The sequence below is a fragment of the Dactylosporangium thailandense genome (assembly GCF_059739745.1).
In genome coordinates this window covers 9891000-10005540 of record NZ_AP029195.1, presented here as the reverse complement: position 1 = coordinate 10005540, position 114541 = coordinate 9891000, and the positions used below count along the sequence as shown (strand labels likewise).

At 71.7% G+C, this 114541-nt stretch carries 102 protein-coding genes and 1 pseudogene (2 of these 103 only partly in view); 45 read left to right on the top strand and 58 right to left on the bottom strand.

Annotated elements, in window-relative coordinates:
* The 5 genes from AC6JBM_RS44495 to AC6JBM_RS44475 all read right to left on the bottom strand — a co-directional run.
* On the bottom strand, positions 1 to 109 hold the 5' portion of the coding sequence (locus tag AC6JBM_RS44495; RefSeq protein WP_497986683.1) for a LytR/AlgR family response regulator transcription factor. 653 nt of this gene lie to the left of the window's left edge; 109 of the gene's 762 nt are visible here — the first part of the coding sequence; the start codon lies at positions 107 to 109; its stop codon lies beyond the left edge, outside the window.
* 47 nt (positions 110 to 156) lie between these two features.
* Positions 157 to 1341: a sensor histidine kinase gene (locus AC6JBM_RS44490; RefSeq protein WP_497979724.1), complete on the bottom strand. Its 1185-nt coding sequence runs from the start codon at positions 1339 to 1341 to the stop codon at positions 157 to 159.
* A gap of 153 nt (positions 1342 to 1494) precedes the next feature.
* The gene (locus tag AC6JBM_RS44485) at positions 1495 to 3003 is read right to left on the bottom strand and encodes a sugar transferase (RefSeq protein ID WP_497979723.1); all 1509 of its coding nucleotides are present in this window, start codon (positions 3001 to 3003) and stop codon (positions 1495 to 1497) included.
* A 208-nt stretch (positions 3004 to 3211) separates the two neighbouring features.
* On the bottom strand, positions 3212 to 4651 hold the full coding sequence (locus AC6JBM_RS44480; RefSeq protein WP_497979722.1) for a DUF2142 domain-containing protein: 1440 nt from the start codon (positions 4649 to 4651) through the stop codon (positions 3212 to 3214).
* A gap of 5 nt (positions 4652 to 4656) precedes the next feature.
* Entirely contained in the window at positions 4657 to 5517 is an 861-nt protein-coding gene (locus tag AC6JBM_RS44475) for an Fpg/Nei family DNA glycosylase (protein WP_497979721.1), read from the bottom strand.
* A 44-nt stretch (positions 5518 to 5561) separates the two neighbouring features.
* Here AC6JBM_RS44475 and AC6JBM_RS44470 point away from each other — a divergent pair, with 44 nt between their 5' ends.
* Positions 5562 to 6713 carry a glycosyltransferase family 4 protein gene (locus AC6JBM_RS44470; RefSeq protein WP_497979720.1) on the top strand — a complete coding sequence of 384 codons (1152 nt, stop codon included), beginning with the start codon at positions 5562 to 5564 and terminating at the stop codon, positions 6711 to 6713.
* 8 nt (positions 6714 to 6721) lie between these two features.
* On the opposite strand, the gene AC6JBM_RS44465 is transcribed toward AC6JBM_RS44470, so the two are convergent.
* Together AC6JBM_RS44465 and AC6JBM_RS44460 are read right to left on the bottom strand one after the other, a co-directional pair.
* Positions 6722 to 8038 carry an MATE family efflux transporter gene (locus AC6JBM_RS44465; protein WP_497979719.1) on the bottom strand — a complete coding sequence of 439 codons (1317 nt, stop codon included), beginning with the start codon at positions 8036 to 8038 and terminating at the stop codon, positions 6722 to 6724.
* A gap of 120 nt (positions 8039 to 8158) precedes the next feature.
* On the bottom strand, positions 8159 to 9595 hold the full coding sequence (locus tag AC6JBM_RS44460; RefSeq protein ID WP_497979718.1) for a GuaB1 family IMP dehydrogenase-related protein: 1437 nt from the start codon (positions 9593 to 9595) through the stop codon (positions 8159 to 8161).
* Positions 9596 to 9701: 106 nt separating this feature from the next.
* On the opposite strand from AC6JBM_RS44460, the gene AC6JBM_RS44455 reads away from it, so the two are divergent.
* From AC6JBM_RS44455 to AC6JBM_RS44445, 3 genes are all read left to right on the top strand, one after another.
* On the top strand, positions 9702 to 10088 hold the full coding sequence (locus tag AC6JBM_RS44455; RefSeq protein ID WP_350613912.1) for a CBS domain-containing protein: 387 nt from the start codon (positions 9702 to 9704) through the stop codon (positions 10086 to 10088).
* A gap of 118 nt (positions 10089 to 10206) precedes the next feature.
* Positions 10207 to 11301 carry an aminotransferase-like domain-containing protein gene (locus AC6JBM_RS44450; protein WP_497979717.1) on the top strand — a complete coding sequence of 365 codons (1095 nt, stop codon included), beginning with the start codon at positions 10207 to 10209 and terminating at the stop codon, positions 11299 to 11301.
* 257 nt (positions 11302 to 11558) lie between these two features.
* Entirely contained in the window at positions 11559 to 12698 is a 1140-nt protein-coding gene (locus AC6JBM_RS44445) for a magnesium and cobalt transport protein CorA (RefSeq protein WP_497979716.1), read from the top strand.
* 65 nt (positions 12699 to 12763) lie between these two features.
* On the opposite strand, the gene AC6JBM_RS44440 is transcribed toward AC6JBM_RS44445, so the two are convergent.
* Positions 12764 to 13378 carry a hypothetical protein gene (locus tag AC6JBM_RS44440; RefSeq protein WP_497979715.1) on the bottom strand — a complete coding sequence of 205 codons (615 nt, stop codon included), beginning with the start codon at positions 13376 to 13378 and terminating at the stop codon, positions 12764 to 12766.
* A 186-nt stretch (positions 13379 to 13564) separates the two neighbouring features.
* Here AC6JBM_RS44440 and AC6JBM_RS44435 point away from each other — a divergent pair, with 186 nt between their 5' ends.
* Both AC6JBM_RS44435 and AC6JBM_RS44430 read left to right on the top strand, forming a co-directional pair.
* Entirely contained in the window at positions 13565 to 14104 is a 540-nt protein-coding gene (locus AC6JBM_RS44435; protein ID WP_497979714.1) for a peptidylprolyl isomerase, read from the top strand.
* A 67-nt stretch (positions 14105 to 14171) separates the two neighbouring features.
* Positions 14172 to 15116: a rhomboid family intramembrane serine protease gene (locus AC6JBM_RS44430; RefSeq protein ID WP_497979713.1), complete on the top strand. Its 945-nt coding sequence runs from the start codon at positions 14172 to 14174 to the stop codon at positions 15114 to 15116.
* Here the strand turns inward: AC6JBM_RS44430 and AC6JBM_RS44425 are convergent.
* Positions 15113 to 15733: a TetR/AcrR family transcriptional regulator gene (locus AC6JBM_RS44425; RefSeq protein ID WP_497979712.1), complete on the bottom strand. Its 621-nt coding sequence runs from the start codon at positions 15731 to 15733 to the stop codon at positions 15113 to 15115. The genes AC6JBM_RS44430 and AC6JBM_RS44425 overlap by 4 nt on opposite strands.
* A gap of 67 nt (positions 15734 to 15800) precedes the next feature.
* On the opposite strand from AC6JBM_RS44425, the gene AC6JBM_RS44420 reads away from it, so the two are divergent.
* From AC6JBM_RS44420 to AC6JBM_RS44405, 4 genes are all read left to right on the top strand, one after another.
* Complete coding sequence (locus AC6JBM_RS44420; protein WP_350613921.1) at positions 15801 to 16256, top strand: SCP2 sterol-binding domain-containing protein; 456 nt, start codon at positions 15801 to 15803, stop codon at positions 16254 to 16256.
* Positions 16257 to 16260: 4 nt separating this feature from the next.
* Entirely contained in the window at positions 16261 to 17475 is a 1215-nt protein-coding gene (locus AC6JBM_RS44415; protein ID WP_497979711.1) for an acyl-CoA dehydrogenase family protein, read from the top strand.
* An 82-nt stretch (positions 17476 to 17557) separates the two neighbouring features.
* Positions 17558 to 19108 carry an AMP-binding protein gene (locus AC6JBM_RS44410; protein ID WP_497979710.1) on the top strand — a complete coding sequence of 517 codons (1551 nt, stop codon included), beginning with the start codon at positions 17558 to 17560 and terminating at the stop codon, positions 19106 to 19108.
* A gap of 22 nt (positions 19109 to 19130) precedes the next feature.
* Complete coding sequence (locus tag AC6JBM_RS44405) at positions 19131 to 20411, top strand: hemolysin family protein (RefSeq protein ID WP_497979709.1); 1281 nt, start codon at positions 19131 to 19133, stop codon at positions 20409 to 20411.
* Here AC6JBM_RS44405 and AC6JBM_RS44400 read toward each other — a convergent pair.
* The 4 genes from AC6JBM_RS44400 to AC6JBM_RS44385 are packed head-to-tail and all read right to left on the bottom strand — an operon-like array spanning position 20393 to position 24225.
* Positions 20393 to 21142: a hypothetical protein gene (locus AC6JBM_RS44400; RefSeq protein ID WP_497979708.1), complete on the bottom strand. Its 750-nt coding sequence runs from the start codon at positions 21140 to 21142 to the stop codon at positions 20393 to 20395. The two genes, AC6JBM_RS44405 and AC6JBM_RS44400, sit on opposite strands and share 19 nt — an antisense overlap.
* Positions 21133 to 21624 (bottom strand): SigE family RNA polymerase sigma factor, encoded by a 492-nt coding sequence (locus tag AC6JBM_RS44395; protein ID WP_497979707.1) that lies wholly within the window; start codon positions 21622 to 21624, stop codon positions 21133 to 21135. Before AC6JBM_RS44395 ends, AC6JBM_RS44400 begins: the two co-directional genes overlap by 10 nt.
* A gap of 57 nt (positions 21625 to 21681) precedes the next feature.
* Positions 21682 to 22929, bottom strand: coding sequence for a phosphoribosylamine--glycine ligase (gene purD / locus AC6JBM_RS44390; RefSeq protein ID WP_497979706.1), 1248 nt, complete (start codon positions 22927 to 22929; stop codon positions 21682 to 21684).
* 9 nt (positions 22930 to 22938) lie between these two features.
* Complete coding sequence (locus AC6JBM_RS44385) at positions 22939 to 24225, bottom strand: adenylosuccinate synthase (protein WP_350613933.1); 1287 nt, start codon at positions 24223 to 24225, stop codon at positions 22939 to 22941.
* 83 nt (positions 24226 to 24308) lie between these two features.
* Between AC6JBM_RS44385 and AC6JBM_RS44380 the strand changes: the two genes are divergently transcribed.
* Entirely contained in the window at positions 24309 to 25184 is an 876-nt protein-coding gene (locus tag AC6JBM_RS44380; RefSeq protein WP_497979705.1) for a diacylglycerol kinase family protein, read from the top strand.
* Between the two features lie 302 nt (positions 25185 to 25486).
* Positions 25487 to 27109, top strand: a complete 1623-nt coding sequence (locus AC6JBM_RS44375) for a MinD/ParA family ATP-binding protein (protein ID WP_497986682.1) — start codon at positions 25487 to 25489, stop codon at positions 27107 to 27109.
* 215 nt (positions 27110 to 27324) lie between these two features.
* On the opposite strand, the gene AC6JBM_RS44370 is transcribed toward AC6JBM_RS44375, so the two are convergent.
* Positions 27325 to 27738: a DUF3151 domain-containing protein gene (locus AC6JBM_RS44370; protein WP_497979704.1), complete on the bottom strand. Its 414-nt coding sequence runs from the start codon at positions 27736 to 27738 to the stop codon at positions 27325 to 27327.
* 181 nt (positions 27739 to 27919) lie between these two features.
* On the opposite strand from AC6JBM_RS44370, the gene AC6JBM_RS44365 reads away from it, so the two are divergent.
* Together AC6JBM_RS44365 and AC6JBM_RS44360 are read left to right on the top strand one after the other, a co-directional pair.
* Positions 27920 to 29146, top strand: a complete 1227-nt coding sequence (locus tag AC6JBM_RS44365) for an LOG family protein (protein WP_497979703.1) — start codon at positions 27920 to 27922, stop codon at positions 29144 to 29146.
* 81 nt (positions 29147 to 29227) lie between these two features.
* Positions 29228 to 30379, top strand: coding sequence for a hypothetical protein (locus AC6JBM_RS44360; protein ID WP_497979702.1), 1152 nt, complete (start codon positions 29228 to 29230; stop codon positions 30377 to 30379).
* A 73-nt stretch (positions 30380 to 30452) separates the two neighbouring features.
* Here the strand turns inward: AC6JBM_RS44360 and fbaA are convergent, their stop codons facing one another.
* Positions 30453 to 31478: a class II fructose-bisphosphate aldolase gene (gene fbaA / locus AC6JBM_RS44355; protein ID WP_433081740.1), complete on the bottom strand. Its 1026-nt coding sequence runs from the start codon at positions 31476 to 31478 to the stop codon at positions 30453 to 30455.
* A gap of 233 nt (positions 31479 to 31711) precedes the next feature.
* Between fbaA and AC6JBM_RS44350 the strand changes: the two genes are divergently transcribed.
* Positions 31712 to 31924, top strand: coding sequence for a hypothetical protein (locus AC6JBM_RS44350; RefSeq protein WP_350613941.1), 213 nt, complete (start codon positions 31712 to 31714; stop codon positions 31922 to 31924).
* Positions 31925 to 31933: 9 nt separating this feature from the next.
* Here AC6JBM_RS44350 and AC6JBM_RS44345 read toward each other — a convergent pair whose 3' ends face one another.
* The 5 genes from AC6JBM_RS44345 to amrS all read right to left on the bottom strand — a co-directional run bounded on the left by AC6JBM_RS44345 (position 31934) and on the right by amrS (position 36293).
* Positions 31934 to 32848 carry an LCP family protein gene (locus tag AC6JBM_RS44345; protein WP_497986681.1) on the bottom strand — a complete coding sequence of 305 codons (915 nt, stop codon included), beginning with the start codon at positions 32846 to 32848 and terminating at the stop codon, positions 31934 to 31936.
* Positions 32848 to 33354, bottom strand: coding sequence for a SigE family RNA polymerase sigma factor (locus AC6JBM_RS44340; RefSeq protein WP_497979701.1), 507 nt, complete (start codon positions 33352 to 33354; stop codon positions 32848 to 32850). Before AC6JBM_RS44340 ends, AC6JBM_RS44345 begins: the two co-directional genes overlap by 1 nt.
* A gap of 58 nt (positions 33355 to 33412) precedes the next feature.
* Positions 33413 to 34300 (bottom strand): phytanoyl-CoA dioxygenase family protein, encoded by an 888-nt coding sequence (locus AC6JBM_RS44335; RefSeq protein WP_497979700.1) that lies wholly within the window; start codon positions 34298 to 34300, stop codon positions 33413 to 33415.
* A 167-nt stretch (positions 34301 to 34467) separates the two neighbouring features.
* Positions 34468 to 35232: an AmmeMemoRadiSam system protein B gene (gene amrB, locus AC6JBM_RS44330; RefSeq protein WP_497979699.1), complete on the bottom strand. Its 765-nt coding sequence runs from the start codon at positions 35230 to 35232 to the stop codon at positions 34468 to 34470.
* A complete protein-coding gene (gene amrS, locus AC6JBM_RS44325; RefSeq protein WP_497979698.1) occupies positions 35229 to 36293 on the bottom strand; it encodes an AmmeMemoRadiSam system radical SAM enzyme in 1065 nt (354 codons plus the stop codon). The genes amrB and amrS overlap by 4 nt, the downstream gene beginning before the upstream one ends.
* A gap of 46 nt (positions 36294 to 36339) precedes the next feature.
* Between amrS and AC6JBM_RS44320 the strand changes: the two genes are divergently transcribed.
* Positions 36340 to 37134, top strand: a complete 795-nt coding sequence (locus AC6JBM_RS44320) for a DedA family protein (protein ID WP_497979697.1) — start codon at positions 36340 to 36342, stop codon at positions 37132 to 37134.
* Between the two features lie 1159 nt (positions 37135 to 38293).
* On the opposite strand, the gene AC6JBM_RS44315 is transcribed toward AC6JBM_RS44320, so the two are convergent.
* The 3 genes from AC6JBM_RS44315 to pyrE are packed head-to-tail and all read right to left on the bottom strand — an operon-like array spanning position 38294 to position 39936.
* Positions 38294 to 38953, bottom strand: coding sequence for a class II aldolase/adducin family protein (locus tag AC6JBM_RS44315; protein WP_497979696.1), 660 nt, complete (start codon positions 38951 to 38953; stop codon positions 38294 to 38296).
* A gap of 2 nt (positions 38954 to 38955) precedes the next feature.
* Entirely contained in the window at positions 38956 to 39336 is a 381-nt protein-coding gene (locus AC6JBM_RS44310) for an ArsR/SmtB family transcription factor (RefSeq protein WP_033359976.1), read from the bottom strand.
* Between the two features lie 57 nt (positions 39337 to 39393).
* On the bottom strand, positions 39394 to 39936 hold the full coding sequence (pyrE, locus tag AC6JBM_RS44305; protein ID WP_497979695.1) for an orotate phosphoribosyltransferase: 543 nt from the start codon (positions 39934 to 39936) through the stop codon (positions 39394 to 39396).
* Here pyrE and AC6JBM_RS44300 point away from each other — a divergent pair.
* Positions 39935 to 40057: a hypothetical protein gene (locus tag AC6JBM_RS44300; RefSeq protein WP_350613954.1), complete on the top strand. Its 123-nt coding sequence runs from the start codon at positions 39935 to 39937 to the stop codon at positions 40055 to 40057. The two genes, pyrE and AC6JBM_RS44300, sit on opposite strands and share 2 nt — an antisense overlap.
* 273 nt (positions 40058 to 40330) lie before the next feature.
* Here the strand turns inward: AC6JBM_RS44300 and AC6JBM_RS44295 are convergent, their stop codons facing one another.
* The 11 genes from AC6JBM_RS44295 to dnaK form a co-directional block, all read right to left on the bottom strand.
* Entirely contained in the window at positions 40331 to 41107 is a 777-nt protein-coding gene (locus AC6JBM_RS44295) for an SDR family NAD(P)-dependent oxidoreductase (RefSeq protein ID WP_497979694.1), read from the bottom strand.
* Positions 41108 to 41162: 55 nt separating this feature from the next.
* On the bottom strand, positions 41163 to 41852 hold the full coding sequence (locus tag AC6JBM_RS44290; protein ID WP_497979693.1) for a hypothetical protein: 690 nt from the start codon (positions 41850 to 41852) through the stop codon (positions 41163 to 41165).
* Positions 41853 to 41906: 54 nt separating this feature from the next.
* The gene (locus AC6JBM_RS44285) at positions 41907 to 42272 is read right to left on the bottom strand and encodes a hypothetical protein (RefSeq protein WP_497979692.1); all 366 of its coding nucleotides are present in this window, start codon (positions 42270 to 42272) and stop codon (positions 41907 to 41909) included.
* Between the two features lie 28 nt (positions 42273 to 42300).
* A complete protein-coding gene (gene clpB, locus AC6JBM_RS44280) occupies positions 42301 to 44895 on the bottom strand; it encodes an ATP-dependent chaperone ClpB (protein WP_497979691.1) in 2595 nt (864 codons plus the stop codon).
* 103 nt (positions 44896 to 44998) lie between these two features.
* On the bottom strand, positions 44999 to 46171 hold the full coding sequence (locus AC6JBM_RS44275) for a beta propeller repeat protein (RefSeq protein ID WP_497979690.1): 1173 nt from the start codon (positions 46169 to 46171) through the stop codon (positions 44999 to 45001).
* Positions 46168 to 46737, bottom strand: coding sequence for a DUF1707 SHOCT-like domain-containing protein (locus AC6JBM_RS44270; protein WP_350613962.1), 570 nt, complete (start codon positions 46735 to 46737; stop codon positions 46168 to 46170). Before AC6JBM_RS44270 ends, AC6JBM_RS44275 begins: the two co-directional genes overlap by 4 nt.
* Before the next feature lie 48 nt (positions 46738 to 46785).
* On the bottom strand, positions 46786 to 47217 hold the full coding sequence (locus tag AC6JBM_RS44265; protein ID WP_350613963.1) for a hypothetical protein: 432 nt from the start codon (positions 47215 to 47217) through the stop codon (positions 46786 to 46788).
* Between the two features lie 298 nt (positions 47218 to 47515).
* Complete coding sequence (locus AC6JBM_RS44260) at positions 47516 to 47965, bottom strand: heat shock protein transcriptional repressor HspR (RefSeq protein WP_497979689.1); 450 nt, start codon at positions 47963 to 47965, stop codon at positions 47516 to 47518.
* Positions 47955 to 49184: a molecular chaperone DnaJ gene (gene dnaJ, locus AC6JBM_RS44255; protein ID WP_497979688.1), complete on the bottom strand. Its 1230-nt coding sequence runs from the start codon at positions 49182 to 49184 to the stop codon at positions 47955 to 47957. The genes AC6JBM_RS44260 and dnaJ overlap by 11 nt, the downstream gene beginning before the upstream one ends.
* A 25-nt stretch (positions 49185 to 49209) precedes the next feature.
* Positions 49210 to 49863: a nucleotide exchange factor GrpE gene (grpE, locus tag AC6JBM_RS44250; RefSeq protein ID WP_497979687.1), complete on the bottom strand. Its 654-nt coding sequence runs from the start codon at positions 49861 to 49863 to the stop codon at positions 49210 to 49212.
* Entirely contained in the window at positions 49860 to 51731 is a 1872-nt protein-coding gene (dnaK, locus tag AC6JBM_RS44245) for a molecular chaperone DnaK (RefSeq protein WP_497979686.1), read from the bottom strand. Before dnaK ends, grpE begins: the two co-directional genes overlap by 4 nt.
* A 227-nt stretch (positions 51732 to 51958) precedes the next feature.
* Between dnaK and AC6JBM_RS44240 the strand changes: the two genes are divergently transcribed.
* The 10 genes from AC6JBM_RS44240 (at position 51959) to AC6JBM_RS44195 (ending at position 65006) form a co-directional block, all read left to right on the top strand.
* Positions 51959 to 53773 (top strand): ABC transporter, encoded by a 1815-nt coding sequence (locus AC6JBM_RS44240; RefSeq protein ID WP_497979685.1) that lies wholly within the window; start codon positions 51959 to 51961, stop codon positions 53771 to 53773.
* Positions 53770 to 55428 (top strand): GTPase, encoded by a 1659-nt coding sequence (locus AC6JBM_RS44235; protein WP_497979684.1) that lies wholly within the window; start codon positions 53770 to 53772, stop codon positions 55426 to 55428. Before AC6JBM_RS44240 ends, AC6JBM_RS44235 begins: the two co-directional genes overlap by 4 nt.
* Positions 55400 to 55861: a hypothetical protein gene (locus tag AC6JBM_RS44230; protein ID WP_497979683.1), complete on the top strand. Its 462-nt coding sequence runs from the start codon at positions 55400 to 55402 to the stop codon at positions 55859 to 55861. The genes AC6JBM_RS44235 and AC6JBM_RS44230 overlap by 29 nt, the downstream gene beginning before the upstream one ends.
* Positions 55861 to 56721 (top strand): fructosamine kinase family protein, encoded by an 861-nt coding sequence (locus AC6JBM_RS44225; RefSeq protein WP_497979682.1) that lies wholly within the window; start codon positions 55861 to 55863, stop codon positions 56719 to 56721. The genes AC6JBM_RS44230 and AC6JBM_RS44225 overlap by 1 nt, the downstream gene beginning before the upstream one ends.
* Before the next feature lie 18 nt (positions 56722 to 56739).
* A complete protein-coding gene (gene moaA / locus AC6JBM_RS44220; RefSeq protein ID WP_497979681.1) occupies positions 56740 to 57777 on the top strand; it encodes a GTP 3',8-cyclase MoaA in 1038 nt (345 codons plus the stop codon).
* Positions 57774 to 58019, top strand: coding sequence for a MoaD/ThiS family protein (locus tag AC6JBM_RS44215; RefSeq protein ID WP_497979680.1), 246 nt, complete (start codon positions 57774 to 57776; stop codon positions 58017 to 58019). Before moaA ends, AC6JBM_RS44215 begins: the two co-directional genes overlap by 4 nt.
* 4 nt (positions 58020 to 58023) lie before the next feature.
* Positions 58024 to 59271, top strand: a complete 1248-nt coding sequence (locus AC6JBM_RS44210) for a metallophosphoesterase (RefSeq protein ID WP_497979679.1) — start codon at positions 58024 to 58026, stop codon at positions 59269 to 59271.
* Between the two features lie 36 nt (positions 59272 to 59307).
* Positions 59308 to 62517 carry a UvrD-helicase domain-containing protein gene (locus AC6JBM_RS44205; protein WP_497979678.1) on the top strand — a complete coding sequence of 1070 codons (3210 nt, stop codon included), beginning with the start codon at positions 59308 to 59310 and terminating at the stop codon, positions 62515 to 62517.
* Positions 62518 to 62636: 119 nt separating this feature from the next.
* A complete protein-coding gene (locus tag AC6JBM_RS44200; protein WP_497979677.1) occupies positions 62637 to 63539 on the top strand; it encodes an LppU/SCO3897 family protein in 903 nt (300 codons plus the stop codon).
* 258 nt (positions 63540 to 63797) lie between these two features.
* Positions 63798 to 65006, top strand: a complete 1209-nt coding sequence (locus AC6JBM_RS44195) for an ATP-binding protein (protein ID WP_497979676.1) — start codon at positions 63798 to 63800, stop codon at positions 65004 to 65006.
* Here AC6JBM_RS44195 and AC6JBM_RS44190 read toward each other — a convergent pair.
* Genes AC6JBM_RS44190 through AC6JBM_RS44170 form a run of 5 tightly spaced genes read right to left on the bottom strand, consistent with a single transcriptional unit; the run spans position 64991 to position 72439 of the window.
* On the bottom strand, positions 64991 to 66169 hold the full coding sequence (locus AC6JBM_RS44190; RefSeq protein ID WP_497979675.1) for a VWA domain-containing protein: 1179 nt from the start codon (positions 66167 to 66169) through the stop codon (positions 64991 to 64993). The two genes, AC6JBM_RS44195 and AC6JBM_RS44190, sit on opposite strands and share 16 nt — an antisense overlap.
* Positions 66162 to 68384, bottom strand: a complete 2223-nt coding sequence (locus AC6JBM_RS44185; RefSeq protein WP_497979674.1) for a DUF5682 family protein — start codon at positions 68382 to 68384, stop codon at positions 66162 to 66164. The genes AC6JBM_RS44190 and AC6JBM_RS44185 overlap by 8 nt, the downstream gene beginning before the upstream one ends.
* The gene (locus tag AC6JBM_RS44180) at positions 68374 to 69504 is read right to left on the bottom strand and encodes an ATP-binding protein (RefSeq protein WP_497979673.1); all 1131 of its coding nucleotides are present in this window, start codon (positions 69502 to 69504) and stop codon (positions 68374 to 68376) included. The genes AC6JBM_RS44185 and AC6JBM_RS44180 overlap by 11 nt, the downstream gene beginning before the upstream one ends.
* 35 nt (positions 69505 to 69539) lie before the next feature.
* Positions 69540 to 71096, bottom strand: coding sequence for a DUF5691 domain-containing protein (locus AC6JBM_RS44175; RefSeq protein WP_497979672.1), 1557 nt, complete (start codon positions 71094 to 71096; stop codon positions 69540 to 69542).
* On the bottom strand, positions 71093 to 72439 hold the full coding sequence (locus AC6JBM_RS44170; RefSeq protein WP_350613991.1) for an SWIM zinc finger family protein: 1347 nt from the start codon (positions 72437 to 72439) through the stop codon (positions 71093 to 71095). Before AC6JBM_RS44170 ends, AC6JBM_RS44175 begins: the two co-directional genes overlap by 4 nt.
* An 84-nt stretch (positions 72440 to 72523) precedes the next feature.
* Here AC6JBM_RS44170 and AC6JBM_RS44165 point away from each other — a divergent pair, with 84 nt between their 5' ends.
* Positions 72524 to 73003: a DoxX family protein gene (locus AC6JBM_RS44165; RefSeq protein ID WP_497986680.1), complete on the top strand. Its 480-nt coding sequence runs from the start codon at positions 72524 to 72526 to the stop codon at positions 73001 to 73003.
* Here the strand turns inward: AC6JBM_RS44165 and AC6JBM_RS44160 are convergent.
* The 4 genes from AC6JBM_RS44160 to moaC all read right to left on the bottom strand — a co-directional run bounded on the left by AC6JBM_RS44160 (position 72966) and on the right by moaC (position 75612).
* Positions 72966 to 73379: a molybdenum cofactor biosynthesis protein MoaE gene (locus AC6JBM_RS44160; protein WP_497979671.1), complete on the bottom strand. Its 414-nt coding sequence runs from the start codon at positions 73377 to 73379 to the stop codon at positions 72966 to 72968. The genes AC6JBM_RS44165 and AC6JBM_RS44160 overlap by 38 nt on opposite strands.
* The gene (locus tag AC6JBM_RS44155) at positions 73376 to 74563 is read right to left on the bottom strand and encodes a molybdopterin molybdotransferase MoeA (protein ID WP_497979670.1); all 1188 of its coding nucleotides are present in this window, start codon (positions 74561 to 74563) and stop codon (positions 73376 to 73378) included. Before AC6JBM_RS44155 ends, AC6JBM_RS44160 begins: the two co-directional genes overlap by 4 nt.
* 117 nt (positions 74564 to 74680) lie before the next feature.
* Complete coding sequence (locus AC6JBM_RS44150; RefSeq protein ID WP_497979669.1) at positions 74681 to 75145, bottom strand: MogA/MoaB family molybdenum cofactor biosynthesis protein; 465 nt, start codon at positions 75143 to 75145, stop codon at positions 74681 to 74683.
* Positions 75142 to 75612, bottom strand: coding sequence for a cyclic pyranopterin monophosphate synthase MoaC (gene moaC / locus AC6JBM_RS44145; RefSeq protein WP_350613997.1), 471 nt, complete (start codon positions 75610 to 75612; stop codon positions 75142 to 75144). The genes AC6JBM_RS44150 and moaC overlap by 4 nt, the downstream gene beginning before the upstream one ends.
* A gap of 355 nt (positions 75613 to 75967) precedes the next feature.
* On the opposite strand from moaC, the gene AC6JBM_RS44140 reads away from it, so the two are divergent.
* The 4 genes from AC6JBM_RS44140 (at position 75968) to AC6JBM_RS44125 (ending at position 81148) form a co-directional block, all read left to right on the top strand.
* The gene (locus tag AC6JBM_RS44140) at positions 75968 to 78499 is read left to right on the top strand and encodes a putative bifunctional diguanylate cyclase/phosphodiesterase (RefSeq protein WP_497979668.1); all 2532 of its coding nucleotides are present in this window, start codon (positions 75968 to 75970) and stop codon (positions 78497 to 78499) included.
* 19 nt (positions 78500 to 78518) lie between these two features.
* Positions 78519 to 79688, top strand: coding sequence for a glycosyltransferase 87 family protein (locus AC6JBM_RS44135; protein ID WP_497986679.1), 1170 nt, complete (start codon positions 78519 to 78521; stop codon positions 79686 to 79688).
* Positions 79689 to 79778: 90 nt separating this feature from the next.
* Positions 79779 to 80399, top strand: coding sequence for a phosphoribosyltransferase (locus tag AC6JBM_RS44130; protein WP_497979667.1), 621 nt, complete (start codon positions 79779 to 79781; stop codon positions 80397 to 80399).
* A 212-nt stretch (positions 80400 to 80611) separates the two neighbouring features.
* Complete coding sequence (locus tag AC6JBM_RS44125) at positions 80612 to 81148, top strand: SMI1/KNR4 family protein (RefSeq protein ID WP_497979666.1); 537 nt, start codon at positions 80612 to 80614, stop codon at positions 81146 to 81148.
* A 33-nt stretch (positions 81149 to 81181) separates the two neighbouring features.
* Here AC6JBM_RS44125 and dnaB read toward each other — a convergent pair.
* Positions 81182 to 82543, bottom strand: a pseudogene (dnaB, locus tag AC6JBM_RS44120) (replicative DNA helicase); the annotation flags it as partial.
* A gap of 446 nt (positions 82544 to 82989) precedes the next feature.
* On the opposite strand from dnaB, the gene AC6JBM_RS44115 reads away from it, so the two are divergent.
* Positions 82990 to 83643 (top strand): hypothetical protein, encoded by a 654-nt coding sequence (locus tag AC6JBM_RS44115; protein ID WP_497979665.1) that lies wholly within the window; start codon positions 82990 to 82992, stop codon positions 83641 to 83643.
* Positions 83644 to 83742: 99 nt separating this feature from the next.
* Complete coding sequence (locus tag AC6JBM_RS44110) at positions 83743 to 85275, top strand: vWA domain-containing protein (protein ID WP_497979664.1); 1533 nt, start codon at positions 83743 to 83745, stop codon at positions 85273 to 85275.
* A gap of 621 nt (positions 85276 to 85896) precedes the next feature.
* Here the strand turns inward: AC6JBM_RS44110 and rplI are convergent.
* The 5 genes from rplI to AC6JBM_RS44085 form a co-directional block, all read right to left on the bottom strand.
* Entirely contained in the window at positions 85897 to 86346 is a 450-nt protein-coding gene (gene rplI / locus AC6JBM_RS44105) for a 50S ribosomal protein L9 (protein WP_497979663.1), read from the bottom strand.
* A 13-nt stretch (positions 86347 to 86359) separates the two neighbouring features.
* The gene (gene rpsR / locus AC6JBM_RS44100) at positions 86360 to 86599 is read right to left on the bottom strand and encodes a 30S ribosomal protein S18 (protein WP_223100246.1); all 240 of its coding nucleotides are present in this window, start codon (positions 86597 to 86599) and stop codon (positions 86360 to 86362) included.
* Positions 86600 to 86619: 20 nt separating this feature from the next.
* Positions 86620 to 87156 (bottom strand): single-stranded DNA-binding protein, encoded by a 537-nt coding sequence (locus AC6JBM_RS44095; RefSeq protein ID WP_497979662.1) that lies wholly within the window; start codon positions 87154 to 87156, stop codon positions 86620 to 86622.
* 117 nt (positions 87157 to 87273) lie between these two features.
* Positions 87274 to 87564 (bottom strand): 30S ribosomal protein S6, encoded by a 291-nt coding sequence (gene rpsF / locus AC6JBM_RS44090; RefSeq protein ID WP_033359943.1) that lies wholly within the window; start codon positions 87562 to 87564, stop codon positions 87274 to 87276.
* Between the two features lie 230 nt (positions 87565 to 87794).
* Positions 87795 to 88730 (bottom strand): hypothetical protein, encoded by a 936-nt coding sequence (locus AC6JBM_RS44085; RefSeq protein ID WP_497979661.1) that lies wholly within the window; start codon positions 88728 to 88730, stop codon positions 87795 to 87797.
* Positions 88731 to 88857: 127 nt separating this feature from the next.
* Here AC6JBM_RS44085 and AC6JBM_RS44080 point away from each other — a divergent pair, with 127 nt between their 5' ends.
* Positions 88858 to 89631, top strand: a complete 774-nt coding sequence (locus AC6JBM_RS44080) for a deoxyribonuclease IV (RefSeq protein ID WP_497986678.1) — start codon at positions 88858 to 88860, stop codon at positions 89629 to 89631.
* On the opposite strand, the gene AC6JBM_RS44075 is transcribed toward AC6JBM_RS44080, so the two are convergent.
* On the bottom strand, positions 89603 to 90034 hold the full coding sequence (locus AC6JBM_RS44075; RefSeq protein WP_497979660.1) for a hypothetical protein: 432 nt from the start codon (positions 90032 to 90034) through the stop codon (positions 89603 to 89605). The two genes, AC6JBM_RS44080 and AC6JBM_RS44075, sit on opposite strands and share 29 nt — an antisense overlap.
* Between AC6JBM_RS44075 and AC6JBM_RS44070 the strand changes: the two genes are divergently transcribed.
* On the top strand, positions 90021 to 92243 hold the full coding sequence (locus tag AC6JBM_RS44070) for a hypothetical protein (RefSeq protein WP_497979659.1): 2223 nt from the start codon (positions 90021 to 90023) through the stop codon (positions 92241 to 92243). The two genes, AC6JBM_RS44075 and AC6JBM_RS44070, sit on opposite strands and share 14 nt — an antisense overlap.
* Positions 92244 to 92354: 111 nt before the next feature.
* Here the strand turns inward: AC6JBM_RS44070 and AC6JBM_RS44065 are convergent, their stop codons facing one another.
* The gene (locus AC6JBM_RS44065) at positions 92355 to 93020 is read right to left on the bottom strand and encodes a TetR family transcriptional regulator (protein WP_497979658.1); all 666 of its coding nucleotides are present in this window, start codon (positions 93018 to 93020) and stop codon (positions 92355 to 92357) included.
* A gap of 62 nt (positions 93021 to 93082) precedes the next feature.
* Between AC6JBM_RS44065 and AC6JBM_RS44060 the strand changes: the two genes are divergently transcribed.
* A complete protein-coding gene (locus AC6JBM_RS44060) occupies positions 93083 to 94552 on the top strand; it encodes an MFS transporter (protein ID WP_497979657.1) in 1470 nt (489 codons plus the stop codon).
* A gap of 148 nt (positions 94553 to 94700) precedes the next feature.
* On the opposite strand, the gene AC6JBM_RS44055 is transcribed toward AC6JBM_RS44060, so the two are convergent.
* From AC6JBM_RS44055 to AC6JBM_RS44040, 4 genes are all read right to left on the bottom strand, one after another.
* The gene (locus AC6JBM_RS44055) at positions 94701 to 96191 is read right to left on the bottom strand and encodes a glycosyltransferase family 87 protein (protein ID WP_497979656.1); all 1491 of its coding nucleotides are present in this window, start codon (positions 96189 to 96191) and stop codon (positions 94701 to 94703) included.
* Positions 96192 to 96196: 5 nt separating this feature from the next.
* Positions 96197 to 97381: a glycosyltransferase 87 family protein gene (locus tag AC6JBM_RS44050; protein WP_497979655.1), complete on the bottom strand. Its 1185-nt coding sequence runs from the start codon at positions 97379 to 97381 to the stop codon at positions 96197 to 96199.
* A gap of 107 nt (positions 97382 to 97488) precedes the next feature.
* Positions 97489 to 100122, bottom strand: a complete 2634-nt coding sequence (locus tag AC6JBM_RS44045) for a transglycosylase domain-containing protein (protein WP_497979654.1) — start codon at positions 100120 to 100122, stop codon at positions 97489 to 97491.
* A gap of 424 nt (positions 100123 to 100546) precedes the next feature.
* Positions 100547 to 100966, bottom strand: a complete 420-nt coding sequence (locus tag AC6JBM_RS44040; RefSeq protein ID WP_433081842.1) for a DUF5318 domain-containing protein — start codon at positions 100964 to 100966, stop codon at positions 100547 to 100549.
* Between the two features lie 184 nt (positions 100967 to 101150).
* Here AC6JBM_RS44040 and AC6JBM_RS44035 point away from each other — a divergent pair, with 184 nt between their 5' ends.
* Together AC6JBM_RS44035 and AC6JBM_RS44030 are read left to right on the top strand one after the other, a co-directional pair.
* Positions 101151 to 101753 (top strand): PadR family transcriptional regulator, encoded by a 603-nt coding sequence (locus AC6JBM_RS44035; RefSeq protein WP_497979653.1) that lies wholly within the window; start codon positions 101151 to 101153, stop codon positions 101751 to 101753.
* Positions 101754 to 101776: 23 nt separating this feature from the next.
* Positions 101777 to 102856 carry an inositol-3-phosphate synthase gene (locus AC6JBM_RS44030; protein ID WP_497979652.1) on the top strand — a complete coding sequence of 360 codons (1080 nt, stop codon included), beginning with the start codon at positions 101777 to 101779 and terminating at the stop codon, positions 102854 to 102856.
* A 56-nt stretch (positions 102857 to 102912) separates the two neighbouring features.
* On the opposite strand, the gene AC6JBM_RS44025 is transcribed toward AC6JBM_RS44030, so the two are convergent.
* Positions 102913 to 103401 (bottom strand): methylated-DNA--[protein]-cysteine S-methyltransferase, encoded by a 489-nt coding sequence (locus AC6JBM_RS44025; RefSeq protein WP_350614023.1) that lies wholly within the window; start codon positions 103399 to 103401, stop codon positions 102913 to 102915.
* Between the two features lie 84 nt (positions 103402 to 103485).
* Here AC6JBM_RS44025 and AC6JBM_RS44020 point away from each other — a divergent pair, with 84 nt between their 5' ends.
* The 3 genes from AC6JBM_RS44020 to AC6JBM_RS44010 all read left to right on the top strand — a co-directional run bounded on the left by AC6JBM_RS44020 (position 103486) and on the right by AC6JBM_RS44010 (position 107001).
* Entirely contained in the window at positions 103486 to 103986 is a 501-nt protein-coding gene (locus tag AC6JBM_RS44020) for an NfeD C-terminal domain-containing protein (protein WP_497979651.1), read from the top strand.
* Between the two features lie 23 nt (positions 103987 to 104009).
* Positions 104010 to 105536: a flotillin family protein gene (locus AC6JBM_RS44015; protein WP_497979650.1), complete on the top strand. Its 1527-nt coding sequence runs from the start codon at positions 104010 to 104012 to the stop codon at positions 105534 to 105536.
* Between the two features lie 97 nt (positions 105537 to 105633).
* Positions 105634 to 107001, top strand: coding sequence for an MFS transporter (locus tag AC6JBM_RS44010; RefSeq protein WP_497979649.1), 1368 nt, complete (start codon positions 105634 to 105636; stop codon positions 106999 to 107001).
* A gap of 2 nt (positions 107002 to 107003) precedes the next feature.
* On the opposite strand, the gene AC6JBM_RS44005 is transcribed toward AC6JBM_RS44010, so the two are convergent.
* Positions 107004 to 107873, bottom strand: a complete 870-nt coding sequence (locus tag AC6JBM_RS44005) for a hypothetical protein (protein ID WP_497979648.1) — start codon at positions 107871 to 107873, stop codon at positions 107004 to 107006.
* 203 nt (positions 107874 to 108076) lie between these two features.
* Here AC6JBM_RS44005 and AC6JBM_RS44000 point away from each other — a divergent pair, with 203 nt between their 5' ends.
* Positions 108077 to 109126 (top strand): peptidylprolyl isomerase, encoded by a 1050-nt coding sequence (locus tag AC6JBM_RS44000; RefSeq protein ID WP_497979647.1) that lies wholly within the window; start codon positions 108077 to 108079, stop codon positions 109124 to 109126.
* Here the strand turns inward: AC6JBM_RS44000 and AC6JBM_RS43995 are convergent.
* Positions 109104 to 110555 carry a CCA tRNA nucleotidyltransferase gene (locus tag AC6JBM_RS43995; protein WP_497979646.1) on the bottom strand — a complete coding sequence of 484 codons (1452 nt, stop codon included), beginning with the start codon at positions 110553 to 110555 and terminating at the stop codon, positions 109104 to 109106. The two genes, AC6JBM_RS44000 and AC6JBM_RS43995, sit on opposite strands and share 23 nt — an antisense overlap.
* A gap of 160 nt (positions 110556 to 110715) precedes the next feature.
* On the opposite strand from AC6JBM_RS43995, the gene murJ reads away from it, so the two are divergent.
* Together murJ and AC6JBM_RS43985 are read left to right on the top strand one after the other, a co-directional pair.
* The gene (gene murJ / locus AC6JBM_RS43990; protein WP_497979645.1) at positions 110716 to 113421 is read left to right on the top strand and encodes a murein biosynthesis integral membrane protein MurJ; all 2706 of its coding nucleotides are present in this window, start codon (positions 110716 to 110718) and stop codon (positions 113419 to 113421) included.
* Positions 113422 to 113892: 471 nt separating this feature from the next.
* Positions 113893 to 114541, top strand: the 5' portion of a protein-coding gene (locus AC6JBM_RS43985; RefSeq protein WP_497979644.1) for a protein kinase family protein. 869 nt of this gene lie beyond the right edge of the window; 649 of the gene's 1518 nt are visible here — the first part of the coding sequence; its start codon is at positions 113893 to 113895; its stop codon lies off the right edge, out of view.

The window sequence follows — 114541 nt, the reverse complement described above, 5'->3', positions numbered from 1 at the left end:
AGTGCAGGCGCCCGACGCGGGGGTCGGCGCGCAGCAGGTAGGCGAGCTCGTCGAGGGCGGGCACCTCGTCGTCGACGGCCAGTACGCGCAGAAAGCCGTGCTCAGTCATAGTGCTCAATGACGGAGGCTTTGCCTCCGGTCCGAATTCGTTCAACCTCAATGCGATGTCACCCCAGGGTGGAATTTGGGCACGCGCATGCTGACCTTGGTACCGGCGTCGGGCGCGGTCTCGACCACGACGCCGAAGCCGTCACCGAAGACCGAACGTAGCCGATCGTCGACGTTGCGCAACCCCACGTGCTGCCCGGCGTCGGTGGCATCGTCGGCGTTGAGCAGCGCGGCCGGGTCCATGCCGACGCCGTCGTCCTCGACGGTGATGTGGCACTCGGCCCCGGCGTCGCGGGCGACGATGCTGACGGTGCCCATGCCGGGCTTGCGCGAGAGCCCGTGCCGCACGGCGTTCTCGACCAGCGGCTGCAGGCAGAGAAAGGGCAGGGTCACCGGCAGCACCTCGGGCGCGATCTGCAGCCGCACCTGGAGCCGCTCGCCGAAGCGGGCGCGTTCGATGGTGAGGTAACGATCGATCGAACGAAGCTCCTCGGCCAGCGTCGTGAACTCCCCGTGGGCGCGGAAGCTGTACCGCGTGAACTCCGCGAACTCCAGAATGAGCTCCCGGGCCAGCTCGGGGTTGGTGCGCACGAAGCTCGCGATGGCGGTCAGCGCGTTGTAGATGAAGTGCGGGCTGATCTGCGCCCGCAGCGCCCGCACCTCGGCCCGGGCCAGCCGCGCCCGCGAGGTGTCGAGCTCGGCCAGGGCGAGCTGGGTGCCGACCCACCGGGCGGTCTCGGCGGTCGCCTGCACCAGCCCCGGCGCCGGCGGCCCGTCCGAGAGCGCGACGAGCGCGCCCGCGCGCTGGGCCAGGGGCACCACCACGGCGCCCCGGATCGGGCAGTCGACCAGGTCGCAGGGCAGCTCCCGGGCGCCGAGCACGGTCGGGCGGCCGGCCGCGACGGCCTTGACCGCCGCGGCGGCGGCGTGGTCGCGGTGGTGCTCGCCGACGCCGTCGAACGCGAGGACGCTCCGGGAGTCGGTGAGCGCGATGCCCGCGGCTCCCGTGAGCGTGCGCAGGTGCCGGATGGCCTTGCCGGCCGCGGCCTCGGTGAGCCCGTTGCGCAGCGGCTCGGCGGCGAGCTCGGCGATGTGCAGCACGTCGTACGTCGCGCGCTGGGCCGCGGTCGCGATGGCCCGTCGGCCCCGGTGCCGGATCACCGCGTAGACGGCCCCGCCGAGCGCGCACACGAGCACGACGACGATGAGTCCGGCGGCGAGGTTGGCACCCACGCGGACATCGTGGTCCACCGGGCCGCTCGAGCGGAAGAGCGCCCAAGAACCGGGCGAATACCCGAACGGGGTATGAGTCTAAAAAGTCCGATCACGCAGTATCGGACTTTTCGATCACCGCCCCCGAGAAAGCGCAACGGGAGAGGCGGTCGCTCAGTAGGCGCCCTTGCGGAAGACCACGACCCAGATGGTCCGCCACATCGTGTGGACGTCCATCATCAGCGACCAGTTGTCGACGTAGTACAGGTCCAGCCGCACGGCGTCGTCCCAGCTCAGGTCGCTGCGCCCGGAGACCTGCCACAGGCCCGTGATGCCCGGGCGCACCAGCAGCCGCCGGCGCACGTCGCCGAGGAAGTCGCCGTCCTCGGCGGGCAGCGGCCGCGGCCCGACCAGCGACATCTCGCCCATCAGCACGTTGATCAGCTGCGGCAGCTCGTCGACCGAGGACGCGCGCAGCCAGCGGCCGACCCGGAACACGCGCGGGTCGTTCTTCATCTTGAAGAGCAGCCCGTCGCTCTCGTTCTCGTCCTTGAGCGTCGCGAGGCGGTCCTCGGCGTCGACGTACATCGTGCGCAGCTTCCAGACCCGGAACGTCTTGCCCTCGCGGCCGATGCGCGGCTGGCGGAAGAAGATCGGCCCGGGGTCCGACAGCTTGATGGCCAGCGCGATGAACGGGAAGAACGGCAGGACGAGCAGCAGGCCGAGCAGCGCGAGGATGCGGTCGATGATGTTCTTGAACAGCCAGCCGACGCCGGAGAGCTTGGGCTCCTCGACGTAGAGCAGCGGGATGCCCTCGATCGGGCGGATGTGCACGCGCGGGCCGGCGATGTCGGTCAGCTGGGGCGCGACGGCGAGGTCGATGCCGGTGCCCTCGAGCTGCCAGGCGAGCCGGCGCAGCTCCACGGGCTCGGAGCTGGCCGAGCCGCAGACCGCGATCGTGTCGGCGTTGAGCTCGCGGACGAGGGAGAGGATGTCGCGGCCGGCGTGCACGGGCACCGGAGTGACGGTGCTCGGGCGCGGCGCGTAGCCCTCGGTGAGGTGGATACCGACCGGCACCAGCCCGGAGGCGGGGTCTCGCGCGATCGCCGCGTGCACCTCCAGCGCCTCCTGTAGCGTGCCGATGAGCAGCATGCGATGGGTCGCGAGGTGGAACTTCGTGCGAGCGAAAGCCAGGCCACGGCGTGCTATGTAGCGGAACACGAGCACGAAGATCAGGCCGAGGACCAGTGCGGCGCCGACCGAGAACCGGGACAGCTGGATCTTGAAGGCGAACGCGGCGAAGGCGACGATCGCCACGACGGTCCAGGACGCGCGCACGACCCGCTTGAACTCGTCCGTGCCGGTGCCGAGGTAGCGGCGGTCATACGCGCCGTGGCCCCACAGGACGCCCAGCCACACGGCGGGCAGCAGCACGTAGACGATGAGGCCGAACAGGCCCGGATCGTCCTCGAAGCCGACGTTGGCGTTGGCGAGGGTCGCCTGGGCGATCAGGGAGGACAGCGCCACCGCGCCGACGTCGAGCAGAACCAGGATGGCCGCGTAGGGCCGGTGCCACCGCGCCGCCCGTTTGGTCCGCTGCCAGCCCGATCGCGGCACACCGTTCGGACCTACAGGAACCGCCGCATGGTCGGGAAGAATCTCGAAGCTGTCGAGTTCACCCAAGGTCGATCTCCGGCTCGGCGGGGTGGCCGGACGTTGGAGACTAGCGGTCACCTCAGTGCGTCCTCTCGCGCCGCGACCCAGGGGGCGCGGCACAGCTCTGCTCGGCCGGTTTCGACAAAGTCCGTGGTCGCTGCTGGTTCACGGACACCGGAAAGCACGTCCAAAGTGTCCCACGGCAGCCGGAGCAACCGATGACGACCGGCCGACACTAGTTGCTGAACGTATTCGCTGTCGAGAGCACTGGCGTAGGCCGGACAGAACTCCGCGTGACAATCACCCCGAGTAGCGCAGCACCCACCAAAGCACACAGAAGCGGCACGAGACTGCCGAGCGGAGGGGTCCAGACGCCCCCGAACGGGTTGAGGCCCGCGGAGATCCCGCGCTCGAAGCGGGTCATCACGCGAGCCAGGGCATAGAGCTGCATCGGTACCGTGAGCGCGGCGGCGACGAGCACCACGCGTTCCCGCCAGGGCGAGGCCGACAACCACGCTGAGTAACCAATCGCCGCCGGAGCGAGGAGGACCGCGCCGACGCCGAGGGGCATCACGTAGCGGCCGTGGGCGAAGTGGCCGACCTTCGGCGCGAAGTACAGCTCCAGCGCCACCAGCAGCGCCGCGCTGCCGAGGAAGGCGGTCCCGATGCCGAGCCGCAGCCGCCGGTCGCCCAGCACGAGGGCGGGCAGGACCACGGCGGCGCACAGGAGGTACCACAGCCCGATGACGGCGATCGAGATCGTCGTCTCGCCGTAGTTGAACTGGCCCACGATCTGGCGGGCCCAGAACTCGGCGCGGTCGTGCGCGATGTCGGACAGGATCGCGCCCGTGCTCGTCGGCGGCACCGGCCGGCCCGGCACGAGGTCGCTGCCGCGGGACGCCACGGCCGCCCAGAACACGGCGAACGCGGCGCCGAGCGCGGCCGGGACGGCGAAGGCCCGCCGCAGCAGCACCCGCGGATGCTGCCGGGACACGAGCAGCGCCAGGGCGATGGCGGCCAGCGCGAAGAACGGCCCCAGGTCCCGGACGGTGAACAGCAGTACGGCCCCGGCCCCGGCGAGCGCGAACCGGCGGTGCAGCAGCGCCACGAAGAGCAGCACGGCCGCGGCGATCTCCAGCCCGTTGGGGTTGATGGAGCCGGCCAGGTTCGCGAGCATCGGGGTCGTCACGAGCACGACGGCGAGCCGCTCCAGCCGGCCCGGCGCGATCGCCAGCGCCGCGGCGAGCAGGGCGGCCGCGAGCGCGGCGGACAGCAGCCGGGCCCAGATCAGGCCGGTGCCGTCGGGGCTGATCCGCAGCGGGAGGCCGACGAGGGCGTAGTAGACGGGGCTGTACCGCGCGGCCGCGCTCGGCACCAGGGTGTCGGCCCGGTCGCCGGTGGCCACCAGGCAGCTCGCCGGGTGGTAGTCGGGCTTGTCGATCCAGGTGCAGTCGGCGTTGTCCGGCAGCAGGCTGCGCGGGCCGGTGAACGCGCTGGTGTCGATGCCGCTCGCGTCCGTGGCCCGCTCGTGCGGCAGCCACTGGCCCGTCCACACCGCGTAGGCGCGGACGAGATGCTGCTTCTCGTCGTAGGTCCCGTTCACCGGCAGGGCGAGGGCCCAGGCCGCACCGAGGAGGAAGAACGCGGCGAAAGCCACGAGGAAGGCACGACGCACGCCGGTCAGCGTACGAGCTTCGACAGGCGACGGTCCGCCAAGGGCTTCCCGTTGGTCTGGCAGGTGGGGCAATACTGCAGCGAGGTGTCCGCGAACGAGACCTCCCGGACCGTGTCGCCGCAGACCGGGCACGGCAGCCCGGTGCGCGCGTGCACGGCCAGCCCGGAGCGCTTCTCGGACTTGAGCGTGGCCGCCTTCTGTCCGACCGAGCGCGCGACGGCGTCGGTGAGCACGGTGCGCATCGCCGCGTGCAGCCGGGCCATCGCCTCATCCGTGATCTTGTTGGTGAGCGCGAACGGGGACATCTTGGCGGCGTGCAGGATCTCGTCGGAGTAGGCGTTGCCGACCCCGGCGAGGATCGTCTGGTCGGTGAGGACGCCCTTGATCTGTCCCCGGCGCGAGCGCATCGCCGCCGCGAACTCGTCCTCGCTCACGGCCAGGGCGTCGGGCCCGAGGCGCGACACGCCGGGCACGAGCCGGGGGTCGGTCACGAAGTAGGCCGCGAGGCTCTTCTTCGTCCCCGCCTCGGTCAGGTCGAAGCCGGACTCGTCGTCGAGGCGCACCCGCAGCGCGATCGGGCCGGACCCCGGCTTGAGCGGGGTCTTGGCGTTGAACGCGTCGCGGTAGTGCAGCCAGCCGGCGCGGGCCAGGTGCGTGACCAGGTGCAGGTCCTCGCCGACGTGAATGTCGAGGAACTTGCCGTGCCGGGAGGCGCCGGTGATCGGCTGTCCGGCCGCGGCGGTGATCGGCGGGTCGAAGGTCTTCAGCGCGCTGAGCGAGGAGACCTCGATGCGGTCGATGATGTGGCCGGCGGCGCGCTCCCGCAGGAACGCGGCGAGCGCCTCGACCTCGGGAAGCTCGGGCACCCGTACAGTCTGCCTCAACGAGCGGCCCGTACGCTTTCTTCACCATGAAGGTGGTCGTCGCGCACAACCGGTATGCGTCCGGTCAGCCCTCCGGCGAGAACGTGATCGTCGACGCCGAGATCGCGCAGCTCGGCGCGGCCGGGGTCACCGTGCTGCCGTTCCTGCGCAGCTCCGACGAGATCGGCACGTTCTCCACGGCCCAGAAGGTGCTGCTGCCGCTGTCGCCGATCCGCAACGGAGCGTCACAGAAGGCGCTCGCCGAGCTGCTGAAGAGCGAGAAGCCGGATGTCGTACATCTTCACAACCCGTATCCCTTGCTGTCACCGACGGTGGTGAAGACGGCCCACGCGCATGGCGTCCCGGTCGTGCACACGGTGCACAACTACCGGCAGGTGTGCGCGCCCGGCCTGTACTTCCGCGACGGCCGCATCTGCACCGAGTGCCGCGGCAAGGCGTTCCCGCTGCCGGCCGTGACCCACACGTGCTACCGCGGCTCGAAGGCCCAGTCGGCGGTCATGGCGGCGACGCTGGCCTACCACCGCGGCACCTGGAAGCAGGTCGACCACTTCGTCGCGCTCACGGACCGCATCGCCGCGCACCTGGCCGACTTCGGCATCCCGGCCGAGCGGATCACCGTCAAGCCCAACGGCATCCCCGACGCGGGCGCGGCCCCGGGTTCCGGCGAGGGGTTCCTCTACGCCGCCCGGCTCAGCCCCGAGAAGGGCCTCGAACTGCTGCTGGACGCCTGGTCGCGGCACCCGGACGGGGCGCTCGGCCCGCTGCGGATCGCGGGCGACGGCCCGCTGCGCCCGCTGGCCGAGGAGGCCGCCGCGACCCGCGCGGACGTCACCTACCTCGGCGCCGTCGACAACGCGGCGGTCCGCGCCGAGATCGCCCGGGCGGCGTGCGTGATCGCCGCCTCCACCTGGCACGACGTGCTCCCCACGATCGTCCTCGAGGCGCTGTCGGGCGGGCGGCCGGTGCTCGTCACCGACCGGGGCGGCCTGCCCTACCTGGCCGGCGACGCGGGCTGGGTGGTCGAGCCGGAGCCCGCCGCCCTGGCCGACGGGCTGCTCAAGGCCCGCGAGGGCGCGGCCGCGCTGGCCCCCGTGGCGCGGGCCCGCTTCGAGACGCAGTTCGCCCCGGACGTGCTCATCTCGCGGCTGCTCGACGTGTACCGCGGCGTCATCGGCTGACCAGCGGGTCAGACGTTCTGCGGGGCGGCCGGCCGGGACGGGGCCGGGGTTCCGGCGGGCGGGCCGACCCAGCGCAGGGCGTACATGTAGAGGATCACCATGCAGATCAGCCCCGCGGTCGAGCCGGTCAGCAGGCCCCACGCGGCGCCGTGCAGCCCGCCGTAGTCCGCGCCGAGCGTCAGGCCGCTCAGGGAGACGACGGCGAAGACGACGTACTGCAGGAACAGCATCCGCGCCCGGTGCATCCCGCGCATGGCCGCCGTGAACGGCACCTGCAGCAGGTAGACCGCGCCCTGCAGCGCGATGGGCAGGGCCAGCGGGGCGGCCTCGGAGAACTTGTGGGTGTGCACGAGGACGAAGGACACGATCGGCCAGATGATCAGCACCATGAGCGCGCCCAGCACCGCGAACGCGGTCGCGAGCGTGCGGGTCTGACGGCGCAGGGCGGCCGCGGCCTCGACCCCCTCCGGACCAGGCTTGGCCGCGTCGGCGGCGTTGCGCGAGGCCCTCGGCACCAGCAGGCTCTGGATGGCCGTGATCAGGTTTTGTACCGGCTGCAGCTGCACCGTCTGCACGAAGCGCAGGTTGCCCAGGTCGACCTTGGACAGGCGCCCGGCGACCACGAAACTGATCGCCAGCACCTGCACCTGGGCGACGATCGCGGTGATCGTGAACCAGCTCGAGAGGTGGCGGGTCTCGGCCAGCCAGGCGAGCGGGCTGCCCTGCCACGGCAGCCGCTTCTCGCGCAGCAGGTAGACCGTGATGCCCGCGGTCGCGCCGAGCCCCCAGACCGCGAGCAGGCCGCCGGCGCTGGAGCTGTGCGTGACGATCATGACCGCGACCATGACCGCCTGGGTGCCCGCCCACACGAGGTCGATGCCGAGCGCCTTGTCGGGCCGCCGGTCGGCCAGGTAGTCGCAGCGGGCGGTGTCGTGCAGCATGATCGGGATCATGAACGGGGCGAGCCAGATGAGGTCGTGCAGGTCGATCTCGCCCCGGTTCGGCCACACCGCCCACAGCACCGCGAAGACGACGGTGGTGATGAGACCGGAGCACAGCGCGGTGGCCAGGCCGTTGCGGGCCAGGCGGATGCGCGGATCCCCGTCGTAGCGCGACGCGAGCGCGAGCAGGACGTCGCCGACGACGGCTCGGTTGAGGTACATCGCGAAGTATCCGACGGCGAGCGCCAGCGCCAGGGCGCCGAACTGCTCCTTCGGCAGCAGAATGCCGCCCAGGAGCGTGTTCGCCGAGTTGGCCGCGGCGATGACGACCTGGTCGAGCAGTCCCGCCCCGACGAAGCGTGACGCGCCGCGAAGACCCTGCAAGCGGCGCAGCAACGGCCGTGGCGTCACAAGCCGAGGGGGTCGCGAGCAAGGTTCACGACGAGCACCTTACGTGACCCACGGGACACCGGACCATCCGGTCTTTGAGGTAATTTTGAGGCTCTACCAGATAACATCGAGGGGTTTGCCCTCGGCGTAGCCGGCCGCGCTCTGCACACCCACCGTGGCGCGCGCGGCGAACTCGGCCAGGTCCGCGGCGCCCGCATACGTGCACGCGCTGCGCACGCCGGCCACGATCTCGTCGAGGATGTCCTCCACGCCCGGGCGGCGCGGATCGAGATACATCCGCGAGGACGAGATCCCCTCCTCGAACAGCGCCTTGCGAGCCCGCTCGTAGACGCTGTCGTCGGCGGTGCGGCGGCTCACGGCCCGGGCCGAGGCCATGCCGAAGTTCTCCTTGTAGAGCCGGCCGTCCGGGTCGCGCCGCGGGTCGCCGGGCGACTCGTGGGTGCCGGCCAGCCACGACCCGATCATCACGTTGGACGCGCCCGCGGCGAGGGCCAGGGCCACGTCCCGCGGGTGGCGCACGCCGCCGTCGGCCCACACGTGCCCGCCGTGGCGCCGCGCCTCTTCCGCGCACTCGAGCACCGCGGAGAACTGGGGCCGGCCGACGCCGGTCATCATCCGCGTGGTGCACATGGCGCCGGGGCCGACGCCGACCTTGACGATGTCGGCGCCCGCGGCGAGCAGGTCGGCGGTGCCCTCGGCGGTGACCACGTTGCCGGCGACGATCGGCACCGACGGGTCGAGCGCCCGCACCGCGCGCAGGGTGCTGATCATCCGCTCCTGGTGGCCGTGGGCGGTGTCCACGACGAGCACGTCGACCCCGGCGGCGAGCAGCTTGTCCGCGCGGCCGGCGGCGTCGCCGGTGATGCCGATGGCGGCGCCGATGCGCAGCCGGCCCTCGGCGTCGACGGCGGGGGAGTAGAGCGTGGCGCGCAGGGCGGCGTTGCGGGTGAGGATGCCGACCAGCCGGCCGGCCGAGTCGATCACCGGGGCGAGGCGGTGGTGCCCGGCCGCCAGGCGGTTGAACGCCTCCTCGGGGGTCACGTCGTGGGGCAGGGTCAGCAGGTTGCGCGACATGACGCCGCCCAGCTGGCTGAAGCGGTCCACGTCGACGCAATCGGCCTCGGTGACCACGCCGACCGGGCGGCCGTCCTCGACGACGATCACGGCGCCGTGGGCCCGCTTCGGCAGCAGGTCGAGGGCGAGCGAGACGGTCTCGGTCGGGCCGAGGGTGATCGGGGTGTCGTGCACGAGGTGGCGCTGCTTGACCCACGACACCGCCTCGCCCACGACGTCGATCGGGATGTCCTGCGGGATGATCGCGATGCTGCCGCGGCGGGCCACGGTCTCGGCCATGCGGCGCCCGGCGACGGCGGTCATGTTCGACACGATGATCGGGATCGTGGTCCCGCTGCCGTCACCCGTGGTGAGATCTACCTGCATCCGCGACTCCACGGCCGAGCGACTCGGCACCATGAAGACGTCGTCGTAGGTCAGCTCGTGCCCGGGCGTCTGGTCGTTGAGAAACCGCACGTTGCGCAACTGTATCTCCCCGCACCGGCGAGTGAGCGGGTCTTGAGACTTCACGCCCGGCACGGGATCATGTGGCGTAACCGTGCCCTTGCGAGGAGTGATCACCATGCAGGTACACGAAGCGATGTCCACGGCCGTCGTGCAGCTCGGCCCGGACCACACCCTGCGGCAGGCCGCGGCGCTCATGGCGCGGCGGAAGGTCGGCTCGGCGATCGTCGCCGATCCCGACGGCGCCGGCATCGGCATCATCACCGAGCGGGACATTCTCAACGCGATCGGCACCGACCTCGATCCCGACGTCGAGCGCGCGGCCGACCACATCACCTGGGAGGTCGTCTACGCGAGCCCGTCGTGGACGATCGAGGAGGCCGCGGCCGCGATGGTCCGCGGCGGCTTCCGTCACCTGGTCGTGCTCGACGGCGACGATGTGTTGGGAGTCATTTCCGTGCGCGACATCATGCGAGTCTGGGTCCAGACGACGATCTCGGCGTGAATCTTGGCGCGCCGGGGCTCTCCGGCCGCAAGAACCTCGGAAACGGCCGGCTCACACCCCAGGTGGAGGGCGGGAACTCGGCTGAACGGCCAGCGGTCGCGTGCGTAGGCTGCCTGGCATGCAGCTGATTTCTTTCGCCCGTGGCGCGCCCAGTCTCGACATCATCAACGTCGACGGGCTCAAGGCCGCCGCGGTCCGCGCCTTCGAGACCGACCCGGCCGGCATCACGGCCTACGGCACGTCCGTGGGCTACCTTCCGCTGCGCACGTGGATCGCCGAGAAGCACGGCGTGGAGGCCGACCAGGTCATCGTCACCAACGGCTCGATGCAGGCCGACGCCCTGCTCTTCGAGCACCTGGTGAAGCCGGGCGACGCCGTGATCGTGGAGAAGCCGACGTATGACCGCACCCTGCTGAACCTGCGCAACCTGGGGGCCGAGGTCCACCCGGTGACGCTGGAGGCGGACGGCATCGACGTCGCGGAGCTGCGTGCGCTGCTGGAGAGCGGGGTCCGCCCGGTCCTGGCGCACATCATCCCCAACTTCCAGAACCCGGCGGGTGTCACCCTGTCGGCGGAGAAGCGCACCGCGCTGCTGGCGCTCGCGCAGGAGTACGGCTTCACGATCTTCGAGGACGACCCCTACGCGGAGATCCGCTGGCGGGGCGAGAAGCTGCCGTCGATGCTCTCGCAGGACACCGCGGGCGTCGTGGTGCACGCGAGCTCGTTCACCAAGACCATCGCGCCGGGCCTGCGGGTCGGCTACCTGGTCGGGCCGAAGGCGACGATCGGCGGCATCGCGAAGCGGGCCACGACGATCTACATCTCGCCGAGCATGGTGGCCGAGGCCATCGTGCACCAGTTCTGCACCAGCGGCGACGTCACGCGCTCGATCGAGAAGGTCAGCTCGACGCTGGGCGAGCGGGCCCGCCTGCTCGGCGAGAGCCTGCGCAAGCACATCCCGGACGCCACCTTCGTGGAGCCGGACGGCGGCTACTTCCTCTGGGTGGAGCTGCCGGAGGACATCGACACCACCGAGCTCGAGAAGGTGGCGGCCAAGGACTTCGGCGTGGCCGTGGTCAAGGGCTCCGACTTCCTGCTCGACGGCGGTCGGCACTCGGTGCGGCTGGCCTTCTCGGCGGTGCTCAACGACGAGGTCGACGAGGGTGTCCAGCGCTTGGCCGCGGCGATCGAAGCCGTGCGCAAGTCGGCCTGAGGCAGCACAATCGCGCAGAAATACCCGTTCCAAGGAACCTGACACCAAACCGTGATGGTGGGGGTGGTTCCGCCGGCGGTACCGGATGGATCAAAATCCAGCCCGGCGCGCTTTCCAAAGCGAGCGCCGCAGGCATCACCCCCCGCCCCCCAACGGCACCGGGTGGGCCGACCGCGCCCCCACCCCCCCACCTGCGGTCGGTCCGCCCGGTGCCAACATCGCGCGGGCCGGCCCCTCGTCCCACCTGGGAGGTCGAGATGGCCGACGAACAGCACCCCAACTCCGGTCCGCTGCAGCGCGCGCTGTCTCGGCCGGTGCGGGCGATGTCTCGGATGCTCAACAACTCCGCCCCGCCGGCGGCCAAGCCCGCGGCCGCGCCGGGCCACAGCGCGATCGTGGACTGCGCGCTCTACGTGGACGGCATCCGCCAGCCCGGCGAGCGCACCTACGCCGAGGCCCTGCACGCCGCCCGCCGGCACCGGGGCTTCGTGTGGATCGGGCTCAAGGAGCCGCAGGCCGCGGAGATGGCGGCGATCGCGGAGACGTTCCAGCTGCACGAGCTCGCGGTCGAGGACGCCGTGCAGTCGCGGCAGCGGCCGAAGGTCGAGCGCTACGGCGAGATGACCTTCCTGACCATGCGCACGGCCCGATACGTCGAGCACGACGAGCTGACCGACACCAGCGAGGTGGTCGAGACCGGCGACGTGCTGATGTTCATCGGCGAGCACTTCATCATCACCGTGCGCCACGGCGACGCCAGCCGCCTCGCGCCGGTCCGCTCGGGGCTGGAGCGTCGGCAGGAGGTGCTGGCCCGCGGCCCGTGGGCGGTCGCCTACGCGGTCGCCGACAGCGTGGTCGACACGCTCGTGGACGTCGCGCAGAACATCGAGGAGGACGTCGCCGCGGTCGAGGACCAGGTCTTCAGCCCCCAGGGCAACCGGGGCCGCCGCAGCGCCGACCGCATCCAGCGCGTCTACCAGCTCAAGCGCGAGCTGATGGAGTTCAAGCGGGCCGTGCTGCCGCTCCAGCGTCCGATGAACGGCCTGGTCGCGAGCCAGGTGGCCGATCTGCCGGACGAGATCCGCAGCTACTTCCGCGACGTGGCCGACAACCTGGCACGGGCGGTCGAGCAGGTGCTCTACCTGGACGACGTCATCAACTCGGTGCTGGCGGCCCGCCTGGCCCAGGTGAGCGTCGACCAGAACAACGACATGCGCAAGATCGCGGCGTGGGCCGCCATCGCCGCGGTGATCACGTCGATCGCCGGCATCTACGGCATGAACTTCGACTTCATGCCCGAGACGCACTGGGAGTTCGGCTATCCGGGCGTGATGGCCCTGATGGTGGGCAGCAGCGGCGCCCTGTTCTGGGGCTTCCGCCGCAGCGGCTGGCTCTGAGCCATACACAGGTGGCCCGTCCCCCGTGGCCGGGGACGGGCCAGTCCATGTGCGATCAGGCCGTGCTAGGAGCGGCTGTTCTTCGAGGCGGCGTACTCCCCGCCGCTCGTCGGCCCGTCGTTCGGGCTCTTGTGGCCGATCAGGTCCGAAGCGCGATCCTTCGCCTGCTCGCCCATCGTCTTGGCCTTGTCGATGCCGGCGTCCATCGTGGACTTGGCGGCACCGAGCATCGACCCCGTGTCGCTGGTCGTGCGCGTCGAGCCGTACTCGTCCCAGCTCTGCTCGTTGCGCCGGCGACGCATGAACGCGGCCGCGGCACCCACCGCCGCCCCGGCCACCACCAGGCCGCCGATCGCCATCGGCACCCGCCGCGACGACTTGCGCTCGTTGCGCGCGATCTTGTTCCGGCCCTTGCGGCTCATCTTCTCGGCCTTGCGCCCGGCCTGCTTCCCGCGCTCGCGCGCGATCACTATGACCGACTCCATGCTGCCCATGGCCCGGTTGACACCGGTGTCCCACCGCGGCTTCACCGCCTTGCGAGCGGCGTCGACGCGTGGCGCCAAGGCGCCCGAAGCGCCATCGGCGGCATGCGCCGCGGCCATCCGCAGGTGATCCAGGCTCTCCCCGAACTCGTCCCGCATGAGCCGGGTGTGCGACTGCACCTGACGACGTCGAAACACTTGCTCCACCTCCCGAGGCGCGAAATCCCGTCCTTCCCCGGTTACCCCGATCCGACCAGGGGGAACCTCACGACCAGGACCGCTGGTGTTGATCCTGCATCGAACCGGGGGTCCGTACACCCCGAACCGGCAGAATCCCCGTCGGATACCGTGATGACGGAATGTCACCAAGGAAAGGGAGAACTGGTGGCCGAGCAACTGTTCGCGACGCTGCACACGAATGTCGGCGATATCCGGCTTGAGCTGTTCCCCACCCGCGCCCCGAAGACCGTGCGCAACTTCGTGGAGCTCGCCGAGGGCACCAAGGACTACACGGACCCCCGCACGGGCGAGGCCGGCAAGGGCCCGTACTACGACGGCGTCATCTTCCACCGCGTGATCAGCGGCTTCATGATCCAGGGTGGCGACCCGACGGGCACCGGCACCGGCGGCCCGGGCTACAACTTCAACGACGAGATTCACCCGGAGCTGCAGTTCAACCGGCCCTACCTGCTGGCCATGGCCAACGCCGGCGTGCGCTTCGGCCAGGGCACCAACGGCTCGCAGTTCTTCGTCACGGTCGGGCCGACCCCGCACCTCAACGGCAAGCACACCATCTTCGGTGAGGTCACGGACGAGGCCTCCCGCAAGGTCGTCGACCAGATCGCGACCACCCAGACCGGCCGCATGGACCGCCCGGTGAACGACATCGTGATCAACAGCGTCACGATCGAGCGCACCAGCTGAACGACGCGCCGACGGACGGGACCGCGCGCCGCCGGGCACCGGGTGAGTGCTGGCTAACCTTGTCAGCATGACTCAGCCGCCGGCGAACGTGGTCCCCGTCTGCTACCGGCACACCGATCGCGAGACGTATGTCCGGTGCACCCGGTGCGACCGGCCGATCTGCCCCGACTGCATGAACGAGGCCTCGGTCGGTTTCCAGTGCCCGGACTGCGTCCGCGAGGGGAGCAGGACCCAGCGGCAGGCCCGCACGGCGTTCGGCGGCACCCAGGCCGGCGCGGCCGGCACGGTGACCATCACGCTCATCGTGATCAACGTGCTGGTGTTCATCATCGGGGTCATCAGCGCGGGCGCCAACGCCGCCAAGGGGCTCGGCGGCGGCGGGCTCGGCGGCCTGCTCAGCAGCCAGTTGACCCCGCTGCACCGCCTCGGCGTCGAGGTGCCCTACTTCGCCACCGAGACCGGCGTGCGGGTCGCGGGCCGCAGCGTGGCCGACGGCGACTTCTACCAGCTCTTCACGTCCATGTTCCTGCACTTCGGACTGCTGCACCTGGCCATGAACATGTGGGCGCTGTGGATCCTGGGCCGGCCCCTGGAGGCGGCGCTCGGACGGATTCGCTTCCTGGCCTTGTACCTGCTGTGCGGCCTCGGCGGCGGCGTCCTCGTCTTCCTGCTCTCCGCGCCGAACGTGCCCACCGCCGGCGCCTCCGGCGCGGTCTTCGGCATGTTCTCCGCGCTCATCGTGATCCTGCGCAAGCTGAAGCTCAGCATCGCCAGCGTCGTCCCGGTGCTGATCTTCAACCTCGTGGTGACGTTCGGCTTCAGCGACTTCATCTCCTGGCAGGGGCACATCGGCGGGCTGATCGTCGGGGCGGTGGTGGCCCTCGGGTTCGCCTACGCCCCACCCAAGCAGCGCACGGCCATGCAGGTCGCGACGGTGGTGGGCACCCTGCTGCTGCTCGGCGCCCTGGTGGGTATCGGCCTCACGCAGGTCCCCGCCGTAGGCATGAGCTAAGCCCGCCAGACGCGGCCCTGCAGCAGGGAGTCGGCGCCGACCCAGACGAAGTTCATCATGCGGTTCGCGGTGTGCTCCGGGTCCTCGTCCGCGTGGTCGGCGAGCCAGTCCGCGAGCGACTCGGCCGCGCCCACGTAGGCGAAGGCCATCGCGAGGAAGTCGTCGGCGACCGCGGTGCGGTTCGCCTCGGCCTGGGCCCAGGCGCCCTGGAGCAGCCCGGCGACGACCTCGACGATCCGGGTGCGCATCGCCGAGAGCTCGGCGGCGAAGGGCGGCTCGCTGCGGGCCTGGCGGTAGAGCACCTGCCAGCCGTCGCGGTGCGCGCCGACGAAGGCGAAGAACGCCCGCAGCCCGTTCCACAGCTGCTCGTCGGGGCGGGCGGTGGGCACGACCCCGGCCGCGACCGCCTCCATCAGCCGGGTCGCCTCGCGCTGCAGGCAGGCCAGGAACAGCTCGTCCTTGGTGCCGAGGTACGCGTACACCATCGGCTTCGAGATGCCGGCCACCTCCGCGATCTCGTCCATCGACGCGGCGTGGAACCCGCGCCTGGAGAAGACCTTGACCGCAGCGTCGAGCATCTGCTGCTCGCGCACGACGCGGGGGAGCCGTTTCAGCATCTTGCCACCTTACCTACTCGTGCGTAAGGTTACGCACGAGTAGCTTATTCAGACGGAGGGTCCATCCATGTCCGACCTCGACGCCCTGGGCGACTTCAACAACGTCGACCCGAAGCAGTTCGCCGCCCTGGTCAAGGGCGCGCCGGACGCGCAGCTGGCCGACATCATGAACAGCCCGCAGCGCAAGACGATCCTGGACACGATCTTCTCCCGGTTCCCCGAGCTGTTCCGGGCCGACCGCGCGGGCTCGACCAACGCGATCATTCACTGGAACATCACCGGCGCCCCCGACGGCGGCACCGACTCCTACGAGCTGGTCATCGCGGACGGCGCCTGCAGGCTCTCGCCGAGCCCCGACCAGGAGCCGAAGCTCTCGATCACCGTCGGCCCGGTCGACTTCCTCAAGGTCGTCGCCGGCGTCGGCAACCCCATGATGATGTTCATGACCGGCAAGCTCAAGGCCAAGGGCGACCTCGGCCTCGCCGCCAACATCGCGAACCTGTTCGACATCCCCAAGGCCTGATGTCATGCCCGAGTTCTCGCTCGACCTGAACGAGGAACAGCGGGACCTTCGCGACTGGGTGCACGGCTTCGCCGCGGAGGTCGTGCGCCCGGCCGCCGCGGAGTGGGACGCCCGCGAGGAGACCCCCTGGCCGGTGATCCAGGAGGCGGCGAAGATCGGCCTCTACGGCTTCGAGTTCCTCGCCAACGCCTGGGCGGACCCGTCCGGCCTCTCGCTGTGCCTCGCCAACGAGGAGCTGTTCTGGGGCGACGCCGGCATCGGCATGGCCATCTTCGGCACCAGCCTGGCGGTGGCCGCCATCTACGGCAGCGGCACGCCGGACCAGATGGTGGAGTGGGTGCCGCAGTGCTTCGGCGACGCCGACGACCCGAAGGTCGCCGCGTTCTGCACGACCGAGCCCGAGGCCGGCTCCGACGTCGGCTCGATGCGCACCCGCGCCCGCTACGACGAGGCCGCGGACGAGTGGGTCATCACCGGCCAGAAGGCCTACGCGACCAACGGCGGGATCGCCAACGTGCACGTGGTGACCGCCAGCGTCGAGCCCGAGCTGGGCTCGCGCGGCCAGGCCGCGTTCATCGTGCCGCCGGGCACGCCCGGGCTCGACGGTGCCAAGAAGCTCAAGAAGCTCGGCCTGCGCGCCTCGCACACCGCCGACGTCTTCCTCGACGACGTGCGGGTCCCCGGCGAGCTGGTGCTCGGCGGCCGGGAGGCGCTCACCGAGCGGCTCGCCCGGGCGCGTGAGGGCCGCAAGGCGCAGGGTCAGGCGGCGATGCGCACGTTCGAGCTGTCCCGCCCCGCCGTCGGCGCGCAGGCGCTCGGGGTGGCGCGGGCGGCGTACGAGTACGCGCTGGAGTACGCCAAGGGTCGCGTGCAGTTCGGCCGCCCGATCATCGAGAACCAGGCCATCGCGTTCGCCCTGGCCGACATGCGCATGGAGATCGACGCCGCCCGGCTGCTGGTGTGGCGGGCCGCGTGGATGGGGCGCAACAACCGCGTCTTCGAGGCCGGCGAGGGCTCGATGAGCAAGCTCAAGGCGGGCGAGGTGGCCGTGGCGGTCACCGAGAAGGCGGTGCAGATCCTCGGCGGGGCCGGGTTCCTGCGCGAGCACCCCGTCGAGCGCTGGTTCCGCGATGCCAAGATCTACACCATCTTCGAGGGCACCAGCGAGATCCAGCGCCTGGTGATCTCCCGCGCGATCTCGGGTATGTACATCCGCTGACCTCGCGCAACTTCGGTCAGAGGGGTAGGTTTCGGACTTACCCCTCAAAGCCGAGCAATCATGAACGAGGAGTTCACCGCCGATGGACGCCGGATTCGTACTGCGCACGCTCGCCAAGCGCAAGGTGCTCAACCCGGCCGGCCCGGGCCGCGTCATCCGGCAGCTCAACGCGCTGCGCCGGTGGGGCTTCGGCCTCTACGGCGAGATGCGCTCCGCCGCCGCCCGCGACCCGGGCCGCACCGCGGTGATCGACGAGCGCCGCCAGGTCACCTACGGCGAGCTCGACCTGCGCGTCCGCCGCCTCGCCAACGGGCTGCGGGTCGAGCTCGGCGTGCGCCCGGGCGACCGCGTCGGGCTGCTCTGCGAGAACTCCGCCACGATGATCGAGGCGATGATGGCCGTCGTCGCCCTCGGCGCGCAGGCGGTGCTCGTCAACACCGGCCTGGGCAACGCGCAGGTCGAGTCCGTCGCCCACGACCAGGGCCTGCAGCTGCTGCTGCACGACGAGGTGTTCCTCGGCATGCTGGCCGCGGTCCCGCCGACCCTGCCCCGGCAGTCGACCGAGCGGCTCGAGGAGCTGATCCAGCGCGCACCGGCCGAGGAGCTCGCCCCGCCGGCCGAGCCGGGCTCGATCGTCGTGCTCACGAGCGGCACGACCGGCACGCCCAAGGGGGCCCGGCGCCGCAACCCGGCCGGGCTCGGCCCGCTGGCCACGGTCGTGTCACGCATCCCGCTCAACGCCGGCGAGCGGATGTTCGTGGCCGCCCCGCTCTTCCACACCTGGGGGCTGGCCGCCCTGCAGCTGTGCCTGGCACTGCGCGGCACCATCGCGCTGAACCGCCGCTTCACGCCCGCGGGCGCCCTGGCCTCGGTGAACACCCATGGCTGCACCTCGCTGTTCGCCGTACCGGTGATGCTCCAGCGCATCCTGGAAGCCCCCGCGATCAAGACCCCGACGCTGAAGGTGGTCGCGGTCTCCGGCTCGGCCCTGACCGGCCCGCTGGCGACCCGGTTCATGGACGTGCACGGCGACGTGCTCTACAACCTGTACGGCTCGACCGAGGCGTCCTGGGCGTCGATCGCGGTGCCGAAGGAGCTGCGCGCCGCGCCGGGCACCGCCGGGCGGCCCCCGCACGGCACGCGCGTGGCCATCCTGTCCTCCGCGGGCGCGCCGCAGCCGACCGGCGCCGTGGGGCGGATCTTCGTCGGCAACGACATGCTCTTCGAGGGCTACACCAACGGCACCGGCCGCGAGTACCACGGCGACCTCATCGGCACCGGCGACCTCGGCCACCTCGACGAGAACGGGCTGCTCTTCGTCGACGGCCGCGAGGACGACATGGTCATCTCCGGCGGCGAGAACGTCTACCCGGCCGCGGTCGAGGACGTGATCGCCGACCTGCCGCAGGTGCGCGAGGTGGCCGTGGCCGGCGTGCCCGACCCGGAGTTCGGCCAGCGCCTGGCCGCGTGGATCGCGCTGCACCCCGGCGAGCAGGTCGACGCCGACGCCGTGCGCGAGTACGTGCGGCACCGGCTGGCCCGTTTCTCGGTGCCGCGGGACGTCTACTTCGTGCCCGCCCTCCCGCGCAACGCCACCGGCAAGATCGTTCGCCGTCAGCTTTTTCCCAGCTAGAGGCGTTATCGTCAACCGTCCAATGGACAACGTCTGGTTCGAACTGGCCCTGGTCCTCCTCCTGACCCTGCTCAACGCCGCGTTCGCCGGCAGTGAGATGGCACTCATCTCCCTGCGCGAGGGGCAGCTGCGCCGCCTAGAGCGCCGCGACGGCGCCGGCCGTGCGCTCGCGAGCCTCGCCCGCGACCCGAACCGATTCCTGTCCACCATCCAGATCGGCATCACGCTCGCCGGCTTCCTGGCCTCGGCCACGGCCGCGGTCTCCCTCGCCGAGCCGGTCGAGCCGCTGCTGAGCTTCCTCGGCGGGGCGTCCGGCCCGCTCGCGATCGTGCTGGTCACCCTGGCGCTCACCTTCGTCACCCTGGTCATCGGCGAGCTCGCCCCGAAGCGGATCGCGATGCAGCGTGCCGAGGGCTGGGCGCTGGCCGTGGCCCGGCCGCTGCGGGTGCTCTCCATGCTGCTGCGCCCGGCCATCTGGGTGCTCGCGTCGGCCAGCGACCTCGTCGTCCGCGCGGCCGGGGCCGACCCGCACCGCCGGCAGGACGAGATCGGCCCGGAGGAGCTGCGCGACCTGGTCGCCAGCCAGCCCACGTTCACGCGACAGCAGCGCGAGATCATCTCCGGCGCGGTCGAGATCGCGGCGCGCAGCCTGCGGGCGGTACTGGTACCAAGGCCGATGGTCTTCGCTCTTCAGACCGGAACGTCCGCCGCGCAGGCCGCCACCGAGCTGGCCGCGTCCGGCCACGCCCGCGCCCCGGTGATCGAGAACGGCGACCTCGACAGCGCGGCCGGGATCGTGCACTGGGCCGACCTCGTGCGGGCCGCCCCCGGCGCGACGGTCCGCGACGTCATGCGCCCGGCCCTGCTGCTGCCCGAGACGCTGCCGGTCGCCGACGCGCTCCAGCGGTTCAAGGCCGAGCGGCAGGAGATCGCGCTGGTCGTGGACGAGCGCGGGGCGATCGACGGCATCGTGACCCTCACCGACGCCGTCGCCGAGGTGGTCGGCGCGCTGCCCGGCCCCGACGCCGGCTCACCGGTGCGCCGCAACGCCGACGGCAGCGTGCTGCTGCCGGGCACCTTCCCCATCCACGACCTGGACGACGTGCGCATCCCGCTCGAGCTCGGGCCGGACGCGCCGTTCACCACGGTGGCCGGGCTGGTGCTGGCGCGCCTGGGCAAGCTGCCGACCGGCCCCGGCGAGACGGTGACCGTCCAGGACTGGCGGTTCACCGTCTCGCAGGTGCGGGGCCGGGCCATCACCGCGGTGACGGCCGAACGGATCGCTCAGGGCACGGTGGGGTAGAGCGTCATCTCCGGCGCGGTGGCCAGCCTGATCGCCTGCGCCTCGCTGATGAACGGCACGTTCGCACTGCTGCCGGCCGCCGAGGACTCCACGGACAGGAGGATCTCCGTGCCGTCGGGCCGGGAGACCAGGACCCGGGGGCCGGAAGTGATCATCACGGGCAGGCCGTTCACCGTCTCGTGGCGGCAATCGCTGTCACACGGCACGTCCAGCCAGTCGGCCTTGTCCGTCGGGTTGGCGTAGAGCCACACGCTGAGATTGAAGGCGTGGCCGTCCCGGTTGTAGTCCCACGACGCGAGGTACGACACGGAGGCGGCGGTGGTGCGCACGAATCGCGGCGTCTGCCAGTCGTTGCCCAGCTCGTCCTGGAGGTTCCCGCCGAAGGTGGCGGAGAGCCGGGAGGTGGCCTGCTCGCAGGTCTCGGTCACCGGGTGCAGCGGCGGGTCGCCGTCGCCCCGCTTGACGTCGCACGGCGGCTGGGTCGTCATCGACCGCGAGCCGGAGGGCACGGTCGAGTGGGTCGGCCGGGCGCCCATCGGCGGGGCCAGGCTCTCACCGAAGTAGCGCGGCAGCATCGTCGCGCCGAAGGCGAGCACGGTCACGACGGCGGCGGAGCCGGCCACCCGCAGGCCGCGGGCGCGCCGGCGTTCGCCGGTGACGATCCGGTCGACGTCGATGGCGGTGGGCGGCGGGGCGTCGCTGGCGTCCCACATGGCCTCTCTCAGGTCCACAACGCTTCTCCCTCGCTGAGGTGGGCCCGCAGCGACTCCAGCGCCCGGGCCGTCTGGCTCTTGACGGTCCCCTCGGTGCACCCGAGCGCCTCGGCCGTCTCCTCGACGGAGAGGTCGCAGAAGTACCGCAGGACCAGCACGGCCCGGCGGCGCGGGGGCAGCGAGCCCAGCAGGGAGAGCACGGCCAGCCGGCGATCGGCGTCGGGGCCGGGGGCGGACACGTCGGGCAGCACCTCGGTCGCCGTCTCCCGGCGCCAGGGCCGGCGGCGCTCGTCGAGCCACGCTCGCATCAGCATGCGGCGGACGTACGCGTCCAGGTGCTCGAAGCGCGCGGCCCGCCTCCAGTGCCGGTACAGCTTCGCCAGCACCGTCGAGACGAGGTCGTCGGCGGTGTGCCAGTCGCCGCACAACAGAAACGCGGTCCGGCGCAGGCGCTCGAGATTGCCGGCGACGTACTCGCGGTAGGACTGCTCCGGCGTCATCCGTTTCCTCCCGTGTGGGTACGTGGGGGAAACGGCGGCAGCGACGGCCCGGGTTGCCTACGGCAGGGCGATTCTTCCCTCCGCCGCGGCGAGGGCGATGTCGGTGCGGAACTGCGCGCCGTCGAAGGAGATCCCGCGCACGATCGCGTAGGCGGCCTCGCGCGCCTCGGCCAGCGTCTCGCCCAGCGCCGTGCAGGCGAGCACTCGGCCGCCGGCGGTGACCAGCGCGCCGTCCGCACGCCGGGCGGTACCGGAGTGCAGCACCCCGGGCACGCCGTCGGCGCCGGTGATCACGTCGCCCTTGTGGGCCGACTCCGGGTAGCCCGCGCTCGCCATGACCACGCACACGGCCGCGCCCGAGCGCCAGGCCAGCGGCGGGTCCTCGGCGAGGCGGCCGACCGCGGCGGCGTGCAGCACCCCGGCGAGCGGGGTCTCCAGCCGGGCCAGCACGGCCTGGGTCTCCGGGTCGCCGAAGCGGCAGTTGAACTCGATGACCTTCGGGCCGTCGGCGGTGAGGGCCAGCCCGACGTACAGCGTGCCGCTGAACGGCGCGTCCCGCTTGCGCATCTCGGCGAGGGTCGGCTGGACCACGCTCGCCATGACCTGCTCGACGAGGTCCGGCGGGGCCCACGGCAGCGGCGTGTAGGCGCCCATGCCTCCGGTGTTGGGGCCCTCGTCGCCGTCGAAGATGCGCTTGAAGTCCTGGGCGGGCTGCAGCGGTACGGCCGCCACCCCGTCGGTCACCACGAACAGCGACACCTCTGGCCCCGCGAGGTACTCCTCGACGACCACCCGCTCGCAGGCCGCCCCGTGCGCGAGCGCCACGGCGACGTCCTCGGTGACGACGACGCCCTTGCCCGCGGCGAGCCCGTCGTCCTTGACCACATACGGCGGCCCGAACTCCTCCAGCGCCGCGGCGAGCTCGTCCGGCGTGGTGCAGACGAACGAGCGGGCGGTGGGCACGCCCGCGGCGCGCATGACGTCCTTGGCGAACGCCTTCGACCCCTCCAGCTGGGCCGCCGCCTGCGACGGGCCGAAGCAGGCGATGCCCTTGGCCCGCACCGCGTCGGCGACCCCGGCCACCAGCGGCGCCTCCGGTCCGACGACGACGAGGTCCGCGCCCGACTCGACGGCGAGCGCGGCCACGGCGCCGGGGTCCAGCGGGTCGACCGCGGCCAGCTCCCCCAGTGCGGCCATGCCCGGGCTTCCGGGGGCGCAGATGAGGGCGGTCACGGCCGGGTCGGCGGCCAGGGCGGCGGCGAGCGCGTGCTCGCGGCCGCCCGTTCCGATGAGGAGTACGCGCACCCGGACAGACTAGATCAGCGGGTGCCGCACCACGTTTTCGTCCCGGCCCGGACCCACCCCGACGATGGACACCCGCGTGCCGGCGAGCTCCTCGATGCGCTCGATGTAGGCGCGGGCGTTGGCCGGGAGGTCCTCGAACGAGCGGGCCTGGGAGATGTCCTCCCACCAGCCCGGCAGCTCCTCGTAGACCGGGGTGGCGTGGTGGAACTCCGTCTGCGTCATCGGCATGTCGTCGGTGCGCTTGCCGTCCACCTCGTACGCCACGCAGATCGGGACCTTCTCGAGGCCCGAGAGCACGTCGAGCTTGGTCACGACCAGGTCGGTGATGCCGTTGAGCCGGGTGGAGTACTTCGCGACGACCGCGTCATACCAGCCGGTGCGCCGTTCGCGACCGGTCGTCGTGCCGTACTCCCGGCCGACCTTGCGCAGGTGCACGCCGTTCTCGTCGAACAGCTCGGTCGGGAACGGCCCGGATCCCACCCGCGTGGTGTAGGCCTTCGTCACCCCGATGACCTGCGTGATGGCGGTCGGCGGGATGCCCGCGCCCACGCACGCCCCGCCCGCGGTCGGGTTGGACGACGTCACGAACGGGTAGGTGCCGTGGTCCATGTCGAGCATGGTGGCCTGGGCGCCCTCGAGCAGCACCGTGCGGCCCTGCTCCAGGCCCTTCCAGAGCACCTGCCGGGTGTCGGTGATGTAGGGCCGCATGCGCTCGGCGTAGGTGAGGTACTCCTCCACCACCGCGTCGACGTCGATCTCTTTGCGGTTGTAGACCTTGAACAGCACCTGGTTGCGCTCGCGCAGCACGATCTCGAGCTTCTTGCGCAGGATGCCCGGGTCGAGCAGGTCCTGCACGCGGATGCCCATGCGCGCGACCTTGTCGCCGTAGGCCGGCCCGATGCCGCGGCCGGTAGTGCCGATCCGGGACGAGCCGAGGTAGCGCTCCACCACCCGGTCCAGGGCCCGGTGGTGCGGCATGATGAGGTGTGCGTCACCCGAGATCATCAGGCGGGACACGTCGACCCCGCGCTCGGCCAACCCGTCGATCTCCGTGAGCAGCACCTTGGGGTCGACCACGACCCCGTTGCCGATCACGATGGCCGCGTTGGGCCAGAGCGCGCCGGACGGCATGAGATGCAGGGCGAACTTCTGCCCGTCCGGCGTCACGACCGTGTGACCCGCGTTATTGCCGCCGGAGTAGCGCACGACGTAGTCGACGCCGCCGCCAATCATGTCGGTAACCTTGCCCTTGCCCTCGTCGCCCCACTGTGCGCCGATGAGCACGATCGCTGGCATGTCTGCTCGCCCTCCAAGGTCGGGCGACCCGCGTTCGCCCGGGGTGCCAGGCTAACAACCTTCGGAAAGGCAGGCTGACAACGGTGGTCGACATCGTGCTGCTAGCGCTCGGCGAAGACTCGCAGTGCGGCTGCGAAGGCGGCGCGTGCGGCACCCGTACTCCCATTCTTGCCTGCCGCGACGCCCTGCGCACGGCAAGTGCCGAGGTCCGGACGGTCGTGGCCCACGACGACAAGGAGATCGACGCGGCCCTCGCCGCGCTGCCCGAGGCGCGCGTGATCGTCGCCAGTGCCGCCGACGGCCAGCTGCGGGCCGTCATCCGCCGGCTGGTGCGGATGTACGCCCCGGCGCCCAGCAAGCGCCCGGACGACCTGCCGGGCGACCGGACCATCCCCGACCTCCCGCCGATCGGCGTGCTGCCCCTCGGCCCGGACGCGACCGACCTGGCCACGCGGCTGGGCCTGCCCCGCTCGCCGGCCGACGTGGCCGCCGCGGTGCTGGGCGGCAACGTGCGCCGGCTCGACCTGCTGCGCAACGACGGCGGCTCGGTCACGCTCGACGGCGCCCTGCTCGGCGGGGTCACCGCGGGCGGGACGGCGGGCACCTACCTGGCCCGCGTCGAGGTCGACGACGCCGTCCTCGCCGACGGGACCGAGCCCGTGCTCGTGTCCGTGGTCGCGAACGCGGCGCGGTACGCCACCGTCGACGGCCTGCCGCTGGTCACCGCGCCCGCCATGGACGACGGCGTGCTCGACGTGGCCGTCGCGGTCCCGGTGGCCTCGCGCCGGCTGTTCCGCCGGTCCCGCATGGAGATCCAGGTCCGCCGCGCCCACGGCCGCGCGGTGGCCATCCACCCCCGCGCGGACCTGCCGTTCGTCGACGACGGCGTCGAGGGCACCCTCACCCGGAAGCGATCGTGGTGGATGGAGCGCGGCGCCTGGGGCGTGTACGTCCCATAGGGCCATCTCTGCCCGCTCGATCTCTCACATGTGTCGCAGTTCGACCTCGTCGCATACGGTGGTAGTGCACCGCGGGGAGGGATTCGAGCGTGAACGACATGGTCTGGCCGCCGGACGAGAACATCGACGGACGGCGGGGTGAACGCCCGGCATCGGGCGGGGGCGCCGCCGGGTCCGACCATGGCGGATCGCCCTGGTCGCAGCCGCCCGGCGCGGTCGACCCGCTGGCGTGGCCGCCGCCACCGCCGGGCGGCCCGAAGCCGGCGGACGAGGACGAGGGCGGGCTGCAGCACGGCCGCCCGGTGACCCACACTCCCGCGGGCGGCGAGCCCGTGTCCACGCCGGGCGGCGGCATTCCGGTGAGCGGCGGCAACGGCATACCGGTTTCGGGCGGCATTCCGGTGGGCGGCCCCTTCCAGGCCCCGCGCCCGCCCGTCTCGGGCCCTCCGTCCCACATCGCGGGCGCTCCCGGCCCCGTCTCGAGCCCTCCGGCCCCGCCCGTCTCGGCTCCTCCCGCTCCTCCTCCCGCGCCTCCAGCTCCCCCTGCTGCTCCTCCGGCTCCCCCGGTTGCTGACGTTCCGACGCCGCCGCCCGCTCCTCCGGCGCCCGGCCCCTTCACGGCTCCTCCAGGCCCGCCTCCGGGCCCGCCGCCCAACGTCTACGGCCCCCCGCCGATGCCCCCGCCGCCTGGACCTCCGCTGCCGCCTCCCGGTCCTTGGCCGATGAACGGCCCGCCGCCGGCCGCACCTCCCATGCCACCGCCGCCGCACCAGGGTCCGCCGCCGATGGGTCCTCCGCCCGGCCAGGTGCCGCCTGGGCAGATGCCGCCCGGGCAGATGCCGCCCGGGCAGATGCCGCCCGGGCAGATGCCGCCCGGGCAGATGCCGCCCGGGCAGATGCCGCCGCCTCCTTACGGAGCGCCGATCGGTCACGCCCCGAACCCGAACGTGCCCCCGCTCCCGCCCCTGCCCCAGGAGAACTGGCACGACGGCAAGACCCCGACGGCCGAGGAGTTCGCCCGCCGCCGCCAGGCCAAGCCCGCCGACCCGGTCGCGTCCCGCGGCGTGCGCGGCGCGCTCGCCAAGGGCACCATGGGCCTCGTCTCCGTGGCTCCCGGCCGGCGCGAGATCGAGTACCGCCAGGAAGTCGAGATGGTCCGCCGCAACTTCGGTGGCCTGCGCCAGGTCACCGTCGTCAACCCCAAGGGCGGCGCCGGCAAGACCGTGGCCGTGCTGCTGCTCGCGATGACGTTCGGGCAGAAGCGCGGCGGCTACGTGCTGGCCTGGGACAACAACGAGACCCAGGGCACCCTGGGCATGCGCGCCCAGCAGGACTTCCACCACCGCACGGTCCGCGACCTCATGCACGACCTGAAGAACTTCCACGGCTCGCAGGGCCGCATCGGAGACCTGTCGCAATACGTGCGGGCCCAGGGCGAGGGCATGTTCGACGTGCTCGCGTCCGACGAGTCGGCGACGGCGGGCGAGATGCTCACCGCCAACGCGTTCGGGGAGATCCGCGACGTCGTCAGCCGGTTCTACAAGCTGATCGTCGTGGACACCGGCAACAACGTGCGCGCCGAGAACTGGCAGGCCGCGATCGACGCGACCGACCAGCTCGTCGTCACGATGTCGGCCCGCAACGACTCGGCCGAGACCGCCTCGCGGATGCTCGACCACCTCGAGCAGCACGGGCGGCAGCGGCTCGTGCGCCAGGCGGTGACGGTCGTGTCGATGCCGCCGAGCCGCAAGCACGTCCACGTGCCCGCGATCACACAGCACTTCGCGGCGCGCACGCGCACCGTGCTGATCGTGCCCTACGAGAAGTTCATCGACTCGGGCGAGCCGATCCGCTACCCGGGCCTGACGAACGCGAGCCGCGACGCCTGGCTCAAGGTCGCCGCGGCCGTGTCCGAGGGTCTCTGACCTAGGGCCTGTTTCACAACTGAGGCGGGGCTGCGGCGGGCCCAGATTCCGCCTGCGCGCACCCCGCGAAGGCCGGGTTACAACACCGGTAGCCAGGCCTCCGCGGGGCACACGCAGCGCCTTGGCTGGGCCGACCTGGCGCAGCGCGCCGGGCCAGCCTTGGCGTCGCGAAATCTGGACTCCGCCTCGCTCCCACCCCAGTTGTGAAACAGGCCCTAGCTGAGGGCGGCCACGGCGGCCGGGTCGCTGTCGCGCAGGAACGTCGCGCAGCGCTCGGCCTCCTCCGTCTCGCCGATCGCCCCGGCCGCCTGGCCGAGCGCGTGCAGCGCCCGCAGGAAGCCCTGGTTCGGCTCGTGCGCCCACGGCACCGGCCCGGCCCCGCGCCACCCGTTGCGGCGCAGCTGGTCGAGGCCGCGGTGGTACCCGGTGCGCGCATACGCGTAGGCCGTCACCGGCTCGCCGGCCGCGAGGGCCAGCTCGGCCAGGCGCGCCCAGGCGGCGCTGTAGGCCGGGTGCTGCGCGGCGACCGCCTTGGCGGTCTCCTCGGAGTCAGACTCGGCCAGCTGTGCGGCGACGTGCGGCTCGGCGGGCAGCAGGGTGGGCGCGGGCTCGGGCAGGAGGTTCTGCATGCCGCAATTACACCAGAGAAGGCCTGACTGAACGGTTGAGCCCGCGTGACGCGCACGGAGGGTGTGGCGGTGAGCGGGGACGGACTACAACTGGAAGTCCGGAGCCTCCCCAGGACCCGGTTCGCGATGGCCCGCTCCTTCCCGGATCGGGCCATCGCTCTTTGCGGGGGTTTGGCAGGATATGGGCGTGCCCACCCCGCCACCGCCCGACGTCGTCGCGCTGCACGATCACTCCCCGGATGAAATCGAGTCAATCGAGGAGCTGCAGTTCCACCTGCGCCAGGGCACCATCGCCGGCAAGATCGTCCAGGGTCTCGACCTCTCCGCCGTCGACCTGGCCCGCATCGACGTCGCGGACTCGCTGTTCATCGGCTGCCACTTCGCCGCGCTCGACACCGTCGTGGACCTGCTGCTGCGCCGGGCCGTCGTGGTGCCCGAGTTCGCCGGCATCCCGTATCCGACGCACCCCTCCCAGCTCTACGTGCCCGAGGACCTCGCGGCCGGCTTCGCCTCCGACGGCTTCGACGGGATGTTCGACACGGTGGTGTACCGGCACTTCCGCGCCACGGGCGGGGCGACGCCGGAGATCCGCGAGGCGGTCGCCCAGCGGATGCACGACTCGGGCGTCGACAACGCGCTGGCCAACGTCACCGCCGGCTGGATCGCCGCGCGGGGCCCGGCCGCGGCCATCGGCATCATGGGCGGGCACGCGGCGCTTCGGGGCGCGGTGGAGTACCGCAACGCCGCCGAGCTCGCGTGGCGCCTCGCGCGCGCCGACCGCCTGGTGGTGACCGGCGGCGGCCCCGGCGTCATGGAGGCGGCCAACCTCGGCGCGTTCCTGGCCGAGCACCCGCTCGAGACCGTGACCGCGGCGATCGACGAGCTCGCGGGGTCGCCCGATTTCCATGACCATCAGCCGTACACCGCCGTCGCCCTGCGAATCCGCGAGCGCTACGGGCGCCCGGTCCCGCCGACGCCCGACTCGTCCGAGCCGGCCGACCAGGCCGCCGTCGACCCCGTCACCTGGGCCCGCCGCGGCGGTCTGGCCATCCCGACCTGGCTCTACGGCCACGAGCCGGCCAACCTGTTCGCCGCGAAGATCGCGAAGTACTTCTCCAACGCCATCCGCGAGGACACCATCCTGCGCCTGTCCCGCGGCGGCATCGTCTTCGCGCCGGGCATGGCGGGCACGGTCCAGGAGGTCTTCCAGGCCGCGACCAAGACCTTCTACGCCAGCGACGGCGCCAGCGGCCCCTTCGTCTTCCTCGACGTGGCGCACTGGACCGAGCGTCTGCCGGTCCGCGGCCTGCTCGAGCCGCTGCTCGCCACCTCTCCGGTCGGCGACCTGCGCCACCTGCTGCACATCACCGACGACGTGGCCGAGGCGGCGGAAATTCTGACCACCTAAGTGAGCGCGATTCGCCATTACGCAAAGTAATGCGGCTGTTACGTTGGGTCAGATAGTGGTTTCAGAGAGGACCCAGACCCCATGCCGCAGCAACGATTCTGGCGAAAGCGCGCCGTCTCCCTCGGTGTCACCGCCGCCGCCGCAAGCGCCGTGATCGTCGGTGGTCTGCCGCACGTGGCGTACGGCGCCACACTGACCGGCACCATCGCGATCACCACGCCATCGACCGGCAAGCTGGCCGCGGGCACCGCCAAGCAGGTGCTCCTGCTCACCGTCACCGGCCAGACCCTGTCCGAGGCGCTGATCACCGGCGTGAACCTCGGCACCGACGCGAGCTGCCAGAACATCCCGACCTACATCGTCACCAGCGCGACCACCCTCGCGGTCAAGACGCCGTCCGGCGGCTGCCCCGCGACCACCGCCACCGGCGGCGACGGCATCGACATCCTGTTCGCCGGCGGCAATACGCTGAGCAAGGCCAACGGCCTGTTCTTCATCACGCCGCCGGCCATCGCGGCGCTGGCCGACAAGCCGGTCATCAACGACAACAGCGCCCTGCTCGACCCCACCGCGCAGACCCGGCGGTTCGTGACCGCCGGCGGGCAGACCGTGCGCGTGAAGGCCGACTCGGCCTACGCGTTCGACCCGCGCACGTCGGCCGGGCTCGCCGTGACCTTCGGGGGCAAGCCCGCGACCGAGATCAAGGTCTACGACGCCTCGGGCACGCTGATCCCGGCCAACACCGCGTCCGCGCCGGCGGCCGGCAACTACCTGACGTTCAAGTCGCCGGCCGGCCTGACGACGACCGACGCGAGCCTGGCCATCAGCCAGGGCGGCGTCAGCAAGACGTTCGCGGTCTCCGACACCGGCGCGAACATCATCGCGGTGCCGACCGTCACCTCGCTGAGCGTCTCCTCGGGCCGCGCGAAGGGCGCGACCAGCACCGTCCTGACCACGAGCACGCTGGTCTCCAAGACCCTCGCCGACTACCAGGGCGGCTCGGCGACCTGGGGCGTCTACTTCTGCAACAAGCCGGCCGCGGTCACCGCGGTCAACACGGCCGGCACGCAGATCACCGTCACCACCCCCGACGTCACCAACGACGCCGACGGCCTCGGCACCAACGTCTACGCCGGCAGCTGCCCGGTCACGATCGCGGACCTGACCGACAACGCCAACCCGGTCAAGGGCCCGGTCACCGCGGGCGGCTACTTCAACTTCCTCAACGAGTAGTCGATGGCCGAACGCGAAACGGCCCGGCTGGAGCGATCCAGCCGGGCCGTTGTCGTTGCTTGCTCGCGGAGCCCTACTTGGAGAGCGTGGTGCCCGTCGAGCGCAGGTGCTCGCAGGCCTCGACGACGCGGGCGGCCAGCCCGGCCTCGCCGGCCTTGCCCCAGGCGCGCGGGTCGTACGCCTTCTTGTTGCCGACCTCGCCGTCGACCTTCAGCACACCGTCGTAGTTGGTGAACATGTGCGCGGCGACCGGACGGGTGAACGCGTACTGCGTGTCGGTGTCGATGTTCATCTTGACCACGCCGTAGTCGAGGGCCTCGCGGATCTCCGAGAGCAGCGAGCCCGAGCCGCCGTGGAAGACCAGCGAGAGCGGCTTGTCCTTGCCGTACTTCGCGGCGACGGCGTCCTGGATCGTCTTGAGGATCTCGGGGCGCAGCTTGACGTTGCCCGGCTTGTAGACGCCGTGCACGTTGCCGAAGGTCAGGGCGGCCATGTAGCGGCCCTTCTCGCCCAGGCCGAGCTTCTCGACCATGGCCAGGCCGTCCTCGACGGTGGTGTACAGCTTCTCGTCGATCGCGCCGACGACGCCGTCCTCCTCGCCGCCCACCACGCCGACCTCGATCTCGAGGACGACCTTGGCCGCGGCCGTCTTGGCCAGCAGCTCCTCGGCGATGTCGAGGTTCTCGCCCAGCGGCACCGCGGAGCCGTCCCACATGTGCGACTGGAACAGCGGCTCCTCGCCCTTGGCGACGCGCTCGGCGGAGATGTCCAGCAGCGGGCGGACGAACTTGTCCAGCTTGTCCTTCGGGCAGTGGTCGGTGTGCAGCGCGATGTTCACCGAGTACTTCTTCGCGACCTCGTGCGCGAACGCCGCCAGCGCGACCGACCCCGTGATCATGTCCTTCACGGTCGGACCGGAGATGTACTCCGCGCCACCGGTCGAGACCTGGATGATGCCGTCGCTCTCGGCCTCGGCGAAACCGCGGATCGCCGCGTTGAGCGTCTGCGACGAGGAGACGTTGATCGCCGGGTAGGCGAACGCGCCGGCCTTGGCGCGGTCGAGCATCTCGGCGTAGACATCGGACGAGGCGATGGGCATGACGGCGCTCCTTGACTGTTTGGATCGTGCGGTTTGGAGCCGATCGACGCGAGCTCCACGCGGACCGCTCTGTCCTGCCACGGAGTATCTCGCAGTCCCGAGCATCGCTCGTAGCCGGGTGACCTGACCGGGAAATACGGGGGCGACCGGGCAAAGGGGGCGCAACAGTCGTACGGTGGAGAACGGCCAAGGACGGAAGCGAGCTACCGCAGCGAGCGACAGGGAGCCCGGCGATGACCCAGCCAGACGAGGAACTGCTGACCATCGAGGACCGTCTCGACCCGGACGTGCGCGACCCGGAGTCGTCGCCCGAGGATGCGGCCGAGCAGGCCCAGCCGGCCAATCCGCTGGACCGGCCGTACACACCCCACGCGCGGCCGTGGGAGGCGAACGAGTACGACGCCATCGAGCAGGACCGCGAGGTCGACCTCAACGACGAGTACTAGCGACGGCCGCTAGCCCAGTGTGAACTGGGGGTGCGCCGTCAACCAGGCGCCGACCCTTCCGTTGCGCATGGCCTCGTAGAGCCCGTCGCCCCCCGGCAGGGGCTCCGGGACGCCGTTGGACGAGACCACCGGCAGCCGGACCGCCGAGATCGCCGACGGGTCCACGCCTGCCATCCGTGCGGCCAGCGACGGCAGCGACGCGGTGCCGAGGTGCAGTTCGAGCGCGCCTCCGGCCGCGGCGAGCAGGCCGGGCACCCTGGTCGGGTCGGCGGCGGCCTTCGCGAGCCCGGTCAGGTACTGATGCAGCACCCGATCATCGCCCGACGCCAGCGATCGGCGCAGGTAGTCGCCCGCCTCGCCCGGATCGTAGTGCCGGCATACGGGCGCGCAGAGGTCGACGCCGCCCGCGGCCCGGGTGACCGCCTCGAGTCCGGCGATGTCGACGACCGCGCCGCCATCGAGCGTCAGCCCGGTCATGCCGGCGACCGCCTCGGCCGCGAGCTCGTACCCGCCGACCAGGTAGGCCCCGTCGGCGCGCTGCGGGCCGATGCCGGGCAGGTCGAGCAGGAGATCGCGGGGGATCACGACCTCGTAGGCGGTGCGCGCGGCCGGGTTCACGTGCAGCAGCACGATGGCGTTGGCCTTGACGCGCACCGGCGTGCCGGTGCCCCGGTCGATGCCGACGATCAGCAGGTTCACCGGCTGGCCGGGCTCGGGCGCGGCGGGCGGCGCCGCGTGGGGCCGGGCCACGATCGGCACCAGCAGCAGCGCGAGGGAGCACAGGAAGGTCAGGCCGGAGAAGACCCAGCGCCGCAGCGCGCGCAGCCGCCGGGCCCCGGTCACGATCGACTCGCCCAGGTCGGGCGACGCGGCCGGGACCAGCTCCTCGTGGCGGGCGAAGGTCTCGCGCAGCAGGTCGTCCATCACGGCTTCGCACCCCCGTCCACGGTGACCGTGGGCGCGACGCTGGTGCGCAGGGTCGCGAGCGCCCGGGAGATCCACGAGCGCACGGTGCCGACCGGGCAGCGCATCACCTCGGCGATCTCGCCGTCGGTGAGCCCCTCGTAGTAGCGCAGGACGAGCGCGGCGCGCTGCTGGCGGGGCAGCCGCCCGAGCCACAGCCACATCTGGTCGCGCTCGGCGTGCCCGTCGGCGTGGTCGGGCTCCGGCACGCCGGTGTCGACCTCGACGCCGCGCAGCGCGACCCGGCGCAGCCAGGAGCCGCGGTGCAGGTCGACGTACGCATTCGTGATCATGCGCTTCACGTAGCGCTCGGGCATGTCGGCCGCCGCGATCCGCCGCCACTTGAGCTGCGCGCGGATCATCGTCTCCTGCACGAGGTCCTGCGCCGTGTGCGGATCGCCGGTCAGCATGACGGCGTAGCGCACCAGCGCCTGCAGCCGCGCCTCGACGAACTCCTCGAACGTCAACCCGACCCCTTCGCCCGTCCCCGACCCTATGACGCATCGAGGACGGGCGAACATTGCACTAGGGGATCAGCGGGGGGTAGCTCGGGTCGAGCAGCCCTCGGTCGCGCAGGGCGGTGTAGAGCGGCGTCGACTCGGGGTAGTGGCCCCAGTGGTGGTCGCCGTCGCCGACACCCACCCCGCCGAGGAGTTGCTGCTGGACCGGGTTCAGCCGGTTCCACCACGGCTTGCTGGGCAGGTCGGCGATCTCGTCGCGGATGGCGATCCAGCGGTACGTGTAGCCGAGGAAGACGCAGCGCCGGGTGATCTCGGAGTGGTTGTCCGAGCGGGCGTGCCAGATCCGGCGGTCGAAGAAGACCACGTCGCCCGCGTCGACCTTGACCTGGATCGCGCCCGGCGGCGCCGGCCACGGCACGTCGCGCTTCGGCGGGCCGGGCAGCCAGTTGGTGGTGTGGCTGCCGGGGATGAGCGTCAGGTTGCCGCGTCCCTCCTCGGAGACGTCCGAGAGCCAGTACGCGAGCTTCACCGACAGCCGCGGCCGCGGGTCGGTCTCCAGCTCACGGTTCTGCCGCCCGCCGTCCTGGTGCCAGTGCCACCAGTCCGGCTTCGCCGCCGGGACGGTCGGGTGCACGTCGAGGTGCGAGTGGTAGATGTGCACGTTCCAGCCGAGGATCGACCAGACCAGCGGGAGCGTCGCCGGGTGATCGATGAGGCCGGCCAGCTCCGGGCAGCTCGTGACGGCACTGAGCAGGTGCAGCGAGCCGTCCGCCGCGCGCGGGTGCGTGGCGTGCGCGACATCGAGCACCGACGCGTAGTGACGCACCTCGTCCGGGCTCAGCACGCCCTTCAGCACGAGGTAACCGTCCGTGTCGAACTGCTCCCGCTGCTCGCTCGTCATCGGCACCCAGCCGGTGCCGGCCGCCGGGCCGGCCGTCGTCGTGGCAGACATGCCCCGTTCTCCAGTTCCGGCGCCGAACACCGGCGCCTCCATCCGGAAGACGGTCGTGGAGCACAACTTCAGAGGTCGGCCGATCGGTCAGGGTCTTTTAGCCGATTCGGACGCAACGGAATCGACCGTTATGACGTCGGTGTGCCAGATATGACTACCCAGCGTCATCAGTTCAGCGAGGCCGCAAGGTAGCCGACCACCCGGTCCGGGGGGCCGCCCTCGTCGCCCGACGTGGCCCGGTGCAGCTCGCGAACCGTCGATCCGCGGCCTCGGGCCCACGCCAGCAGACCGCGCAGCGCGTACCGCCCGCAGGCGTCCCGCTCGCCGATGTCCCCGGGTTCGAGCCGCGCAACGGCGTCGATGGTCCGCGCGTCGGCCGCCCGGGCCTGCTCCTGTGGCAGGAAGTGCGAAAGATCGGTGCTGCACAGCACGATCGATCCGGGCTCGTCGACGGCGGCCAGCAGCTCCGCGACCGCGTCCGCCTCGGCGAGCCCCACGCATATCGGCAGCACCTTCGAGAGCCCGAGCAACTGCAGAAACGGGAGTTGTACCTCCAGTGAGTGCTCGGGCGCGTGCGGTGCGTCGTCCGCCCGAGCCAGCCCGGCCGCGACGAGCTTGTCGGCACCCCGTGTGTCGAGCGTCACAGCACCCAGCGGCGTCGACCACTCGGCGAGCGTCGGCACCGCGGCCCCTCGCAGCGGCACCCGGTGCGCGGGGCCGAGGAGGACGATGCGCTCGGCCGTGCGCCCCTCGAGCCGGCGGTACACGTGCGCCGCCGTCGGACCCGACCACCGGTAACCGGCGTGCGGGACGATGTAGGCGCGGGATTCGTCCTGCTCAGGCGGTACAGCTGCCAAAAGCTCTTCCACCGTGGCGTGCAGCTCCCTCGGGTCGGCCGGGTAGAAGCTGCCGGCCACGGCGGGCGGCCTCATCCGATGGCCACCGGCAACCGGCGGCGTCCCCAGCCCCCGGCCGGCCCCTCGAACACGCCCGGCACCGCGAACCCGCACGCGGTGCAGCGCCCGTCGTCGGTGAGCGCGTACGCGACCAGGTCGTACCAGTCGCGCACGACCGCGGCCGCCCCACAGCCCGGGCAGCGGGTCGTCTGGCCCTCGGGGTCGTGGATGTTGCCGGTGTACACGAACCGCAGCCCCGTCTCCAGCGCGATCCGCCGCGCCCGGCGCAGGGTCTCGGGCGGGGTCGCGGGCACGTCACGCATCTTGAAGTCGGGGTGGAACGCGGAGAAGTGCAGCGGCACGTCCGGCCCCAGGTGCTCCAGCAGCCAGTCGCACTGCTTGCGCAGCTCCTCGTCGCCGTCGTTGCGGCCCGGGATGAGCAGCGTGGTCACCTCGAACCAGACGTCGGTCGTGCGCAGGTACTCCAGCGTCTCCAGCACCTTGTCGAGCCGCGCGAACGTGATCTTGGAGTAGAACTGCTCGCTGAACGCCTTGAGGTCGATGTTCGCCGCGTCGATGTGCCGGTAGAACTCCTCCCGCGGGGCCGGGTTCATGTATCCGGCCGAGACCGCGACCGATTTGATCCCGCGCTCGCGGCACGCGTCGGCGACATCCATGGCGTACTCCATGAAGATCACCGGGTCGTTGTAGGTGAACGCGATCGAGCGGCAGCCCAGACGCTCGGCCTCGGCGGCGAGCTGCTCCGGGCCGGCGGCCGAGCCGAGCGTGTCCACCTCGCGGCTCTTGGAGATGTCCCAGTTCTGGCAGAACCGGCAGCCGAGGTTGCAGCCCGCCGTGCCGAAGGACAGCACCGGCGTGCCCGGCAGGAAGTGGTTCAGCGGCTTCTTCTCGATCGGGTCCACGCAGAATCCCGAGGACTTGCCGTAGGTCGTGAGCACGATCTCGTCGCCCTCGCGCTGCCGGACGAAGCAGAAGCCGCGCTGGCCCTCGTGCAAACGGCAATTGCGGGGACAGACATCGCACTGCACCCGACCGTCATCGAGCCGGTGCCAATGCGCGGTCGTGACCACCGCCATACTCCGAGCTTAGCCTTGCAAGGACGCTCACGTACCCTGGTGACCCGTGGAAGAAAAGACGCGCGCCCTGGGCGACCTGCTCTCCCTCAACCCTCTCGACGCGAAGGGGCTGCTGAGCACGTTCGGCGTGATCGGCGTCTGGCTCATCATGTTCGTCGAGACCGGGCTGCTGGTCGGCTTCTTCTTCCCCGGCGACTCGCTGCTGTTCCTGGCGGGCGTCGCCGCATCGCCGGTGGCCAGCGAGCTGGTCGGCACCCACATGAGCCTCACCCAGCTACTCATCGGCGCCCCGATCTGCGCGATCGCGGGCGCCCAGCTCGGCCACTACCTCGGCGCCCGCTACGGCCGGAAGATGTTCGACCGGCCCAACTCACGGATCTTCAAGCGGGAGTACGTCGAGAAGGCCGAGCACTACTTCGCGAAGTTCGGCCCCGCGAAGGCGGTCGTGCTCGCCCGCTTCATTCCGATCGTGCGCACCTTCCTCAACCCGGTCGCGGGCGTCGTGGGCATGCCGGCACGCCAGTTCTTCATCTGGAACGTGGTCGGCGGCATCCTGTGGACCGACGGCATCATCCTGGCGGGCTGGGCGCTGGCCAAGCAGATCCGCGACGTGATCCCGGACGGCCAGATCGACAAGTACCTCCTCCCGGCCGTGGTCCTGATCGTGCTGATCTCGGCGCTGCCGATCTTCATCGAGATCTTCCGCGGCTGGCGCGAGCGCAAGCGGGGCAATGGGACCAAGACGGCCCACCTCGCCGCCGACCCGGCGAACGCGCCTACGGAGGTCTTCCCGGCCGTGCCGCCGACGGACCGCCCGGGCAACCACCGCGTGCGCGATTAGTTACATCGAAATCACGTTGAGTAATTCGATTTCACTCAATGTGTTAGGGTGTAATTGATCGGTACGGCACCCTCTGGACCCACGACTCTCTGCGTCAGGACGTTCGGATCAGGGCCTGGAGGAAGACGTTGCCGGTCTTCTCCGGGTCCTGATCCAACTGCTCCTGCTCCTGCTCCTGCTCCTGCTCCTGCTCCTGCTCCTGCTCCTGCTCCTGGTCCTGCTCCTGGTCCTGCTTCTGCCTCTGCGCCGGCCCGCCGTCGCCGCGATCGCCTCGAGCTGCTCGCGTCGGACGCCGGAGTCGAGTCGGTGGGCAGTTCCAGCCTCAGGTTCGCCCGGCTCGTTCCGGACTTCGAGTTCGAGCCGCGCTGGCCCTTGCGGTGGCGGTCCTTGGGCGAGCGACAGGCGGCGAGCATCGGCTCGTTGCCGCGCACGCCAGCCGGCCACGCTGAGGCGCGGGGGTGCTTCGACTCGCGGCGGGTGCGCTGAGGCCGCGGCGGGTGCGCTTCGGCCGCGCCGGGTGCGTTGAGGCTGCGGCGGGCGCGCTGGCCGCGGCTCGTGAAGGCGTCCGGGGCGCGGGGCCGGCGTGGCGGCCAGGTTCAGCGCCAACTGCCCGTCCAACCGCGCGGAAGTCCAGCGCGGCCTCGGCCGCCGACACCGCGATCACCAGCCGGCCGCGCCATCCTACGGCGTGTGCTGGCCCGCAGCGGGCACGCCGAGACCGCGATTCGTGAAGACATCCGGGTCCCGGGCCGGCCCAGCGGCCGCCGACCAGCAGCCCAACCACACGGAAGTCCAACGCCTCCGCGCGGCGCAACCGGCAGAACGAGGCCTGACCGGCCCGACCGTCCGGATCTTGAGGCTCGCGGAAGTCCAGCACCGCCAACACCGCGATCACCAGCCGGCCGCGCCGTCCTGCGGCCCGCAACGAGCACGCCGAGACCGCGATTCGTGAAGACATCCGGGCCGCGAGCCGGCCCAGCGGCCAGAATCGCCGCCGACCAGCAGCCCAACCACACGGAAGTCCAACGCCCCCGCGCGGCGCAACCGGCAGAGCACGGCCTGACCGGCCCGACGGCCCCGACGAAGAGTCACACGCCACCGCCCGCGCGGCATCGGTCGCAATGGGCGCGCGAAGGGTCAGCCCGACCGGCTCAAAAGATCAGGCAGTGGCCGCGGGATCGTCCAGCCAGTCGGTCGGCAACGACCTCGGCGCCACGCGAAGCGTCAGTGCGCTGTACGTCAGCCGCGCCGCCTCCTCGAGGTACAGCGCGCGCTTGTGCGCCAGCTCGACAGAGTCCGCGACAACGGAGCACCCATGGCGCGACAGCACCACACAGTTGGTCCCGTCCGCGCACGCCTCGGCCGCCAGCTTCCCGACCTCGGGCCGGCCCGGCGGCACGAACGGCGTAGTCGCCACCCGCCGCAGATAGAAAGCGTGGTCGGTCGTGACCAGCCGGATCGGCTCGGCGATCGCATCGAGCAGCAGGACACTCTGCGGGTGCAGGTGCACGACCGCGTTGACGTCCGGCCGGACGCGATAGGTGGCCAAATGGAGCCCGAGCTCCGAAGACGGCGCGACCCCCGAGTTGTCAAGGGTCGCGCCGTCGCTGATTCGGATCCGAACGAATGAACCGCGGTCGAGCCGGTCGAGCCAGGTTCCGGCCGCGGTTGCCCAGCATTCGTCCGTGCCTGGTGCCCGGGCGGAGAGATTGCCACCCGAGCCCACGACGAGTCCGGCCTGCACGACCGCACGCCCGAGATGGGCGAGCTGGTCGCGAAGGTCCCCGGCCGGGTAGTGCCCAGAGGCGCTACCCGACACTGCTAGCGAGGCGCCTTCTTGGTCGCGCGCTTACGCGGCGGCGTCAGAAGGTCGGCGATGGTGCCGATGGCGGAGGGCACGAGGCGGTAGAACGCCCACACACCCCGCTTCTCGCGCTCCAGCAGACCGGCCTCGGTCAGGATTCGCAGGTGGTGGCTCACAGTCGGCTGCGAGAGCCCGAGCGGAGCCGTCAGGTCACACACACACGCCTCGCCGTCGGGAGCCGACTGGATCAGGCTCAGCAGCCGGAGTCGGGCCGGGTCGGCAAGCGCCTTCAGGACGCCGGCCAAACGCTCGGCATCGGCGCGGTCAATTGGCTCGCCGGCAAGCGGCGAGATCTGGGGCAGGGTCATCTCAGCCAGCGCAGTTCCCACGTATTCCATCCTTCCACCAACACCATCGACCCGCCTGCATATGCGCAGGTCCGAATCGACAATTTTTCAGCCCTGTCGGCCGAGTTCGGCCAACGAAAACGCTGAGCGATAGCTCAGCCCCGCGGCGCGAACCGCCTTTTCCGCGCCTCTGTCGACGATAACGGCGCAACCGACCACATCGGCGCCCGCCTCTCGCAACGCGTCGACCGCAGTGAGCACACTTCCACCTGTAGTGGAGGTGTCCTCGACCGCGAGGACGCGCCGGCCGGCGACGTCGGGCCCCTCGACCCGACGCTGCAGACCATGAGCCTTGTCACTCTTACGGACGACGAACGCATCAAGCGGACGTCCTCCGCGAGCAGCCGCCGCATGCAGCATCGCGGTGGCCACCGGGTCCGCGCCGAGGGTCAGCCCTCCCACGGCATCGAACTCCCAGTCGTCGACGAGATCGAGGAGCACCCGGCCGACCAACGGTGCACCAGCATGGTGCAGCGTCAAACGACGAAGGTCCACGTACCAGTCGGCAACTTGTCCGGACGACAGCGTGACCCGTCCTTCGACCACGGCTAGGTCGCGTACGAGTTTCAGCAGGTCGTCACGGTCGGTCATGTCCGAAGCGTACGCGCTAAAGCTGCGCGGTGAATCGATGACCCGCACTCTCGGCGAAATTAATGGCCGTCAAGGGGACAAGGGTGAATACGAAGGTGATCGCAGCGATCACCACGAGTGACGCGAGAGGTACCGGTGACAGGGGATAACGATGCACCGATGCCCTTGAGATGAATCCGAATCTTGCTCTCATTAGATCGTTGCAATGCTCGATGGGCACCTCTGACCTGCGCAAACAACCGAACGTACCGTCCCTGGCCAACCGGATGCCCATGGGAGCGCTGCTAATCGGCCCATCAGCCGTTCGTACGTGACCACAATCATGTTCGATACACAGCAAACTCAATGCTTGCAGAGATGCACACATCGACGGTCACCGGTGCCAGGATGGGGGTTAATGCTCCTCATGCCCGATGCGTCCCCTCCCGAGCACCGCCGCGCGCTGAAGGAACCCGCGGGGTGCGTAGCGCATGAACGCCACCGCGATCTTGTACCTCCGGCCAGGCACGCTGACCGCCCGGCCCCGCCGCAGGTCCGTGAGGGCCGCCCGCACCACCCGCTCGGCGTCCAGCCAGATCCACGACGGCGCCCGGGACATGTCGATGCCGGCCGCCTCGTGGAACTCGGTGCGGACGTAGCCGGGGCACAGCGCCATGACCCGAACCCCGGTCCCCCGCACGAGCAGCGCCTGCGACTCGCTGAAGCTGGTGACCCAGGCCTTGCTCGCCGGATACGTCGAGCCCGGCATCAGCGCCGCGAACCCCGACGCCGACGAGACGTTGACGATGCCGCCCCGGCCCCGCTCGACCATCCCGGGCAGGGCGGCCAGCGTGAGGCGCATGACCGCGTGAACGTTGAGCCGCAGCAGCTCCTCCTCCAGCTCGGGCGTGGAGCGCAGGAAGGAGCGGTTGAGCGACCGCCCGGCGTTGTTCACGAGCAGGTCGATCGGGCGCCCCGGGTCGGTCAGCCGGGCCGCGACCGCGTCGGCGCCCTCGGCGGTGGCCAGGTCGGCGACCAGCACCTCGACCGGCCCGGGCAGTTCTGCGGCTAGGGCCTCGAGCCGCTCGCCGCGGCGGGCGACGAGCACGAGCGCGTGGCCCTGGGCGGCGAGCTCGCGGGCGAAGGCGGCCCCGAGGCCGGCCGAGGCCCCGGTGACGAGAGCGGTGGGCATCGCGGCAGGGTAACGAACAAGGGGACCGGGCGAACCCGGTCCCCTTGTCACACGCTCAGCCGTTCGGTGGCCCGTAGCCGGGCGGAGGCGGCGGGTAGCCACCCGGACCGCCGGGGCCGGGCGGGGGTGGCGGGAAGCCCCCCGGACCGCCGTAGCCGGGCGGGGGCTCCCACTGGGGCTGCTCCTTGCGGAAGTACGGGTGCGAGGCGGGCAGGGCCAGCAGGACGATCGGTAGCGCGACCGCGATGACGATCAGGATGCTGAGCACCGTGGTGACCGGCTGATACCAGCTGGGCACCGCCGAGTAGACGAGTTCCTGGTACTTGTCCCAGGTGGGCAGCTCCGGGCTGTTCTTGCGGGCCGTGTCCCAGAACGTCTTCGCGAACAGGGTCGTGCCGATGTTGAGGATGCCGCAGCACAGCGCGATGCCGCCGACGACCCAGGTCAGCACCCGGGCGACCTGGTTGCCGCGGCTCACGAAGTAGCCGAGCAGCACCAGGATCACGATGATGATGAAGCCGAAGATGACGCCGACCGATGAGCCGATGCCGGTGGTCGTGGTCGCGCTGGTGTTCAGGCCGGCGCTCTCGTAGACCTTCTTCGTGCCCTCGGCGATCTTGCCGGCGTAGAGGAGCGAGAGTACGACCTGGATCACTTCGAGCCCCGCCGCCGCGAACAGCAGGGTCGACGCCAGGCTGACGGTGGACGGCCGGACGCGTGGCCCGGCCGGCACTGCGAAAGACATCGGGTTGGCTCCCCTCCCAGGAACGTTCCTGGGGATCACCGTATCGATGCGCCGCTAATCTCGCAGCCGCTCTTCGGCATACCGCGCGACCGTCGTGGTGCCCATGATGCAGCCGGTGAACGTCTTGACCTCGCCGCGCTGGCCGGAGAGCTTCTGCCAGGCCGAGCGCCCGGCCGCCGCGTCGGCGTGCGTCAGGAGCTCGGCGGCGTAGACCCGCCCGGCCGGGGTGGCCTTGTCGAGCAGCGCCTCGAGCCGCGGGCGCAGCTCGCCGGCGTGCCGGCGCAGGCCCTCCTCGACCGCGAAGTACGCCTTGGTGGCGGGCAGGAGGGTGCCGGCGATGCCGACGCCGCCGAACGCGAGCGTGTCGGCGTCGGCGAGCAGTCGCAGCTCCTCGTCGTACGCCTGCTTCTTCCACAGCATCAGCCGCACACCCTCCCCTAGTTTCCGGCTAGCCGGCCCGCACCGTGAGCGTCTTCTTGTCGTCGGACAGGTCGACCAGCACCCGGTCCCCGTCCCGGATCTCGCCGCCCAGGAGTGCCTTGGCGAGCTGGTCACCGATCGACGTCTGGATCTGGCGGCGCAGGGGGCGGGCCCCGTAGACCGAGTCATACCCAAGACTGGCCAGCCAGTCACGTGCGGCGTCGGACACGTCGAGCGTGAGCCTGCGGTCGGCCAGACGGCGGCCGAGCGCATCGAGCTGAATCTCCACGATGGCACGCAGATCGGTCTGCGACAAAGCGTTGAACACCACCATGTCGTCCAGCCGGTTCACGAACTCCGGCTTGAAGTGGCCCCGCACGGCGGCGATGACCGCGTCGCGGCGCTGCTCCGGCAGGAGCGTCGGGTCGTCGGCGAGCACCTCCGAGCCGAGGTTCGAGGTCAGGATCAGGATCGTGTTGCGGAAGTCGACCGTGCGGCCCTGCCCGTCGGTGAGCCGGCCGTCGTCGAGCACGGCCAGCAGCACGTCGAACACGTCCGGGTGGGCCTTCTCCACCTCATCGAGCAGCACGACGGTGTACGGCCGCCGCCGCACCGCCTCGGTGAGCTGGCCGCCCTCCTCGTAGCCGACGTAGCCGGGCGGTGCGCCGACGAGCCGGGCGACGTTGTGCTTCTCGCTGTACTCGCTCATGTCGATGCGCACCATCGCGCGCTCGTCGTCGAAGAGGAACTCCGCGAGCGCCTTGGCCAGCTCGGTCTTGCCCACGCCGGTCGGGCCCAGGAACAGGAATCCGCCGGTGGGCCGGTCGGGATCGGCGACGCCGGCCCGGGCGCGGCGCACCGCGTCGGAGACGGCCTGGATCGCCGCGTCCTGCCCGATGACCCGGCTGCGCAGCGAGTCCTCCATGCGCAGCAGCTTGGCGGTCTCGCCCTCCAAGAGCCGGCCGGCCGGGATGCCCGTCCAGGAGGCGACCACGGCGGCGATGTCGTCCGCGGAGACCTCCTCCTTGAGCATCGCGCCCGCGGACTGCAGGGCGACGAGCTCGCTCTCGGCCTGCTGAAGGTCCCGCTGCAGGCCCGGGATCACGGCGTAGCGCAGCTCGGAGACCTTCTCCAGGTCGTTGTCGCGCTCGGCCCGCTCGGCCTCGAGCCTCAGCTGCTCCAGCTGCTCCTTGGTGTTGGAGATCTTCTGGATGTGCGCCTTCTCGTTCTGCCAGCGGTCGGTGAGCGCGCTCAGCGATTCGCGACGGTCGGCGAGCTCGGCCCGCAGCCGCTGGAGCCGCTCGGCCGAGGCCTGGTCGGGCTCCTTGGCCAGCGCCATCTCCTCGATCTCGAGGCGGCGCACGTTGCGCTCGACCTCGTCCACCTCGGTCGGGCGCGAGTCGATCTCCATGCGCAGCCGGGAGGCCGCCTCGTCGACGAGGTCGATGGCCTTGTCCGGCAGGAAGCGGTCGGTGATGTACCGATCCGACAGCGCGGCCGCGGCGACCAGCGCCGCATCGGTGATCCGCACGCCGTGGTGGACCTCGTAGCGCTCCTTGAGCCCGCGCAGGATGCCGATGGTGTCCTCGATCGTGGGCTCGCCGACCACGACGGGCTGGAAGCGCCGCTCGAGGGCCGGGTCCTTCTCGATGTGCTCGCGGTACTCGTCCAGCGTCGTCGCGCCGACCATCCGCAGCTCGCCGCGGGCCAGCATCGGCTTGAGCATGTTGCCGGCGTCCATCGAGCCCTCGCCCTTGCCGGCGCCGACGACCGTGTGCAGCTCGTCGAGGAACGTGATGACCTGCCCGTTGGAGCCCTTGATCTCCTCGAGCACGGACTTGAGCCGCTCCTCGAACTGGCCGCGGTACTGCGCGCCGGCCACCATGGCGCCGAGGTCGAGGCTGACCAGGCGTTTGTCCCGCAGTGACTCGGGCACGTCGCCGGCCACGATGCGCTGGGCGAGGCCCTCCACGATCGCGGTCTTGCCGACGCCGGGCTCGCCGATGAGCACGGGGTTGTTCTTGGTACGCCGGGACAGCACCTGGATCACCCGGCGGATCTCGGCGTCGCGGCCGATCACCGGGTCGATCTTGCCGTCCCGGGCGGACTGGGTGAGGTCGACGCCGTACTTCTCCAACGCCTGGAAGGTCTGCTCCGGATCGGCCGAGGTCACCTTGCGGTCGCCCCCGCGGATCTGCGGGAACGCCGCGACCAGGGTCTGCTCGGTCGCCCCGGCGTCCTTCAGCAGCGTCGCGACCTGTCCGCCGACGCGCGCGAGGCCCGCCAGCAGGTGCTCGGTCGACGTGTACTCATCGCCCAGCGGGCGAGCGATCTGCTCGGCGGCCGCGATCGCGTTGGCGAACTCGCGGGCGACGTTGGGCTCCACGACACTCGAGCCGCGGGCGCTCGGCAGCCGCTCGACGGCGTGCAGAGCGGCACGGCGCACGTCGGCCGGGTTGGCCCCGACGGCACGCAGCAGGCCGGCGGCGGTCGATCCGCCCGTGTCCAGCAGCGTCAGGAGCAGGTGCCAGGGTTCAACGGTCGCGTGTCCGCGCTGGCTCGCCGCGTCCACGGCGGCCTTGATGACCTCGCGACTCTTGGTGGTCAGGCGTTCGGCGTTCATCGTTTGCTCGCAGACTCCTCGGTCCAGTGCGTCCTACAGGAGGTACGACACCCACGGGGTTGAGTCTATTCCACTCAACTCTGATTTGCCGAGCGTCACGGAACTATCGCGCCGAGACTCCCACGTGCACCCAGTCACATCCCTGGTCGCCGACGGTGCAGAGCCAGACGTCGCCGGACTGCTGGGCGGGGTACCCGAGAATCGTCGTGGCATCGATGCGCCGCAGCCGGAAGATCAGCCGGGCTCCCGTGTCGCGCACCCGCTGCCGCTCGTCGACGAGCCAGACGCCCTGCCCGCTGGCGACGAGCAGCCGATGGCCGGGCAGCACCTCGGCGCTGAAGACCTGGGTGACCTCGCGCATCGCGGTCGACTCGCTCCAGGCGACCGCCGAGTTCGAGGCCTGGCCCGCCACCATGCGGGCCGCGAACTGGGCGCCGACCAGCCACACGTCCTGCCCGTCGGGCGAGACGAACGGCCGGACGACGGCGTCGGGCTGGGGCGCGATCGTGCTGCCCTGCGACTTCCAGGTGCGCCCGTGGTCGGAGCTGCTCCAGACGCTGATCGTGGTGCCGCCGGCGGGCGAGGAGCCGGCCGCGCCGCCGGACGAGCGGGCGGTCAGCCAGAGCGTGCCGTTCGCGGCCGCGGTGAGGCCGGTCCAGTCGTGCTGGCCGGACGGGCGGGCCGGCAGCGGGGCCCGGTTGCCGTCGTCGCCCACCACCCACGGCTGGGCGTCGGCGCAGCCGTTCGCGGCGGGGTCCTGGCAGCCGACCGAGTACTGCGGATCGGCGAGGTTGAGCTCGACCGGCGGCGGGGTGAGCGGACGGCGCTCGAAGGTGCGGCCGGTGTCGCGGGAGATGAAGTACCCGTCCGGCGCCGCCTTGAGGATCAGCACGTTGCCACGGCCGAGGCGCATGTCGATGTCGAGCGCGTCGTTGAACGGCAGGTCGCGCGCCACCCAGCTGGCGCCGCCGTCGAGGGTGAGCGCGAGCCCGGCCTTGCACGTGGTCCCGGCCACGCACGAGGTGAACAGCGCATAGCCGGTGCCGGCGTCGGCGAACTCGACGCCGCGGGGCGAGGTGCCCTTCGGCACCGGCACGACGGTCTGCCGGTCCTTGGGATCGGTGCTCGGATAGGCGGTGGGCACGTCCTCGTAGGAGACGTCCCCGTCCGGGGTCTGCTCCGCCTGCGGGGTGCTGTTCGGCGCACACGAGCCCGCGCTCAACGTCGTGACCAGGGCGGCGGCGAGCGCGAAGACCAGGACGCGGCGGCGTCTCACCAGCGCCAGCGCCAGAACCTGCGCTGGTAGCGCACCCGCACGCTGCTGCTGCGCACCTCGCCGCCGATGCGGAAGACGATCCCGGAGCCGGTCGAGTCGTAGGCGGCGGGCACCTTCTGCTTGAGCGAGCTCGAGCGCGGCGCGATGCTGTCGATGTCGGCGGTCGCCCCGCGCGGCAGCACCAGCTCGATCGAGCTGGACCGGGCCTCCAGCCGCACCTCGACCAGCTGGGAGGTGAACTGGGCCTCGGTGAAGTCGAGCTTGACCGATCCGGCCCGCGTGCTGATGAGCAGCTTCCGCGGCACCGTCCAGCGCCCGACCCGCTTGAGGCTGGAGGCGTGGTTGCGGATCTCCTGCTGCTCCGGGGCGGCGATCGGGCCCTTCTGCGGCAGGTCCCCGACATACGGCTCGATCTCGCCGAACGTGCGGGACCGCAGCACGCCGTCGACGCGCTCCTCGAACTCGGCGAGCGTCAGCCGGCCCTCGGACACGGCGGCGTTGAGCTGAGCGACCACGAGCTCCCGCTCGGCGTCGGAGATGCGCATGTCCGGCCGGTCCTGGCTCACGACGACACTGTAGACCTCAGCGGGATCGAAAGTCTCTAGCCTCGAGCGTCAGCTGAGGCGCCGGGGCTGGCGCACGAGGCCGCCCTCGCACCAGTCGTGGTATTCGAAGAGGTCGGGGCGGGCCAGGAGCATGCGCACGTTGTGCGCCCACGTAGCGAGCAGCTCGTCGCCGTTGTCCTCGGCCTGCTCGACGAACTTCTTCAGCCGCCGCTTCGGGTGGGCGCGGAAGTGCGTGCGGATGCCGTCGGCGGCGTAGATGTAGAGGCAGTGCAGGGCGAAGCGGCGCGCCGGGCAGCCCGGGTCCATGGCCAGCTCGAAGAGGGTGCCGATCAGCCGGTCGCCGGCGACCAGCAGGTCCCAGTCGGGCGGCATCGTCGACAGCAGCGACGCGTCGGGGTGGTAGGCCCACGCTCGCAGCTCCGCCGGGGTTGGGTCGACCGGGTTCTCGAAGCCCCGGAATCCCGCCTCTGTCACGCTCACCGTCAGCTCCCGTGGCCAGCGGGTTATAACAACCGTCAGGGGTCCTTGGTTTGGCGACAACTTAGCCCGGCACCAGGTTGCATGGGAAGAGGGGAAGCGGTCGCTTACTTACCGTGAACCCGTACATAGACGGATTTGTCACCCTATCGTGGACCAAATACGAGGGGCGTCTCGCAAATAGCGAGACGCCCCTCGAGGTGACCACACCCCTTGCGCTTGCCGCCCCGGTCAGCCTCCGGAACGACCGCACCATTCCCTGATCCAGTGGTGCCCCTGCCGCGCGCGAGCCAAACGTCCGTCAGGAATTCTTGGCCGGACGCCACACCACGAGCGCGGTCTGATGCTGGTTGGACGGCACGAGATCGCGCCGCGGGAAGCCCGCCGCCTCGATCTGCGCCAGCCGGGTGCGCGTGCGCACGAGCTCGGCCTCGAGCTCGGCCACCCGCTGCCGCAGGTCGCCGACCATGCCCTCCAGCTCGATGATCCGCTTGATGCCGGCGAGGTTGACGCCCTCTTCCTGGCTGAGGCGCTGCACCTCGCGGAGCAGCGCGACGTCGCGCTCGCTGTAGCGGCGCCCGCCGCCGGCCGTCCGGCCGGGCTGCACCAGGCCCATGCGGTCGTACTGCCGCAGGGTCTGCGGGTGCATCCCGGCCTGCCGCGCCGCGATCGAGATGATCAGGACCTTGGCGTCGGAGACCGCCTCGAAGCTGATGAAGACCTCGCTCTGGATGTCTTCGTCATCGCTCATAACTACTGCGCTCCCGTGCGATCGCGTCGAGCCGCTCGCGAGGAGCCGGCGGCGCCGCGGCCGCATAGTCGGACAGAGCCTGCCGCGCCTTCTCGGACAGCTCGGCCGGCACGTGGACATCGATGGTGACCAGCAGGTCACCGACGTTGCCGTCGCGCCGGGCGACGCCCTTGCCGCGCACCCGCAGCGTCCGCCCGCTCGGGGTGCCCGGGGGCACCCGCAGCGTGACGGCCGCGTCGAGCGTCGGCACGCGCAGGTCGGCCCCGAGAGCCGCCTCCGCGAACGTCACCGGCACCGTCAGCGTCAGGTCGTCGCCGCTGCGGCCGAAGACCGGGTCGGGACGGACCTTGATGAGCACGAACAGGTCGCCGGGCGACCCGCCCCGGGCCCCCGGCTCGCCCCGTCCGGCCAGCCGGATGCGCTGGCCGTCGGAGACGCCCGCCGGGATGCGCACGTTGATCGTGCGGGTCTTGGTGACCCCGCCGGTCCCGTGGCACTCCGGGCACTTCTCGTCGACGATGGTGCCCACGCCCTGGCACTCGCGGCAGGGCTCGGTGAAGCTGAACGAGCCCTGGTTGCTGCTCACGACGCCGAGGCCGCGGCACTTCGGGCAGGTCCGGGGGGACGAGCCGGGTGCCGCGCCGTTGCCGTGGCAGGTCTCGCAGGTGCCGGGCGTGCGCAGGGTGATCGGCAGCGTCGCGCCCTGCACCGCGTCGACGAAGTTGAGCACGACCTCGGTCTCGACGTCCCGGCCGCGGCTGCGCCGTCCGGTCGCGGGAGCGGCGCCGCCACCGGAGAAGATCGAGCTGAACAGGTCCGAGAAGCCCGCGCCGCCGAAGCGCCGGTCCCCGCCGGCCCCCGCGGGGCCGGCGCCGCCACCGGCGGTCGACCCCGCGTTGCCGAACAGGTCGGTGAAGTCGAACCCGGGCCCGCCCGCGCCCGCCGGGCCACCGGCCCGGGCGTTGCGGCGGAACTGCCCCGCGCCGAACAGCGACCGCATCTCGTCGTACTCTTTGCGCCGCGCCGGGTCGGAGAGCACGTCATAGGCCTCCGACACCGCCTTGAACCGCTCCTCGGCCGCCGCGTTGTTCGGATTCCGGTCGGGGTGCAACTCCCGCGCGAGCTTCCGGTACGCCTTCTTGATCTCGTCGGTGGGAGCGGATTTGGTGACGCCCAGAACCGCGTAGAAATCCTTTTCCAACCAGTCCTTCGAACTCATTGCGCCACCTCCTCCAGGCGTTCGTCTACTCCGGGTCGGCGACCGCGACCAGTGCTGGTCGCAGCAGCCGCTCGCCGAGGAGGTAGCCGCGCCGCATCACGTCGATGCAGGTCGGCTCGGCCACCTCGGCCGAGGTCAGATGGGCCACCGCCTCGTGGCGGGTCGGGTCGAACGGGTCGCCCTTGGCCCCGAAGACGGTCAGCCCGAACTTGGTCAGCGCGGCGTTCAGCTGCTCCGCCACCGCCCCGAAGGGCCCGACCAGGTCGCCGTGATCGCGCGCCCGGTCGAGGTCGTCGAGCACCGGCAGCAGCGCGCCGAGCACGTTGGCGCTCGCCTGCTCGACCACCTGCGCCCGGTCGCGGTCGACCCGCTTGCGGTAGTTGGCGTATTCGGCGGTGACCCGCTGCAGGTCACGCGTCCGCTCGTCGAGCTCGGTGCGAAGGGCCGCCAGCTCCGCGCCCAGCCCGTGCTGGTGCGTGTCGTCGGTGGTGCCCTGCGCCGCCGCCTGATTCGGACCCTCGGCGGGGGCGTGCACCGTGAACTCCTCGTCCACGATCTCGCCCTCCACCGGCTTCTCCTCCTCCGGCTCCTCCGTGGCTCCCGCCGTGACGGTCTCGTCGACCGTCACGGCGTCGGCCTCAGGCGCCTCCGGCGCGGCCGGCTTCTTGGCATCCGTCACTTCTTGTTGTCCTCGTCGATGATCTCGGCGTCCACGACGTCCTCGGGACCGTTGCCGCCGGCGGCACCCGTGGCACCGGCCCCGCCGGGCGCGCCGCCCGCGGCACCGCTCGCGTCACCGGCGGCCTGCTGGCGCTGCTGCTCGTACAGCGCGCTGCCGGCCTGCTGCGAGACCTGGGCGAGCTTCTCGTGCGCCGCCTTGATCCGCTCGGTGTCGTTGCCGCCGAGCGCGCTGCGCAGGTCGCCCAGCGCCTCGTTCATCTGCTCGCGGGACTCCGCGGGGATCTTGTCGCCGCTCTCGGCCAGGAACTTCTCGGTCTGCCACTGCAGGGCCTCGGCCAGGTTGCGGGTCTCGGCCTCCTCGCGGCGGCGCTTGTCCTCGTCGGCGTGGTCCTGCGCGTCGCGCATCATCCGCTCGATGTCGTCCTTCGGCAGCGCGGAGCCGCCGGTGATCGTCATCGACTGCTCCTTGCCCGTGCCCAGGTCCTTCGCGGACACGTGCACGATGCCGTTGGCGTCGATGTCGAAGGTGACCTCGATCTGCGGCACGCCACGCGGCGCCGGCGGGATGCCGGTCAGCTCGAAGGTGCCGAGGCGCTTGTTGTACGCCGCCATCTCCCGCTCGCCCTGGAAGACCTGGATGAGCACGGAGGGCTGGTTGTCGTCCGCCGTCGTGTAGACCTCGGAGCGCTTGGTCGGGATGGTCGTGTTGCGCTCGACCAGCTTGTGCATGATGCCGCCCTTGGTCTCGATGCCCAGCGACAGCGGGGTGACATCGAGCAGCAGGACGTCCTTGACCTCGCCCTTGAGCACGCCGGCCTGCAGGGCGGCGCCGACGGCGACGACCTCGTCCGGGTTGACGCCCTTGTTGGGCTCCTTGCCGGTGAGCTGCTTGACCAGGTCGGTCACGGCCGGCATACGGGTCGAGCCGCCGACGAGGATGACGTGGTCGAGCGTGGCGACGTTGATCCCGGCGTCCTTGATCGCCGACTCGAACGGCACCTTGGTCCGGTCGAGCAGGTCCTGCGTCATCCGCTGGAACTCCGAGCGCGACAGCTGGGTGTCCAGGTGCAGCGGGCCGTCGGGGCCGGCGGTGATGTAGGGCAGGTTGATCGACGTCGTGGTGGCCGCGGACAGCTCGATCTTGGCCTTCTCGGCCGCCTCGCGCAGGCGCTGCATGGCCATCTTGTCGGCCGACAGGTCGATGCCGTGCTGGCCGCGGAAGGTCTTGACCAGGTGGTCGATCACGCGCTCGTCCCAGTCGTCGCCACCGAGGTGGTTGTCGCCGGAGGTCGACTTGACCTCGACGACGCCCTCGGCGAGCTCGAGGACGGAGACGTCGAAGGTGCCGCCGCCGAGGTCGAAGACCAGGACGGTCTGCTCCTTCGAGCCCTTGTCCAGGCCGTAGGCGAGGGCCGCGGCGGTGGGCTCGTTGACGATCCGCAGCACGTTGAACCCGGCGATCTCGCCGGCCTCCTTGGTCGCGGTGCGCTGCGCGTCGTTGAAGTATGCCGGCACGGTGATGACCGCGTCGGTGATCTGCTCGCCCAGGTAGGCCTCGGCGTCGCGCTTGAGCTTCATCAGGACCCGCGCGGAGATCTCCTGCGGGGTGTACTTCTTACCGTCGATGTCGATGGCCCAGTTGGTGCCCATCTCGCGCTTGACGGAGCGGATGGTCCGGTCCGGGTTGGTGACGGCCTGCCGCTTGGCGACCTCACCGACGAGCACCTCGCCGTTGCGGGCGAAGGCGACGATCGACGGCGTCGTGCGCGCACCTTCGGCGTTGGCGATGACGCTGGGCTCGCCGCCCTCCAGGACACTGACCACCGAGTTGGTGGTTCCGAGGTCGATGCCGACCGCACGTGCCATAGCTGCTTGACCTCCATGGGGCAGTCGGCGTTTGACCGCCGGCCGCGAAGTTGAGTGACTGTCACTCAATAGTGCCACGAGTCGCTCGATCGTCAAGTGGAACCTTGAGTCTGCCTGACGCAACTCCGGCGGGGGCCGGGTGATTCCCGTGCGTCGTCGCGCTCGGTGGCATCGATGCTCACGCCCGTTGCATGGCGCTGACGAGCCGCATCATGGACGATTTACCCGTGACCACACAGGGCGAGTCGGTGTCCGCCCGGTCGACGGGTCCGACCCTTTCGTCGGATGCCCCATCGGCCGGTCGTCCACCGCGTCCGCGTGACGGCGACGATACCCCCGGTGACGTGCTGCAGGAGCGGCTGACCGAGCTGCGCGACGCGGTCCGGGTGACCCGATTCACACTGCCGCTGCCCAGCGCCGAGCGGGCCGGCACCGTGGCCACGGGCATGGTCGCCCAGCTCGACGACTACCTGCTGCCCCGCCTCGAGCGCCTCGACGCCCCGCTGCTCGTGGTCGTCGGCGGCTCCACCGGCGCCGGCAAGTCCACGCTGGTCAACAGCCTGGTGCGGACCCCGATCAGCCCGGCCGGGGTGCTGCGCCCGACCACCCGCGCGCCGGTCCTGGTCTGCCACCCGGCCGACATGTCGTGGTTCTCCCGCGCCAGTCTGCTGCCCTCGCTGGCCCGCACCAGCGGCCCGAACGGCGACCACCGCTCGCTGCAGGTCGTCTCGGCCCAAGCGTTGACCCCCGGGCTCGCCCTGCTCGACGCGCCCGACATCGACTCGGTCGTGGACGCCAACCGGCAGCTCGCCGGGCAGCTGCTCGCCGCGGCCGACCTCTGGCTCTTCGTCACCACCGCGGCCCGCTACGCCGACGCCGTGCCCTGGAACCTGCTGCGCACCGCGCGCAACCGGGGCACCGCCGTCGCGCTCGTGCTCGACCGGGTGCCCGGCGGCGGCGCCGCGGACGAGATCGCCCCGCACCTGACCGAGATGCTGCGGCAGCAGGACCTGGGCGGGGTGCCGCTCTTCGTCCTGCCCGAGACCCGCCTCGACAGCCAGGGCCTGCTCGGCGAGGCGCAGATCGGCTCGCTGCACGGCTGGCTGGCCCGGCTCGCCCGCGACGCCGAGGCCCGCGCGGCCGTGGTGCGCCAGACCGTCGGCGGGGCCATCGACGCGCTCACCGTCGACGTGGTGATCCTCGCGGCCGCGGCCGAGGACCAGGTCGCGGCGGCCAAGACGCTGAGCGACGCGGTGCACGTCGCCTACCGGGCGGCCACCGAGTCGGTCGAGCACGGCATCCACGACGGTGCGCTGCTGCGCGGCGAGGTGCTGGCCCGCTGGCAGGAGCTCGTCGGCACCGGCGACATCATGCGCGCGCTGCAGGCCCGGGTCGGCAAGCTGCGCGACCGCGCGGTGGCCGCGATCACCGGGCGGCCGGCGCCGGGGGAGCAGTTCCAGCAGGCCCTCGGATCCGGGCTCGGAGTGCTGCTCAAGGCGGCCGCCACCGACGCCGCCGAGGGGGCCGGCGCCGCGTGGAAGGCGCACCCGGCCGGGGCCGCGCTGCTCGACGCCGCACCGGGGCTCGTGCACCCCTCGGAGGACCTCGACGAGCGCATCGACCGGCTCGTGCGCGACTGGCAGCGCTCGGTGCTGGACCTGGTCCGCACGGAGGCCGGCGACCGGCGGGTGGTCGCCAAGGCCAGCGCCTACGCCGTCAACGCGACCGGCCTGCTGGTGATGGTCAGCGTCTTCGCCGCGACGGCGTTCATCCCGACCGGGGCCGAGATCGCGGTCGCCGGCGGCACCACGATCGCGGCCCAGAAGGTGCTCGAGGCCATCTTCGGCGACCAGGCGGTACGCTCGCTGGCCGAACGCGCCCGGCAAAGCCTCGCCGAGCGGGTCGCGGCCCTCTTCGCCGCCGAGGCCGACCGCTTCACCAGCGCCCTGACCGGCGCCGGCGTCGACGAGGAGCTCTCCCCCCGGCTGCGCGCGCTGAGCACCGCAATCCACAACGCCCGGCCGGAGGTTGACAGATCATGAGCCTGGTCGAGCGGGTGAAGCAGATGGTGCCGCGGCAGCCCGTCAACGCGGATCGGCTCGTCACGCGGGTCGAGGCGCTGCACCGGTTCGTCGGCGCGGCCGAGGGCCACGTGCCGGAGGAGCAGCTCGTCGCGGCCCGCACCGTGATCGACCGCTCCGGCGAGCGGCTGCGGCTCTCCCGTGCCCACACCGTCGTCGCGCTGGCCGGTGCGACCGGGAGCGGCAAGTCGAGCCTGTTCAACGCGGTCTCCGGGTTCCAGTTGTCGCGGGTCGGGGTACGCCGCCCGACCACCGGCGTCGCCCACGCCTGCGTGTGGGGCCAGGCCGGCGCCGGCCCGCTGCTCGACTGGCTCGGCGTGCCCCCGAACCGGCGGTTCACCCGCGAGAGCGCGCTGGACGGCGACGACCAGGCCGCCCTGCGCGGGCTCGTCCTGCTCGACCTGCCCGACTTCGACTCGGTGCAGGAGCGCCACCGGCTCGAGGTCGACCGCCTCCTGCGCCTGGTCGACCTGGTGGTCTGGGTGCTCGACCCGCAGAAGTACGCCGACCGCGTCGTCCACCAGCAGTACCTCGCCCAGTTCCAGCGCCACCGCGACGTGACGGTGGTCGTGCTCAACCAGGCCGACCGGCTCACCCGGGCCGACTCCGAGCGCCTGATCGCCGACCTCGGCCGGCTGCTCGACAACGACGGCCTCGGCGGCGTGCCCGCCTTCGCGACCTCGGCCAAGGGCGAGCCCGGCCTGGGCCCGCTGCGCGTCGCGCTGGAGCGCACGGTCGCCGCCCGCCAGGCCGCGCTGCTGCGCCTCAACGGCGACGTCACCGACGCGGTCGCCGCCCTGCAGCCGCTGGTCGTCTCCGGCGCCAAGGTCTCCGCGGGTGTACCGCCGCAGACCGTCGACCGCCTCGCCGACGCGCTCGCCGACGCCGCGGGCGCCCCGATCGTGGCCGCGGCGACCGAGCGCACCTACAAGCACCGGGCCGCCGCCTCCCTGGGCTGGCCGCTGCTGCGCTGGGCCCGCCGGATGCGCCCCGACCCGCTCAAGCGGCTGCACCTGGAGCCCGGGGCCGTCGAGCGCCCCGAGGCCACCTCGCTGCCCGACTCCACCGCCGCGCAGAAGGCCGCGGTCACGCTGGCCGCCCGCGAGGTCGCCACGAGCGCGGCCCAGGGGCTGCCGGAGCCGTGGCCGGCCGCGATCACCGACGCGTCGCGCTCGCGGGTCGACGACGTGCCCGACGCGCTCGACGTCGCCGTGGCCTCCGCCGACCTGGGCCTGGGCCGCCGCCCGGCCTGGTGGCGGGCGGTCGGCGCGCTGCAGTGGCTCGGCGCCGCCGTCGCCTTCGCGGGGCTGGTCTGGCTCGCCGTGCGGGCCGTGTTCGCCCTGCTCGGCCTGCCCAACGTGAGCGGGCCCACGGTCGGTGCCGGAGTTCCGCTGGCCACCGTGCTGTTCGGCGGCGGCCTGCTCTTCGGTCTGCTGCTGACCGTCGTCGTACGCCCCTTCGCCGCCATCGCCGCCCGCCGCGCCCGGGCCCGGGCCGAGCGGCGGATGCGCAACGCCATCGCCGGCGTCGCCCGCACCCACATCGTGGCTCCGGTGGAGGAGGTGCTGCGCTCGTACGATGACGCGCGTGACGCCCTTGCCGCCGCCGCTTCGTAACCTCGTCCGACCGGTCCGCCGGCTCGGCTTCACCGCCCTCGGCCTGCTCAATCTCGCCTGGGGCGCCTGGGCGGTCGCGGCCCCGCGCCACTTCTTCGGCACGTTCCCGGGCTTCGGGCTGCACTGGACGGCCTCCTACCCGCCGTTCAACCAGCACCTGACCGTCGACCTGGGCGCCACCATGCTGACCCTCGCCACGCTGTTCTTCGGCGCCGCGATCGCCGACCAGCCCGCGGTCAGCTGGCTCGCCGGGATCGCCACGGCGGTGTTCGGCATCCTGCACTTCGGCTACCACGCGCTGCACGCCGGGCACATGGGCACCGCCGACCGGGTGCTGAGCCTGCTGAGCCTGATCGGTGGAGCCGTGGTGCCACCGGCCCTTGCCGCGACCCATCGTCTGGACGCGACCCATCGTCTGGAAAGGTCCGAGTAATGGACCTGCAGTACCTGCGGGAGCACCCGGCCCAGCTGCCCGTCTTCATCAAGCACCAGCGCATCCGCGAGACGCCGGTGCCGGGCGGCTCCATCTGCACCGCCCAGCGGCTCACCCTGGACGACGGCGGTTCGCTCTTCGCCAAGTCCCTCGCCGACCCGCCGCCGGGCTTCTTCGCCGCCGAGGCCGCGGGCCTGCGCTGGCTGCGGGAGGCGGGCGCCGCCCCGGTGCCCGAGATCATCGCCGAGCTGCCGGACCTGCTGGCCCTGGAGTGGATCGACCACGGCGAGGCCACGGGGCGGGGCGCCGAGGAGCTCGGGCGGGGGCTGGCCGGGCTGCACCGGGCGGGCGCCGACGCGTTCGGGGCGCCCTGGCCCGGATACATCGGCACGCTCCCGATGCCCAACGAGCCCTCGCCCGGCCCGTGGGGCCCGTGGTTCGCCGAGCACCGCCTGCGCCCCTTCCTGGAGGCGTCGACCGGCGCGCTCACCGGCGCCGACGTCGCCGCGGCCGAGCGGGTGCTGGCGAACATCGAGGACTACGGCGGCGACGAGCCCCCGTCGCGCATCCACGGCGACCTGTGGCCGGGCAACGTGCTGTGGGACCACACCGGCCGGGGGTGGCTGGTCGACCCGGCGGCGCACGGCGGGCACCGCGAGACCGACCTGGCGCTGCTCGGGCTGTGGGGCGGGGTGCCGCACCACGATCGGCTCATCGCGGCCTACCGGGAGGCGTATCCGCTGGCGGACGGGTGGCAGGAGCGCGTACCGCTGCATCGTCTGTATCTGATGCTCGTGCACACCGCGCTCTTCGGGGCGTCCTACGGGGAGTCGGTTCGGGCGCTGCTTCGGGCGCTCTGAACCGGGTACCGTTCGACCATGACCGAATCGGCGCACGAGCCACCCGGGGCCGGCCTGGCCGACCGGTTCGGGCGCGTTGCGACCGATTTACGGGTGTCGCTGACCGACCGGTGCAATCTGCGCTGCACCTACTGCATGCCCGCCGAGGGCCTCGACTGGCTGCCGAACCCGTCGCTGCTCACCGACGCCGAGGTCGTCCGGCTCATCGACGTGGCCGTGCACCGCCTCGGCGTGACCGAGGTGCGCTTCACCGGCGGTGAGCCGCTCCTGCGCCGCGGGCTGGCCGAGATCGTCCGCGCGGTCGCCGCGCTGCCCGGCCGCCCGCGCATGATGCTCACCACGAACGGCATCGGCCTCGCCCGCCTCGCCGAGCCCTTGGCCGCGGCCGGGCTGGACCGGGTCAACGTCTCGCTCGACACCACCGACCCGGCCCGGTTCAAGGCGATCACCCGCCGCGACCGGCACGCCGACGTGGTCGCCGGGCTCGCCGCGGCCGCCGCGGCCGGGCTGCTGCCGGTGAAGATGAACGCGGTCCTGCTGCGCGGGGTCAACGACGACGAGGCCGCGCCCCTGCTGCGCTTCGCCCTCGAGCACGGCTACGAGCTGCGGTTCATCGAGCAGATGCCGCTGGACGCCGGGCACACCTGGCGCCGCGAGGAGATGGTCACCGGCGCCGAGATCCTCGCGGCGCTGCGCGCGGAGTTCACGCTCTCGCCCGATCCGGACGCGCGCGGCGGGGCGCCCGCGGAGACGTGGGTCGTGGCCGGGCACGCCGCGGTCGGCGGGGGACCGGCCCGCGTCGGCGTGATCGCCAGCGTGTCGAGCCCGTTCTGCGGCGCCTGCGACCGGACCCGCCTCACCGCCGACGGCGCGATCCGCTCCTGCCTGTTCAGCCAGGAGGAGACGGACCTGCGCGGCGCGCTGCGGGCCGGGGCCGGCGACGACGAGCTCGCCGACCTCTGGCGCAAGGCGATGTGGGCCAAGCCGGCCGGCCACGGCATCAACGACCCCAGGTTCCTGCAGCCCGCGCGGCCCATGTCTGCCATCGGAGGATGACCCAGTTGCTGCTCGTCCGCTACTTCGCGGGGGCCCGCGCGGCCGCCGGCGTGCCCGAGGAGAAGGTCGAGGCCACGACGCTGGCCGATCTCGTCGCGGCCGTGACCGCCGACCGTCCGCGCCTCGCCGGCGTGGTCACCGCCTGCTCCTTCCTGGTCGACGGCACCGCCTGGCGGGACCGGGACGCGGCGCTGCCCGCGGCCGCGACGGTCGACGTGCTGCCCCCCTTCGCGGGCGGCTGAGCCGGTGATCGCCGTCCTCCTGGTGGTGGTGCTCGTCGTTGTCGGGGGCATCCACTGGTACCTCTGGAAACGCCTCGTCAAGGACACCACCCGCACCCGCCGGGCCCGCGTCGCCGGCTCGGTCATCGCGGTGCTGCTGGCCCTGGTGATCCCGACGACCCTGGCGCTGTCGCGCACCCTGCCGCACTCGCGCCAGGCGATCGTGGCCTGGCCGGGGTTCCTCTGGCTCGCGCTGATGTTCTACCTGCTGGTCACGCTGCTGATCCTGGAGATCCCGCGCTTGGCGATCCGCCTCTGGCAGCGTCGCTCCGCACCACCTTCACTATCTCAAGTTCCGCCCCCTCAAGCGGCATCGTCGGACATTTCGGACGAGGATCCGTCTTTCGCCGCCGAGCCGCCGCCGAAGCCGGTTGCGCAGGAGCCGGGCTTCGACGCGACCCGGCGCCTGCTGCTCGGCCGGTCGCTCGCCGTCACCGCGGGCGTGCTGTCCACGAGCGCCGTGGGCATCGGGGTGTACCAGGCCATGAGCGCCCCGAATCTCAAGCGCGTCCCGATCCGGCTGGCCAAGCTGCCCGCGAGCATGGACGGCTTCCGCATCGCGGTGGTGTCCGACATCCACCTCGGCCCGCTGCTGGGCCGCTCGCACACCGAGCGCATCGTGCGAATGATCAACTCGGTGGACGCGGACCTCGTCGCCGTCGTCGGCGACCTCGTGGACGGCAGCGTCGCCGAGCTCGGCGAGGCCGCCGAGCCGCTGCAGGACCTGCGCGGCAAGCGCGGCAGCTTCTTCGTGACCGGCAACCACGAGTACTTCTCCGGCTACCAGGAGTGGGTCGACGAGGTGAACTCGCTCGGCGTCCGCGTCCTGCGCAACGAGCGCGTCGACGTGCTCGGGCTCGACCTCGCCGGGGTGAACGACCTCAGCGGCGAGGACGTCGGCGACGGCCCCGACTTCGGCAAGGCGCTCGACGGGCGGGACACCAGCCGGCCCGTGGTGCTGCTCGCCCACCAGCCGATCCAGGCCCACGACGCGGCCCGCCACGGCGTCGACCTGCAGCTGTCCGGGCACACCCACGGCGGCCAGATGGTGCCGTTCAACCTGCTCGTGGGCCTCCAGCAGCCGGTCGTGGCCGGTCTCGGCACGGTCGACGGCACCCAGGTCTACGTCACCCGCGGGGCCGGCTTCTGGGGGCCGCCGGTCCGCTTCGGCGCGCCGCCGGACATCTCGATCATCGAGCTGCACGGCGCGTAGCCGGAAACGCGTGGGGCGCCTGTGACAGGATGCAGCGTGCCTTCGAACGCCGCTTCCGACTCGTTCGTCGCGGACCTGCACATCCACTCGAGGTACTCCCGGGCGTGCAGTCGTGACCTCAGCATCGAGACGCTCACCTGGTGGGCGCGGCGCAAGGGCATCGCGCTGCTCGGCACCGGCGACTTCACGCACCCGGCCTGGTTCGACCACCTGCGCGAGGCGCTGGTCCCCGCCGAGCCGGGCCTCTACCGGCTGCACCCGGACCGCGAGGCCGACATCCTGCGCCGGCTGCCGGCCCGCCTCGGCGTGGCCGACTCCGCCGTGCGGTTCATGCTGTCGGTCGAGATCTCCACGATCTACAAGCGCGGCGACCGTACGCGCAAGGTCCACCACCTGATCTACCAGCCCGATTTCGACGCGGTCGCCCGGTTCAACACCGCGCTCGGGCGCATCGGCAACCTGGGCTCGGACGGCCGCCCGATCCTGGGACTGGACTCCCGCGACCTGCTGGAGATCACCCTGGAGGCGAGCCCGGACGGCTTCCTGGTGCCGGCGCACATCTGGACACCCTGGTTCTCCGCGCTCGGCTCCAAGTCCGGCTTCGACGCGATCGCCGACTGCTACGCCGATCTCGCCGAGCACATCTTCGCGGTCGAGACCGGGCTGTCCTCCGACCCCGAGATGAACTGGCGGGTGTCGTCGCTGGACAAGTACCGGCTGGTGTCCAACTCCGACGCGCACTCGGCGCCGGCGCTCGCCCGCGAGGCGACGGTGCTCGACGGTGACCTGTCCTACCTCGGCGTGCGCGACATGCTGCGGACCGGTCAGGGGCTGGTCGGCACGCTCGAGTTCTTCCCGGAGGAGGGCAAGTACCACGCCGACGGCCACCGCGCCTGCGACGTGAACTGGCCGCCGGCCCGCACGCGCGAGGCCCAGGGCCGCTGCCCCGAGTGCGGCAAGCCGCTCACCGTCGGCGTGCTGCACCGGGTCGAGGAGCTCGCGGACCGGCCCGAGGGCTACACGCCGCCGGGCGCGCCGGGGGTCACGCACCTGATCCAGCTGCACGAGATCCTCGGCGAGATCAACGGGGTGGGGCCGAAGTCGAAGACCGTCGACGAGAAGCTCGCCGCGCTGGTCGCCGAGCTCGGTTCGGAGCTGTCGATCCTGCGCTCGGTGCCGGTCGAGGACATCGCGCGGGCCGGTGGTGAGCTGCTCGGCGAGGGCATCGCGCGGCTGCGGCGCGGGCAGGTGCGTCGGACGCCGGGGTTCGACGGGGAGTACGGCATCATCAAGCTCTTCGAACCCTCCGAGCTGCGGGGGAACGCGCACGAGGATGTGCTGTTCGACGTGCCGATGCCGGCCGTGCCCAAGCAGCGCAAGGCGGAGCCGGCCGCGAAGTCCCAGCCCAAGAAGCGCCGGGCCGCCCCCGCCGAGGCCCCGCCGCCGCCCCCGCCGATCTCCGCGCCGCCCTCGCCCCACGAGCCTCTTGAGCCGATGCTCGCCGGGATGGAGGAGGTCGGGACCGGGCTGCTCGACCGGCTCGACGCGCTGCAGCGGGTCGCGGCCTCGGCGCCCGGCGGCCCGCTGCTGATCGTGGCCGGCCCCGGCACGGGCAAGACCCGCACGCTGACCCACCGGGTCGCGTACCTCTGCGCCGAGCTGGGCGTGTATCCGGAGGAGTGCCTGGCGATCACGTTCACCCGCCGGGCCGCCGAGGAGCTGCGCGAGCGCCTGGAGGGGCTGCTCGGGCCGGTCACCGAGGCGGTGACGGTCTCCACGTTCCACTCGCTGGGCCTGTCGATCCTGCGCGAGAACGCGGCCGCGGTCGGGCTCACCCCGCAGTTCCGCATCGCCGAGGACGCCGACCTGCTGGCCGCGCTCGAGCCGCTGGGCGAGCGGGAGGCGCGCAAGGCGCTCGGCGCGATGGAGCCCGCCACGCGGGAGACGCTGGCCAAGGCGCTGCGGGCGAAGGACCTGGTGTCGCTGGACGAGCTGCTCACGCTCACCGTCGACCTGCTGCGGGAGACGCCCGCGCTGGCCGAGCGGTATCGGGCGCGCTGGCGGTGGATCTTCGTGGACGAGTACCAGGACGTCGATCCGGTGCAGTACGAGCTGCTGCGGCTGCTCTGCCCGCCCGGCGGCAACCTGTGCGCGATCGGCGACCCGGACCAGGCCATCTACTCGTTCCGCGGCGCCGAGGTCTCCTTCTTCCTGCGCTTCACCGGCGACTTCTCCACGTCCGAGGTCGACGCCAGGGTGGTCCGGCTGACCCGCAACTACCGCTCGTCGGCGCCGATCCTGGCCGCCGCGGTGCAGGCGATCGCCCCGACCACGCTGGTGCCGGGCCGTCGGCTCGACCCGGCCCGCCTGGACCTCGAGGCGCCGGTCGTCGGGCTGTACCCGGCCACCTCGGTCGCCGACGAGGCGGACTTCGTCGTGCGTACCGTCGACGAGCTGGTCGGCGGCCTGTCGCACCGCTCGCACGACAACCGCGTCGACTCCCGGGCCACCGTGGGCGCGATGTCGTTCTCGGACATCGCCGTGCTGTACCGCACCGACTCCCAGGCCGCCCCGATCGTGGACGCGCTCAGCCGGGCCGGCGTCCCCGTGCAGAAGCGCTCGCACGACCGGCTGCTGGACCGGCCCGGCGTCGCCGCCATCGCCCGCGAGCTGCGCTACGCCGAGGGCCTCGGCGGCTCGATCGCGGCCCGGGTCCGCCTCGCCGGCCAGGTCGTCGCCGGCCGCTGCGGCACGCTGGACAGTGACCTGATGACGCTGGCCGAGGCCGACGTGTGGAACGCCGTCGACCTGATGACCCCGCTCGCGCTGCGGGCTCGCGACGACCTCGAGGAGTTCCTCGGCGCGCTGGCCACCGGGGCCGAGGTGGACGGCTGGGACCCGCGCGCCGACCGGGTGAACCTGCTGACCCTGCACGCCTCGAAGGGCCTCGAGTTCCCGGTCGTGTTCCTGGTCGGCGTCGAGGACGGCCTGCTGCCCCTGCGGCCCTACGCCGGCGCCCAGCAGACCGACGACGACGTCGCGGAGGAGCGCCGGCTGTTCTTCGTCGGGCTCACCCGCGCCCAGGATCGGCTCTTCGTGTCCCACAGCCGCAGCCGTTTCCGCTTTGGATCCGAGCGCGACATGTCCCCGTCACCGTTCCTGTCGGTCATCGACCCGGGCCTGCTCGAACGGCGTGGTCCCGCGGCTCCCCGCAAGCCCAAAGATCGGCAGTTGCGACTGATCTGAACCACTTTTGGCGCGGATCCGTGAGGCCAAGGGGGTGGGTGGGAGAGCTACCGTAGCTGCATTGACGCCGATAGGCTCACCTAGCCGACCACCGGCCGCAGGACGACCAGGAGGACATCATGTCGGGTTACGGACCGCCGGGCGGACCGTACCAGGGTCAACCTCAGGACCCATGGGGGCAGGGGCAGGGCGGTCAGCGCGACCCCTATGGCGACCAGGGCTACGGCGACCAGGGCTATGGCCAGGGCGGCGGTGGCTATGGCCAGGGTGGGGGTCAGGGCGGGGGCTACGGCCAAGGCGGCGGTTACGGCCAAGGCGGGGGCTACGGCCAAGGCGGGGGCTACGGCCAGGGCGGCGGAGGCTACGGCAACCAGGGCGGCTACCCGGGCCAGGGCTACGACGACCGGGGCGGCGGCTACGACGACCGCCGCGGCGGCTACGACGACCGCACCTACCAGCAGCCGGGCGGCGGCTACCAGCCCTACGGCGACGAGCCCGGCGGCTACAACGACGCGCCGCCGCAGTGGGGCCCGCCCCCGGAGCCGGAGAAGAAGAAGCGCTCCGGCGGCACGATCGCGCTGGTCGCCTTTCTCGTGCTGCTGCTCTGCGGTGGTGGCGGCGTCGGCGTGTACTACTACGTGCTGAAGGACAAGAAGGCCGACACCAACGCCCCGGCCGCGTCGGGCTCGACCAAGCCCGACGCGTCGACCCCCGCGGGCAACGGCGCGGGCCAGTCGGCCGCCCCGAGCGCGGGCTCCTCGCCGAGCAAGGCCGGCGTGCAGGCCGGCGACGCGGCCTCGGTCCAGGTCGGCGAGTGCCTCAAGAACGTCGGCACGAGCAACGAAAAGCCGCAGATGCAGAAGGTCCAGTGCGGGCCGGGCGCCTACGAGGTGCTCAAGCGCATCCCCGGCACGACGGACAAGAACAAGTGCGAGGGCACGCCGGGCTACTCCCACAACTACTTCTTCGACAGCCCGACGGACGCGAACGACTTCGTGCTCTGCCTCAAGCTGCGCAGCTGACCTGCGAAAACATGACGGCCCGGGCGATTGCCCGGGCCGTTCTGCGTTTTCGACCCCCCTTGCCACGCGCCCCCGCAGGGGTGTAGTACATTAGTTCGAGCCAGCCATCGAACGCGTGTTCGGTATGCTTCGATGGCGCCTTATAAGGCTGTCTTGCGTGCGCGCTAGAAAGCCGTAGATGCTCCACGACGACACGCCGTAGAGCTTCCTCTACGCGGTTCTAGCCTGCGCGCTAGAAAGCCCGATACTGTGCGATTCGTGGACCCGGTTCGCAATCCCTACGCTCCCGGCGCCGGTCAGCGCCCGCCCGAGCTCGCCGGGCGCGACCGTGAGCTGCACGCCTTCGACATCGTGCTGGAGCGCGTGGCGCGCGGGCGGCCCGAGCGGTCGCTCATGCTCACGGGGCTGCGGGGTGTCGGCAAGACGGTGCTGCTCAACACCCTGCGCTCCGAGGCCATCTCGCACCTGTGGGGCACCGGCAAGATCGAGGCGCGGCCCGACCAGTCGCTGCGCCGCCCGGTCTCGGCCGCCCTGCACATGGCCGTGCGCGAGCTGGCGCCGCAGCACCGCGCGCCCGATCGGATCGACGAGTTCCTCGGCGTGCTCAAGGCCTTCGCGCTGCGCGAGGACCCGCGCAGGCCGCCGTCCAAGCTGCGCGACCGCTGGCAGCCCGGCATCGACGTGCCGGCCGCGGTCGGCCGCGCCGACTCCGGCGACATCGAGATCGACCTGGTCGAGCTGTTCACCGACGCGGCGAGCGTGGCCAGTGACGTCGGCACCGGAGTGGCGCTGTTCATCGACGAGCTGCAGGACCTCGCGGCCGACGACATCTCCGCGCTCTGCGCCGCCTGCCACGAGCTGTCCCAGACCGGGGCGCCGCTGATCGTGGTCGGGGCCGGCCTGCCGCACGTGCCGGCGCTGCTGTCGGCGTCGAAGTCCTACTCCGAGCGGCTCTTCCGCTACCAGCGCATCGACCGCCTCGACCGGATCGCGGCCGACCTCGCGCTCACCGCGCCGGCCGAGCGGGAGGAGGTCGAATACGAGGCGAAGGCCCTCGACGCGCTCTACGAGGCCTCCGGCGGCTACCCGTACTTCGTCCAGGCCTACGGCAAGGCGACCTGGGACCACGCGCCGCGCTCGCCGATCACCGCGGCCGACGTGCGCGTGGCGGCGCCGGAGGCCGAGGCGGAGCTGGCGGTCGGGTTCTTCGGCTCCCGCTACGAGCGCGCGACGCCGGCCGAGCGCGAGTACATGCGCACGATGGCCACCCTGCTGCCGGCCGTCGATGTCTCCGAGGCCGTGCCGACCGCCGAGATCGCCCGCACCCTCGGCCGCAAGCCCGCGAGCCTGTCGCCCGCCCGGGACGCCCTGATCAAGAAGGGCCTGATCTACTCGGGCGAGCGGGGAACGGTCGCCTTCACCGTCCCCCACTTCGCCCGCTATCTGCGGACTCAGCCGGCCGAGTGACGGGCCTCCGCCCGTTCCACGACGCCCCGCAGGTCGCGACGCTCGATCGCGGCCGCCATGAGCTCCGGGAACACGTCCGGCGTGCACGCGAACGCGGGCACCCCGAGCGCGGCCAGCGCCGCGGCGTTCTCCCGGTCGTAGTCCGGCGCGCCCTCGTCGGACAGCGCCAGCAGCGTGATCACCTGCACGCCGGCCGCCGTCATCGCCGCGACCCGCCGCAGCATCTCCTCGCGCACGCCGCCCTCGTAGAGATCGCTGATCAGCACGAAGATCGTGTCCCGGGGCCGGGTGATGAGCTGCTGGCCGTAGGCGATGGCCCGGTTGATGTCGGTGCCGCCGCCGAGCTGGGTGCCGAACAGCACGTCGACGGGGTCGCTGAGCCGGTCGGTCAGGTCCACCACCGCCGTGTCGAACACGACCAGCGACGTCTTGAGCGAGCGCATCGAGGCCAGCACCGCGGCGAAGACTCCCGAATACACCACCGACGCCGCCATCGACCCCGACTGGTCCACGCAGAGCACGACGTCGCGCTGCACCGCCTGGGCCCGCCGGCCGTAGCCGATCAGCCGCTCCGGCACGATCGTGCGCTGCTGGGCCTGGTAGTGCTTGAGGTTCGCGCGGATCGTGCGGTCCCAGTCGATGTCGTGGTGCCGCGGCCGGTTGATCCGCGCGGCGCGGTTCAGCGCCCCGCTCAGCGCGGTGCGCGTCGGCTGCGCGATGCGCCGCTCGAGCTCGGCGACGACCTTGGCCACCACCTTGCGGGCGGCCCGCTTGCTCTTGTCGGGCATGACCCGGTTGAGCGAGAGCAGCGTGCCCACGAGGTGCACGTCGGGCTCGACGGCGTCGAGCATCTCGGGCTCCAGCAGCAGCCGGGTCAGGTTGAGCCGCTCGATCGCGTCGGCCTGCATCACCTGCACGACGGTCGACGGGAAGTATTGCCGGATGTCGCCCAGCCACCGGGCCACCCGCGGCGCCGACGCCCCGAGCCCGGCTCCGCGCGGCCCGGACGTCCCGTCCTCGCCCTGGTCGTAGAGCGCGCCGAGGGCCGCGTCGACCGCCGCGTCCGTCCCGGTGAGCCCATAGCCGGTGCCCTCGGCCCCGGGGGCCCCTCCCAGCGCGAGACGCCAGCGCCGCAGCCGCTCGTCGCCCTCGTCCTCAGACATGCAGCTCCCTCCCGAGCAGCCGCGCCGCGACCGGCAGCAGCAGCGCGCCCCGGGCCGCGTCGATCTCGTCGTCCGCGCCCGCGCCCGGGCGCCCGGTGCCGATGCCGGCCGCGCGCTCGCCGATCATGCGCCGCTGCGGCGCCGGATAGCCGCTGAACGTCCGCCGCAGCAGCGGCAGCACCTCGAGGAACGCCTCGGCCGGGATGCCCGTCAGCCACGCGTCGACCAGGGCCAGCAGCCGCTCGTCGTGCACCAGCAGCAGCCCGTCGCCCGCGAGGAAGCCTTCGATCCAGGCCGCCGTGCGGGCCACCGGCACGCCGACGGTCAGCACGAGCGCCATCCGCGCCCCGATCTCGTCGGTGTCGACGGCGCCCGCGTCCAGCAGCAGCCGGTTCATCCGCCCGGTGAGCAGGCCGTGCAGGTCGTCCCGCGTGGCCAGCCCGGACAGCACCGCCTGCCAGCGCGCGTGCGCCTCGGGGTCGTCGACCAGCGCGAGCGCGCCCTGCACCCCGTCGATCCGGTCGCGCATGACCGCCGCGGCGGTGTCGTCGAGCCCTCCGACCGCCGCCGGCAGCCCGACGCAGATCCGGGTGATCATCCCGAGCGTGACGTCGCGGAGCGCCGAGAGGTCGGTGCCGCGCACGTCGCCGTATCGCAACGTCCGGGCCAGCGCCGGCAGCGCGTCCATCAGGTGCGCGACGTCGGCGTCGAGGGCCATCCGCTCGTCGAGCGCGTCGAGCACCCCGGGCAGCGCGTCCGGCAGGTCGGCGAGCAGGCACCGCTCCACCAGCGTGGTCACGTCGGCCAGGGTCGCGGCGGCCAGGGCCTGCTCGGCGACCCGGGCGGTGGCGGCCTCGAGCACGGTGGTGCCGTAGGCGCCCGCCTCCACCAGGTCGACCGCGAACTCGGGCTGCCAGGCGATCTCCCACTCCTCGCGGAACGTGCCCTTGCCCTTGGCCGCCGCCAGCACCTTGCCCCACTCGACGCCGAGCAGCCGGAGCCGGTGCAGCAGCCGGCTGCGCTCCAGGTCGAAGGCCTGGCGCAGGTCGAGCTTGAGCTCCCGCCGCTCGACCCGGGGCGGCAGCCGCAGCCGCCGCTGGCTGCCGGCGACGTCCCGGGCGATCGGCACCCCGGGCGTCTGGTCCGGCACCCGGCCGAGCCGGTCGCCGACCACGAGCCGCCGGTTGATGAGCGCGAGCCGCAGGTCGTCGCCGTCGCAGAGCACCGCGTGGGCCGCGTCGGTGACCTCGGCGAGCCCGGCGAGCGGCCGCCCGCGCATGGTCGCGAGGGCCTCGGCCAGCCGGGTCGCCTCGATGACGTGGGCGCTGGACACCGGCACGCCGTCCTTGCGCAGCACCCCGGCCGCCCGCACCAGCCAGCGTTCGATCACGTGCGCGTCGACGGAGGTGAACAGGTGGTGATACCAGCCGGGGGATTGCACGCCGGCGCCGTAGCCCTGCCAGGACGCCAGCCGCGCGTGCGTCCACGGCACCCAGGTCATCGCGACCTTGACCTTCGGCAGGCCGCGCACGACGGCGTTGTCGGCCGCGGCGCTGGGCAGCGGCCCGGTCAGCGCGGGCACGTGCCAGGCCCCGCACACGACGGCCACGCGCTGGAACTCCTTGAGCGCCGCGCGCAGCCCGATGCGCATGTAGGCCTCGCGCCGCTCCTCCTCGACCCGCTCGGCCTCGGCCGGGACCGGCGCGTGCGCCCGCACGACGGTCATCGCCTCGGCGATGGCCGCGAACGGGGACTGGTCGATCCGGTGCTCGACCACGTCCTCCCACCAGCGCTCGGGATCGTCATAGCCGGCCGCCTCCGCCAGTGCCCCGATCGGGTCGAGCCGCACCGCGTCGTCGTCGGACCGCTGGGTCTGGGGCGGGGCGGCCAGGCGCACGGCCGCCGGCATGTCGACGAACCGCACCGGCACCTCGCGCGCCACCGCCCACCGGATCGCCTGCCACTCCGGCGAGAACTCGGCCAGCGGCCAGAACGAGGCGCGCAGCTTCGGGTCGGGGTTGTCGGCGGGGTAGGCCAGCAACGCCACCGGCGCCCGCATGTCCTCGTCCCCGGCGAAGGGCACGAGCGAGTCGGCCTCCGGCGGCCCCTCGATCAGCACCACCTCGGGCTGGAACTCGGCCAGCGCCCGGCGCACCGCCCGGGCCGAACCCGGCCCGTGGTGACGGATCCCGAGCAGCAGCGGCTCACTCGCCACGGCGAGCCGCTCGGTAGAAGTCCCGCCAGCCCTCGCGCTCGCGCACCACCGTCTCGAGGTATTCCTGCCACACCACCTGGTCCGACACCGGGTCCTTGACCACGGCGCCGAGGATGCCCGCGGCCACGTCCCCGGCCCGCAGCACCCCGTCGCCGAAGTGCGCGGCGAGCGCCATGCCGTTGGTGACCACCGAGATCGCCTCGGCCGTGGACAGCGTGCCGCTGGGCGACTTGAGCTTGGTCCGGCCGTCCTCGGTGACCCCGTTGCGCAGCTCCCGGAAGACGGTGACCACGCGGCGGATCTCGTCGGCGGCCGGCGGCAGCTCGGGCAGCTCCAGCGCCTTGCCGAGCGCCGCGACGCGCCGCGCGACGATGTCGACCTCCTCCTCGACGCCCGCCGGCACCGGCAGCACCACGGTGTTGAACCGGCGCCGCAGCGCGGAGGAGAGCTCGTTGACCCCGCGGTCGCGGTCGTTGGCGGTGGCGATGACGTTGAAGCCCTTGCGCGCCTGGACCTCCTGCCCGAGCTCGGGCACCGGCAGCGTCTTCTCCGACAGGATCGTGATCAGCGTGTCCTGCACGTCGGAGGGCACGCGGGTCAGCTCCTCGATCCGCGCGATCCGCCCGTCGGCCATCGCGCGCAGCACCGGGCTCGGCACCAGCGCGGCCCGGCTCGGCCCCTCGGCGAGCAGGCGGGCGTAGTTCCAGCCGTAGCGGATCGCCTCCTCGGGTGTGCCGGCCGTGCCCTGCACCAGCAGCGTCGAGTCGCCGCTGATCGCCGCGGCCAGGTGCTCGGAGACCCAGGTCTTCGCGGTGCCGGGCACCCCGAGCAGGAGCAGCGCCCGGTCGGTCGCGAGGGTGGCGACGGCGACCTCCATGAGCCGTCGCGGCCCGACGTATTTCGGCGTGATCGCGGTGCCGTCGGCCGCCTCGCCGCCGAGCAGATAGGTGACCACGGCCGAGGGCGAGAGCCGCCACCCCGGCGGGCGCGGCCGCTCGTCGCCGGCGGCGAGCGCGACGAGCTCCGCGGCGAACTCGTCCTCGGCGTGCCGCCGCTGCACCGTCTCGGCGACGGGCGCCCCGGCGACGTGGGCGGCGGTGACATCGACTGTGCTGGTCACGCGGACTCCTGGGAGATCGGGTCGGACGTCGGGGGTCATGCCAGCTCGGCCAGCATGTCGTGCCGGAAGCGCAGGGTGTCGGCGAAGCGGCCGACGATCGAGGACATCGGATCGTCCGAGGGCAGGGCGGCGGCCATGCGGGTCGCGCGGTCCGCGGTGTCGGCCGGCAGCCGCAGCGCGGCCAGCTCGCACAGCCCGGCCAGGCGCCAGCCCGCCGAGCGCCGCCCGCCGAGGTCGTCCAGCGCGCCGAACACCGCCTCGGCCAGCGGCTCCGGCCACGGCCGCGGGCACAGCTCGAGCACGTGCTCGACGCCGACCGCGGCGGCCCCGGCGAGCCCCCGGCGCAGGACCCCGACGGCGAGGGCGGAGAGCGCGTCGGAGGGCAGCGCGTCGTAGAGCGCCTCGAGCAGCAGCCGGTCGTCGGGGCGCCCGCCCGCCGCGACCTCCTCGGTGAGCCGCCCGGTCAGCGCCGTGGCCCAGCGCGGGTCCCGCTGCCCGGCCGCGGCCCGGGCCAGCCCGCGGCGCAGCACCGCGGCCCACTCATCGGTCACCGGCAGCGTCAGGAACTCCTCCGGCTCGCCCCACACCCGCAGCGGCGTGCGGGTCAGCAGCTCCTCCAGCCACCAGGCCCGCTCGCCGACCCCGGCGGGCGGCCGCGGCACGATCCCGTCGCGGCGCATCGCCTTGTCGCAGGCGCTCGGCGGCACCACCTGGATCCGCCCGCCGACGATCCGCACGCACGCCGTGCTCCGCTCGGTCATCCGCCGCGCGTAGGCGCTGTCGGGCAGCATCGCCAGCAGGTCGAGCCCGACGATCCGCACCTCCTTGCGCCGGTCGTCGAGGGCGCCCTCCAGCACCGGCTCGTCGGCGGGGGAGAGCCCGGTCGCGAACGTGCCGAGCAGCGCGGCGCGGTCGTCGGGCGTCTCGGTCGGCCAGACGTCGGCGAGCATGTCGCGGCCGCGCTGCTCGCCCTCCGGCCCGCCCCGGCGCACGGCGGTGAGGATGCCGACGCGCCGGCCGATCGAGCCGAGCTCCCAGCCCTGCGCGTCGTCGGCGGCGGCGCCGGCAGCATCGTGGGCATCGGCCGCTGTGACGTCGAGGAATGCCCACTCGGGCCGCTGCCGGGCCAGCCACGCCGCCCGGGACCCGCCGGCCGCGGCGACGAGCGGCCGCAGCGCCCGGTGCCGCCGCGCGATCTCCAGCAGCGCGGGCAGCAGCTCGCCCGGCACTCGCCGATCGTGCACGGCCCCGAGCCACTCGGCGAGCAGCTCCAGCCGCCCGTCGGCGTCGCGGACCGGCACCGCGTTGCTGGTGCCGTAGCCGGCCGCGTCCACCGCGAGCAGGTCCGCCGCCCGCGCGGCCGCCGCCCAGGCCACGAGCGGGATCCCGGAGTCGTCGGGCGCCGGCTCCGGCACCGTGAGCCCGGCCCGCGCCCGGAACCCGGCCCGCCGATACAGCGTCAGCGTCCCGGCCGCGTCGAGCAGCGCCTCCGCCGGGTCCTCGCCGGGCCGCCCGACCCCGGCCGGCAGCGTCCGCCGCTGCGTCCCGACGAGCGCCGTCGCCACCACGTCGCCCCAGTCCGGCCCGTTCACAGCCGCACCAGCCGCTCGTCGGCCCACACCCCGAGGGGGCGCAGCCCGCCCGCCGACCACTCGCCGGTGATGGTCGCGGGCCGCCCCGCGGTCACCGCCACGAGCCGCCAGGGCTCCCCGGCCGCCGGGTCGAGCGGCAGCCCGAACCCGTCGGCGTCGACCAGCGCCCACCCGGAGCCGTCACGCACCGGGCACACCCCGTCGAGCGCCATCGGCCAGTAGTCGAGCCAGGGGTCCCCGGCCAGGGCGAGCGCGTGCGCCCGCAGGTTGTCCTCGATCCCGGCGCCGCCGGCGACGAAGTGCATCCGCTCCGGCGGCGCGTGCCGCTTGGCGATGAGCGCCCGGGCCGGCTGGCCGCCCGGATACAGGCACACGTCGGCGTCGAACTCGGTGCCGGGCAGCAGGTCGACGGGGAGCGACTGGCCCGCCACCGCGAACGACAGCACGATCAGCGGTTGCCCGGACCCGGCCCCGCGCAGCCAGGCCCGGCGGACGGTCAGCTGGTCCTCGATCTCGTCGCGCACGCCGTGCACCTGCCAGCGGTCGCGCACGGGCGCCCCGGCGAGCACCGTCTCGGTCGCGATCGGCACCCCGACCCGCATCCGCACACTCGCCGCGAGCTCGTCGGGCAGCTCCTCCTGCCGCCGGTAACCACCCACGAGCAGGTGCAGCCGCGCCAGCTCGCCCAGCAGGCGCTCGGGGGAGCCCAGCACGGCGCCGGTCCGGCGCAGGATGCCCGCGGCGCTGGCGGCCTGGGCGTCGACGAGCCGGGCGGTCATCGTGTCCCAGGCCGCGCCGCCCTTGCCGGTGCCGGCGAGCCCGGCGCGGACCTGGTCGGCGAGCCAGCGGTCGAGCTCGTCGAGCCCGGCGGCGATCCGGTCGGCCCGGCGCGCCTGCGCCTTCTCGCTGACCGGCGCCCGGCCCCCCGCACGGCTGCCGGGTTTTGGATCCTCGACCGGTCCGGCGGTGGCACGGTTGGCGCGGGCCGCCCGGGCCGCCTGCCAGGCACTGGCCCACGACGGCGCGACCGCCTCCGGCACCGACCCCGAGGACCATCGCAGCAGAAGTGCGAGGGCGTGCTTGCACGGGAACTTGCGGCTCGGGCAGGTGCATTTGAACGCGGGCTCGGTGAGGTCGACCGCGGTCTGATACGGCGTGCTCCCGCTGCCCTGGCACAGCCCCCACAGGGTCGGGTCGATGTCGTCGGCGGCGCTGAGGCCGGTCTCCAGCCAGACGCGGTCGCCGGCGAGCCCGCGCGCCGCCCGCTGCGCGGACGAGTCGGGGGCCAGCGCCATCACCTGGTCGGTCGTCCAGACCGTGGTGACCGTCGTTGTTTCCGCCATGCTGCTTACCGTAGTGAGGGGGTACGACATTTCCCCGGTGGGTATGTTTCCGTCATGAGACCCGTACGTACCGCAGCCCGTTCGATGCTCGCGGCCATCTTCGTGGTCCAGGGCTGGGCCGCGTTCACGAGCCCGGCACGACTGGCGGGCCGGGCCAAGCCGGTCACCGACCGGCTCGAGCCGACGATCAAGGCGCTGCACCCGAGCCTGCCGACCGACGCCGAGACCCTCGTGCGGGTCAACGGCGCGGCCCAGGTGGCGGGTGGCGTGCTGCTCGCGACCGGGCACGCGACCCGGCCGGCGGCGCTGTTGCTGGTCGGCTCACTGGTGCCCACGACCCTGGCCGGCCACGCGTTCTGGGACGTCGAGAACCCGCAGGAGCGGGCCCAGCAGCGCATCCAGTTCATGAAGAACCTGGGCCTGATGGGCGGGCTGCTGCTGGCCGCGCTCGACCGCGAGGGCCGCCCCGACCTGCGCTGGCGTGCGGGTCACGCGGCCAAGACGATCAAGCGGGCCCGGCGCCACCTCAAGGACAGTTCACCCATTCCTCTTGGCCGTCGGTGAACACCTGACGCTTCCAGATCGGCAGCCGCGCCTTCACCTCGTCGACGAGCCGGGCGCAGAGCGCGAACGCCTCCGCCCGGTGCGCGGTCGACACGGCCGCGGCCAGCGCCACGTCGCCGATCTCCAGCCGCCCGACGCGGTGGGAGACGGCGAGCCCGCGCACCGCGGGGTCGGCAGCGATCTCGGCCGCCACCTCGGCGAGCACGTCACCGGCGCTGGGGTGGCCCTCGTACTCGAGCTCCACCACGCCCCGCCCGCCGTCGTGGTCGCGCACGACGCCGGCGAACGACACGACGGCCCCGGCGGCCCGGTCGGCGACGGCCCGCTCGTGCGCCTGGACGTCGAGGGGCTCGGTGGTGACCTGGGTGCGGATCACGCACGGACCCCGTCCAGCAGGGGCACGAGCTGGGCGAGCGTGCCCGCGCGGCCCTCGGTGCCGGGCGGGATGACCGCGAACCCGACCGAGTTGGCGAGCCCGCGCAGCATCGACGAGCCGACGTGCGCGACCGGGTGGGCGCGGCCGCCGGCCAGCGTGACGAGCGCCAGGTGGGTGAAGTCGCCGCGGCCGGGGACGTCGGCGCCGAGGGTCACGGTGGCCGGCTCCGGCACCGGGCGGCCGGCGAGGCCGGCGAGCAGGGGCAGTACGAGAGAAACCAGAGCGACGAACGTGGACTGCGGGTTGCCGGGCAGGCCCGCGACGAACTGGCCGCCGGGCAGCTGCGCGACGAGCATCGGGAAGCCGGGGCGCACGGCCACGGTGTTGACGACGTAACGGGCGCCGAGCTCGGCCAGTGCGGGGTGCAGGTGATCCACTGGCCCGTGCATGGTGCCGCCGGTGGTGCAGATGACCTGCGCGCCGGCGTCGACGGCCTTGCGCAGCGCGGCCACGTGCTCCTCGAGCGTGTCGGCGACCGGCCCGCGCGCGTGCACGACCTGGGTGCCGGCGCGCCGCAGCCAGGAGGGCAGGGACGGGCCGAGCGCGTCGCGGATCCGGCCGCCGGCGGGGGTGCCGGCGGTGAGCAGCTCGTCGCCGAAGACCAGCACCGCCGTCCGGGGGGCGGGGCGGCAGGTCAGCGTGTCGTATCCGCACGACGCCGCCAGCCCGATGACCCCCGGCGTGATCGGGGTGCCCGCGGGCAGCAGCACCTCGCCGGCGGCCGCCTCCTCGCCCTGCTTGCGCCAGTCGGGCAGCCGGCGGGCGGCGCCGCTGACCAGGCCGTCGACGGTCTCGGACTCCTCGATGCGGACGACGGCGGTGGTGCCGTCGGGCACCATGCCGCCGGTGGCGATCTCGACGCAGGTGCCGTCGGCGGTGAGCGGCACGGCGGTGTCCCCGGCCAGCACCCGCCCGACGATCCGCCAGGGCCCGGGCCCGCGGGCGGCCCAGCCGTCGACGCTGGAGGTGGCGAAGGCGGGCAGGTCGGTCAGGGTCACCAGGTCGGCGGCGAGGGTGAGGCCGTCGGCGTCGGCGAGGGGCACCGCGACGGGCTCCGGCGCGACCGCCGAGCCCGCGGCGTGCACAATCTCGCGGGCGGCCGTCCAGGCGATCGGTAACGTCACGTTCGAAGCCTAATGCTCCGGTCCGCGTCACCTGCGGACCGTTGCTCCCGACAGACACCATTCGGCGCTGCGCGCCGTCATTGCCGGGTCCGCGCGTCCCCGGCCTTCTTTCATCCCTCAGTGATCTCCGCCACGAAGCTGCTCCACCGCGTGCTTGAGCACCGGTCCGAGCACGGCCAATCCATCCTTCGCGCCACCCCGGGACCCGGGGAGGTTGACGACGAGCGTCCGCCCCGCGACTCCGGCGAGCCCGCGCGACAGGATCGCGGCCGGCACCTTCGCCGCGCCGGCCGCCCGAATCGCCTCCGCGATGCCCGGCACCTCGTAGTCGAGCACGCGGCGCGTCATCTCGGGCGTGCGATCGGTGGGCGTGATCCCGGTGCCCCCGCTGGTCAGGACGACGTCCGCCGCCTGCACCGCCGCCCGCAGCGCCGCCTCGACCGGATCCCCGTCGGGCACCACGACGGGCTCGTCCACCTCGAAGCCCAGCGCCCGCAACCCCTCGACCAGCAACGGCCCGCTGGTGTCGGCGTAGACGCCCGCGGCCGCCCGGTTGGACGCCACCACCACGACGGCCCTCATCGCTGCCACACCCCGGTCTTCCCGCCCTCCTTGCGCAGCACCCGCACGTTCTCGATGGAGGCCGCCGGGTCCACCGCCTTGATCATGTCGATGAGCGCCAGCCCCGCGGTCGCCACGGCGGTCAGCGCCTCCATCTCCACCCCGGTCCGGTCGGCCGTCTTCGCCACGACCTCGATCTCGATGGTCTCATCACGCAGCGTCAACTCGACCGTCACGCCATGCAGGGCGATCGGGTGACATAACGGCACAAGATCGGGCGTCCGCTTCGCGCCCATGATCCCGGCGATGCGCGCGACCGCCAGAGCGTCACCCTTCGGCAGCGCTCCATCACGCAACAGTGCGACGACTTCGCTTGTGGTGCGCACGAATCCCGCCGCGACGGCCCGGCGCGCGGTGACGTCCTTCGCGGCCACGTCGACCATCCGCGCCGCCCCGGACGAGTCCACGTGTGTCAGCTCATTTGGCACCCAAAGAGCTTAGTCACCGGAGGCGCGCGGCCGGTTGATCATGCAGGCTAAGGCTTGAGCTACGTCGATTGCGATATACGGAGCGTCACGCCCGCGTCGGCAAATCGTGACAAAGGCCGTTATAGTTCGCAAACTATGATTCGACGGACAAATCGCTTTGGGCATCTTGCGTTTTGCACCCTAGGCTGCGTTCAGCACTTCGGACTTCGATGATTTTCGATATCCGGAGCTGACGGGGGTCGAATTCAGCAGCGACCTTTTGGGGGCGAAAACATGGAGAAGGACCACACCTGGCAGTGACCCGTTCGACGGGTTGACAAGCCCGCGGCCACATCGGCCACGATGAAGCGGGCCGATGCAGAAAACACCGCGAACCGACGACGCGACCAACCGGCGCCTGTGGCGCCTCGTTGGTCCCGTCGTCGTCGGCGGATCAGCCGCCGTCCTCACGGCGCTGTCGTCCTTCGCCGAGCATCCGACCGCCGTCGCGGGCCTGGCCGTCCTCGCGATCGTGCTGGTCGGCAACGGTTTCGCCGTGATCGACGTGCGCATCCGATCGGTCTCCGACGGCATCGTCCCGACCACCGCCGTGATCACTCTCGCCGCGGTCTTCCTCCCGGCGCCGGCCATGATCCTGGGCACCGCCTGCGGCGCGTTCCTGTCCCAGCTGTCCCGTCGCGCGACCGATCCGATGAAGATCGGGTTCAATGTCGGAAAAGACACGATTGGCGCAACGGCCGCGGTTGCCGCCGCAAGCGCCGTCGGAACCTCACCGATACTGCTCGATACGACATTTTCCGTATTCGCGGTCATACCCGGACTTTTCGCCGCATTCGTCGCCTATATGCTCGTCGACGAGATCGTGTCGCACGCGCTGTTCTCGATCATCACGGAAAAGCCGTTCCGGCAGCTGATCCTGGCGCAGGTCGACTTCACGATCATCACGCGCCTCGGGCTCTTCGCAGTCGCGCTCGCCACCGTCCTGGCCTACCGGATCAGCGAATGGCTCCTGCTGGTCCTCCCGCCGCTGGTCTTCGCGATCCACCTCGCGGCCGCCAACCAGCTGCGCACCCGCCAGGGCAACGAGGCCTGGCAGCGCCTCGCCGAGGCCACCGACGAGTTCAACTCCGTCGACGAGACCGCGGTGCTCTACGCCGCCGTCCGCCGGGCCACCGACATCTTCTCGACCGACCAGGCCGAGGTCGAGATCCATCCGCCCAGCGGCGAGTCCCGCCTGGTGCGCAGCAACGGCTCGGAGATCCTGTACGACGGCCCGCCCGGCGGGGCGCCGGCCGCCGAGGGCTACCTGATCCCCATCGCGCTCGAGAGCTACCGCGGCGACGGCGACCTCGGCCAGCTGCGCCTGCGGTTCCGGGGGTCCGGGCCGGTGCGGTTCACCGAGCGCGAGCAGTACACCCTGCGCACCTTCACCGCCGCCCTGTGCACGGCGATCCGCAACGCCGCGACCTTCGCCGAGACCCAGCGCCTCGCCGACAGCCACGCGCGGGCCGCGGCGCAGGACCCGCTCACCCGGCTGGCGAACCGGCGGCGGCTGCAGCAGTACGGCAACGACATCCTCGCCGGCCAGGCCGGGGTGGTGGGCGTACTGCTGATCGACCTCAACCACTTCAAAGAGGTCAACGACACCCTCGGGCACGCCGAGGGCGACCGGGTGCTGCTCGCCGTCGCCGAACGCCTCACTGCCGCGGCCCGCCCCGGCGACCTGGTCGCCCGCTTCGGCGGCGACGAGTTCGCGGTCCTCCTCGCCGGCCTCAGCGCGCCCGCGATCGCCGAGCTGCGCGCCCACGCCATGCTCGACGCGCTCGCCCCGCCCATCGAGCTCGACGACATGCGCATCAGCGTCGAGGCCAGCTGTGGCGTGACCACCGGCACCGGCGGAAGCGTCGGCGAGCTCCTGCGGCGGGCCGACATCGCGCTGTACCAGGCCAAACAGGACGGCCAACGAGTCGTCGTCTACGCCCAGGCGCGCGACACCGCCGACGTCAACAGCCTCACCCTCGGCGGCGACCTGGCCCGCGCCATCTCCGAGCACCAGTTCATCGTCCACTTCCAGCCCATCGTCGACCTCGCCAGCGGCCGGGTCATCGCCGCCGAGGCCCTGACCCGCTGGCAGCACCCCGACCAGGGCCCGCTCTCCCCCGACCGGTTCCTGGGCGCCATCGAGCGCTCCGGGCAGCTGGCCGCGTTCGCCGACGCCGTGCTGGACCAGGCCCTGATCGCCGTCACGGACTGGGCGGACGCCGGCCACCAGATCCCTGTCGCGGTCAACGTCTCCCCGCGCAGCCTGCTCGACCCGTCGTTCCCGGACGCGGTTGCGAGGCGCCTGAGCGCGCGCGGGGTCCCGGCGTCCGCCCTGGTCATCGAGCTCACCGAGTCGGTGACGCTGAGCAAGCTCGAGGTCGTCGACGAGGTCTTGGCCGCCCTGCGCGACCAGGGCATCCGTCTCGCCCTGGACGACTTCGGCACCGGCTTCTCCTCGCTGGCCACGCTGGCCCGGGTCCCGGTCGACGAGCTCAAGATCGACCGCAGCTTCGTGTCCGCGATGAACGCCTCGGCCCCCGGCGCCGTGGTCCGCTCGACCATCGACCTGGGCCGCAGCCTGGACCTGCTGGTGGTGGCCGAGGGCGTGGAGCGCGAGGACCAGCGCCAGCAGCTGTGGGAGCTGGGCTGCCCCGCGGGCCAGGGCCACCTGTTCGCAAGGGCCATGCCCGCGGACCGTCTGCTCGCCCACCTGAACCGGGGCGAGGGCCACCTGGCCGACCCCCTGCACGACACCGGCGCGGTGATCCGCATGTCGAGAAGCCGCCGGGCCCGCCGCATGAGCCTGGGCGCCGAACCCCCGCCCGGCCGCGAGAAGTCCACCTGACCTTGGGCACAATGGGCGCATCGCTACCGACCTGCGCCCCCGCCTCCTGGACGCCGCCTTCTACGCCCTGTGCGCCGTCTTCGCCGCGGTGACGGCCCTGACCTCCACCCTGCTGCCGCACCGGGCCTGGGGCCAGATCGCCTGGATCGGCTATGCGGCCGGCGCCGTGCTGGTCCTGCTGGTCGCCCGCTGGAAGGTGATCCCCCTCCTGTTCGCCGCGACCGCCCTGCTGCCGCTGCTGATCGAGTCGGTCCAGCGAGCGGCCGGCCGGACGGACCGGGCCCAGGAGGAGGTCCTGGTGGTCGAGCGGATGGGCGACCGCCTGGTCCACACCGGCACCCCGTACCTCTCCCACGACGCGATCGCCGCCCTCCCGGAGCCCGACCGGCTGATGGGCTACGCCCCCTACCAGCCCGGCATGGCCGTCTTCGGCCTCCCGCGAGCCGCCTTCGGCGAGGCCTGGTGGACCGACGCCCGAGTGTGGTTCGCCGTGGCCACGGTGTTCTGCCTGCTCTGGACCCTGCGCCTGCTGTCCTTCTCGACCCGCGCCATCCCGCTGGCCCAGTCCGTGGCCGTCCTGCCCCTGTGCACCCTGACCCTGGCCACCGGCGGCGACGACATCCCGGTGCTGGCCCTGTGTCTGCTGGCCCTGGCCCTGGCGGCGAACGACCGCTTCCTGGCCGCCGGCGTGGCGGTCGGCCTGGCCGGCGCCCTGAAGCTCTTCGCCCTGCCGGTGGCCCTGGTCCTGCTGGTCCTGGCCCTGTCGACCCGCCGCCGCCCGGCCTGGTTCGCCGCCACCGCTCTCGGCATCCCGCTCCTGGCTCTGCTGCCGGCCCTCCTGGTCGACGCCGACGCCTACCTCGAGAACGCCGTCCGCTTCCCCGGCGGCCACGGCCTGGTGACCAGCCCCGCCCAGTCCCCGCTGCCCGGCTACCTGATCGCCTCGGCCCTCCCGGCGGGCCGGACGGTCGCCCTGGCCCTGCTCCTGCTGGCCGGCGCGGTCATCGCCCTGCTGCTCGTGCGCAACCCTCCGAGGTCCGCGGGCAAGGCCGCGGCGTACATCGCCGCCGGCCTCACCGCCGCCATCATGCTCACGCCGGCCACCCGCTTCGGCTACCTGCTATACCCGGTGGCCTTCCTCGCCTTCTGGTGGTCCCAGCACAAGACGCGCGAGCCGGTCCCGGCGTAGCCGGCCACCCCCCTGTACCCGGTGGCCTTCCTCGCCTTCCGGTGGCCGCAGCACAAGACGCGCGAGCCGGTCCCGGCGTAGACAGAAGGCATGGGGTACCGCAACCGCGAGGAGGCCGGCGCCGTCCTGGCCGAGCTCCTGGCCGCCTACGCCGACCGCGAGGACGCCATCGCCCTGGGCCTGGTCCGCGGCGGCGTGCCGGTGGCCGCGGAGGTCGCCCGCCGCCTGCGCATCCCCTTGGACGTGCTGGTGGTCCGCAAGCTGGGCGTGCCGTGGGCCCGGGAGGTGGCCTTCGGCGCCGTCGGCCCCGGCGGCGTGCGCGTCATCAACCACGAGATCGCACGCCGCCTCGACGACGAGGAGATCGCCGCCGTCCTGCGCCACGAGTCCGCCGAGCTCGGCCGCCGCGAGCGGTACTTCCGCCGGGCCCGCCCGGCACTGAACCTGAACGGCCGCACCGCCCTGGTGATCGACGACGGCCTGGCCACGGGCGCGACCGCGAACGCCGCGGTGGCCGTGGCGCGATCGCTGTCCGCGAACACGGTGATCCTGGCCGCCCCGGTGGGCGCGGCGGACGCTGTGGCCCGCCTGCGCCGCTCGGCGGACGAGGTGATCTGCCCGCTCACGGAGTCCGGCTTCGGCGCCGTGAGCCGCTACTACGAGGACTTCCACCAGCTCACCGACGCCGACGTGACGGCCCTCCTGTCCTGACCCACCCAGCTTTCGATGTAGCCGCTCGCCACGTTCCCGTGTCTTCGACATACAGCCGCCAGGTGCCTTTGCACGCTGAAGTCGCCGGCCGGCACCGTTGCCGCCGCCATGGGGCCTCCGGTCGACGTCAAGACCGCCGCCGTATCGCGGCGTTCCGACAACGTTCCGGACCTGCTCAACGCCTGCGTGCCGGACCGGGGGAGTATGACGCCATGAGCATCGCCGACACCCTCGCCGCCCTCGAGGCGTGGTTGCACCGGCATGCGCCGGCGACCGCCGCCGACCTCCTGCCCCCGGCCACCGACGACGAGCTGGACCAGGTCCGCAACGCGCTCGGCATCGACCTTCCCGCCGACCTGCTGACGGTCCTGCGCTGGCACAACGGGTCCGGGTTCGGCGACCTCCCCGTTCCCCTCGCACCGGGATACGGCATGTACCCGAGCCGGATCATGGTCGCGACGACCCTCGACAATCGGCAGATCGGCAACGGAAGTCCGTACCGGCCGTGGAAGGAGACGTGGCTGGTCATCGGGTCGGACAACTGCGGCGGCTACCTCACCGTGGAGACCGGCCCCTCCTGCGCTGGCAGTGTCTTCACCTTCGACTGGGAGGACGGCATGCCACACGGCAGGAGGTGGCCGAGCCTGGCCGACGCCGTCGCAACGGTCCTGGCCGCGGTGCGCGCCGGGCGGTACTCCGACGACCCGGACGACGTCATCGAGATCGAAGACGGCTTCCTGGTGCCCTGAGACTGGATCTGCGTTCCCAGGCCCCGCCGACCCCTAGATCGCCATGTCCACGAACCGCGAAAGGTGCAGCTGCGCCGCGACCGTGATGCTGTCCGTCGGCCCGTTTCGGTGCTTGGCCACGATGAAGTCCGCCTCGCCCGCGCGCGGCGACTCCTTGTCGTAGTAGTCATCGCGGTGCAGCAGGATGACGACGTCCGCGTCCTGCTCGATCGACCCGGACTCACGCAGGTCGGACAGCTGCGGCCGCTTGTCGGTGCGCTGCTCGGGACCACGGTTCAGCTGACTGACCGCGACCACGGGGCACTCGACCTCCTTGGCCAGCAGCTTGAGCCCACGCGACAGGTCGGCGACCTCCTGCTGCCGGCTCTCGGTGCGCTTCGGGCTCGTCATGAGCTGCAGATAGTCGACCACGATGAGCTTGAGATCGTGCCGCTGCTTGAGCCGCCGCGCCTTGGCCCGAATCTCCATCAGGTTCATGCTGGGCGTGTCGTCCACGAACAGCGGCGCCTCGCTGATCTCGCCCATGCGCCGCGCGAGCTTGGTCCAGTCGTCATCGGACAGCTGCCCGGACCGCAGCACGTGCAGCGGCACCCGGGCCTCGGCCGAGAGCAGCCGCATGACGATCTCGACCTTGGACATCTCCAGGCTGAAGATGGCCGAGGCCATGTTGTGCTTCACCGAGGCCGCGCGACTGAAGTCCATCGCGGCAGTTGACTTCCCCAAACCGGGTCGACCGGCCACGATGATCAACTGGCCGGCGTGCAGGCCGTTCAGGAGGCGGTCCAGGTCCTGGAAGCCGGTCGGGACGCCGGTCATCATGCCGCCCTGCGCGCCGACCGCCTCGATCTCGTCGAGGGTCGGCTGCAGCATCTCGGCGAGCACCGCGAAGTCCTCGCTGACGCGCTTCTCGGTGACGTCGTAGATGGCCTGCTGCGCGAGGTCCACCACGTCGTCGACGTCGCGTCCGCCCGTGCCGTCGGAGCCGTAGCCGAGCTGCACGATCCGCGTCCCCGCCTCGATCACGCGGCGCAGGACGGCGCGCTCGGCCACGATGCGGGCGTAGTAGCTGGCGTTCGCGGCGGTCGGCACCGCGGTCATCAGCGTGTGCAGGTAGGGCGCGCCGCCGATCTTGGCGATTTTGCCGCTGTCGGCCAGCGCCGCGGCCACGGTGACGGCGTCGGCGGGCTCACCGCGACCGTACAGATCCAGGATCGCGTCGTAGATGGTGCTGTGGGCGGGCTTGTAGAAGTCCTGCGTCTTGAGGATCTCGACGACGTCGGCGACGGCGTCCTTGCTCAGCAGCATGCCCCCGAGCACGCTCTGCTCCGCGGCGACGTCCTGTGGCGGGGTGCGCTCAAAGGTGCTGGCACCGCCCGAGGGGGGACCGGACGACTTGCGCTCACCACGTTCGCCGCGCTCACCGCGTTCGCCGCGCTCGCCCGGCTCCGGCGGCGGCTCCTCGTCCCAGTTGTGCTCGCTGCTGCGCCTGTCCTCGGTGATCGACATTTCCGCCCCCCAACGCCACACCCGCCAGGCCATTAGACCTCGGGGGTATGACAAAAACTCGCCGGCGCGCAACGCGCCCGCGCAACGGTATGGGGCGACTGGCGTTCGGTGAAAGTTAGCCGGTGGACAAGCCTCTGGACAACCTGTGGACCGAGGCCGCAGACCTTGGGAAAGGTTGTGCACAGCCCTGTGGAAAACTCCGTGAACGACCCGTTCACCTGGCCTCTGACCAGCGCATACACTCTCCACAGCCTGTGTGTGGGAAAAAGAGCCTCGCGAATCCTCATCTGGACGACCGATTGCGAAAAGGTCACGAAAGGGTGACGCTCTCCGGCGTGGGGTACCCGGATTGGGATCGGCCGCGAGGCCGCGAGCGACAGGCACCGGAGACGGGCCGCTGGGATCCGCGCCAGGAGCGCTGGATCCCGCAGCAGCGTGTGTCGGAGGGGGACGACTACGGCATCGAGCCGTTCCCGGCCCGCTCCGACCCGGGCCGGCGTCCGGGCCAGGGCCGCGTGCTCGATCACGACGAGTGGGCCACCCGGCGTCCCCGCCGCCGCCTGCCCCTGCCGCCGGCCCCGCCCGAAGACCGCGAGGACCACGAGGAGGAGGAAGAGGACGACGAGGAGGAGCCGGACCAGCGCAGCATCTACATCGGCTCGTTCATCTCGACGGCCTGCTGGTACCTCATCCCCTTCGCCGCCTACACCGCGTGGTCGCTGACCCTGCCCGACGACCCGCGCCCGGGCTGCACCAACGCGTTCGGCCTGCCCTGCCCGTCGCAGCACGACGAGGCCCTGACGAACATCGGCCGCCTGGTGCCGCAGCTCGCCGTCTCGCTGGCGATCAGCATCGTGGTCGCCATGTTCCTGGGCAAGGTGACGGCGGGCTGGCGGCCCTTCGCGATCGGCTTCGCCAGCGCGGTGCTGGGCGCGGGGGTGGCGACGGTCGGATTCGCCGTACTGGCGACGCAGCACTTCGCCTTTTGACAACTCGTCGATCACCGTTGGGTCACCGTCGGATCACGCCGGGAGCCGTTTCCTGAGTGCCGCCGTCTGACCGGCCAAACACCTCTCGAGGAGGCTTCGATGGCCGGTCGGCACTCAGTACGACGCCTGCGGGTCGCCGCGGTGGTGGCCCTGGCCGCCACCCTGCTGGCGGCCTGCGGCAGCACGGACGGGCTCAGCAGCAGCGACAGCGGGAACAAGGCGGCCCCGGGCCAGAACTACGGCACGCCGGGGGGAATGGTCGGCGGCGCCACGCCGGAGTCGAACGCCGACGCCGGGCGCGCGTCCACCGGCGAGGTGTCCGCGGCCGACCGGCCGGTGTCGACGTTTGCGGTGGACGTCGACACGGCCTCCTACGGCTTCGCGAAGCGCACCCTCGAGTCCGGCCGACGCCCCGCGACGAGCACGATCCGTCCGGAGGAGTTCGTGAACTCCTTCGACCAGCAGTACCGCGAGCCCGAGGGCAACGGCTTCTCGATCAGCACCGACGGCACCCGGCTGCCGTCCACCCACCGCGGCGCCGACGACTCCGCCCGCCTGCTGCGCGTGGGCCTGCAGACCCGCGGCGGATCGGACGCCGACCGCCCGGACGCGGCCCTGACGTTCGTCGTGGACGTCTCCGGCTCGATGTCGGAGCCGGGCAAGCTCGACCTGGTCCAACGCGGCCTGCACACCCTCGTGGACCAGCTGCGGCCGACGGACTCGGTGGCCCTGGTCGCCTACTCCGACGAGGCCGAGCTCCTGCGCCCGATGACCCAGCTCCGCGACCGCGACGGCATGGACGCGGCCATCGACCGCCTCCGGGTGTCGGGCAGCACGAACCTCGAGGCCGGCCTGCGGCTCGGCTACGACACCGCGCGCAAGGGCTTCCGCAACAACGCCACGAACCGCGTCATCCTGCTGTCCGACGGCCTGCCGAACGTGGGCAAGACCGACGCCACCCCGCTCGTGCGCGAGATCCAGGAGGCGGCGGCCAAGCAGATCACGCTGCTGGGCGTCGGCGTGGGCAGCGACTACGGCGACCGCTTCATGGAACAGCTGGCGGACAAGGGCGACGGCTACGTGGTGTACGTCAGCAACCAGACGGAGGCCGACCGCGTCTTCGTGCAGCAGCTCCCCGCGACCGTCGCCGTGCGCGCCCTGGACGCCAAGGCCCAGATCGAGTTCGATCCGAAGACAGTCCTCTCGTACCGCCTGATCGGCTACGACAACCGGGCCCTCACCGCGTCCGACTTCCGCAACGACCGGGTGGACGGCGGCGAGGTCGGCCCCGGCCACGCGGTGACGGCGCTGTACGCCCTGCACCTGCGCCCGGGCGCCGAGGGCCACCTGGCCGACGTGAGGGTCCGCTGGCAGGACCCCACGACCCACCGCCCGAGCGAGCTGGCCCGGCCCGTCGAGGTGACCGACCTGAGCGCCGACTTCGCCGAGTCCCCCCGCCCGGTGCGAGTCGACTACGCCGCGGCCTACCTGGCGGAGGTGCTCCGAGCTAGCCGGTACGCCGAGGAGGTCCGCCTGCCCGACCTGCGCACGATCGCCGACAACGCCGGCGATTCGACCCAGACCCGCGAGCTCGCGAACATGATCAACGACGCGATCAAGCTCTACGACTAACCACCAAAGATCCATGGCTCGGGCCGCGTCACCTGCGGACCGTTGCTCCCGCCAGACAAAAGGGCGGCCCCTTGATGGCCTTCGGCCGGAGAGGGGCCGCCCTAGCCATGTCCGCGGTGCCAAGACCGCACCACGGCCCTCGCACACGGAAGGCCCCTCATGCGCGGCGCGGCCCGCGTTCAGGTCGGGGCTCTTATGCACGGCTCTCGCTTCTCATGCGCGGCCCGGCCCTCGTGCACGGCTCGGTTCTCATGGACGGCCAGGGCTCTCGTCCGCGGCTTGACTCTCGTGTGCGGCCCGGTCCTCATGCACGGCCCGGTCCTCATGCACGGCCGGGGCTCTCGTCCGCGGCTTGACTCTCGTGTGCGGCCCGGTCCTCATGCACGGCCCGGCTCTCTTCTGCGTCTTGACTCTCGTGTGCGATCCGGCCTTCGTGCGTGGCCCGGCGCCGTCTGCGATCCGGCCCTCGCGCACGGCTCGGCTCTCATGCGCGGGTCGGCTGTCATGCGCGGCCGGCGGAGGCTGCCGTCCGGCTCGCGGCCACGGAAAGCCGACGCCCCCGGAAAGCCCGAAGGGCCCCGGAGCGCGATCGCCCCGAGGCCCAACGACTTGCAAAGCGCCCTACTTGGCCGCCGTGACCTTCAGCGTGAACGAGGCCGCGACCTCCGGGTGCAGCTTGATCTGCACCTTGTAGTCGCCGACCGACTTCACGTGGCCCGGCAGCTCCAGCCGCCGGCGGTCGAGCTCCGGCCCGCCCGCCTTCTGCACGGCCTCGACGACCTCAGCCGGCGTGACCGAGCCATACAGCCGACCCTCGCGACCAGCGCGCACGGACAGCTGCACCTTGAGGCCCTCGAGCTGGGCCTTGACCTCGTTGGCGTGCCCGAGGTCGCGGATCTCCCGGGCCGAGCGGGCCCGCTTGATCGTCACGATCTGCTTCTCGGCGCCCTTGGACCACGGAATCGCGAACCCCTGCGGCAGCAGGTAGTTGCGCCCGTAACCGTCCTTGACCTCGACGATGTCGCCGGGGGTCCCGAGGCCCGAGACCTCCTGGGTAAGGATGATCTTCATGTCCCCGGCCCCCTTAGCGCGTGGTCGCGGTGTAGGGGAGCAGCGCCATCTCGCGCGCGTTCTTGACGGCACGCGCGATCTGACGCTGCTGCTGGGCGGTCACACCGGTCACCCGCCGAGCGCGGATCTTGCCGCGGTCGGAGATGAACTTCCGCAGCAGCGCGGTGTCCTTGTAGTCGATGTAGGCGATGCCCTCCTTGTCGAGAGGGTTCACCTTCTTCTTCGGTTTGCGCAGGGCCGCAGCCTTCGCCATTGCTCTTGCTCCTGATGCCATTAGAACGGGGGCTCGTCGTCGAAGGAAGAGTTCGACCTGCCGCCGCCTCCGCCGCCACCAGCCGGGGTCGCGTTGGCCCACGGGTCATCGTTGTACCCGCCGCCTCCGCCACCGCCGCCGCTGTTGCCGCCGGAGCCGAATCCACCGCCGCCACCACCACCGGAGCTGCGCGACATCTTCTGCACCTTGGCAGTCGCGTAGCGCAGCGAGGGGCCGATCTCGTCGACCTCCAGCTCGATGACGGTGCGCTTCTCGCCCTCGCGCGTCTCGTACGACCGCTGCTTGAGCCGGCCGGAGACGATCACCCGCGACCCGCGGGTCAGCGACTCGGCGACGTTCTCCGCCGCCTGCCGCCACACCGTGCAGGACAGGAACAGCGGATCGCCGTCCTTCCACTCGTTGGTCTGGCGGTCCATCGTCCGGGGGGTCGAGGCCACCCGGAACTTGGCGACCGCCGCTCCCGACGGAGTGAAACGCAACTCAGGATCATCGGTCAGATTGCCTATGACCGTGATCGTGGTGTCTCCCGCTGCCATATGAGTCAACTCCTCGCGCGCTGGTGTATGGCCACCTTGTCACAGGGGTACGACAGTTTTCGGTCACGCCCTGCGACGTGCGGCCGGGCGAAGCAGATCGATCTCGCCCGAATCCGCTTAGCGGACCTCGGGCCGGATGACCTTGGTGCGCAGCACGGACTCGTTGAGTCGCAGCTGACGGTCCAGCTCGGCCACTGACTCCGGCGACGCCTGGAGGTCGATGACGGCGTAGATACCCTCGGTCTTCTTGTTGATCTCGTACGAGAGGCGCCTGCGGCCCCACACGTCGAGCTTCTCGACCGAGCCACCCGATGTCCGGATCACGTTGAGATACGTGTCGAGCGACGGGGCTACGGTGCGCTCCTCGAGACTGCCGTCGAGGATCACCATGATCTCGTAATGACGCAAGACGTTCTCACCTCCTACGGGCTAAGCGGCCGCGGTCCATCCGCGGCAGGAGGTCGTGCGTCGTCCGCCCGCGCTGAGGCGGGAAGACCGAACCAGAGTACACGTTGCCGTGTCAAGACAGAAAAAGACCGCGGGGCGCGTCATCCGCTTCGTTGGGTGGGACCTGGGGAGGAACGACCACACCGGTGCGTTGGATGACGGCGCCCCGCGGAGCTAAGGGAAATTGTACTTTATGCGAAGCTAGCGCGTGATGCCCGCTGCGCAATGATAGCCCGAATTGCGGCGATTCCAACACCGACCACGCAGACCGTGGCGACCAGTGCCAGCAGGCCGGCCGGGCCGTTGCTCGCCGGGCCGCTCGCGGCCACGGGCTCCTCAACGGTGACACGGTCGTCGACCGGCGCACTCGGGTCCGCGCCGATCGCCGGGGCCGCCGCCGCGCTGGGGTCCAGCAGCGACGGGTCCGCGGGTTCGGTACCGAACTCATCCGCCGCGGCCGCCGACCCGTCCTGCGCCGCCGGCGTCTTGGTCGCGTGCGCCGCGCCGCCCGTGCGGTTGTTGATCACGCCGTTGGCCGCACCGGCCGCCGCACCCGCAGGTCCGTTCGCCGGCGAGGTCTTCGTCGCGCCCGGTGCCGCCTTGGCCGTCGACCCCTGCGCGGGCTGTCCGGTCGCGGCAGGGGCGGCCGGAGGCGCGGTCACGCCGACGGAGACGGGCTTGAACTGCTGCACGACGCCGACTCCGCAGTCGAAGGTCATCGCGACCTCCACGGGCCCCTTCTTGAAGAGCACGGGGACCTGCTGATTCGGCTGTACCGTCGCCACGGACTGCCCGTCCACCTTCAGCGACGCGTTCTGACCGAGACGGTTGACGAAGTTGACCCGCGTGTCGGCCGGCACCGACAGGTCGCCGGTGTTCGGCTGCGACTTGCAGACCAGCAGGCTCAGCACGCTGCCGCCGGAGAACTCGACGGTCGGCTCCGCGGGGGCGGCACTCACCGGGCTGGCGCCCACGGTCAGGGCCGCGGCGGCGATCGCCGCGGCGGTAGCCGCCAGGCGGACTGCCGTTCGGTGTCCAGACAAGGTAGCCATCCAGTAGCCATCCAGGGTTGGGGGATTCGATTGGGGGACCGTTCCATCGAGCCGGACGAGCACCGGCGCGATCACGAGCGGCTACGTGCGTAACGATGCGATCGGCGAGACGGTGACGGAAGACCGGCATTCCGGACGCATCGACCGACGGGGCAGAGGCGGGTCGCGCGAAGTGTCACACCCACGTCGTAGGCTCTGCGGCATGCGAATCGGTGCTCACGTCGACCCCGCTGAGCCGCTGGCCGAGGCCGCCGCCCGCGGCGCCGACCTCATCCAGTTCTTCCTGACCGACCCGCAGGGCTGGACGGATCCCAAGGACCGCGACGATGCTGAGGCCATCATCGCCTCGGAGATCGACGTCTATGTCCACGCGCCGTACCGGATCAATGTGGCTTCCTCCAACAACCGGATCCGCATTCCGAGCCGCAAGCTGCTGTTCAGCCACGCGGCCGGAGCGGCGAAGGTGGGCGCCAAGGGCCTCATCGTCCACGGCGGTCATGTGGAGAAGGCCGACGGGCTCGACGCGGGGTTCGACAACTGGCGCAAGACCTTCGCCTACGCCGCGGAGCAGGGCGGCTTCGCCACGCCGGTGCTGATCGAGAACACGGCCGGCGGCGACAACGCCTGCGCGCGCCGATTCGACAACCTGGCCCGGCTGTGGGACGCCATCGGCGACTATGAGGTCGGCTTCTGCCTCGACACCTGCCACGCGCACGCCGGCGGCGAGGACCTGCTCCACATCGTCGATCGGGTCAAGGCCATCACCGGACGCATCGACCTGATCCACGCCAACAATTCGCGTGACGGCTTCGACTCGGGCCGAGATAGGCACGACAACATGACCTCCGGCGAGATCGATCCGGAGCTGATCGTCGCGGTCATCCGCGCGGCCGGCGCCCCGGCTCTCGTCGAGACTCCGGGCGGCGCCGAGGGCCAGGGCGCCGACATCACCTACCTGCGGGAGCGGCTGGCGTGAGCAACGTTTCGTCGGAGCCGACGGTGTCCGAAGAGCCGTCGGCGGACGATTCCCCGGATTCGGCAGGGCCAGTGCCCCCCGAATCGCCCGAGTCCACCCCACCGGCCCCCGCCGATGGGAAAGTTTCGGTCACCCCGGGCGCGCCCGAGACCGCTTCAGATGGCGCTGATTCGGACACCGCCTCCGTCGAGCCGACCGCAGCGAGCACCCCCGCGAAGACCGCCGCAGCGGACACCCCCTCGGCCGAGCCGACGACAGCGAGCACCGCAGCGAGCACGACAGCGAGCACCGCAGCGAGCACGACAGCGAGCACCGCAGCGAGCACGACAGCGAGCACCGCAGCGAGCACCGCCACGACGGCTGCGGCAGGCACCGCGAAGAGCGCCGCAGTGGGCAACGCCACGGCAAAGACCGCGAAGACGGCCGCGGACGCACCCGATTCATCCGATGAGGGGACCAAGGCCAAGCCCAAGGCCCGCAGGGCCAGGAAGTCCCGCACCTCGGTCATCGAGGCCGACGCCGCGGTCACCTGGGCGGACGCAGGCGACGACGCGGCGGCCACCGAACCCGAGGCGGGAAAGCCGTCCGCTGCCGGCGAGAAGGCCGTCGACGGCAGGAGCAACGCGGACGGCGACACCGGCACGGTCGAGAGCAGCACAGACGGCAAGAGCACCGCGGACGGCAAGGCAGGCACCGGCGACAGCGAAGACGCGAAGACTGGCGACGGCGAGGATGCCAAGGACCCCGAGGACGCCAAGGACGGCGACGAGAGCAAGGACGACGGCGAGAAGAACAAGGGCGACGGGGACCCGTTCAGCGCGTTCGCGCCGGAGCCCGAGTTCGTCCCCGGGCGCGTGGGGCGGATCAGCCGCCGCAGTGGGTCGGCGCTCGCTCGGTTCTTCGCGCACGAGTGGACGCTCGCCGCGATCGGCTCCCTCGTTCTCGCCATCGCCATGACCTGGCCCGCGATCAGGCATCCGGCCACGACCATCCCGCAGGACATCTGGGACCCGACGCTGCAGGCCTGGCAGATGGCGTGGGCCGGGCACATCCTCACGACCGATCCGCTGCAGCTGTGGCACGCCAACGCGTTCTACCCGGATCAGTACAGCTACGCGTTCTCCGACACCCTGCTCGGGTACGCACCGGCGGGCATGATCGGGACGGGGCCCGAGGCCGCTGTCGTGCGGTACAACTTCGTCTTCATCTTCATCTTCGCGTTCGCCTTCTTCGGCGCCTATGCGCTGGTCCGCCAGCTCGGGGCCGGGCGCACCGGGGCGGCGGTCGCGGGGGCGGCGTTCGCCTACGCGCCTTGGCGCCTCGGGCAGGCGGGGCACCTGCACGTGCTGTCCATCGGCGGGATCGCGCTGTCGCTGGCGATGCTCGCGCGCGGGCACGGGTTCTCGCTGAAGAACGGGTACGAGCCGGAGAAGCGGCGCTGGGGCTGGGTCGTGGGCGGCTGGCTCGTCGCCGCGTGGCAGATCAGCCTCGGCTTCGGCATCGGCATCCCGTTCGCCTACGCGCTGCTGTTCGCGGTGCTGGCCAGCGCGATCACGTGGGGCTACCGGCAGCTGTTCCGCTGGAAGGAGCGCCGGCCGTTCGGGTGGAAGCTGCTGCTGGCCAACCTCGGCGGCGGGCTCGCCTTCGCCGGGGTGAGCGCCATGATGGCGTACCCGTATCTGCAGGTACTGAAGCAGCACAAGGAGGCCAAGCGCAGCGCGGAGATCATCAGCCTGTTCTCGCCGCCGCTGAAGGGCTTCTTCATCTCGCCGCCGGAGTCGTGGCTGTGGGGTGATGCCTACGCGAACGCCCGCTCGACGCTGGGCTGGGCGCCGGAGATGGCGCTGCTGCCGGGCTTCTTCCTCTACGGGCTCGCGTTCGCCGGCCTGTTCGTGTCGGTGTGGAAGCTGCAGCACCGCGTCCTGCTCGGCGTCGGCGTGGTGCTCACGACCATGCTGGCGATGGGCAGCAACGGCCCGGGGCACGGCGACTTCGGCTACATGGCGCTCTACCACGCGCTGCCCGGCTTCGAGGGCATCCGCACGTCGGGCCGGCTGATGGTCTGGGTGACGCTGTTCCTGGCGCTGCTCGCCGCGGGGGCGGTGAGCGCGTTCGCGGACCGCGCGGTCGAGCTCTTCGCCGACCAGACTCAGTCCGACGTCGGCAACCGGGCGGGCGTCTGGCGCCTGATCACGCTGATCCCGCTCGTGCTCGTCCTGGCCGAGGGCGTCCACAAGCCGCAGCCCAACCCGGAGGTGCCGCCCGCCCCGGTCGCGATGAGCACGCTCGAGGCGCCGCTCATGGTCCTGCCGACGGGCGAGCTGCAGGACATGAACACCATGCTGTGGAGCACCGACGGCCTGCCGAAGATGGTCAACGGCGGCAGCGGGTTCACGCCGGACGACCAGCAGATCCTGCGCCTCAACATGCAGCAGTTCCCGGACGAGGCCACGGTCGCGCAACTGCGCGAGCTCAAGGTGCGCACCGTCGTGGTCCTGCGCGACCGTGCCCAGGGCACCGAATACGCGAAGGCCATCGACGCGCCCATCGACGGCCTCGGCATCACGCGCACCGAGCAGGGCGACGTGATCCTCTACAAGATCGACGGATAGCAAGACCGGCGGATAGCAAGACCTACGGAAAGCAAGACCTACGGAAAGCAAGACCGGCAGATAGCGGCGGCACCGGCGGGCCGCGGGCAGACGTCCGCGGCCCGGCCGGACTCAGAGACCCGAGCGCAGCAGGGCGAAGGCCTCGTTCGCGTTGGCGACGGCGGACGGGTACACCGCGTCGGCGCTCTCCCCGGCCAGCAGCCGATTCGTGTTCTCCATGATCAGCGCGTTGCGCACGCCCGTGATCATGGCCGCCGCCGCGCGGTGGGAGAAGTCCGGCCCCAGCTGGACCGCCAGCACGTCCGACGACTCGCTCAGGATCGCCATCGTGCGCTGCGTGAGGCTCGGCGTCGTGAAGATCAGGCGCAGCACCGCGAGGACGTTCGGCTTGTCGCACAGCCCCGTGGTCGGTTCGTGGCGCGCGAGCCCCTCGAGGAAGTGCCGGTGCAACGCGTCGACCGCCGACTCCCCGTCGCCCCGGCCGCGCACCACGAGGGCCGGCTCGCCGATGTGCTCCGACATCGGCCCCACCACCAGGTCTTCCTTGCTCGGGTAGTAGTTGAAGAAGGTCATCTTCGAGACCCCCGCCGCCGCCGCGATCTGGGCCACCGACACGTTGTCGAAGCCGTGCGCCACGAACAGCTCGATGGCCGCGTTCCACAGCGCCGACCGCGTCTGCGCCTTCTTCCGCTCCCGCAGCGTCGAGGCATCCGGCGCGCCCGGGCGCCCGAGCGCACCGCGAAGCGCCACAGCATCCCGAAGCCGCGAAGTCTCCATGGGCACGACTGTACCAGGATCAAACTTGTACCTAGTCTAATTATGTGCTTAGTCTAATAGCCATGACGAAGACCCAACGGCTCGTCGGGGCGCTGCTGTGCATGTTCACGATCGTGCTGGCCGTCCTCGACCAGAACATCGTTTCCGCGGCCGTCGTGCCGATCGTGCGCGACCTCGACCCGGTGCACGGCGTCGAGCACGTCGCCTGGCTGGTCGCGGCGTTCGCGCTGGCCTCGACCGTCGTCCTGCCCCTGTACGGCCGCCTCACCGACGCCTTCGGCGCCAAGCCCGTGTGGCTCTCGGCCGTCGCCGTCTTCCTGCTCGGCTCGGTCCTGTGCGGCGCGGCCCAGGACATGACCCAGCTCATCGCGTTCCGGGCGCTCCAGGGCATCGGCGCCGGCGGCCTGATGAGCGTCACCATGGTCGTGCTGGCCAACCTCGCGGCCGAGCCCGGCGCCGACCGCGGCAAGAGCGGCGGCATGGGCGGCCTGTTCGCCGGGGCGGGCATGGCGATCGGCCCGTTCATCGGCGGCCTCTTCGCCGACCACGGCAACTGGCGCGGGATCTTCTACGTCAACGTCCCGCTCGGCCTGATCGTGATCGCCGGCGGACTGTTCGCGATCCGCGTCCCCCGCGGGACCCGGACCCGCCACACCGACCTCGACCTGCCCGGCGCCGCGCTGGCGGGGGCGTTCGCGGCCGCCCTGCTGCTGATCTGCGAGTGGGGCGGTCAGCAGTACCGGTGGACGTCCCCGGCAATCCTCGCGCTCATCGCGGCCGGCGTCGTGAGCCTGGTGCTCTTCGTCTGGCGCGAGTCGGTCGCGGCCCACCCCGTGCTCCCGCTCTCCCTGCTGCGCGACCGCACCATCCGCGGCAGCTACGCGATCCAGCTGCTGATCGGCGCCGCGATGATCGGGGCGATGATCCACCTGATGCTGTACCTCCAGGTAGCCCGCGGCGTCAGCGCCTCCGAGTCCGGCCTGTACCTCGCGTTCATGGCCGTGGGCCTGACCGCCTCGGGCATGGCGAGCGCGCGGCTGCGACTCACCACCCGCGCCTCGATGCTCCTGGGCACGAGCGCCGCGGCCGCGGCCCTGGGCGCGATCCTGCTGTGCGTCCACGAAAACGCGTCCCTGTGGGCGATCCGCGGCGCGCTGGTGCTGCTCGGCGTCGGCTTCGGCCAGCTCATCGGGCGCCTGATCACGGTCGTGCAGGATGCCGCACCCGCGCACCAGCTCGGCGTGGCCACGACGGGCATCCGGTTCTTCCAGTCGCTGGGCACCGCGGTCGGCGCGGCGGCGCTCGGTTCCGTGCTCAGCCGGGTGTACGAGAGCCAGACCGGCACCCGCATGTCCACGACCGCCATCACGCACCAGCCGGCCGCCCTCGGTGGCTTCGTGACCGGCATCGAGGTGGTGTTCACCGTCGCCGGTGCGATCGTCGTGCTCGCCCTGCTCGTGGCCGCGCGCCTGCACCCGCTCGAGCACCCGGTTCCCGAGCCGGAATCAGTGCTCAACCCCGCAATATCGTGAAATGTCCGATAAGTCGCGGCGCGGAGCGCCCGACTTATCGCCCGCGAGTCCGGCCGAAACACAAGAGCGGCCCGGCTCGACGCGGGTTAGGCATCGAGCCGGGCCGATCATGGATTCACGTGAAACGGAAACCAGGTCGGAACCAGGGCTACCCGGACTTCGCGAGCACCGGCCCGCCCGATGCCCGTGGCAGCTCGTCGTCGAGCGGATCCTCGTTGTAGCTGCCGCCGTCGGGGTCCTCGCCCTCGTACGTCCGGCGAACCACGTCCTCCTCCGGCTTGCGGATGTCGCGGATGACGTACCCGCACACGATCGCGAGCGTCACCAGCCGCAGGATCGAGGCGAGCACGAACACGCCCTCCGGGAACACCTGGCGCCCGGAGGCCCCCATGAGCTCCCCGTAGAAGGAGACGAAGTAGAGCACCTCCGCCACCTGCCAGGCGAGGAAGGCTCCCCATCGAGGCCGGGCGAGCACGGCGAGCGGGATCAGCCACAGGACGTACTGCTGCGACCAGACCTTCCCCGTGATCAGGAACGCGGCCACGATCAGGAACGCGAGCTGAGCCAGGCGCGGCTCCTTCGCGGACGTGAGCCCGAGGATGAGGATGCCGGCGCAGGCGATCAGGAACAGGCCGAGGTAGAGGATGTTGAGCGTCGCGTGCTCGGGGTCCAGGTCGAGGTTCTGGAAGAACGGGAATCCGTACTGCCCATTACCCCGCGGGAAGTGCGCGCCGATGTACCACAGCGTGCCCCAGTCGATCCCGCGCAACTGGTTGAACTGCCAGAACTTGGACCAGGCGTCGTAGAAGAAGATCGCCACCGGCAGGTTCACCACGAGCCAGGTGACCACGCCCGAGCCGACGGCTATGAAGAAGTCCTTCCACTTGCCCGTTCGTATGCTCAGCACCAGCAGCGCGCCGAGGATGAGGACGGGATAGAGCTTCGCCGCGGTCGCCAGGCCTAGGAACACGCCGGCCAGGACCGGTTTTCGTTTGGCCCAGTAGGCGAGGGCTATGGCGGTGAGCCCGACGGTGAACAGGTCCCAGTTGACGGTCGCGGACACGAACATCGCGGGCGCCGCGGCCAGCAGCGCCGCGTCCCACGGCCGTCGGCGGCGCACGGCCAGGGTGGCCGCGACCGCCGCGATCCCGAAGGCGCCGAGCACGACCGCGTTGACGTCGTAGAACGTCTGGCCGTCGTTCTGCACGATGCCGCGCTGGTGCAGGTCGTGCACCGGCAGGCCGAGGACGCCCATGAAGGCGCCGGTCAGCACCGGGTACTCGACCTGGTGGTCGGCGTAGGGGACCTGGCCCTCGTTGAGGCCCTCGGCGTAGTAGAGCGCGAGGACGTCGGTGTAGCAGAAGTACTTGTACTGCTTCATGTCCGTCCACGCCGCGTCGCGGCACGGGGACTTCTGCATCCAGTGGAAGCTCAGCATGGCGCAGATAAGCAGCAGGACCACGCGCGCGGGGGTCCAGAAGCGGCCGCCGGCGGACAGCCGGTTCCAGGACCGGACGGCGTGGTTGCCCATCGGGCCGCCGATCGCCTCGGACAGGCCACCGACGAAGCGGTCGGAGCTGGCGGGCTCGTCGACTAGACGTTCGGGGCGCACGTTTGGCTGACCCGTACTCATCGGCATGTTTGTCACCGTACCGTCGCGGGCTCGGAAGTCGATGCAAGGCCCGGCTCGACGCGGGAATCCTTCCGAATCGGCAGGGCGAAGAGCAACGCGACCATCAGGAGCAGGTACCAATTCTTGATGATGAATCCCTGAAGACCATGGCTCCAGGGGTCCACCGGCAGCCCCTGCTCGAACCAGGAGACCAGGCCGAGGCCGACGGTGAGCGCGATGACCACGGCGAACCACGCGCGCCGGCGGGTCGCGGCCAGCACGATCAGCGCCGGGACGAACCAGTAGATGTGGTGCACCCAGGTGATCGGGCTGACCAGGCAGCCCACGATCCCGGTGAGGGTCAGGCCGACCACCTCGTCGCCGGCCAGCGCGGCCCGGCGCGCCCGCCACAGCCCGAACCCGAGCGCCGCCAGCACGAGGACCGCCCAGACCAGGCGGTTCGGGTCCCCGGGCGCGGAGAGCCGGGCGAGCATGCCATAGAAGGACTGGTTGAAGGTGTACGCCGCGTTGCCGAGCCCCTCGCCCTTCCACAACGCGTCCGTCCAGAAGTCGATCGAGCCCCGGGGCATGACGGCGAACGCCAGCAGGCTCGCGGCCGCAGCGCTCACGGCCGCCGTGATCGCGGCCCGGTACCGGCGGCTGAGCAGCAGGTACACGATGAAGATGGCCGGGGTCAGCTTGATCGCGGCGGCCAGGCCGATGAGCACGCCCGCCCACCGGCTCCCGCGCGGCACCAGCACCAGCAGGTCGGCCAGGACCAGCAGCACGAGCACCATGTTGATCTGGCCGAACGTGTAATTCTCACGGATCGGCTCGAGCGCGCTGATCACGGCGAGCGCGAGGACGAGCGCGAACGGCAGCTCCCAGCCCTTGCGCCGGGCCTCGGGGGTCAGCAGCCACCAGGTCGTCACGAGGGTCGCCGCGACCGTGACGACGCTGTAGAGGATCACGGCACCGGTCCACGGCAGCACCGCGAACGGCACCAGGACGAGCGCGCCGAACGGGGGATACGTGAAGCCGAGCTGGCCCTGGGTGTCGTCGGGCTTGACGTAGTCGTAGAGGTTGTGACCGTCGAGCCACCAGTTCACGGCCTGGCGGTAGATGCCGAGGTCGAACCAGTCGTGGCGGTTGCGGTACCAGATGTGCCCATACACGACCAGCGCGACGAACAGGCCCAGCAGGACCCATCGGACCACGCTCTTGCGCCTGCCCGAGTCCAACCCAAACCCCCAACAGAATGCGGCCACGGTCTCGGCGAACATACCGCCGTGGCCGTGGCCGCACACATCAGACCCTGCTGATGTCAGCGTCTTCGGGTGGCCGTGGTGGTCGGCACCGTGCCGCCACCGTTGCCACCGCCGTTACCGCCCGGGCCCTGGCTGTTGCCCTGGCCGGGGTTGCCGCCGCCCGGGTTCTCGGTGTTGCCCTGGCCGGGGTTGCCGCCGCCCGGGTTGTTCGGGTCGATCACCGGCGCGCTCGGCTGCGGCGAGATGCCCGTGCCCACGTCCAGGCGGCCCGTGTTGGCCGGCGGCCGGAAGTTGACCTTGGGCGCCTTGATCGCGGTCAGCGCGTCGTTGAGGAAGTCGCGCCAGATCGGACCCGGCAGCGAACCACCGATGATCGACGTGCCCTTCGAGTCCTTGATCGGCTGCTCGTCCTTCTTGTTGCCGACCCAGACCGCGACCGCGAGGTCGGGAGTCTTCTTCACCGGGTCGTAGGCGGCGTAGCCGACCATCCAGGCGTGCGCGTTGCCGCTCTGGTTCTGGCCGTACTGCCAGGTGCCCGTCTTGCCGGCGATCTGGCGGCCGTCCTTCATCTTGAGGTTGTAGTGCTTCGGCACGCCCTGCAGCACCGTGTTGATGTCGTCGGACATGCCGTCGGTGAAGCCCGGGATCCGCTTGGGGTTGATGACCTCGTTGTAGGTCTTCTTCCCGTCGGTCCACACCTCCTTGAGGAAGTGCGTCTTGGCCGCGTAGCCGCGGGCGGCGATGGTCGCGATGCCGCCGGCGTGCTCGAGGACCGTGACCGGATACTGCCCGAACGCGACCTCGGTGTTGAAGGTGCCCGGGACCAGCTCCTTGCCGGTCTTGGTGGTCATGTCGATCTTGGTCGACTTGCCGTTGACGGTGGCCCACATGTCGGTGATGCCGGCCGCTCGGGCGGTGTCGATGACCTTGTCCGCGCCGACCTTCTCAGCGAGCGCGAAGAACGGCACGTTCAGCGACATCACGGTGACCTCTTCGAGGGTGCACCAGCTGCTCGAGCCCGACTCGCACTTCGGGTGGGAGACCGGGTTCTCGCCGGCGTTCTTGACCGGGTTGCCGCCCTTGATCGACCGGCCGGACGCCGGGAAGTCACCGGGGGAGTTGCCGTCCCACATCGAGTCGATGCGGTAGCCGGCCATCAGGCCCGTCGCCAGCGTGTAGACCTTGAACGTCGAGCCCGGCGGGTGGCCGCCGCAGCAGCTGTCCTCGCCGTTGCCGAGCACCGGGTCGTTGTAGTAGCCGGCGAAGTCGCCCCCGTTGCCGCTGTCGCCGCCGTAATACCCCTTCACCGCCCCGGTCCCCGGCTCGACCGCGACGAGCGCGGCCTGCAGGTTCTCGGGCTGCTTGTTCATGTTCGAGTCTTTGTTGCGGCTGGCCTCGCGCACCGCGATCGGCTGGATGTCCTTGTCGATCGTGGTCACGATCTTCAGGCCGCCGTTGCGGATCTTGTCGAAGTTCTTCTTGCCTTCGGCGTCGGTGTCCTCGTAGATCAGCTGGCCGGTGCGCGGGTCGGTCAGCGCCGCGACCTCGCCGAGCACATGGTGGATGATCAGGCCCTCGGGCTTGTCGAGGTTCTGCGCGGCCACCGAGCGCTTACGGGCGTCGGCCGGGGTGATGACGTTGTCCGGGAACTTCATCCGCGTGTCCGCCTCGGCCTGCGGGACGAAGTTCAACTTGATCATCTGGCCCTTGATGTAGTTGAACCGCTCCTGGGCCTGCGTCTTGTCGATGTTGGGGTCGAACGGCGATCCCTTGCCGCTGTTGCCCTCGGGGTTCTTGATCAGCCCCGCCAGGAGCATGGCCTCGTTCGTCTTCAGGTCCTTCGCGGGCTTGCCGAAGTAGGCCTGGGCGGCCGCCTCGACGCCGTAGGCGCCGCGGCCGAAGTAGACGACGTTGAGGTACATCGTCATGATCTCGTCTTTGCTGTACTGCTGGTTGAGCTTCAGCGCGATGACGGCCTCGCGGAGCTTGCGCGCGTAGGTGACGCCCTCGAGATCGGCCCAGCGGCGGGCGTACTGCTGGCTGATCGTCGAGGCACCCTGCCGGTCACCACCGGAGATGTTGTTCCACGCCGCCCGGACGACGCCCTTGTAGTCGACGCCGTCGTTCGTGTAGAAGCTGTTGTCCTCGGCGGCCACGACCGCGTGCTGCATGTCGGTCGGGATGTCCTTGAACGCCAGGACCGTGCGGTTCTCACCGATGCGAGCCATCGGGGTCTGGCCGTCGGAGTAGTAGATCGTCGTCGACTGGTCCAGCGCGATGTCGTCGGGCAGCGCGACCTTGTCGAAGTAGTACGTCCCGGCGACCATGCCGATGCCGGCGATCATGATGAACGCGGCGATCGAGGCGATGAGGATGTTGCGCCGGCGGCGCTTCTTGGCCTTGGCGGAGACGCTGCGGCCGTCTTTGCCGCCGCTGCCACCCCGGCCCGGGGGAAGGTCACCCGGACCGCCGGGACCACCGGGACCGTCCATCACGTCGCCGAGCGGTGCGCCGACCGCGGCGGAGCCGACGACGGCGCGGCCCACGGTCGCACGGCCCGCGGCGCCCGGCACCGAGGCCGAGCCCACCGAGGCGCGGCCCGTCGGTCCCTCGGGTGGCGAGACCCGCGCCGACCCGACGCTCGCCGAACCGCCGACCCGCGCGGAGCCGACGCTCGCCGAGCCCGTCACGGATGCGCGACCTGTGGGTCCCTCGGGTGGCGAGACCCGCGCCGACCCCACGCCTGCCGAACCGCCGACCCGGGCCGAGCCGACGCTCGCCGAACCGGTGGCACCGCCACCGCCGACGCTCGCGCGCCCGACCTGCGCCCGGCCGGCGGGCGGGGCGGATGGGTTGGGAGAGGGGGGTTCCGGCTGGATCCCGGGAACCTGCGCGCGGCCCGATTGGGGGTTGCTCGGGTCACCGTAGTTCATTCGTCCCACCTTGCCGGTTGCATCGTCGGCGCGTGATGCGTCGCCGTCGTGTCTGTGAGCTGCGCCACTCGGGACGCGGCTGTCGCGGCACGGCCCCGTTGCCGCGCATCGCGGGCCGCACCAGGAAAGTCAGCGAGCATCGGCCCGTCCTCGTGACAACGCTTTGTCACGCGCAACAGGTTCACTCCGCCGCGCCTCCTCGTATCCGCGAGGGCGGGTCGCCGCCCTCGGTCGCGAGTCCGTCACGGCCCAGCAGGTATTGCTCGACGAGGTGGTTCCAGCCGCAGGCGCGGCAGACCTCCACGACGTAGACATGAAACTCACTCAGCGTCATCGCGAGGATCGGCAGCTCGGCGAGCCGGCGCGCCTGCCCCGAGGACTGCCGCAACTCATCCCCGTAGATGTAGTGCACCAGGGTGAGGTTCTCGCGGCGGCAGACGGGGCAGAGCTCCTCCGTCGGTTCGCCGTGGAATTTCGCAGCGCTCTTCAGGTATGGCGACGCGTCGCACACCTCATAGGTGCCGACGCGTCCGGATTGCACCTCACGCAGCAGGGCGCGTCTTCTCAGAGAGAAGTCGACAACCTGACGCTGGGTACGCATGCGCCCGAGGGTACGCGGTCACGCGCCGCACTGCGACTCCCGTCACGATCGGTAACCGTCCGATAGACGACCGGCGGTGTGGCGCAGCGCACTTGGTCGCTTTTGTTGCATCCCGTGGGATCCCGACCTACCGTTCGATGTATCGGTCCGATACATCGGGCCGGTTACCGGAAGGAGGCCGGGAGTGCTCGAGTTGGCGATCCTGGGCCTTCTGCACGAGTCCCCGATGCATGGATACGAGCTGCGCAAGCAGTTGACGACCAAGCTGGGGGCGTTCCGGTTCGCGATCAGCTACGGCTCGCTGTATCCGACACTGCGCCGGCTGCAGTCGGACGGCTGGATCACCGAGGGTGCTCCGCCGGCCGGCGCTCCGGCCGGCACCGACGAGGTGCCCCTGCTCACCAGCAAGCGGGGCCGCGTGGTCTACACGATCACCGCGGAAGGCAAAGAGCGCTTCCAGGAGCTGCTCAGCGCCGCTGGACCCGAGACCTACGACAGCGAAGCCGGTTTCGGGGTGCACTTCGCGTTCTTCGCGCGCACCGACCCCGCCACCCGGCTGCGGATCCTCGAGGGCCGCCGCCGGCGCGTGGAAGAGCGCCGCGAGGGCATGCGCGACGTGCTCAGCCGGGCCGCCGAGCGGCTCGACGCCTACACCCTCGAGTTGCAGCGACACGGCCTGGACGCGTGCGAGCGCGAGGTCCGCTGGCTCGAAGAGCTCATTGCGAACGAGCGCAATGGCACCACCCCTCAGCCGCCTTCGGCCCAAGATCCGGAGCGGTCATCGTGAACAACAAGAAGGAGGCATCCGCGATGAGCTCCGTCCGCGTTGCCATCGTCGGTGTCGGCAACTGCGCCTCGTCCCTGATCCAGGGCGTGGAGTACTACCGCAACGCCGACCCGAATGACCGAGTACCGGGTCTGATGCACGTCAAGTTCGGCGACTACCACGTCGGCGACGTCGAGTTCGTGGCGGCGTTCGACGTCGACGCGAAGAAGGTCGGCCAGGACCTCGCCGCTGCCATCGGCGCGAGCGAGAACAACACGATCCAGTTCTGCGACGTGCCGCCGACCGGCGTGACCGTCCAGCGCGGCCCGACCCACGACGGCCTCGGGCAGTACTACCGCGAGATGATCGACGAGTCCGACGAGCAGCCGGTCGACGTCGCCCAGGTGCTCCGCGACGCCCGGGCCGACGTGGTCGTGTGCTACCTGCCGGTCGGCTCCGAGCAGGCGGCGAAGTTCTACGCCCAGGCCGCGATCGACGCGGGCTGCGCGTTCGTCAACGCCCTGCCGGTGTTCATCGCCTCCAACCCGGAGTGGGCCCAGAAGTTCACCGACGCCGGGCTGCCGATCGTCGGCGACGACATCAAGAGCCAGGTCGGGGCCACCATCGTGCACCGCGCGCTCGCCAAGCTGTTCGAGGACCGCGGGGTCGAGCTGCTGCGGACGTACCAGCTCAACTTCGGCGGCAACATGGACTTCATGAACATGCTGGAGCGCACCCGCCTGGTCTCGAAGAAGATCTCGAAGACCCAGTCGGTGACGTCCCAGATCCCGCACGAGATGGCCAAGTCCGACGTGCACATCGGCCCGTCCGACCACGTGCCGTGGCTCGACGACCGCAAGTGGGCGTACATCCGCCTCGAGGGCAAGTCCTTCGGCGACACCCCGCTCAACGCCGAGCTCAAGCTCGAGGTGTGGGACTCGCCGAACTCGGCCGGCGTCATCATCGACGCGCTGCGGGCCGCGAAGATCGCCAAGGACCGTGGCATCGGCGGCCCGATCCTGTCGGCGTCGAGCTATTTCATGAAGTCGCCGCCGGTGCAGTACAACGACCACGACGCGCACGAATCGGTCGAGAACTTCATCAAGGGCGAAGTCGAGCGCTGATTTTCGCTTCGGAAGGGCCGGCCCACTCGGGCCGGCCCTTTTTTGTCACGGGATTGTCATAAGAGCCCGAACTCGCGCTCGATGCGCACCTTCGCCTCGAGTTCCAGCATGATCTTCTTGCGCCACAGCCCGCCGCCGAAGCCGACCAGCTTGCCGTCGGCGCCCACGACACGGTGGCAGGGAATGATGACCGGAATCGGATTCCGGTTGCACGCGGTGCCGACGGCGCGGGCCGCGTCCGGCTCGCCCACCGCGGCCGCGATCTGGCCGTAGGTGCGCATCTCGGCGTACGGGATCGCGTAGAGCTGCCGCCAGACGGCACGCTCGAACTCCGAGCCCCCGCGCACCGACAACGGCACCGTGAATGTGATGTCCTCGCCCGCGAAATAGCGCGTGAGTTCATCACTCGCCCGCGTGAGCACCTCGTCCGGCTCCGCCGCCGTCGCATTCGACGGCAGCCCGCCGAACCGCACCCGGCAGATGCCCGTCTCGTCGACCGCCACGCCCAGCGCATCGATCGGCGCCTGAACCTCTACCCACCGCACGTCGCCAATTCTGCCCCTTTCGCCGGACGTTCAAAGTGGCGCGGTGGCGTTACCCTCCAGTTGTCTCGCGAGGGGAGGCGCACGGTGGAGACGACGTTCCTGGTTATCGGCGGCGTAGGTGTGATCGTGCTCGCCCTCTCCGTCATCGTCGGCGACCTCTTCCACTTCGGCCATCCCGATGTGGACGGGCCGTTCTCGGTCCCCGCCGTCGCCGGGTTCATCGGCGCCTTCGGCTTCGCCGGCGCCGCCGTCGGGGCGCTCACCGGCGGCAACGGCCTGCTGATGCCGGTCGTCGGCGGTGTCGTCGCCGCCGTGCCGACCGCCTGGCTCGCCACGCGCCTGTCCCGGCTCGCGCTCAACATGCGCACCGACGCCACCCCGACCCAGCGCGACATGATCGGGACCACGGGCGTCGTCGTCACCCCCATCACCGGCAACGGCTTCGGTGAGGTCCGCATCTCCCTCGGTGGGCAGCCGCTGAAGGTCAGCGCCCGCGCCGAGAGGCCCATCGCGCTCGGCGCCCGCGTCTTCGTGGTGGAGGCGACCAGCCCCACCAGCGTGATTGTGGAAGAAACCCCCCTCTAGATACCCCCTGGAAGAAGGAGCGGATGGACACAGTCCTGCTCGTCGCCATCGGCGGCGGCATATTGTTGATCTTGCTTATCGTGGTCTTCATCGTCTCGCGCATCAAGGTGGCCGGCTCCAACGAGGCGTTCATCATCACCGGCCGCAAGGGCAAGTCGGTGCAGGGCCTCGACGGCTCGCGCTCGACCGACCTGTCGGGGCAGAAGGTCGTCATGGGCGCCTCGGTCTTCGTGGTGCCGATCGTGCAGAAGCTGCAGGTGCTCGACCTGTCCAGCCGCCGCATCCACGTCGAGATCACCGGTGCGGTGAGCAAGCAGGGCATCCGCGCCAACCTGCAGGGCGTCGCGATCGTCAAGGTCGGCGGCACCGAGGACGCCATCCGCGCCGCCGCGCAGCGCTTCCTCAACCAGCAGCAGGGCATCGACCTGTTCACCAGCGAGGTCCTGGCCGGTGCGCTCCGCTCGATCGTCGGCCGGCTGACCATCGAGGAGATCATCCGGGACCGCACGGCGTTCGCCAGCGCGGTCGCCGAGGAGGCCGAGCACTCGCTGACCAACCAGGGCCTGGTGCTGGACACCTTCCAGCTGCAGGACATCTTCGCCGAGGGCTCCTACCTCGCCGACCTGGGCCGGCCCGAGGCCGCCCGGGTGCTGCGCGACGCGGCCATCGCCGAGGCGCAGGCCCGCCAGGCCGCCGAGTCCGAGCGGCTGCGCTCGGAGGAGGCCATCGCCGAGGCCAACCGGAACCTCTCGCTCAAGCAGGCCGGCATCCAGGCCGAGATCGACGCGGCCAAGGCGAAGTCGGCCGCGGCCGGCCCGCTCGCCCAGGCCGAGCGGGAGCAGGTCATCCTCGCCGAGCAGCAGAAGGTGGCCGAGCGCAACGCCGAGCTCAAGCAGCGCCAGCTCGACACCGAGGTGCGCAAGCCCGCCGACGCCGAGCGCTACCGGGTGGAGCAGGAGGCCGAGGCGGCCAAGAACGCCGCGATCCTCAAGGCCGAGGCGCAGCGGCAGGCGACCATCGCGGCCGCCCAGGCCAGCGCCGAGCAGGCCCGCCTCACCGGTGAGGGCGAGCGGTCCCGCCGCGCCGCGCTGGCCGAGGCCAACGCGATCGAAGGTGCCAAGGAAGGTGAGGCGGAGCAGCGGCGCCGTGTCGCCATCGCCGAGGCGCTCGAGCGCGAGGGTGCGGCCGAGGCGTCCGCCATCCTGGCCCGCGGCCAGGCCGAGGCCGAGGCCATGAAGCTCAAGGCCGACGCGTTCGCCACCTACGGCGAGGCCGCGATCCTCGACCTGCTGGTGCGCGTGATGCCGGATGTGGTCAAGGCGGCCAGCGACCCGATGGGCAACATCGACCGGATGACGGTGATCTCGACCGACGGCGCCTCGTCGCTGACCAAGTCGGTGGCGAACAACGTCGCCCAGGGCCTCCAGCTCGGCACCGACCTGACCGGCATCGACCTGCAGAAGCTGCTGAGCAAGCTCGGCGGCCTGGCGGGCGACGACGTCGTCGAGCCGGTGAACGGCCGTCCCGCCGTCGAGGCGCCCAAGTCGTAGCCTCGTGACCTTTCGGAGTGGGGTCCTCACCGTTCGGTGAGGGCCCCACTCTGTTCGTGCGGGGTCACGCGGCTGCGGTACGCCGTAGGCTTTTGCCGTGTTCGCCAGCACCATCGCCCCCCGCCAGCCCAAACACTTCGTGCGCGCCGTGCTCCGTCAGCGGGGCTTCCGCCGGCTGGCCGCGGTGCGGGCGATCGCCCAGGTCGGCGACGGACTGTTCCAGGGCGCGCTGGCCGGCAGTGTGCTGTTCAATCCGCAGCAGCGGGCCGGCGGCATGGCGATCGCGGCCGGCTTCGCGATCCTCCTGCTGCCGTATTCGCTGGTCGGCCCGTACGTCGGTGTGTTCCTGGACCGCTGGCGGCGCCGCTCCATCGTCGTCGTCGCCAACCTCGTGCGCGCGCTGCTGGTGCTGCCGATCGCGGCGTTCGTCTGGACCGGCGAGAAGTCGCCGGTGCCGTTCCTGCTCGCCCTCGTGGTCATCGGGCTGAACCGGTTCTTCCTCGCCGGGCTCTCCGCGGCCACCCCGCACGTGGTGTCGGACTCGACGCTGGTCACCGCGAACTCGTTCGCCGGCACGCTGGGGTCGCTGTGCTACTCGCTGGGCATCGGGGCGGGCGCCGCGCTCATCAAGACCGTGCTGGCCACGTCGTTTCACGGGTACGCGCTCGTCGCCGCCCTCGCCGCGGCCTTCTATCTCGTCTCCGCGCTCATCGGCCGGGCGAGCTTCGGCCCCGACGAGCTCGGGCCGGACGCGGCGGACCGGCGGGGCGGCTCGATCCTGACCGCGCTCGTGGAGACCAGCCGCGGCACGGTCGCCGGGATCCGGCACCTGGCGGCCAAGCGCGGTGCGGCCTATCTGGTGCTCGCGCAGGCGACGTTCCGCTTGCTGTACGGCGTCGTCCTGCTCGCCTCCCTGCTGCTGTTCCGCACCGGGTTCAACCACGGCGGCGACGTCACCGGCTCGTTCGGCACCATCGCCAACGCGTTCCTGGCCGGCGGGGTCGGCATGGTCATCGCCTCGTTCGCGACGCCCCCGGTCGCGCGCCGGATCGGCGGCTGGCGGTGGGTGGTGATCGTGCTGGCCGGCACCGGGGTCGCGATCCTGGGCTTCGGGCTGCCGTTCGACCCGGTGCTGCTGCTCGGGGCCGTGTTCGTGACGAACCTGGCCGCGCAGGGCATCAAGATCGTGACCGATACCTCGCTGCAGCACGAGTGCGCGGACGAGTACCGTGGCCGCGTTTTCAGCATCAACGACACGACCTTCAACCTGACGCTCGTCGCCGGGATGTACCTGGGCGCGCTCACGCTGCCCGAGACCGGGCGCTCGGTGCCGGTGCTGTGTGTCGTGGCGGCCGGCTACGTGCTGGCCGCGGCGGGATACGCGGCTCTGGGCGGCCGCTGGGCCCGCCGGGTCGGCGACGATATCGCCGGCCCCGGCGGGGCACTACGCCGTGCGAATCAGTAGCGCTACGACGTCTTGGTCGCGGTGCTGGTGAACGTCGAGCCGCTCAGCGTCAGGTCGTTGCCCTTGCACGTGTACTTCGCCGGGTTGTCGTCCGTCTGGAACGGCTCGGTCTCGTCGTAGTTCATCGACGGCGCCTTCGTGTTGATGGTGCCCGTCGACTGCAGGTTCTGGTAGGCGATGGTCCCGCTCGTGGTCGACACGTTCGCGGTGACCGTCGCGTTGACCGTCAGGGTGATCGCGGTCGGCGAGCCCGAGATGGTCGGGTTGCCGGTGAGGACGGTGTCCTTGTACGTCTCGGTCACCTTCCCGTCCGCGGCGAACTTGATCGTCGAGCCGTTCTTGGTCAGCGTGATCGGCACGTTGCCGACGCCGTCCATCGGGACCTGCTGGGTGAAGGTCTTGGTGGTCCAGGTGCCGACCAGGCACTCGTCGATCGCGGCCTTCTCGGTCGCCTTGCCGGTTCCGGTCGCGGCCGGCCCGCCCGTCGTGTTGTTCGCCTGCGGGTTGGTCTTGTTGTCGTCGCCGCCGCCCTTGAGGGCCGCGACCACCACGATCGCCACGACCAGGATGACCAGCACGCCCGACAACGCCAGGACGGGCATCAGGAACTTGTTCCGGCCGCCGCCCGACGACGACGAGCCGCCGCCGCCGTAGGTCGCGCCGTAGGCGGTGGGCGGAGCGGAGATCGGGTCGTTATATGAGGGTGGAGCCGAATATTGCGGTCCGGAGCTGGTGGGGTATCCGGCATAGGGCTGCTGTCCGCCGTACGGTCCGCCGCTGTACGGCGTGCCGCTCGTCGGCTGCTGGGGCGCCTGCGGGACGCCTCGATAGGTGCGGCACTGCGTGCAGTAGCCGTTCGCATCAATGCCCATGCCGCCGCAGGTTGGACACGGCTGCATGACTGCCTCCAGGTTCAGGGGGGTTGCGTGCTAGCGACGGTAGCGGACCCGGTCTACACGCAGAAGCGGCCGAAACGCCACATGCACGACGCTGCGGTGGTCGGGGTTCCGACAAGTTGACGATCTCAAGCAACAGGCTCCCGGATTGTTGCTTTCAGTAGTCGTAAGATTACGAAATGTCAACACCACCGGAGCCCGGCGACCCCCGGCCGCCCGAGCTCGCCGAGCCGCTGCCGCCGCCCGCACCCGTTCCCGGTGTGCCCGGAGCGGTCCGGCCCGAGTCGCTGCGGCACTCGTCGCCGCGGTCGAAAGAGGATCCCCAATTCCCGCCGCCCACCGATGGCGGAGCGGGTGCCGAGGCCAGGGCGCTGCCGGTCGCCCCGCCCGCCGAGCCGCCGCCGCCCGCGTCCCCGGTGCGCCGGCTCGTCCCGCTGGCCGGCGGGGCCGTGCTGGCGCTCGCGGTCGTGGCGGTCGTGGCGTACCTCGCCCTGGTGCCAGGCCGCGAGTCGACCGAGTCCATCGGCGGCCCGGTCTCGGCCATCGCCTCCGGCCGCGGACCGGCGCCCCAGGTCGGCGGCCCGATCACCACCGGCGCGGAGGGCAACCCGCCGCCGGACGGGGCCACCGTCGGGCCGACCGGCGCCCGCACCCAGGCCCCGGCCGGGGTGCCGTGCAGCTACGCGTCGGCCGACCGCGGCGAGGGCGACGCGCGCCTGATCGCCACGCCCGCGCCCAAGTCCACGCTGACCGGGCGGGTGGCCGCGACGATCCAGACGAACCTGGGACCCGTCGGCATCCAGCTGTACGCCGACCGCGCGCCCTGCACCGTCAACTCCTTCGTGCACCTCTCCCGCGACGACTTCTACAGCGACACGCCGTGTCACCGGCTCACCACGGATGGGTTGTACGTCCTGCAGTGCGGCGATCCGAGCGGCACCGGAACCGGGACCCCCGGCTACCAGTTCGGCGAGGAGAACCTGCCCACGAGCGTGCCGCCGTATCCGCGGGGCACGCTCGCGATGGCCAATGCGGGGCCGGGAACCAACGGGTCGCAGTTCTTCGTGGTGTACAAGGACAGCGACATCCCGCCCGACTACACCGTCTTCGGCACCGTGACCAGCGGGATGGACCTGCTCGACCGGATCGCCGCCGCCGGCACCACGACGGGCGGACCGGACGGCCCGCCCAAGCTCGCCGTGCAGATCACCGAGATCCGGGTGGCGTGACGCCCTCGGCCTCGGCCCACTTGCGCAGCTCGGTGATGGCCTCCTCGTGCTCGAGGGGGCCGCGCTCGAGCCGCAGCTCCTTGAGGTAACGCCAGGCGCGGCCCACGATCGGGCCGGGCGGCACCCCGAGCAGCTCCATGATCGCGTTGCCGTCGAGGTCGGGCCGGACCCGGGCCAGGTCCTCCTCGGCGGCGATGCGCGCGATCCGCTCCTCCAGCGCGTCGTAGTCGGCCGCGAGCTGGGCCGCCTTGCGCCGGTTGCGGGTGGTCACGTCCGAGCGCGTGAGCGAGTGCAGCCGGTCGAGCAGCGGGCCGGCGTCGGTGACGTAGCGGCGCACGGCCGAGTCGGTCCACTCGCCGCGGCCGTAGCCGTAGAAGCGCAGGTGCAGCGCGACCAGCTCGGCGACGTCCGAGATCACGTCCTTCGGGAACTTCAGCGCCTTCATCCGCTGCTTGGTCAGCCGCGCGCCGACGATCTCGTGGTGGTGGAAGCTCACGCCGCCGTCCGGGCCGACCGCCTTCGTCGCCGGCTTGCCGATGTCGTGCATGAGCGCCGCCATGCGCAGGGTGAAGTCGGCGCCGTTGCGCTCGTGGCCGATCGCGTTGCGTACGACGATCAGCGTGTGCTCGTACACGTCCTTGTGCTGGGCGTGCTCGTCGATCTCCAGCTTGAGCCCGGACAGCTCCGGCAGGAACTGCTCGGCGAGGCCGGTGTCGACCAGCAGTCGCAGCCCGGCGACCGGGTCCTGGCCGGTCATGAGCTTCACGAACTCGTCCCGCACCCGCTCGGCCGTGATCCGGGCCAGGTCGGGCGCCATCTCGGTGATCGCGGCCAGCACCTCGGGCGCGACGGCGAAGCCGAGCTTGCTCACGAACCGGGCCGCGCGCAGCATCCGCAGCGGGTCGTCGGCGAACGAGTCCTCCGGCCGGCCCGGGGTGCGCAGGACCCCGTCGGCCAGGTCGTTCAGGCCGCCGTACGGGTCGGTGAACTCGTGGCCCGGCACCGAGACCGCCATCGCGTTGACGGTGAAGTCGCGCCGGCGCAGGTCGTCGTTCAGGTTGTCGCCGTATTGCACGATCGGGTTGCGGCTCACGCGGTCGTACGCGTCCGCGCGGAACGTGGTGACCTCGATGCGCAGCCCCCGCCGGGCCAGGCCGATCGTGCCGAACTCCTGGCCGGTGGTCCACACCGACTCGGCCCAGCCGTCGATGATGCGCAGGGTCTCCTCGGGCCGCGCGTCGGTGGTGAAGTCGAGGTCGTCGCCGAGGCGCCCGAGCAGCGCGTCGCGCACCGAGCCGCCGACCAGGTGCAACTCCTTGCCGGCCCGGCCGAAGCGTTGGCCGAGTTCGTCGGCGACGGGGGAGACGCGCAGCAGCTCGTGCACGGCGCGGCGCTGGGCCTCGTTGAGGGCGCGTGTGGTCTCGGGCATCGGTCGGCCAGCCTATCGCGACGGGGAAAGCAGGCACCGAGGGTAGCCGCCCGATGTGCATCGGGTCGCCTGATAATCGGCGGCCCCTCGGAAGTGTCGGGGGGTGCCACTATGGTCGGTGCTGCGAGCGTGAACGTACGGCCGAGTTGGGATGTGGCGAATGGATCCGGGGCAGGACCCGGCACAGCGCGGGCGCTGGAGCGATGACCCGACCGCGTCGACGCGACCGGACTCGGACGCGCAGCCCGTGGACGAGGACGGCTGGCCGGACCCGATCGGCGAGCCGCCGCGGCGGCGGGGGGCGCATCGCGCGCCCGACGAGCCGACGCAGATCGTGCCGCCCGCCGCGCCGCCTTTGTGGGCCGGTCCCGCCGCCGAGCCGCCGTCGTGGGCCGACCGGGGCGCCGCCGCTGCTACGCAGATCGTGCCGCCCACGCCGTCTTCCGCGCCGCCCTCATCGGCGCCGCCCGCTTCTGGGCCGCCGTCGCCCGCCGCGACACCCTCGTGGGCCGGTCCCGCCGCCGAGCCGCCCTCGTGGGCCGACCGGGGCGCCGCGGCCGCTACGCAGATCGTGCCGCCCGCGCCGCCTTCGTCGGCGCCGCCCGCTTCCGGGCCGCCTTCGTGGGCCGCGCCGGCTGGTCCGACGCAGATTTTGCCGCCCGCCCACGCGTCCTCGGAGCCGCCCGCCTGGGCTACGGAGTCACCGGCCTGGACGCCCGCCGCGCCCGCGGGACCCGCCGAGAACTCGCATCCGACGCCTTCGTGGGCCGAGGCCTCGCCCGTCGAGCCGACGCAGATCGTGCCGCCCGCGCAGGGGTCCTCCGAGCGGCCTCCGGTGTCCCCGTGGGCCGAGGCCTCGCCGGCCGGGCCGACTTCGGTCATCCCGCCCACCCCCACCCCCGCGCACGCCGCACCGCCGCCAGGGCACACGCCGCCGCCCACGCACGCCACGCCGCCGCCCGGGCACATGCCGCCGGGTGAGCCCAGGCCGTTCGCTCCGGAGGATCGCGGGGGCGAGTTCCTGTCGGGACCCACGCAGCTGCTCCAGCCCCCGGTGCTCCAGCCCCCGGCCGGCCCCCTCGACCCTGGGCAGACCGTCCGGCTCGAGGTCGGCCGCCGCCCCGCGGGCCTGCCCGTCGACCCCGCCAACGCGCCGACCGTCGCGATGCCGCTGATCGTCCCGCGGCCGCAGGTGGTCGCCGACGCGCCGGTCGTGGAGGAGTCCGCGCCGCCGTCCGCGGCCGACGACGACAGCACCGGCACGGTAGTACGTAACAGCAGCACGATGGCCATCCTGAGTCTGGTCAGCCGGGCCACGGGCTTCATCCGGGCCGCGGCCATCGCGGCGGCCATCGGCGGCGCGGTGGTCGGCGACGACTACACGCTGGCCAACAACCTGCCCAACCAGGTGTATGAGCTGCTGCTCGGCGGCGTCCTGGCCAGCGTGCTCATCCCCACGCTGGTGCGGGCCCGCAAGGAGGACCCCGACCGCGGCGAGGCGCACGCCCAGCGCCTGCTCACCCTCGCCGTCGTCGCGCTCGGCATCGCCACGCTGATCGTGGTCGTCGCCGCGCCGCTCATCACCGCCATGTATACCCTCGGCAACGACAAAGTCACCAGCAGCGACCGCGATCTGATCACGCTGCTGGCCTACCTGTTGCTGCCCGAGATCTTCTTCTACGGCCTCGCGGGCATCTCGGCCGCGATCCTCAACGTGCGCGGGCACTTCGCGGCGCCGATGTGGACGCCGATCCTCAACAACGTCGTCATCATCGCCACCGCCGGCGTGTTCATGCTCGTGCGCGGCGGCGGGCTGCCGACGCCGGAGACGATCACGCTGCCCCAGGTGCTGGTCCTCGGCATCGGCACCACGCTCGGGATCGTCGTGCAGGCGGCCGGGCTGTGGCCCGCTATGCGCAAGACCGGGTTCCGCTGGAAGTGGCGCTTCGACTTCCGCAAGCTGCACCTGCGCGAGCTGGCGAAGCTGGGCGCCTGGATGCTGCTCTACGTCGGGGTGTACCAGCTGGGCATCACCGTCGTCATGGCGCTGGCCAAGAACAACCAGCTCCGCGGCGGCGAGGGCCCCGCCGTGTTCAACAACGCCTTCCTGATCTTCATGATGGCCCACGGCATCGTCGCGGTCTCGGTCATCACGGCGATCATGCCGCGCATCTCCGCCGCCGCCGCGGACGGGCGGTTCTCCGACGTCACCGAGCAGCTCGCCCAGGCCAGCCGCCTGGCGTCGGTGATCCTGATCCCGGCCGGGGCCGTGTACCTCGTGCTCGGCCGCCCGCTCGCGGTCACGCTGTTCAACTGGGGCAGCTACAGCTACGACCAGTCGCTGGCCACCGGGTCGGTGGTCGCCGCGGCCGGCCTCGGCCTGGTGCCGTTCGCGCTGAGCCAGATGCAGACGAGCGTCTTCTACGCGATGCGCGACACGAAGACCCCGGCGCTGGTCAACATCGGCGGCGTCGCGGTGCGCCTGGTCCTCGACGTGGGCTTCTACTTCGTCCTGCCGGTCGCGGTCGTCACGACCTCGCTCATGGTCGGCACGGCGCTGTCCTTCGTCGCGTCCCTCGTCGTCGGCTACGTCCTGCTCCGCAAGCGCCTCGGCCGGCTCGGCCTGCGCAAGTTGCTGGACACGCTGATCCGGCTGGGTGTGGCCGCCGCGGCCGGTGGCGTGCTGGCCCTGGGCGTGACGTGGCTGGTCGGCCTGGTCATCGACCCCGGCAAGGCCCAGGGCGTGGTGCAGCTGATCCTCGGCAGCGCGGTCCTGCTCGCCGTCTACGCCGTCGGCGCCATGTTCCTGAAGGTGCCCGAGGTCAACCAGTTCGCCTCGATGATCCGGCGCCGCCTCGGCCGCTGATGTCGTTCGCGTCGTTTGCCGAGATTGACGTCTGCGGGTGCCTTGTGGCGATTCGACAGAGAGCGTCATCTCAGTTGGCGGCGCGGTTGAACCCGAATGGGGGCCGCGCTCGTGAGACCCATGTGGTGCCTGTGACTCCGAGGTCCCCGGCCGCGACACGCGACTCGCGCTGACGATTCGCCATATTCGCGGATGTATGTCCTGTATGAGAGTTCCGCGGCGCCGCAGGAGGTCGTGGCGGCCAGCGACGATTCGGTGAAAAGTGCATGAAGGGGAAATGACCGCCGTGTCCTGACATGGGTGATCAATTGGCCTCACACGGGGTGGTCCGGAGATGATGACGTGTCGGAGACCTAAGAGCCGACAGGTAAGGTCAACCCCGGCGCCCTGCCGAAGCGCTTAGGCTTAGTGACTGCGACTCGCGTTACGACATACGCCACAGGTCGGCACACGGATCGGAAGGGAGGACGGGTGGCTGAGCTCGACGAAGGGCTGGAGGCTGGGGGCGCTCCCCAGGTTCTGACCTTCGGCACCCCATCCGTCGGTGAAATCCTTGCCGAGCGCTACCAGCTCGAAGAGCACATCGGCAACGACTCGCTGGGCCGCCAGCTCTATCGCGGCATCGACGTCATCCTGCGTCGCCCGGTAGCGGTGGTCACGCGCTACCCCGGCGGGGAGAGCGCCAAGGAGATGCTGGCCGCGGCGGTCGCCATGAGCCGCATCGTCCACCCCCACCTCGTCGGCGTCTACGACGCGATCGACGAGGGCGAGCGCGCCTACGTGGTGCGCGAGTGGGTCGACGGCATCGCGCTGCGCGACATCGTGGCGCAGGGCCCGCTCGACGCCGGGCGCTCGATCGCGATCGCGTGGGCCGTCACCGACGCCGTCGCGGCGCTGCACGGCACCGGCATGGCGCACGGGAACGTGCACCCCGGCACGGTGCTCGTCGCGCACGATGGCCGGGTGGTGCTCACGGACGCGCGCGCCGACGACAGCGCCACGCCGGAGACGGACATCCGCTCGATCGGCGCCGTGCTGTACTGCGCCCTGACCGGCTACTGGCCGCACGCCGAGGCCGGCACCTACTCGGTGCCCGACGGCGTCCGCGACGCGGGCGGTG

Coding starts and splice junctions, on each gene's coding strand:
- AC6JBM_RS44470 (WP_497979720.1), top strand. CDS start 5,562: ATGAAGGTGGTCGTCGCGCACAACCGGTATGCGTCCGGTCAGCCCTCC.
- AC6JBM_RS44455 (WP_350613912.1), top strand. CDS start 9,702: ATGCAGGTACACGAAGCGATGTCCACGGCCGTCGTGCAGCTCGGCCCG.
- AC6JBM_RS44450 (WP_497979717.1), top strand. CDS start 10,207: ATGCAGCTGATTTCTTTCGCCCGTGGCGCGCCCAGTCTCGACATCATC.
- AC6JBM_RS44445 (WP_497979716.1), top strand. CDS start 11,559: ATGGCCGACGAACAGCACCCCAACTCCGGTCCGCTGCAGCGCGCGCTG.
- AC6JBM_RS44430 (WP_497979713.1), top strand. CDS start 14,172: ATGACTCAGCCGCCGGCGAACGTGGTCCCCGTCTGCTACCGGCACACC.
- AC6JBM_RS44425 (WP_497979712.1), bottom strand. CDS start 15,733: ATGCTGAAACGGCTCCCCCGCGTCGTGCGCGAGCAGCAGATGCTCGAC.
- AC6JBM_RS44420 (WP_350613921.1), top strand. CDS start 15,801: ATGTCCGACCTCGACGCCCTGGGCGACTTCAACAACGTCGACCCGAAG.
- AC6JBM_RS44415 (WP_497979711.1), top strand. CDS start 16,261: ATGCCCGAGTTCTCGCTCGACCTGAACGAGGAACAGCGGGACCTTCGC.
- AC6JBM_RS44410 (WP_497979710.1), top strand. CDS start 17,558: ATGGACGCCGGATTCGTACTGCGCACGCTCGCCAAGCGCAAGGTGCTC.
- AC6JBM_RS44405 (WP_497979709.1), top strand. CDS start 19,131: ATGGACAACGTCTGGTTCGAACTGGCCCTGGTCCTCCTCCTGACCCTG.
- AC6JBM_RS44395 (WP_497979707.1), bottom strand. CDS start 21,624: ATGACGCCGGAGCAGTCCTACCGCGAGTACGTCGCCGGCAATCTCGAG.
- AC6JBM_RS44385 (WP_350613933.1), bottom strand. CDS start 24,225: ATGCCAGCGATCGTGCTCATCGGCGCACAGTGGGGCGACGAGGGCAAG.
- AC6JBM_RS44370 (WP_497979704.1), bottom strand. CDS start 27,738: ATGCAGAACCTCCTGCCCGAGCCCGCGCCCACCCTGCTGCCCGCCGAG.
- AC6JBM_RS44365 (WP_497979703.1), top strand. CDS start 27,920: ATGGGCGTGCCCACCCCGCCACCGCCCGACGTCGTCGCGCTGCACGAT.
- AC6JBM_RS44360 (WP_497979702.1), top strand. CDS start 29,228: ATGCCGCAGCAACGATTCTGGCGAAAGCGCGCCGTCTCCCTCGGTGTC.
- fbaA (WP_433081740.1), bottom strand. CDS start 31,478: ATGCCCATCGCCTCGTCCGATGTCTACGCCGAGATGCTCGACCGCGCC.
- AC6JBM_RS44350 (WP_350613941.1), top strand. CDS start 31,712: ATGACCCAGCCAGACGAGGAACTGCTGACCATCGAGGACCGTCTCGAC.
- AC6JBM_RS44345 (WP_497986681.1), bottom strand. CDS start 32,848: ATGGACGACCTGCTGCGCGAGACCTTCGCCCGCCACGAGGAGCTGGTC.
- AC6JBM_RS44335 (WP_497979700.1), bottom strand. CDS start 34,300: ATGTCTGCCACGACGACGGCCGGCCCGGCGGCCGGCACCGGCTGGGTG.
- amrB (WP_497979699.1), bottom strand. CDS start 35,232: ATGAGGCCGCCCGCCGTGGCCGGCAGCTTCTACCCGGCCGACCCGAGG.
- amrS (WP_497979698.1), bottom strand. CDS start 36,293: ATGGCGGTGGTCACGACCGCGCATTGGCACCGGCTCGATGACGGTCGG.
- AC6JBM_RS44310 (WP_033359976.1), bottom strand. CDS start 39,336: ATGGAATACGTGGGAACTGCGCTGGCTGAGATGACCCTGCCCCAGATC.
- AC6JBM_RS44300 (WP_350613954.1), top strand. CDS start 39,935: ATGTCCGAAGCGTACGCGCTAAAGCTGCGCGGTGAATCGATGACCCGC.
- pyrE (WP_497979695.1), bottom strand. CDS start 39,936: ATGACCGACCGTGACGACCTGCTGAAACTCGTACGCGACCTAGCCGTG.
- AC6JBM_RS44295 (WP_497979694.1), bottom strand. CDS start 41,107: ATGCCCACCGCTCTCGTCACCGGGGCCTCGGCCGGCCTCGGGGCCGCC.
- AC6JBM_RS44290 (WP_497979693.1), bottom strand. CDS start 41,852: ATGTCTTTCGCAGTGCCGGCCGGGCCACGCGTCCGGCCGTCCACCGTC.
- AC6JBM_RS44285 (WP_497979692.1), bottom strand. CDS start 42,272: ATGCTGTGGAAGAAGCAGGCGTACGACGAGGAGCTGCGACTGCTCGCC.
- clpB (WP_497979691.1), bottom strand. CDS start 44,895: ATGAACGCCGAACGCCTGACCACCAAGAGTCGCGAGGTCATCAAGGCC.
- AC6JBM_RS44260 (WP_497979689.1), bottom strand. CDS start 47,965: ATGAGCGATGACGAAGACATCCAGAGCGAGGTCTTCATCAGCTTCGAG.
- dnaJ (WP_497979688.1), bottom strand. CDS start 49,184: ATGAGTTCGAAGGACTGGTTGGAAAAGGATTTCTACGCGGTTCTGGGC.
- dnaK (WP_497979686.1), bottom strand. CDS start 51,731: ATGGCACGTGCGGTCGGCATCGACCTCGGAACCACCAACTCGGTGGTC.
- AC6JBM_RS44235 (WP_497979684.1), top strand. CDS start 53,770: ATGAGCCTGGTCGAGCGGGTGAAGCAGATGGTGCCGCGGCAGCCCGTC.
- AC6JBM_RS44225 (WP_497979682.1), top strand. CDS start 55,861: ATGGACCTGCAGTACCTGCGGGAGCACCCGGCCCAGCTGCCCGTCTTC.
- moaA (WP_497979681.1), top strand. CDS start 56,740: ATGACCGAATCGGCGCACGAGCCACCCGGGGCCGGCCTGGCCGACCGG.
- AC6JBM_RS44215 (WP_497979680.1), top strand. CDS start 57,774: ATGACCCAGTTGCTGCTCGTCCGCTACTTCGCGGGGGCCCGCGCGGCC.
- AC6JBM_RS44200 (WP_497979677.1), top strand. CDS start 62,637: ATGTCGGGTTACGGACCGCCGGGCGGACCGTACCAGGGTCAACCTCAG.
- AC6JBM_RS44190 (WP_497979675.1), bottom strand. CDS start 66,169: ATGTCTGAGGACGAGGGCGACGAGCGGCTGCGGCGCTGGCGTCTCGCG.
- AC6JBM_RS44170 (WP_350613991.1), bottom strand. CDS start 72,439: ATGGCGGAAACAACGACGGTCACCACGGTCTGGACGACCGACCAGGTG.
- AC6JBM_RS44165 (WP_497986680.1), top strand. CDS start 72,524: ATGCTCGCGGCCATCTTCGTGGTCCAGGGCTGGGCCGCGTTCACGAGC.
- AC6JBM_RS44150 (WP_497979669.1), bottom strand. CDS start 75,145: ATGAGGGCCGTCGTGGTGGTGGCGTCCAACCGGGCGGCCGCGGGCGTC.
- AC6JBM_RS44140 (WP_497979668.1), top strand. CDS start 75,968: ATGCAGAAAACACCGCGAACCGACGACGCGACCAACCGGCGCCTGTGG.
- AC6JBM_RS44130 (WP_497979667.1), top strand. CDS start 79,779: ATGGGGTACCGCAACCGCGAGGAGGCCGGCGCCGTCCTGGCCGAGCTC.
- AC6JBM_RS44125 (WP_497979666.1), top strand. CDS start 80,612: ATGAGCATCGCCGACACCCTCGCCGCCCTCGAGGCGTGGTTGCACCGG.
- AC6JBM_RS44110 (WP_497979664.1), top strand. CDS start 83,743: ATGGCCGGTCGGCACTCAGTACGACGCCTGCGGGTCGCCGCGGTGGTG.
- rplI (WP_497979663.1), bottom strand. CDS start 86,346: ATGAAGATCATCCTTACCCAGGAGGTCTCGGGCCTCGGGACCCCCGGC.
- rpsR (WP_223100246.1), bottom strand. CDS start 86,599: ATGGCGAAGGCTGCGGCCCTGCGCAAACCGAAGAAGAAGGTGAACCCT.
- AC6JBM_RS44095 (WP_497979662.1), bottom strand. CDS start 87,156: ATGGCAGCGGGAGACACCACGATCACGGTCATAGGCAATCTGACCGAT.
- AC6JBM_RS44080 (WP_497986678.1), top strand. CDS start 88,858: ATGCGAATCGGTGCTCACGTCGACCCCGCTGAGCCGCTGGCCGAGGCC.
- AC6JBM_RS44065 (WP_497979658.1), bottom strand. CDS start 93,020: ATGGAGACTTCGCGGCTTCGGGATGCTGTGGCGCTTCGCGGTGCGCTC.
- AC6JBM_RS44060 (WP_497979657.1), top strand. CDS start 93,083: ATGACGAAGACCCAACGGCTCGTCGGGGCGCTGCTGTGCATGTTCACG.
- AC6JBM_RS44055 (WP_497979656.1), bottom strand. CDS start 96,191: ATGCCGATGAGTACGGGTCAGCCAAACGTGCGCCCCGAACGTCTAGTC.
- AC6JBM_RS44040 (WP_433081842.1), bottom strand. CDS start 100,966: ATGCGTACCCAGCGTCAGGTTGTCGACTTCTCTCTGAGAAGACGCGCC.
- AC6JBM_RS44030 (WP_497979652.1), top strand. CDS start 101,777: ATGAGCTCCGTCCGCGTTGCCATCGTCGGTGTCGGCAACTGCGCCTCG.
- AC6JBM_RS44015 (WP_497979650.1), top strand. CDS start 104,010: ATGGACACAGTCCTGCTCGTCGCCATCGGCGGCGGCATATTGTTGATC.
- AC6JBM_RS44005 (WP_497979648.1), bottom strand. CDS start 107,873: ATGGGCATTGATGCGAACGGCTACTGCACGCAGTGCCGCACCTATCGA.
- AC6JBM_RS44000 (WP_497979647.1), top strand. CDS start 108,077: ATGTCAACACCACCGGAGCCCGGCGACCCCCGGCCGCCCGAGCTCGCC.
- AC6JBM_RS43995 (WP_497979646.1), bottom strand. CDS start 110,555: ATGCCCGAGACCACACGCGCCCTCAACGAGGCCCAGCGCCGCGCCGTG.
- murJ (WP_497979645.1), top strand. CDS start 110,716: ATGGATCCGGGGCAGGACCCGGCACAGCGCGGGCGCTGGAGCGATGAC.